The following is a 115,343-nucleotide window of genomic DNA, read 5'->3' on the forward strand; positions in this document are numbered from 1 at the left end:
AAGTCAAGTTCTCTGGCCGATACATCATCAGTTGCCCAAGCAAACGCCATTGTGCCACCAATATAAGTAGGTACGGCAGCATTGTAAAACCAGCAATCTTTTACATAAGGACTTAACCGCCTTACTGTGTCTTGTAATTCTTCTGGTTGCATAAATGCAACCCCATTTTGAGCAACAAAAATCCCTTTTTCAGTGAGGCATCTTTTACAGTTTTCATAAAATGCAGAGCTAAATAATACTTCGCCAGGGCCAATAGGATCGGTGCAATCAGAAATAATTACATCAAATTGCTGCTGACATTGCTCGATAAAATGCATTCCATCATCAATCACTAACGATACTCGATCGTCATCAAATGCGCCTTGAGAATGTTGTGGGAAATAGGTTTTACACATTTCGACTACGTTAGCATCGATTTCTACCATAGTAACCTGCTCAACGTGTTTATGCTTCAGTACTTGGCGCAGCATACCACCATCGCCGCCACCAATAATCAAAACCTTTTTAGCATCACCATGAGCAATAATAGGCACATGAGTCATCATTTCATGGTAAACAAATTCGTCTTTTTCGGTAGTCTGAATTGCACCGTTTAACGCCATTACACGGCCAAAGTGTTTATTTTCAAAAATACTTAAATGCCACTGTTCCGTTTTCTGTTCAAAAAGAACGTGTTCAACTTCAAAGTATTGGCCATAAGCCGGATGTAATGTTTCGTAATAAATATTTGATTTGTTTAGCATGTATATTGTCCAACGTTGTCGCTAATATCCAGACATTAACAACGTAGATTTAAGTAAAAATAACAATGTCGACTCAATTCAGCCACGGTGGTGATTGAGTCTCTATCCATGAGGTTCGATTCTTTGGTAGCCATAACAGTTAATCCGTCAAGCTAAACCCGACTTTTTCAAACTCTAAAACACTCATTGAGCTCAAACAAAAAAGCGGCGCAATTAAACCCTGCAAACCAGTATAATGCAAGTAAGAAAAACCTATTTTAGTATAAATTTAATTCAATATTTCTATCATCGCTTTGACATATGTTTTTTTGTTAAAAACCAGTCATTTCGCAATCTTTTTCTTTATGAACAACTGCATTTATTTAACGAATTGCACGCCTGTTACTGATTATATTTGTTTAGTTGGCTAACCCAAGTTACATGCCTTGCATATTGAGTATATAATTAGCGTGTTTTTACATTATCTTTAAGTCAAATAGAGTCAACAATGATACAAATCGGAAAGCGTTATTCTTTAGAAGTCGTTAAGCAAGTTAGTTTTGGTGTATATGTAAATGCCCAAGAGTTAGGACAAGTATTACTACCAAACAAATTTGTGCCTAAAGACTGTCAAGTCGGCGACATGGTAGATGTCTTTCTGTATCTAGATTCTGAAGACATTGTTATTGCAACAACCCAGAAACCTTATGCTCAAGTAGGCGAATTTGCTTACCTAGAAGCAATTGCAACAGGACCTTATGGTGCCTTTTTGGATTGGGGACTAGAAAAAGATTTACTTCTGCCTTTTGGTGAACAGCACCGTAGCATAGAAGAAGGTAAATCTTATTTAGTGTATGTCCATGCCAATCATGTTGATGAACGTATTATGGCGTCGTCTAAAGTGGATAAGTTTTTAGATAAAACCCCGGCTGAATACACGGTAGGTCAACAAGTCGACCTTATTATTGGTGGCACCACCGATTTAGGTTTCAAAGCCATCATTAATAACGCTCATTGGGGCGTGTTATTTCAAAATGAAGTATTCCAACGTCTAAGTTTTGGTCAATCTATCAAAGGTTATATCAAACAAGTACGTGCTGATGGCAAAGTTGATTTAATTTTACAGAAAGCTGATAAGCAAAACCTTGATAGAAATGCTGAAACGATTATTAATAAATTGCATCGCGCAGGTGGCTTTTTACCGCTCAATGACAAAACCGATTCAGCGATAATTTATGATCAGATGGCAATGAGTAAAAAAGCATTCAAGCGCAGTATCGGCGGTTTATTCAAAGCGGGCCAAATCAGTATCGAGGATGATGGCATCAGATTGCTCAAATAGTCTGCAACACTGCTGAATTATTTGATAAAAAGCATGGTTCTGTTATAACAAACCATGCTTTTTTATTTGGAGTAATTTATGGAACTTAGCAATCAAGAAGCCCGAGTCATCGGCTGTTTATTAGAAAAAGAAATTACTACCCCAGAACAGTACCCGCTTTCAATCAATAGTTTGACCATGGCATGCAATCAAAAAAGTAGCCGTGAACCTGTAATGAGCTTGTCAGAGCAAGAAACTCAAGACATCATCGATAGCCTCACTAAAAAACGTCTTATCAGTGAACAAACAGGCTTTGGCAGTAGAGTCGTTAAATATAAGCATCGCTTTTGTAATACTGAATTTAGTGACTTACAGTTTTCTGCAGAACAATTAGCTGTCATCATCGTGTTATTGCTACGTGGCCCACAAACGCCAGGGGAGCTCAAAACACGTTGTAATCGACTATTTGATTTTGAGAGCCCACAACAAGTTGAAAGCGCCCTTCACTCTTTAGCCTCACGAGATGAACCTTTAGTTGTGCAACTTCCACGTGAAGCCAATCGCCGAGATAGCCGCTATGCTCAACTCTTCTCTGATAAGCATTATCTAGAGCAAGGGACAACGCAATTTGAAGTCAACACAGCGCCAGCAGCAAAAACGTCTACGAACCAAATACTGCAAGAGCGAGTAACCTCTTTAGAAGAACAGGTCGCCGATTTGACAAAGCGCTTATCCGAACTTGAACAACTACTTGATTAAGCTAATGAGTAAAAAGTACAAAGTAACATTGGCTTAACAATAATTAATCTCTAAAGCATGAGCCATAGCGTATGATGGCTTTTCTTTTATCTCTTTCTCAAGGAAATGTGTAAATGGACTCAACACCCAGTTCATCGTCTTTGCGTCAAACCTGGCTAATTGCCAGTTATGAAGTTAGCAAACGATTTACCAATACCAAAGGTATTGCAGCGCTTATCGCTTTTTCATTACTTTGGACGATAATATTATTATACCCAGTTCAAAGCGCCTCAGTTTATATGCTAGAGCCTGGTTTTAAAGAACTGGTGCAACATATTTATGGCCCAGATGCACTTAATCAATTATTTAGTTGGAAAGTCGCTGAGTTTGCTGTGTTTTGGTGTATTGCCTTATATGTCTTTCCAATGTTCAGTATTTTCATTAGTGCCGATCAATTCAGTTCAGATAAGCAGCGTGGCTCATTCCGTTTTTTAAGTTTACGTGTCAGTCGTGACAGTATCTTCTTTGGCCGATTTCTTGGACAAATGCTAATCCAAAGCTGTTTGCTATTACTTACCATTCTAGCGACGATAGTATTGGTTCTCAGCCGTGATACAGGCTTATTTATGGACGCTTTAGTCAGCGCAGTGTCAGTATTTATCAATGTCTTTATTGCTCTGCTACCCTATACAGCCGTAATGGCCGTTTTGTCTTGGTATGCCAGTAGCGCAAGACAAGCTAGTATCTACGCTATTATTTTAGGTCTTGTCAGCTTTATTCTGATCGCAATTATTAATAGCCAATTACCAGCCTTGTCTTTCTTAAGCTGGGCACTCCCAGGCTCTCAGCTATCTCTCATGATTGATACTCAAGGTTTGCAGTCATTAATGTATGCACCAATTCCTCTTATTCAAGCTGTCGCAATTCTTATTGCTGGGCGTATTTACATGCAACGGAGTGCATTATGAAGCTAATTACATGTGAAGATGTCAGCAAACAATACGGCACAAAAACGGCACTAAACAAGATTAACTTGTCCTTAGACACCGGAGCACCAATTGCGCTAGTCGGCCCGAATGGAGCAGGTAAAACAACGCTATTTAGCTTACTTTGTGGTTACATTCACCCATCTGAAGGCAAGATAACGATTTTAGGTGAAAAACCGGATAGCCCGCAGTTACAAAACCTGGTATCGGCCTTGCCACAAGATGCCGCATTAGACCCGAATTTTACCGTCGTATCGCAACTCACGTTTTTCGCGAAGTTACAGGGATTTACTCGTCAAGACGCCAAGCATGAAGCGTTGAGAGTCTTAGAGCTTGTTGATTTGTCATCTGCCGCTTTAATGCTACCAAAAAGCTTAAGCCATGGTATGAGTAAGCGTGTGTCAATCGCCCAAGCATTAATTGGCTCCCCGAAGTTAGTTTTACTGGATGAGCCTACTGCTGGCTTAGATCCCGCTAATGCCAAAAAATCCGCCAAATCGTTAAGGATTTATCACCTAAAACGACCTTTGTCATCAGTTCTCATAACCTTGAAGAACTTGAAAAATTATGTGATCAAGTGTTGTACCTCGAACAAGGAGAGCTTCAACAATCGGTTTCTATGAAAGCGGATGCAGAAACCGCCTTCTTAACCCTTACGATGCTAAACGCTGACATTGAGCAACTGGCTGATAAGGTCAGAGCGTTACCCAATATTCTTAATGTCAAAATGAATAATGATGAGCAACTTATCATTGAGCATCATATTGATACGAGTTTACGCCTTGAAATGTCACTTTTGGCTCTATTTGTTGACAACAACTGGCAATATAAGGCCATGATGAAAGGAAGAAGCTTAGAGGAAACCTTATTCTCAAGTTAAATTAACTAGTCAGCTTGTTGTTTTTAGAGCCAATAAGCACAATGACTGTTTATGACCATTCATATTTAAAAAGCCTGGTAATCACTACTGGGCTTTTTTGTGTCACCTACACGGCCACACTGGCTAAACACTAATAACGGCCGAAACGCTAATTCTGAAACGCGACTAATAACTGAACTGACAATGACGACAGTACAACAATCAGCAACAAAACTTGCATCATAAGCTCAGCTTTTGGCGGTGTTAGCCAAGTAACATGACCAAAGGCGTTAGCTAACTTAAATACTGGCCATACAAGGCCACATAGACTCATAAACAATGATTACGGCGTATTATAGAATGCGATAGCCTGTGTGTTCTATCAATGCTGCTAAAGACGGATAGGAAGAGTATTAAGGAGTTTATAACAATGCTTTTAAAGTCATCGATAAATTAATAAAAGGTCTAGCGACAAAAAGCCTGATGAAGATGACCCGTTATATTTTTTCAGGCAAAAAAAAACTGCAGTCATAGACTACAGTTTTATTTAATTATACTAGCCGAAGCTAGGAATAATTAAACTACAGTTACGTTCTCAGCTTGTGGGCCTTTTTGACCTTGAGTAACAGTGAACTGAACTTTTTGACCTTCGTCAAGAGTTTTGAAACCGTCTGAGTTGATAGCACGGAAGTGAACGAATACGTCTGGGCCAGACTCTTGCTCGATAAATCCGAAACCTTTGTCAGAGTTGAACCACTTAACAACACCAGTAACTTGAGACATGATATAAATCCTGTATATATAAATTAAAGCCTTAACGGCGGTAGAGCTGAAAATGCCGGTTTTACTTATGTTCACAGGACGAAACTGGTCGTATTGAAACACATAAACTAAGCCCAACCTTCAAGCCCGATAGATTATGAACCTTTTTGCGGGTATGTCAACTAACATCAGCATTTTAATTCAATTAGTTATTACCATGCCCAAAATTCATGAATTCGATAGCTGTTTCCAACTAAATATCAGATTCAAAAAGTAAAATAGCAAATTTAAATGACAAATCAATTACGTTGATGAATTTCAATACTAAAGTCTAATTCACAGCTAAGTCCTTGATCTGCAATTTGGGTCTTTTGTTCTTGCGTCAACTTCCAAGCATAAGGGGTCATGTTTAAAAAATGTTCAATATCAACAGGGTCAGATAAATCCAATTGATAGCAAAGCCTTTCGTTATGCAGACAAGTAAAACCTTCAAGCTCAGCTTTTGGCTCATCATGGGGTTTAGGTTCACTGTAGATGATTTTTTTCATCGCGAAATGGTGCATAGGACCAGGCGAAACCGTAATTAAAATGCCGCCATTTTTGATCGCCCTTTGTAACTCATCCAGTTTAGAGGGCGCATAAATTCTCATCGCTAAATCAAATAACCCGTCTTCAAAAGGCATTTCATAGGCACTGGCTACACAAAAATGTAAATCAGGGTAGCGTTTGGCGGCATACTTAATTGCAGACTTAGAAATATCCAGCCCTTGCAGTACACAATCTACTTCCCTTGTATGCGCCATGGCTTCAAATAGCCGATGACTGTAGTACCCTTCTCCACAACCTATATCTAATATATTTTCTGCATTAGCTGCGTATTCAGTCGCAAGTTCATTTACCCTATCACTTAGTTTTTGGTAGTAGCCTTTATTTAAAAACTCACGACGGGCAAACATCATCGTTTTATTGTCGCCAGGGTCTTTTGAGTTCTTTTTCTGCACAGGCAATAAATTAACATAACCTTCTTTTGCACAATCAAATTGATGACGGTTTTCACAAGACCATGATTTGGCATTTAGGGTAAGCACCGTGCGGCACAAAGGACAAATATATTGCATTTTTTACTCAACAAGGAATTGAAATAACGGTGACTCAACAAGAGCAACGTTTAACATGACACTAAAAATGACAATGGTACGCAATGAGCACCCAAAAGTCAGTTATCTTCGGTTAACTTATCAACCATCAAACTCACATCTGCAGGAGCAAGTAACGCAAAGCACTCTAATTTACGTTGTAAATCTTCAACATCTTTGGACAATTCATTTGCTGCTGATGCGTAATTAGTTCGCTGCTGTGATTGACTGTACGTTCGTAACAGCCATTGTTGTTTATGATTAAGTAGATTATCAAGCTTTAACAATTGCGCTGCGATAATGGCGTGAACTTTATTTCTTTCTTCAGATAAATAGTGGCTAATATCAGCACGTACTTGTTCAATTTCACTTATATTCAAAGCGATAGTTGCTGGAGGTTCTTCATAATCAAAGTTTCTCGCTAAAATCGCTTTAGCCATGATCAATTCTTTGGGTTCTTGATTAAGGCGTAAATCTTTCTCTAGTGTAATCGCTTCACACACCGATTGTTCATATTCAATGACGACTCCTTCATCAGAGTGAATAAAAGAAAACGTTAATGTAACGCCTTTTCTTAGCATGGCGGCAGATATTCGTGGCGCAATACCGACTCTGGCATACAAGCGGCAACCTTGACCTAATGCTCTTGTTACTTTACCGAGATGTTTACTGACATCACATTGATGAGAAATAGTGCCAGAGCTGGGGCTTGTGTCAGGAACAGAATTTAGCGAATAACCTGCTGACGCTGTTGCCTCGCTCGCTTTATTAACTTTCCCTTGATCAAGTTGCTCTTTATCAAGTCTGTCTTGGCCATGAGTATCTTTGTCATTCAAGCTTTCAACACGACTGACAGTAAAAAAGGCTGGCAAGTGAGAATGATGCTAGCTCCATGCTCATTTGTATGAGAGGGTAACTCACTAATAATAATTTCTGCCAAAGGCTGACTCAGCGCAGGAAGTAACACAAAATCACTGACATCATCAGCCAAAGAGACCAAAAGAGATTGATTTGGCTTTATTTCATATTGTATTGGTTGGCTGAATAGATGGTTGTACATAGAGACTCCGATGACGTTATATAAATTGTAACCATCAAACGGACTTACGTCACCTACTTAAAAAGCGTTCAATCACTAACGCCCCCTGTAAACATTAGTAATTAACAGTGTTAAGATATTTGTAATCGAAAAATAGGATAACTCTATATTATGGCAAGCGCTTTTCAACCTACCCTTTTTTGGCACGATTATGAAACATTTGGGGTGAGTCCAGCAAAAGACCGTCCTTCGCAATTTGCCGGTATTCGAACTGATTTAGATCTTAATATCATCGGTGAACCTGAAAACTTTTATTGCAAACAATCAACTGATTACCTGCCCTCACCTGAAGCGATTCTTGTCACAGGGATAACGCCACAGCTTGCGAATCAAAAAGGCATGGTTGAAACTGAGTTTATGGGGCGCATTAATGCCATTTTCACTCAACCAAATACCTGTGTTGTTGGGTATAACTCATTACGATTTGATGATGAAGTCAGCCGTTATGGTTTTTATCGCAATTTTATAGACCCTTATGCACGTGAGTGGCAAAACGGTAACTCACGCTGGGACATTATCGATTTAGTTAGAGCCTGTTATGCATTCCGTCCAGAAGGGATTAATTGGCCGCTTAAAGAAGATGGTTCACCTAGTTTTAAATTGGAGCATTTAACCCAAGCTAATGGGTTGAGCCATGAACAAGCTCATGATGCTATGAGCGATGTCTATGCAACGATTGCAATTGCGAAACTCATCAAAGAAAAGCAGCCTAAATTATACGATTACTATTTTGAGCTTCGAAATAAGAAAAAAGTCGCAGAATTAATCCAAGGCGACTTCATGCAGCCGCTAGTTCATGTGAGTTCAAAGATTAGCGCTGCCAATGGTTGCGTCACTTTAATTGCGCCTGTAGCACCTCATCCAACGAACAAGAACGCGATGATTTGCATTAATTTAGCAATGGATTTAAGCCCGCTCATTGACTTAACTGTGGCAGAAATCGTCGAACGTATGTATACACCTCGAAGTGAATTAGCCCCAGATGAGCTGCCAATTCCACTAAAGCAAATACATTTAAACAAATGTCCGTTTATTGGTACTCCTAAATTACTATCAGAAGCCGTAGCACAAAGGCATCAATTTGATATGGATTTTGCCCGCAGCCAATATAAATTATTCAAACAGCACCCTGAGCTTCGCGATAAAATGCAAGCGGTTTTTGATGTAAATGATCACCCTGCAGTAACCGATCCTGATTTAATGCTCTATAGCGGAGGCTTTTTTAGTCACGCCGATAAAGCCAAAATGGAAATGATCCGCAATACCAAAGCCGAAAACCTCGCCGCTCTTAATCTCGACTTTGACGATCCTAGGCTCAGTCAAATGTTGTTTCGGTATCGAGCCCGTAATTACCCTGAAACATTGAGCCATGATGAATCAATGCAATGGCGAGAGTTCTGTCAGCAACGCCTTTCTGATGCTGATTATGTGATAAACCTCGAAAACTTATTAGAAGAAACCAGCGAGAATGAACACAAACAAAAGTTATTAAAAGCCCTATGTTTATATCTGCAATCTCTTTAAGCTTTTATCATTAACTTACTTTGTACTTATTGTATTAATAAAAGGAATTGGTCATGCAAAATCGTTTCATTGATAGCATCACCCAACTGCCCAAACCACTGGCAACAGCGCTTATCCCATTACTTAATGATGATTTTTGTGGGCACATCGATGCGAATCAACTGACGGAACTTGTCAACATCAGTCAAATGACAGAAGAAGAACTTCTATTAAGTTTACTGCCAATCGCTGCAGCACTTGCCAAACCAAGCATCAGCGAGTTTTATGTTGGTGCAATCGCTAAAACTGAAAGCGGCGACATATACATGGGGGCTAATTTTGAATTATCTTCTGAAGCGCTATTTCACACGGTACATGCCGAACAAAGTGCAATCAGCCACGCCTGGCTAAACGGCGAACAAAAAATTGTTGATATCATCGTCAACTTCAGTCCTTGTGGCCATTGTCGTCAGTTCATCAATGAATTAGTCAGCGGTATCGATATTAACATCCACTTACCAGGTCAGCAGCCACAGCAATTAGCACACTATCTACCCTATGCATTTGGGCCCAAAGACCTACAAGTCACTAAGCCACTGTTATCAAAAAGTCATATCGAATTTAGTTTACAGTCAGACGACCCAATGATCATCGAAGCTGTCGACCAAGCAGGTTTAAGTTATGCCCCCTATACGCAAAACTACGCAGCGGTGGTTATTGAAACAAAAGACGGTAAAACATACTGCGGCCGGTACGCAGAAAACGCGGCATTTAATCCGTCAATGATGCCAATGCAAATGGCGTTATCAAACTTAATTCGCCACAACAGAGACTACAGCGATATTAATCGAGTGGTATTGATAGAATCATCTGCCGGTAAAATCAGTTTAGCTAATGCCACTATGGATACACTGCAAGCTGTTGCCGCAATTGAGCTTGAGCATATCGTTGTAGACCCAAGCTAGCCAGCTCATTTTGCTGCACGTTAATTGAAATTATACTGAATTAGCCTTTCTTAGTTTTGATATTAAGAAAGGCTTTTTGTTACCAATCATTATTTAGTACCTCGAAGGCACGTATTCACTTTTTTGTTTGCACAAAACCTGTAAAGCCTTACACTCTTGCTCTTCTCATATAAGAATTGATTTAAGAACTCTAGCCCATGCCTGATTTAGCAATACTTGCTGTATTTATTCCAACATTCTTTTTTGTTTCTATTACGCCAGGAATGTGTATGACATTAGCAATGACACTCGGCATGAGTATTGGTGTTAGAAGAACACTGTGGATGATGGCTGGTGAATTAGTGGGTGTTGCTTTAGTTGCTATTGCTGCAGTTATGGGCGTTGCCAGCGTCATGCTCAATTACCCAGATGCCTTTGCCATTTTAAAATGGCTTGGCGGCGCTTATCTTGCGTATATTGGTGTTAATATGTGGCGTTCGAAAGGCAAAATGGCCATCATTGAGGGGCAGCAAACAGACAAATCGATTAGTAATATTGCGCTAATTTCCCAAGGGTTTGTCACAGCAATAGCCAATCCCAAAGGTTGGGCATTTATGATTTCACTTTTACCTCCCTTCATCAGTGTTGATAAAGCTGTCGCACCTCAGTTGTTTTGGCTACTTGCGATTATTATGCTGACAGAAAGCGTATCAATGCTCGCTTATGCCAGTGGCGGTAAAAGTTTAAGAATATTTTTATCTCGGGGCGATAACATTAAACTGATGAACCGTATTGCCGGCAGTTTAATGATTGGCGTCGGTTTTTGGCTAGCACTTGGCTAAACATTAAATACACTGAATATCGCTAAACGAAAGAAAGAAGTATAGATAAAAATAAACCAATAATGTAATTGATTACGCCGCTTTGTCGTAATACGGTTTAACACAGTTTCTGCCATTTTCTTTCGCCATATACAGGGCTTTATCGGCTCTTATCAGTAAGTCTTTAAGCTCTTTCGCAGATGCTGTTTTTTCAGCGATACCAAAGCTCGCTGTGCACTGAAGATTTTGGGAATCGGTTAACGGAATTTTACACTCAGCAATGTGTTCACGCATTCGCTCGGCCACTTTATTAGCATCATGCAAATGGGTATTTGGCATAGCAATAACAAATTCTTCCCCGCCAATCCGCGCACATAAATCTTGTTCACGGCACAAGGCTTTAATCGTTTTAGTCACTTCAATTAAACACTTATCGCCAACGAGATGGCCGTGTTTATCGTTAATCGTCTTAAACAAGTCTAAGTCGATTAGCACCAAAGTAAATGGGAGTTGATGCGCCACAGCTTGATCGAGCAATGATTTACCCTCGGTAAAAAGGAGTGTCGATTTGCCAATCGTGTCAAAGAATCAGTACTTGCTTGCAATGTCAGTTGCTTTTCGTTTTTATCAATCTGTTTAGCAAAAATATATAAAACAACAATCACTTCCAGCATCGTAAAAAATACCACTGATTGATAAAGCATATGGTTAACTTGAGCAGACAGTTCAATTAATGGCGCTTCGTTTACGGTATTTTCGCAATAGAAAAATAACACCATTGCCAGTGCACTTAATGTCACCTGCTCAAGTCGCTCTCTTAATTCAAATAACAAAAAAGCCCCAGTTGGCACAAGGAAGTAATACAGGTGAAAACCACTCGCATTAGTTACATAAACATTGGTACAAACAAGTAGATGCAGCATCAACACGCTAAAAAACCAAATTTTAGCGATTTTAGGCTGCTGTTTGGCGGTAAGTACATTAGTGACGAAATACGCAAACGTAAATCCAAGGTTGATAAAACCGACAGAAGGATTATCAAGAAACAAAATATAGTTAAGCGAATATAAAAATGAGATAGCAACCGTAATTAACCCTATGATATTCATAGTTCTTATTCGGTTAGCTGATGAAAATGACTGTTGATTCGTGCCCAGATTAATAATTGATTTTAAGTTCATGGGGGTAACAAATAAGTTAACAACATGTAAACTTTAGCACAATTTATATTTTTAGTTCTATCCAGAATATCAGTTAACAGAGTACCTAATTCAATTGTCGATTGTTAAATGAAGATGACTTAACTCCTCTAAGTCGTTGTAATGCTATTCTGAATTTTGTTTATACGGCAGTTTTGCGCTCATTTGCGTCATGTACTGCTTAATGTGAAGTTGTTCTTGCTGGCAATAGTGATTAATAGCATGACTAAATTCGGCATGTGCGACATTGTGATTCGAATAGGTTTCTATAGGCTCAAAACCTCTAGCAACCTTATGCTCCCCTTGTGCCCCAGCATCAAAAGTCGTTAATCCATGTTTGATGGCATACTCTATCCCTTGATAATAACAGGCTTCAAAATGCAGACCGTCAACCTCCTGTAAGCAGCCCCAATAACGCCCGTATAAATGAGTTTTAGAAACAAAATATAACGCCGAAGCCACCATTATTTGCTGCGGATCAGAAATGATAAGTAAGCGAATTTGATTACCCATAGTGTCTGCTAGCTGCTCAAAAAAATCGCTGGATAAATAGCCTGTATGACCAGATCGTTTTAAATAGGTTTGCTGATAACACTCAATAAAGTGTTCCCACTGAGCTGAAGATGCTTGTTCGCCTGTAATAAATTCAAAATGATACTCAGAAACCATACGACGTTCTTTAACAATAGTTTTACGCTTACGTGAGACTAACTGTCTAAGATAATCATCGAAATTCTGATAACCTCGGTTACCCCAATGAAACTGTGTAGCAAGCCTTGCAATAGACTGTTGACTGGCAAAGTTAAAATCATCTTTAGGTAAGAACAAACAGTGCCAAGACGAAAAATCCTGTTCTATACTGCGATTAAGGAAGTTGAGAATACAGCTTATAAGATGATGTCTAACTGATTTACTGGCCCCTTCCATGATCCCGAAACGCTGCCCTGTTACAGGAGTAAACGGTATAGCCGCGACTAATTTGGGATAGTATTGTAATCCGTTTCTCTCATATGCTTCAGCCCAAGCCCAATCAAACACATACTCTCCCCACGAATGGCTCTTCTCATAGCAAGGTAAAATAGCCGCTACCTTATCGCCTGCCTGAACCACAATATGTTTTGGTGTCCAACCCGTAAGTGGGCAAACACATTGACTTTGTTCAAGAGCCAATAAGTAATCAAACTGAGTAAAAGGGTTATCATCACGAAACATCAGCAGCCAATCTTGCCTACCAATAGCTTCAACTGAATCGTAAAAGCTAATGTGAATATCATCAAGAGCTGTCAGTGCTGAGTCCTCTGCTAATGAATCGCTAATTAAGCCAGTTTCAGACATATTTCCTCAGAATACCGTTTTAGTTATTGTGTATTAGATCATACTTATGGCACATTGCAACATATGATTATACTTACAAAGGACTGAAAATGAGCGTTTTTTCTCAGATAAAGCCTATCGTTGTTTCTACTTCTATTGCGTTACTACTTGGTTTTACTTCACTATCCGCAAGTTCTGTACAAGCTGCCAACGAACAGTCAATTTACAGTCGCGCTGCAACGGCACAACCAATTTGGGCCGAGCACGGCATGGTCGCCAGCCAAGAGTCATTAGCCACACGAATTGGCGTAGATATTTTGAAACAAGGTGGTAATGCTGTAGATGCCGCAGTTGCTGTGGGTTTTGCTCTTGCAGTCACCCTTCCTCGTGCTGGCAATATTGGCGGAGGCGGCTTTATGTTAGTCCACCTCGCTGAAACGAATAAAACAATTGCTATCGATTATCGAGAAACCGCGCCTTCAAAAGCGCACAAAGATATATTTCTAGATGAAAAAGGTAAGCCAAACCCTAAATTAAGCCGAGAACATGGTCTTGCTGTCGGTGTCCCAGGAACGGTGATGGGTTTTGAGTTAGCGCTCGAAAAGTATGGCACCATGAAGTTAAGTGAGGTGATTGCGCCAGCCATAAAGTTGGCAAAAGAAGGTATTAGTGTTAATCCAGATCTTGCTAACTCCCTTGATGGACTTAAACGCCGAATTTCTCAATGGCCCAGTTCAGCCAAAATCTTCTATAAAAAGAACGGTGACAGCTTTGCAGTAAACGATACCTTAGTACAAACCGATCTCGCACATTCACTGTCTTTAATTGCAACTCACGGCAGTAAAGGATTTTATGAAGGTGAAACTGCAGAAAAAATCGTTGACTCAATTAAGCAAGCCAACGGTATTATGACCTTGGAAGATTTAAAAAACTATCAAGTTGTTGAACGTAAGCCAATTCGCGGAGAATATCGTGGTTACGAGATTGTCTCCATGCCACCTCCTTCCTCTGGCGGAATCCATATCATTCAAATGCTGAACATGCTTGAGAACTACCCTATCAATGAATTAGGCCACAATACCGCTCAAACATTGCACTTAATGGTTGAAAGTATGAAACATGCATATGCCGATAGAAGTGAGTATTTAGGTGATCCTGATTTTAACCCTGTCCCTTTGAAGGCGTTGACGGATCAAAAATATGCTGACTCACTGGTCAAAAAAATAGCTTACAACAAAGCCACTCCAAGTGCTGAGATAAAGCCAGGTAATATAGCTCCCTATGAGAGTAACCAAACCACTCATTACTCTGTTGTTGATAAATGGGGAAATGCAGTGTCGAATACCTACACGTTGAACTTTAGTTATGGTTCTGGACTAGTTGCAGACGGCACTGGGATTTTACTCAATAATGAAATGGACGATTTTTCTGCAAAGCCAGGTACCCCAAACGCCTTTGGTTTAATTGGCGGCGAAGCTAATTCGGTTCAAGGAAACAAGCGACCATTGAGTTCAATGAGCCCAACCATTGTAATGAAAGAAGGCAAACCTTTCTTAGTGACAGGTAGCCCTGGCGGCTCAAGAATCATCACGACGACATTACAACTCATTATGAACGTGATTGACCATAAGCTTAATGTCGCAGAAGCGACTGCTGCGCCAAGAATCCATCATCAATGGCTTCCTGATTATATTGGTGTAGAAAGCAGTTTAAATAAAGATACAATTTCACTGCTTGAAGCTAAAGGCCATACGATCAAGTCCAGCAGTGCCATGGGCAGTACCCAATCAATAGTGGTGACTGAAAAAGGCGTTTATGGAGCATCAGATCCTAGACGTGCCGGTTCTGAAACCCTAGGTTATTAGTAATAACGTAAATAATAACAATGTGCTGTATCGAAAAGCGATGAGTAGATACAGCTTAAATTTAAACAAGATAAAATAAACACTCACTCCCTTTCCAAAATAAACCTGCTCCCTTGCTCATTTTTATTGTTTGGACCCTCTTTTCTAAATAAGAATAACTATCATTACAACCCGCACAAATAACAAAACAGCAACATCAAGATTCGATTTTTGTTATTTCAAATTTATTTCAATTAAAGTTTTTTATCTTTATGCCGATATTGTTATTGCAGGAACAGACCTGTTATACGGTTATTAATTAAAATTAACAAATACCCAATTGCGGATGCGTTTAATTAACAACGCAGGTTATAAGCTATATTTAATCTGTCAATATTTTGACAAAGACAAAATGTTGGCAACCTAAACAAGATAGAAAAAATTAATTAACGCCTGAGATGTTAAAACTTTTATCAAATAAAATTTATTTCATACAGGCGGCAAACTTAACTGACTGATATTGATAGATATAACTATTTATGCTCATATGGTTACATCAATTAACTGAAATAGACTATTTTTTTAGCATAAAATTCATATTATGATGCGCTAAAAATAACTCAATAATATTAAAAAAAGCAGGATTCAACTTGATGAAGTTAAACAGCTTAAAAATAAAGCACCGGATCGCTTTATTAACAGTCGTTGCAATTTCTTCGTTTGTTATTTCACTTGTAATTAACAATCAAAGCGTGCAACAAAATGCTGAACGTTTAAATGGACTTCAATCACAACTTTACCCAGTATTAAATTTAGCCACGATTAACGATGGCTTGTTATTGCAATTAAATCAAAATATTCAATCTGCAGTAACAACCGGTGAAGAAGAATCATTGATCACTGCAGAAAATATGGTTAAACAAATTAATAGTAATCTAAATACTATTAAGGGTTTATTACCTCTTGAAGCTAATGATGCCAATAATATGCAACGCGATTTGGCCACTTATCATGACAATGCCAAAACCTTAGTTGCTGAATTTTTAAAAGATGATGTCGACTTTAACAAGATCACAAACCAGGCTTCAGAAAATGCCAAGCGATTTGAATCCCTAACAGCGGTTTTTGCTAAAAAACAGCAAGATTACTCCGATGCTTTCACAACGAGTATTAGCACGACCTTAGCAAGTTCAGATAATGCGGCATCATTGATGTTGATTATCGGTATTATCGCTTCACTATTTTTGGTAGTCGTTGGCGTATTAGTGAATCGCTCAATCATTGTCACCATTCAGGACGTCACCCATTCATTACAGAATATATCAGAAGGTGAAGGCGATCTTCGTTCTCGGATTGAATATAACGGTAAAGATGAAATCGCGACGCTGGTACATTGGTTCAACCAGTTTGTATCGAAATTACAAGTCTCAATTGCTGACACGAAACAAACAACAGACAGTTTAAGTGCAGTATCTCATACGTTATTAGAAAGCTGTAAAAACAGTGAAAACACCGTTATCGAGCAAAACGAGTCCGTTGAACAAATCTCTAATGCCATGCGTGAAATGTTCATCAGTGTTGCACATATTGCTGAGTATGCCGCTAATGCTGCATCTGAAGCTGACAACGCAAATGATGAAGCTAAACAAGGTCAAGAGGTTGTGTCTCAAGCCATCACTACCATTAATAAATTAGCAGAAGAAGTACAAACGACTGCTGTTGTAGTCAATCAACTTGAGGCGTTCACCAGTAACGTCAACGATATTCTCGATACCATTCGTGGTATTGCAGATCAAACCAATTTACTTGCCTTGAATGCAGCAATTGAAGCAGCTCGAGCAGGTGAACAAGGAAGAGGCTTTGCCGTAGTGGCCGATGAAGTAAGAACCCTTGCTTCTCGAACACAAGCGTCAACGCAAGAAATTCAACAAGTATTGCAAGAGCTTCGCTCTACTTCAACTCAAGCAGTTGATGCAATGCAACGTGGAATTGAAACCGCTGAAGAAGGTGTCAAAACCACTTCATTAGCCGGAGATGCATTAATCAGTATCACCAATAAAGTGAGTGCGATTACCGTCGTTAACGAACAGATTGCTGCCGCCACTGAAGAACAACATAACACTTCAGAGCTTATCCAGCAGTATGTCGCTGATATTGAAACCAATGCCGCTAAAGTAAAAATGACCACGGATGAAATGGGCGGGATCAGTTATGACATTGAAGGTGTTAGTAAACAGCTTCAAAACATAACAGGTCAATTTAAAGTCTAACAATAATAATATTTTAAGATAAACGAGATTTATCTTGAGTAATGATAAAGATGAACAGGAGTTACACCATGAAATTCAACTTGAAAGCGCTACCCTTAGCTATTTCTGTTGCAATGCTTCCTGCCTATGTCGCAGCTGAAGAAACAAGTGAAGAGAAAATTGCCAAGCTTGAACAACAAGTGCAATCACTTCAAGCAAGTCAAAATGCAAGCTTAACAGAACGTTTTAGCTTCAATGGCTTCATGACTGGTGCATATATCAGCTCTGACAATAACACTGGTTATGCAGGTGCGACTACTTCTGCTAACTTCGATGACGGCAGTAAGTTTGGTCTTCAAGGTACCTTTGCCATTACAGATCAAACTCAAGCCGTAATGCAGCTTATGATGAAAGGCAGCAACGATTGGGAAGTAGAAGCTGAGTGGGCTTATATCTCACACCGTTTTGAAAGTGGCCTTCAGGCTCGTGCTGGTAAACTTCGTGTACCTTTATTTATGTACTCTGATTACTTAGACGTGGGTTACGCACAGCCATTCGTACGTCCACCTTCGGAAGTTTATGATGCGGTTCCTTTCACATCTTACACCGGCGGTGATGCAAGTTATGATATTGAGTTTGATGACTCAACATTAACAATTCAAGCTTTTGGTGGCCAGTCAGAAGATTCTGGAATTGATATTGGAAATATTTTCGGCGCAAACCTTAACTGGACTGATTTAACATGGACATTCCGTGCGGTATACGGTCAGGCTACTCTTGATGGTACTGTGACTCGTCAAATGACTGTTGATCAAATTGATCCAAACACTGGTTTACCTTATTCAATAGATGTAACAGTTCCTCTTCTTGATATCAATGACGCAACTGGCACATTCGTTGGCTTAGGTGGAAGTTACGACAATGGCTCTTTCCTAGCGATTGCAGAATGGACTCGTATTGAAACTGATGAAGAATACCCAGATTCTGACGCAGGTTATATCACTTTAGGTTACCGTATCAACGCATTTACTCCTTATGTAACTGCTTCGTACTACGAAACTAAAGATAATGACGTTCGAACTAATCCTGTTCACATTGCAATTTTTAACGGCGAGCGCACAGCATACAGTGCAGGTATTCGTTGGGATGCAATGGATAACTTAGCCCTTAAGTTTGACGTAACCCATGCCACTGACTTCGGTGACACCTCTGGCGGTTTTGATACCAACATAGCCCAAGAGTTTGATGACACTACAGTGTACACAGTTCAGTTCGACGTTGTATTTTAAGGAGCGATAAAATGAAAAAAATCCTATCTATTTTAGCGCTTAGCGTGTGTTCAGTTATGTCAGCTCAAGCAGCGGTTGTCATCATTGGTGCACCTGGTGCGGCAGATATTAGCGCATCAGATGCTAAAAAATTATTTTTAGGTAAAGGCTCAAAATCTGCAGTGGTTTATGAACTTGCTGAAGGTAATGCAACACGTTCAGAGTTTCATAGTGCTGTCACAGGCAAATCTGATTCACAACTGAAAGCATTCTGGTCAAAGCAGGTATTTACTGGTAAAGGAAACCCACCAGCAACAGTAAATGATGCCGCGGCGATGAAGTCAGCAGTAGCGTCAAACCCTAATGCGATTGGCTACATTGATGAAGCTGATGTCGATGGCAGCGTAAAAGTGATTTTAAAGCCATAAAAACGACATAAAACCATAGTCTTAAATTAAGTTTTAGTGATTGTGTTTTAAGCATTTCATACTCCCCCTTCAATTGAAATGCTAGAGGGATCTGATAAACATCAGGTCCCTTTATTTTTTGTTACAAACTAAAACAAGATTACGACCAAAACTTGATAAACTAGTCACAAATCATAATGTAATAATGATAAACAGAAGCTTAAACCGACCTTTCGATTAAAAGCTCATTTTTAACCATTCTTATGCAAACAGGGAAATAACTATGAAGGGACTAACCCTCAAACCGCTTGTTTCAGCTATGGCACTAACAGTCATGTTAAGTGCTTGTGCCAATGACAATGTACAAACCAACACGACACAAGCACCAAATGTCGTGGCTAGTAACATCATCGAGCAAAATGCTAACAATCCATTCTTTAAACCATACGGTACTTTTATGGAAATCCCTGATTTCGATAAAATAAAAGATGAACATTACTTACCGGGCTTTAAAGCAGGTATCGCCGCTCAAAAAGCTGAAATAGCAGCTATTGTTGCGAATCCAGAAAAACCAACATTTGAAAATACCATCGAAGCAATGGAGTTCTCAGGTGAATTAGTAACAAAAGTTGCTAGTGTTTTCTATAACCTTACTGGCGCGCACACAAACCCAGCGATTCAAGAAATTTCAAAAGAAGTGTCCCCAATGTTATCAGCAGCAAGCGATGACATTTTATTAAATGATGAGTTGTTTAAGCGTGTTAAAGCCGTTTATTTACAAAAAGACAGCTTAAACCTCAATACAGCTAAAGCTAAATTGCTTGAAGACACCTACAAACGTTTTACCCGTGGCGGTGCTAACTTATCAGCTGAAGACAAAGCCACATTACGCTCACTAAACGAGCAAATTGGTAAGCTTAATCTTGAGTTTGGCGATAACTTATTAGCTGAAACCAATGCTTTTGAGCTAGTTATTGATAACAAGGCTGATTTAGCAGGTTTACCACAAGATATTATTGATAGTGCTGCTGCGACAGCCACTAAACGTGGCCATGATGGTAAATGGGTTTTCACAACGCAACGCCCTTCTATTACGCCATTTTTAACCTATGCAGAAAACCGTGAGCTGCGTGAAACAATATTTAAAGGTTATATCGAACGCGCTAATAACGACAACGCGAATGACAACAAAAAAACCTTAGCGAAAATTGCTTCATTACGTGCAGAAAAAGCTGAATTAATGGGGTACAAAACCCACGCTGATTTTGTACTAGAAGAGCGCACAGCTAAAACACCTGAAAATGTATATGGATTATTAGACAAAGTTTGGCCTGCAGCGCTTGCTCAAGCAAATGCTGAAGTTGTCGAAATGCAAAAGCTAATTGACTCACAAGGTGGCGACTTCAAATTAGAAGCGTGGGATTGGTGGTATTACTCAGATCAAATCCGTGTAGCTAAATACAGTTTCAATGAACAACAAACGCGTCCATACTTCTCACTTGAAGCAACCTTAGATGGCGTATTTTATACAGCCAACCGTCTATTCGGCATCACAGTGAAAGAACGTACCGATTTACCAAAATATCACCCAGATGTTAGAACATGGGAAGTCTATGATAAAGATGGTTCATTCTTAGCTGTATTTATGGGTGATTACTACGTACGTGACAGTAAACGTGGTGGCGCTTGGATGAACTCATACCGCCAGCAATACAACATGAATGGCGTTGAATCAAAGCCTATCATTGTAAACGTACTGAACTACCCTCGTCCAACGGGTGATGAGCCAGCACTGCTGACGTTTGACGAAGCAAGCACCTTATTCCACGAGTTCGGCCATGCACTACATGGTATTTTGTCTGATGTGGAATACCGCTCACAAGCTGGTACATCAGTACCACGTGACTATGTTGAATTCCCATCACAAGTCATGGAAAACTGGATGACCCAACCTGAAGTATTAGCGCAATTTGCTAAGCACTATCAAACAGGCGAAGTTATCCCGCAAGAATTAGTCAAAAAAATCCAAGCAGCAAGTAAATTTAACCAAGGTTTTGCGACAGTTGAATATATGGCAGCAACAAAACTGGATTTAGATTGGCACACATTAACTGATAATACTGTACGTGATGCAGCAAAATTTGAAGCTGAATCATTAGCCAATATGGGGCTGATTAAAGAAATTGCACCACGTTACCGTAGTACGTATTTCTCGCACATTTTCGCGGGCGGCTACTCAGCGGGTTACTACAGTTACCTTTGGTCAGATATCTTAGGCGCAGATGCATTTGAAGCGTTTAAAGAAAATGGTATTTTCGACCCAGCAACGGCACAAGCCTTCAGAGATAATATTCTGTCTAAAGGTGGTAGCGCGGATCCTATGCAACTTTACCGTCAATTCCGTGGTAAAGATGCGGGTATTGAGCCATTGTTAAGAAGCCGTGGCTTATTAGAAGATAAGTAATTTATCTCAACCCTTAAAAGGCGCTTCGGCGCCTTTTTTATTGTCTTAATTATTTTCCTTTTAACCCTGCCAGCAACATTAAATCCTGAAATGCTTTAAAAATAAGAGTGATAACCTAATGAAATAGAGGTTTGTACGTTCAATCGACATAGTTAATTTTATTTTAGCGAAATTATCATTCTGTAATTAACTTTGTATATAATTCCTAGCGATTAAAAAGAATATAAAAATGTGATTAATCAACATAATAAGAGCACTAAAAGCATGCTCTGGGGTCAAGTAAGAGAAAAACTATGTTAAATAAAACCTGTTTAGCCATTGTTATCGCCAGTTCACTAACGCTGGGTGGATGCCACTCATCTGATGAAATTAAATCAGCTGTGGAAGTAGAATTGCGCATCATGGAAACCAGTGATCTTCATGCCAATATCATGGATTACAATTATTATACGAGCCGAGTCGATAAAACCATTGGCTTAGCAAGAACCGCTTCCCTGATAAAACAAGCACGCCTTGAAGTTAAAAACAGTGTGTTAGTCGATAACGGTGACTTACTCCAAGGCAGCCCTATGGGGGATTATATTGCACATACTTTCCAAGCAAATAACCAACTAATCGATACTCACCCAGCTTATAAAGCCATGAATACTCTCGACTATGCTGTGGGTAATATTGGTAATCATGAGTTTAACTATGGTTTAGACTTTTTAGATCAAGCAACAGCAGCAGCCAACTTTCCATACATAAGCGCCAATGTTTATTGTGAGATTGATAATTGCTTTAGAGACGTCAAAGCTGGTGAACCTTTATTTAAGCCTTACATCATTACAGAACAAGAAGTTATCGATAATCAGGGCGCTAATCACACCATCAAAATAGGCTATATAGGTTTTGTACCACCACAAATCAAAGTATGGGATAAACAAAATTTAGACGGCAAAGTTATCGCTAAAGGCATTGTCGAATCAGCAGAGCGTTACGTACCTAAAATGAAAGATCAAGGCGCAGACGTCATTATCGCGATTCCACACTCAGGTATTGGCTCATCAGAAAATCCAGGTGACATGAATGCTGAAAACGCCACTTGGGCATTAACCACGGTTGCTGGCATTGATGCCATCATGTTTGGTCACAGCCACTCTGTTTTCCCAAGTGCACAGTTTTCTGATGTCGCTAAAGTCAATATTGAAACAGGCACGATTAATGGTGTCGCTGCTGTGATGCCAGGCCGTTGGGGAGATAATTTAGGTATTATCGATTTAACATTACGCCAAGAGGAAGGTAAATGGCGAGTATCCAACAGCTTGTCACAGGCTCGCCCTATTTTTATAAAAGAGACCGATAAAACAGCAGGGTTCTCTGTCAATCCAGACGAAGAGATCCATACAAAGGTTGCTTCAGACCATCAAGCCACACTCGACTATGTTAATGCCCCAATAGGTAAATCCTCAGCGGATATGTATAGCTTCCTCTCGCTTGTTCAAGATGATCCTACTGTGCAAATTGTGTCGAATGCTCAAATAGATGCAGTCACTAAAGCCGCAGCAAAAATTGATACATTAAAACACCTTCCTGTTTTATCCGCAGCTGCGCCATTTAAAGCGGGCGGGCGTCATCGAACAAGTTCTGATGCTGACAGTTATGTGCAAGTGGCAGCGGGAGAATTGTCATACAAAAATGCTGCCGACCTATACCTTTACCCCAATACCTTAGTTGCGGTAAAAGTAACAGGTAAACAAGTTAAAGATTGGTTAGAGTGTAGTGCAAATCAGTTCAATCAAATTGATCCAAATTCCGCAGCAAGCCAAAGTTTAATTAATTGGGAAACTCATCGAACATATAACTTTGATGTCATTGATGGTGTTAACTACAAAATTGATGTGACTCAGCCTAATAAATTTGATGGTGATTGCGCTATGGTCAATGCTGATGCAAATCGAATTGTTGAGTTAAGTTACACAGATGATTCTGGCACTATTTTTAAAGGCGAAGAGTTTGCAAATAAGAGCTTTCTTATCGCGACCAATAACTTTCGAGCATTTGGTAATAAATTTGCCGGTACTGGCGCTGATTATATCGCGATGGAATTACCAGATACTAACAGAGAAGCCTTAACTCAATACATTACACAATTGTCAGAGCTCAATGGTGAAGTGGATCCTAGCGCTAATAATAACTGGCAATTCAAAACAATTGAATCAAACACTAAGCTTGATATTCGTTTTGAAACGCAGGACTCACCGTTAGCAGATACATTTATTAAACAGAACCAACAGCGTCCTATGACCAAACTTGAAGCTGATAATATAGTTTCTGGTTTCGCGATTTATAGTATCGACTTAAGTATCGACTTAAATTAATGCGTCAATAATATGTCAACAATACTTGATGACATTTTGGCTAAAAACTATAAAAACCCGCTTAATCAATAGTTTAATGTCAATATTCATACGAACGACTTTTGAGTGCCTAAGTAGTATTTAAACAAGGCGCGATAATAAAATTTCCAAGATAAACCTACAGGCTAACGACAATGCTCCTATACATCAGGAGCATTGTCATCAACCCTTTTCCATTACTTCATCACTCAAACACGCCCTCTTATTTAACACCAATTGCGATTAGCAAGGTAATTAAGTGAACTCTCAAGTTTAAAACACTGAAAAAACGCTAAATAACTACCACAAACTTCAACTGTTAACACAATTGCAGCTTAAATAACTTATCTTCACATTATCGTTTCCAGATCACAACACAGTAATTTATTTTGAATACAATCTTTATTGATTAATTTACATTTCATCTCTGTAAATTGCTCACAACAATATGGAGCAAAAGAATAATAAGCTCCGGGGTCAGAAAAAGCGATTAAAAGAGAGACTATTATGTTGAACAAAAAGCTTTTAGCAGTTGTTATTGCGGGTGCATTAGGTATTACTGGTTGTAGCTCATCAGATGACGATGTTAAAACCATTGAAGTTGATTTGCGTATCATGGAAACCAGCGATATCCATGCTAATATCATGGATTATAATTACTATAGTGGTCAAACTGATAAAACTATTGGTTTAGCCCGCACTGCAGCACTAATTCATGAAGCACGTGCTGAAGTCAGTAATAGTGTGTTAGTTGATAATGGTGATTTACTTCAAGGCAGTCCTATGGGCGATTATATTGCTCATGAATTTAAATCGACTAACCAATTAGCCGATACTCACCCAGCTTATAAAGCAATGAATACTTTAAATTATGAAGTGGGTAACATTGGTAATCATGAATTTAACTACGGTTTAGATTTTTTAGATCAAGCCACAGCAGAATCAAACTTTCCTTATATCAGTGCCAACGTCTATTGTGAAGTTGATGATTGCTTCAGAGACGTTAAAGCAGGTGAACCATTGTTTGAACCCTTCATCATTAAAGATCAACTTGTCGTTGATAAAAATGGTGACGAGCATACGATTCAAATTGGTTACATTGGATTCGTTCCGCCACAAATCAAAATTTGGGACAAACAAAACCTTGACGGCAAAGTCATTGCACGCGGCATCGTTGAATCAGCAGAGCGTTACGTACCTCAAATGAAGGCCGCTGGAGCAGACGTTATTATCGCGATTCCACATTCAGGTATTGGCTCATCAGAAAACCCAAGTGACATGAATGCAGAAAATGCAACGTGGGCATTAACCACTGTTGAGGGTATTGATGCCATCATGTTTGGCCACAGTCACTCTGTATTTCCAAGCTCTCAGTTTGCTGACGTTGAAAATGTTGATTTAGACAAAGGAACCATTAATGGAGTTGCAGCGGTCATGCCTGGCCGCTGGGGAGATAATTTAGGTGTAGTCGATTTAACGCTAACCCAAGAAGATGGTGCTTGGACTGTAGTCAACAGCCAATCTGATGCTCGGCCAATTTTTATAAAAGCGACTGATACCACAGAAGAATTCGCTGTTGAGCCTGATGCAGATATACACGCTATGGTTGAAATTGAACATAACGCCACCCTTGATTATGTGAATGCGCCAATCGGTAAATCATCTACCGACATGTACAGCTTCCTCTCGCTTGTTCAAGATGATCCAACCGTGCAAATCGTATCAAATGCCCAAATTGACGCTGTAGCGGAAGCGGCCTCAAAGGTTGATGCTCTAAAAGGCATTCCAGTTTTATCAGCATCTGCGCCATTTAAAGCCGGTGGGCGTCACAGTACAACTTCAGATGCTGACAGTTATGTGCAAGTCCCAGCTGGTGATTTAACTTATAAGAATGCTGCAGATCTTTATCTTTATCCAAATACCATGGTCGCAGTTAAAGTGACAGGTGCTGAAGTTAAAGATTGGCTTGAATGCAGTGCGAATCAATTTAATCAAATTGATCCTACTTCAACTGCCGCTCAAAACTTAATTAATTGGGATACTCATAGAACATATAACTATGATGTTATCGACGGCGTTAACTATAAGATAGATGTGACTCAGCCTAATAAATTTGACGGTGATTGCGCAGTAGTTAATGCTGATGCAAGTCGTATTGTTGATTTAAGCTATACAGACGCTGATGGCACGACATTTACAGGGGATGAACTAGCAAGTAAAGAATTTATTATTGCTTCGAATAACTACCGAGCATTTGGTGGTAAATTTGCAGGTACGGGTGCTGAATTTGTTGTAATGGAGCTACCAGATACTAACCGCGAGGCGTTAGCTCAATATATTTCTGAAGAATCAGAGACTCATGGCGAAGTTGACCCAAGTGCGGATAATAATTGGGACTTTGTTACTATCGACTCAGCTACTACACTTGATATTCGCTTTGAAACTCAAGACAGTGCAACCGCCGATAAGTTTGTCGAAGACTATCAAGTGCGCCCAATGACAAAACGAACTGACTTAACTGATGAGTTTGGGTTTGCAATTTACAATATTGATTTGCAAACGCCTGTATCTAACTAAATAAGAATCAGTTTATTAACGTAATTCTCTGTAAAGTTAATTACTTCTGCTAACTAAAAAGGCGCATAATGCGCCTTTTTTCTCATTAAAACTTAATCAAGTTCAAACAACCTCGCCATTGTTTTGATATGGTTCAGTGGCACTTTATGTGTATTTCTTTGAGCACACAAAGCTTGGTGCTGACTATCTTTAGGATCACCGATAACTACGACACGAACTTGATATCCTAGGGCTTTAGCAGCAGCCTCGTAAGCCATATATTCCCATTTTGCCACATTGGTATTATCACATATAACTAATGGTTCATTGCTTGCCAACGCATTGATAAATGCCGTTAAATTAGCCTGATGATATTGGCTTAATAACTTAGGATTAAATAGATACTGACCTTCTTGCTCAAAGTATTTATCCGTTGAAAAATATCCATATTGTTTAACATGTAATGCGGTATCAATACCCTGCTTTGTTAAAAATTCATTCACCCAGTATGACTTACCACTACCAGGTAAACCTCGCATGATAATGGCTAACTTTATATTAGTTTGATTCATTAATTCTTATTTCGAAAGTGACATACGTATAAATACTTAAGCTGATAAAGCATTGGCTAATTGTTCATTGAATGATGGGTTACCCACAACCTCGCCTGCTAAAATAGTTTCTACTAATTGCGGCACAATATCCCCTGCTTTTCCAGTCAAGTGATATTGAAACTGACTGTGTCGATCTGGCTTCGCCAGATTAACCTCAACGGTTTGTGCGCCATGATGATTAGCACTATCGACAAAACCTGCTGCAGGATACACAGTACCAGAAGTCCCTATTGCAATGAATAAATCACAGTTGTCCAGTGCATCATGGATTCTGTCCATGCCAAAAGGCATTTCACCAAACCATACGATGTGAGGACGTAAACGTTTAGCTGGAATACAACAGGTGCAGCAATTATCTTCACTAAATGGTTCGCGTAACACGAACGTTTGCTGCGATTGAGGGCAACGGCCTTTGTTTAATTCTCCATGCATATGTAATAAACGTTTAGAGCCAGCACGCTCATGCAAATCATCCACATTTTGTGTAATAACAAGTAGCTTGCCAGAAAACTCCGCTTCAAGTTTTGCTAAAGCAACATGGGCTGGATTGACCGTAATTTCATCACTGTTAAGGTTATCCCAACGGCTATTATAAAAGCGTTCCACTAAATCAATATCTCGAGCATAGCCTTCCGGCGTGGCGACATCTTCAATATGATGTTGCTCCCACAACCCATCTTGATCTCGGAAGGTTTTTATCCCCGACTCAGCTGAAATACCTGCGCCAGTTAAGACTACAATCTGCCGATACATATTGATTTCCTTATTGTTATAATATGAAGCAACTCAATCACTAGCTTAGCAAAAGATCACTGTAAATTTTATATTGCTAATCATGAGTAAAATACTAACCCTATAGTGATATAAATGCTGCAAACTCACAATAATCCCTTAGTATAAGTAAGACTATTGTGTATTTTTTAACTAAAATGAGCAGCTTATTGAGTAGATCACAGAAAAATCTAGTTATATTGTCGATTAACCTTCAACAAAGGTTCCAGTTTCTGATTTCAACACATATAATAAACTTAACTATCCACGGATGAACCTTTAGGTTCTGCAATCAAGAGATTAGCAATGACAGATGGAAATCAAGCACTCAAAAAAGCAGGTTTAAAAATTACTCTGCCACGAGTTAAAATCCTAGAATTAATGCAAGCCCCTGAAAATCAACATATCAGTGCTGAAGATTTATACAAAAAATTGCTCGATGTTGGTGAAGAAATTGGCTTAGCAACTGTCTACCGTGTATTAAACCAATTTGACGATGCAGGTATTTTAAACCGTCATCATTTTGAAAGCGGCAAGGCAGTTTTTGAAATGTCGACTCAAAAGCATCATGATCACCTTGTTTGTTTAACATGTGACAAAGTTATTGAGTTCTCTGATGAAGTTATTGAGCGTCGTCAGGACGAAATCGCTATGCGCCACAATATCAAACTGACTCACCATAGCTTATATCTATATGGTCACTGCACAAATGATACCTGTGACCACGCAGACGAATAGCATTTATTGTTTTAGTTAATTGACTTTAACAAATAAAAAGCCAGCATTAAGCTGGCTTTTTTATCGCTAAAATGACTAGACTAAAATCGACCATTCACTCCAATACTATAAGAGAAACCATCAATATCAGAATCCAGCTCTTTAGCTGCAGTAAACACCGCAGCCATTGTGTCAGTTATAGGTAAATAATAATCGGTGCTTAATAACCAGCTGTCATACTCACTTTCATCAAAATCATAAAAATATGAAGCGCCTACAGACCAAGAATTAGTGACATACCAATCCGCTTCCACTAAAGCGGTTGAATTACTATCGCTATAGGAACCACCACTATCACTAATGTCAGGATCGTTAAACACTGAATCTACGGTGTAATCACTGTAAGTATATCGACCACTTAAATACAAACCTTCAGTCCAATCAAATTGAACGTAAGTATCAGCACCTAAAGTAATACTATCTTGCTCAGTATCAGACTTTCTAAAAGATGATGATTCACTGATATCATAGCCCCCTGAACTACGAATATACTCAATATAAAAAGAACTAGATGGATTGAAATAGTACCCAAGCGTTACACCATAATTATCATTTTCGAAACTAGAGTCGGCTTCAAAATTAGAATATTGTGCTTTGATAAACCATTTTGAATCAAACACATATTCACCAGAAATATTGTATTGGTCAAAATCATTCCCGATTCCTGAGTAAAACCCGCCTATATTTGACACCTGACCAAGATAGCCTGATAGCAAATAAGGGGTTTTATTGTCATTTATCGACGAGAAATAATAGCGGTAATCGAGTTTAAAGGTTCCGTCTGAACTTGATTCTGTTTGATCAAAATATGTCACAGTGCCGTCATGTTGGTAATCATCATCTGCCATCACTAATGTAGATAAAGAAGAAGAAAATGCGGTGAGAATGGCTAAATATAAACCTTTTTGAATCATATTTGTTCCTTGTTTAAATAACAAGAAAGAGCCATAGAAGATAATATCCATATCTTTATTCCTACATCGCAATGTTGCGATCGACTCTTTCCATAGAGTTTTTTGGGGATACTTCTAAGGCAAAGATAGAAATAACAATATCTACCTTTACTTAGAAGACTCTAAACTAACGAAATATAAATTAAATTTCAATCGGATAGGTTAATAATTTATAACATTCTTTGATATACCTGTACCTTATGGCCTTTGTATATGTTTTGTTCATACAACGACATGCCATTGTTTACTGCTACTTTTTCAGAGCCTACATTTCCATGTAAGATGAGCGCAATAACTTCATCAATATCAAACATTGGCTTAAGTGTATCCATTACCGCTTTTGCTGCTTCTGTACCAATTCCCTGCCCCCAATATTCTGGAAGAAAGCGATAACCCAGTTCCACTTTATCGTATTCGGGAATGTATTTAGGCCCACAAAAACCAATCACTTTTTTATCTTCTTTATGGTACACCGCCCAGCGTCCAAAACCTTTATCGTTATAGTCTGCTTGTATCACTTCTTTGAAAACTTGTTCAGCCTCTAATAGGCTTTTTAAGGGCGATTGTGGGATGTAAGTTAGCACATCAGGGTTACTATTCATTAATAAAATAGCTTCTATATCGTGCTGATTAAATGGGCGAATGAGTAGACGATCTGTTTCTGCAATCACTGCGGGGATCACGGGCGTTATATGAGACACGATTATCCTTAACCTTTATTATTCTGAATTGTTGTGGGCTAACTACATGTTTAACTTTAGTAAAATAACCTTATCAAGATTTGACGATTTATCAATAACCACATAATAAAATGAATAATATTTCATCATCAACCGTTTGTTGCCCAACAAAAAAGGCGCCGAAGCGCCTTTTATATCAATTGCTAGTATTTACCAGCCAGTTTTAGTACGTAACGCTTTACCGATATCAGCTAAAGAGCGAACTGTGCTTACGCCAGCAGCTTCTAGTGCAGCAAATTTATCTTCTGCAGTACCTTTACCACCAGCGATAATTGCGCCAGCATGACCCATACGCTTACCTTCTGGTGCAGTCACACCAGCAATGTAAGAAACAACAGGTTTAGTAACGTTAGCTTTGATGTATTCAGCCGCTTCTTCTTCAGCAGTACCACCAATTTCACCAATCATTACGATTGCTTCAGTTTGTGGATCGTTTTGGAACATTTCCAATACGTCGATGAAGTTAGTACCAGGAATTGGGTCACCACCAATACCAACACAAGTTGATTGGCCGAAACCTTCGTCAGTAGTTTGCTTAACCGCTTCGTACGTTAATGTACCAGAGCGTGAAACAATCCCGACTTTACCAGGCTTGTGGATGTGACCAGGCATGATACCAATCTTACATTCACCAGGAGTGATAACACCTGGACAGTTAGGACCGATCATGCGAACGCCAGTTTCTTCAAGTTTAACTTTAACTTGAAGCATATCTAACGTAGGGATACCTTCAGTGATACAAACGATTAGCTCGATGCCACCGTCAATTGCTTCAAAGATAGCATCTTTACAGAAAGGAGCTGGTACATAAATTACAGTAGCAGTTGCGCCTGTTTCAGCTACAGCATCTTTAACAGTGTTAAAGACTGGCAGACCTAAATGAACTTGACCGCCTTTTCCTGGAGAAACGCCGCCAACCATTTTAGTACCGTAAGCAATTGCTTGCTCAGAATGGAAAGTACCTTGACCGCCAGTGAAACCTTGACAGATAACTTTAGTATCTTTGTTAATTAATACAGACATTATTTGCCCTCCGCAGCTTTAACAACTTGCTCAGCTGCGTCAGTTAAACTGGTAGCTGCAATGATATCAAGATCTGAGTTAGCTAAAACTTCACGACCTAATTCAGCGTTAGTACCTTCAAGACGAACAACAACTGGTACTTCAACACCCACTTCTTTAACAGCGCCGATAATACCTTCTGCGATCATGTCACAACGAACGATACCACCAAAGATGTTCACTAGAACGGCTTTAACATTTGAATCAGAAAGAATGATTTTAAATGCTTCAGCAACACGTTCTTTGGTTGCCCCACCGCCCACGTCTAAGAAGTTAGCTGGCTTGCCGCCATGTAGGTTTACGATGTCCATAGTACCCATTGCTAGGCCTGCACCGTTAACCATACAACCAACATTACCATCTAGTGCAACGTAGTTAAGTTCGAACTTAGCTGCGTGCGCTTCACGTGCATCATCTTGTGATGGATCGTGCATTTCACGGATTTTTGGTTGACGGAATAAAGCATTACCATCGATACCAATTTTGCCATCAAGACAGTGAATGTTGCCTTCGTCAGTGATAACAAGTGGGTTGATTTCAAGTAAAGCGAAATCATGGTCTTCAAACATTTTAGCTAAGCCCATGAACACTTTAGTGAACTGCTTCATTTGAGTTGGGTTTAGACCTAACTTGAAGCCAAGATCACGTGCTTGGTATGGTTGTGGGCCCGCTAGTGGATCGATGATTGCTTTGTGAATTAACTCAGGCGTTTCTTCAGCAACAGTTTCAATCTCAACACCACCTTCAGTTGATGCCATGAAAACAACACGACGTGTTGCACGGTCAACTACAGCACCAAGGTATAATTCGTTTGCGATATCAGTACAGCTTTCTACTAAGATTTTAGCAACTGGCTGACCTTTTTCGTCAGTTTGATAAGTGACTAAGTTCTTACCTAACCAGTTTTCAGCAAATGCTCTGATTTCTTCTTTATCGCCGGTAACTTTAACGCCACCTGCTTTACCACGGCCGCCAGCGTGTACTTGACACTTAACAACCCACATATCACCGCCAATGTGACCAGCAGCTTCTACCGCTTCTTGGGCTGTATCGCAAGCGAAGCCTTCAGAAACTGGTAAACCATATTCGGCAAATAAGGATTTTGCCTGATACTCATGCAAATTCATGATGATCTATCCATATACTTCTTAAAAATCCTACTGGCTCTTATGAGCCAGCTACGAGGGTATTGTCTAGTTGACTCTTAAAGGTCAAGCAATAGACGAGTTGGGTCTTCAAGGAAATCTTTAATAGCAACCAAGAATCCAACTGACTCACGCCCATCAACAATACGATGGTCGTAAGATAGTGCTAGGTACATCATAGGTTGAATAACAACCTCACCGTTCACTGCCATTGGGCGATCTTTAATAGCATGCATGCCTAAGATTGCACTTTGTGGAAGGTTTAGAATAGGTGTTGACATTAATGAGCCAAATACACCGCCATTAGTCACTGTAAAGTTACCGCCGGTCATGTCATCTACTGATAATTTACCATCACGGCCTTTAAGCGCTAATTCGCGAACATTCTTTTCGATTTCAGCAAGGCTCATAGTGTCAGTGTCACGTAATACTGGTGTAACCAAACCACGTGGAGTTGATACTGCAATGCTCACATCAAAGTAGTTGTGGTAAACAATTTCGTCACCATCGATAGAAGCATTGACTTCTGGGAAACGTTTCAGCGCTTCAGTTACAGCCTTAACGTAGAAAGACATAAAACCTAAACGGATTCCGTGGCGCTTTTCAAAGATTTCTTGATATTGCTTACGAATGTCCATAATTGGCTGCATGTTAACTTCGTTAAACGTTGTTAGCATTGCCGTTGAATTTTTCGCTTCAAGCAGACGGTTAGCAATTGTTTTACGTAAACGTGTCATCGGTACACGTTTTTGGCTGCGACCTTCAAGCGGCGCAACAGGTGCTGATGCAGCTGCTGGTTTCGCTGCAGGAGCAGACTTAACAAATGCTTCAACGTCTTCTTTAGTAATACGTCCGCCAACGCCAGAACCTTTCAATTGGCTAGCATCAACATTGTGCTCAGCAATTAGACGGCGCACTGATGGGCTTAGTGCATCGTTTGATTCATCAGATTCAACAGCAGGAGATGCTGCTTCTGCTTCAGCTTTAGTCACTTCTTGACCAGAAACTGCACCAGCAACAAAGTTAGCAATAACTTGTTCGCCAAGGACAGTATCGCCCTCTTGGAATAATAATTCGCTAATAGAACCATCTTCTGGCGCAACAACTTCAAGTACGACTTTATCAGTTTCAATATCAACTAGATTTTGGTCACGAGAAACCTGTTCTCCAGGCTGCACATGCCATGTCGCGATAGTTGCATCAGCAACTGATTCTGGCAAAACGGGTACCTTAATTTCGATACTCATGGAAAGCTTTCCTTTTTATAAATTTTATTACGACAGTTTTAATGCGCTATTGATTAATTCTTCTTGCTGGCGAGCATGAAGCGCTGGATAACCACAAGCTGGTGCAGCAGATGCTTCACGGCCCGCATAAGTTAATTGAGCTCCAGCTGGAATCGCTGCCCAGAAATGATGTTGGCTACAATACCAAGCACCTTGGTTCTGAGGTTCTTCCTGACACCATACAAAATCTTTAACATGCTGATAATCAGCAAGTGCTGCTTGCATTTCTTCTTGTGGGAACGGGTACAGTTGTTCCACACGTAAAATAGCAATATTGGTAATTTCTTGCTTACGACGCTTATCGAGTAACTCGAAATACACTTTACCGCTACAGAAGACAACGCGTTCTACTTTGCTTGCATCTAATGCATCAAGTTCACCAATGACACTTTGGAAACTTCCGTTAGCTAATTCATCTAATGTTGAAACAGCTAATGGGTGACGCAATAATGATTTAGGCGACATAACAACAAGTGGACGACGCATAGGACGTACAACTTGACGACGCAACATGTGATAAACCTGTGCAGGCGTAGAAGGAACACACACTTGCATATTATGGTTTGCACAAAGTTGTAAGAAACGTTCTAGACGTGCAGATGAATGCTCAGGACCTTGGCCTTCATAACCATGAGGTAGCAACATAGTTAGACCACATAAACGGCCCCACTTTTGCTCACCAGATGATAAGAACTGATCGATGACCACTTGGGCACAGTTAACAAAGTCACCAAACTGTGCTTCCCAAATAGTCAGACCACCTGGCTCAGCTGTTGCGTAACCGTATTCAAATGCCAGTACTGATGCTTCTGATAATACTGAGTCAGTAATATCAATTTCACCTTGCTCATCAGCCACATTACGTAATGGCAAATAAGTGGTACCGTCATTTTGATTATGAAGAACCGCATGACGATGGAAGAAAGTACCACGGCCAGAATCTTGACCTGTAATACGAACTCGTTTTTTATCTTCCAAGATAGACGCATAAGCCAACGTCTCAGCAAAACCCCAATCAACTGGTTTTTCACCATCGGCCATAGATACGCGGTCTTTGTAAATCTTAGCGACACGAGACTGTAATTTGTGGCTTTCAGGGATATCAACGATCTTTTGCGCTAAATTATTTAAACGCTCAAGTTCCATTGACGCTTGGTAGCTTTCGTCCCACTCACGATTAAGGTATGGCGTCCAGTCAACAGTATGTAATGTCATTGGTCGCCATTCTTTAACAACACAATCACCGGCATCTAATGAGTCACGGTAAGTATTAACTAAACCAGTAACATCATCAGCAGAGATGCTGCTTTCTTCGATTAATCGATCGGCATAAATCTTACGTGGCGTAGGATGTTTTTTGATTTTTGCATACATCAACGGCTGTGTAGCACTTGGCTCATCAGCTTCGTTGTGACCATGTCGACGGTAACAAACTAAATCGATAACAACGTCACGTTTAAATTCATTACGGTAATCAACGGCTAACTGAGAAATAAAGGCAACGGCCTCTGGGTCATCAGCATTAACGTGGAAAATGGGTGCCTGCACCATTTTAGCGATGTCAGTACAGTACTCTGTAGAACGCACATCTTCATGGTTAGAAGTGGTAAAGCCAACTTGGTTGTTAATAACAATACGAATCGAACCGCCAACCTTAAAGCCACGAGCTTGAGACATGTTGAATGTCTCTTGAACAATACCTTGGCCTGTTATTGCTGAATCACCATGGATAGTAATTGGCATAACTTGTAAGCCATCTTTACAACCACGTCTGTCTTGACGAGCACGAACAGAGCCAATAACAACAGGATTAACAATCTCAAGGTGAGATGGGTTAAACGCTAAGGCTAAATGAACATTACCACCTGGTGTTTCAAAATCTGATGAGAAACCTTGGTGATACTTAACGTCACCAGAGCCTTGAACTTCATCGTGTTTACCAGCGAATTCATCAAATAGTTCTGCAGGACGTTTACCCAGTACATTTACAAGTACGTTTAAACGACCACGGTGAGCCATACCAACTACGATTTCTTTCGTTCCAGCTTCACCTGCGCGGTATAAAATTTCGCGCATCATTGGTACTAATGCATCGCCACCTTCAAGAGAAAAACGTTTTGCGCCTGGAAATTTTGCGCCAAGGTATTTTTCCATACCTTCAGCAGCATTTAGGCCTTCTAAGATACGTTTTTTGGTGCTGATGTCGTAATTAGCTTTACCTAAAGATGGTTCAAGACGTTGTTGAATCCAACGCTTTTCATCCGTATCAGTAATATGCATGTACTCAGCACCAATTGAGCCACAGTAAGTGCTCTTAAGTGCTTTAACGATGTCGGCTAATTTTAAAGTGTCGCTACCGTATGCAAATGAACCTGTATTGAATTCACGTTGCATATCTTCAGCATCTAGACCATGAAACGCTGGATCTAATTCAGATACTGACTCACGCTGCCATAACCCTAATGGATCGAGATTGGCATTTTGGTGACCACGAAAACGGTGAGCATTGATTAACTGGAGAACTTTAACTTGTTTAGCATCTAATTCAGGGTCGGTTACACGGCTGGCGCCTTTGGCTCGACCTTCTAATGCTAAACTGCGGAAATAATCACGTACTTTAGAGTGTGCAGTTTCAGGTATATCTTGAGAAGTACCATTTACCGCAGGGAGATTATCAAAAACAACTTGCCAGTCTTCAGAAACTGAACTTGGATCTTCTTGATAGGCTTCATACATCTCTTCTACGTAGGTCGAATTAGAGCCACTTAAATGTGACGATTCGAGCCAAGCTTTCATGATGCCTTGGTGCATTACTTTTCCTTACAAAACTTGATACACGTGCTTCGACATAATCATAATTACGATACCTATTGCACCGCAATCGAATCGTATCTAACTATATAATTTTAATCAGTTAAATACAAAGGACTTCCTAATACACACAATAGAGTCATCTCCAAAGATGAAGATGACTCTCAATGAGAGCTAATTAAACTGTAAACCTAGCTCTAAACTGTGCATTTATACTGCTCGCTTCAATAGCATTGACTTAATATGGCCAATTGCTTTAGTTGGGTTTAATCCTTTAGGACAAACATCAACACAGTTCATGATGCCATGACAACGGAACACACTGTAAGCATCATCTAAACCAGCTAGACGTTCTTCAGTTGCCGTATCACGACTATCAATCAAGAAGCGGTAAGCATGCAATAAACCACTTGGACCGATAAATTTATCCGGGTTCCACCAGAACGATGGACAAGCAGTAGAACAACAAGCACACATGATACATTCGTACAAACCATCTAAATGAGCGCGCTCTTCAGGTGATTGTAAATGTTCACGAGCCGGCGTTTTCTCATCATTGATAAGAAACGGCTTAATTTTTTCGTACTGAGTGTAGAACTGAGTCAGGTCAACAATTAAATCACGCACTACAGGCATGCCTGGTAAAGGACGGATTTCAATTTTCTTACCCTTAAATGTAGAAACAGGCGTAATACACGCTAAACCATTTTTACCATTCATATTCACGCCATCACTACCACAAACACCTTCACGGCATGAGCGTCTAAATGATAACTCAGGGTCTGACTCTTTCAGCTTCATCAGTGCATCCAGTACCATCATATCGGTACCTTCTTCCACTTCTAAGCTGTAATCTTTCATATAAGGCTTAGTATCTACATCAGGATTGTAGCGATAAACTGCAAATTCCAATTTCATCGTGGCTTCTCCTAGTAAGTACGCTTGATAGGCGGGAATGCATCACGAAGCTTAGGCTCCATGTTGACTTCACGCTTAGTCATTTGTTCAGTGACAGGATCAAAGACACTGTGACATAACCAATTATCGTCATCACGGTCTAAGAAATCTTCACGAGAATGCGCACCACGGCTTTCTGTACGGAAGTTAGCAGCATAAGCAGTTGCAATCGCTGTAGCCATTAAGTTATCTAACTCTAAACACTCGATACGTTGAGTATTAAATTCTGAAGAATTATCAGATAACTTGGCGTTAGCTAAACGTTCACGGATCTTCTTAAGCTCTTTAAGGCCTTCAGCCATTGCATCGCCACTTCTAAATACAGAGAAGTTAAGCTGCATACATAACTGTAAGTCTTTACGGATTACTGCAGGATCTTCACCTTCTTTGTTGCTTTCCCAGCGATTAAGACGATCAAGAGAAGCAGCAATTTGCTCTTCTGAAGGTGCTTTAGGATCAGCAGTCTCATCTAACGCTTTACCTAAATGCTGACCTGCAGCACGACCAAATACCACTAAATCAAGCAGTGAGTTACCACCTAAGCGGTTTGCACCATGTACTGATACACAAGCAATCTCACCAACTGCAAATAAGCCTACGATATCTTGCTCTGAACCATCTTCGTTCTGGCGAACAACTTGGCCACTAACTTTAGCGGGTAGACCACCCATCATGTAGTGACATGTTGGCAATACAGGGATTGGGCCATCTGCTGGATCAATATGCGCAAACGTACGAGAAAGTTCACAAACACCAGGAAGACGCGCTTCTAATGTTTCTTTACCTAGGTGATCAAGTTTAAGTAAACAGTGCGGGCCTAATGGACCATCTAATCCACGACCTTCACGGATCTCAGTCATCATTGAACGAGCAACGACGTCACGAGAAGCCAAATCTTTTGCGTTAGGAGCGTAACGCTCCATGAAGCGTTCGCCATCTTTATTTAAAAGATAACCACCTTCACCACGACAACCTTCAGTTACAAGTACACCTGCGCCAGCAATACCCGTTGGGTGGAACTGCCACATTTCCATGTCTTGCATCTGAACACCAGCGCGCATTGCCATACCGACACCGTCACCAGTGTTAATGTGAGCATTTGTAGTAGAAGCGTAAATACGCCCTGCACCACCCGTTGCTAAAATTGTTGCCTTCGACTTAAAGTAAACAATCTCGCCAGTTTCGATTTCAATTGCAGTACAACCCACAATTGCGCCGTCATCATTTTTAACTAAATCTAATGCATACCATTCAGAAAACACTTCTGTTTTGTGTTTAACGTTTTGTTGGTATAAGCAATGAAGCAAAGCATGACCTGTACGGTCAGCTGCCGCTGCAGTACGTGCCGCTTGTTCGCCACCAAAGTTCTTTGATTGGCCACCAAATGGACGCTGGTAAATAGTGCCGTTTTCGAAACGTGAGAATGGAAGACCCATTTGCTCAAGCTCGATAACCGCCTCTGGACCTGTCTTACACATAAACTCAATCGCTTCTTGGTCGCCGATAAAATCAGAACCTTTCACGGTATCGTACATGTGCTGTTCCCAGTGATCTTCATGGGCGTTACCTAACGCAACAGTGATACCACCTTGCGCAGAAACCGTATGAGAACGTGTTGGGAATACTTTAGATAAAAGCGCACAGCTCTTACCTTCTTTAGAAATTTGTAAAGCCGCTCGCATGCCAGCGCCACCAGCGCCGATCACTACTGCGTCAAATTCGCGAACTGGAATAGCCACTTAAACACCCCACACTATAATGATGCCTGCAGCTAGATAACAAAAAGCCGCTACGACAAATACGAATTGAAGTAATCCACGTACTGATACATTTTTAACGTAATCAGTTAGCACTTGCCAAATACCAATCCACGAATGAATAAGCACAGCGACTAACGCTAGCAGAGTGAATACTTTCATCGGCAAAGTGCTAAATAAGCCATGCCAGATTTCGTAAGTTAATGGGGCGCTACACGCAATGAAACCCACCATAAAAATGGTATAACAGGTTAAAATTACGGCACTAGCACGAATTAAAATAAAGTCATGAACACCACTGCGTCCAAGGCTTGCTGCATTAGTTACCATACCCAAATCCCCACAATGATTGAAAACGCCGCTGAAAGTACAAAGGCGATTTTTGCTGAAGCTAAGCCTGAGGCTAACTCTTCCCAACGACCGGTATCCATAATCAGATGACGTAAGCCAACGATTAAGTGGTAACCCAACGCAGTAAGAATTCCCCAGATAACAAACTTAACGAGCAAGTTATCAAAAAGAGATTGTAGGCCAGCGAAACTCTCAGGAGATGCTAAAGATTCATTTAGCATCCAAATAAGAATACCGACAGCAAACAGCATGATAACACCGGAAATACGGTGAAGAATTGACGCAATCGCTGTTGCAGGAAAGCGAATGGTCTGTAGGTCTATATGGACAGGTCTTTGCTTTTTCACGTTCTGCTCACTCAGCTCCATTGAGCATTATTTTTATTATTCATCTTGCTTTGCTTCTATTTGCAACACCAACACACATATGTAAACAAAATGTTGAAACATAACAGACTACTATCAAACACTTAACTATTTGAGAAACCACTAATTTAGCTAGGTAAAAAATGTTTTCAAAAATGTGATGTCTGTCGCCCTTTGTGGACGCAGGCAAGTATACTCAAGCCCATTGTCAAATACAAACGTCACACTATGCAAAATTTGTTTTTTTGCATTTTTTTTGCAAACAAACCACAGCTGGCAAGGCGTCTAGCAAGGTTTATACCATGGTCTAATAAATTTAAACGCTTATTTAAATTGAAATGTGATCACGATTCACTGTAAAGTAATGTCCGCTTAACATGCCGCACTCACAGAAAAGAATGAAGTAAGGAGAACGGGGTATGGCTGACAATATAGCCAAATTAGAGTTACCGGGGAATGATTCAATCGATTTACCAATTAAGCAGGGAACTGCTGGTTTTGATGTAATCGATATCAGTAAATTAGGAAAGACAGGTCATTTCACCTTCGATCCTGGTTTTCTAGCAACAGCCTCTTGCGAGTCTGCAATTACATACATTGATGGCGAAAAAGGTGTACTAACACACCGTGGCTACCCAATTTATGAGCTAGCGACTGAATCTAACTATTTAGACGTTTGTTACTTACTGCTTTATGGTGAATTACCAAGCAAAACTCAATACGAAGAGTTTGTTGCAATGGTAAAAAACCACACAATGGTTAATGAACAATTAGCTTCTTTCTTTAGAGGCTTCCGTCGTGATGCACATCCAATGGCAATGCTTTGTGGCGTTACTGGTGCATTATCTGCGTTCTACCAAGATTCTCTTGATGTAAATGATGAAAAACATCGTGAAATTGCGGCTTTCCGCCTAGTTTCTAAAATGCCAACGATTGCAGCAATGTGCTACAAATATTCAATTGGCCAACCTTTCGTCTATCCACGCAACGATTTAAGTTACGCAGGTAACTTCTTATCGATGATGTTCGCTGTCCCATGTGAAGAATACAAAGTCAATCCTGTTGTTGAAAAAGCAATGGACAGAATCTTTGTTTTGCATGCGGATCACGAGCAAAATGCCTCTACGTCTACAGTACGTTTAGCAGGTTCATCAGGTGCTAACCCATTTGCATGTATCGCGGCAGGTATCGCTTCATTATGGGGTCCAGCTCATGGTGGTGCTAACGAAGCTTGTTTAAACATGCTTGAAGAAATTGGCAGTGTAGACCGCATTCCAGAATTTATTGCACGAGCAAAAGACAAATCGGATCCTTTCCGTCTTATGGGCTTTGGTCATCGTGTATATAAAAACTTCGACCCTCGTGCGAAAGTTATGCGTGAAACTTGTCATGAAGTTTTAGCTGAATTAAACGTTAAAGATCCACTACTTGACGTAGCAATGGAACTTGAGCGTATCGCACTTGAAGACGAGTATTTCGTTTCTAAGAAGCTTTATCCAAATGTTGATTTCTACTCAGGCATCATCATGAAAGCAATTGGTATCCCAACAAGTATGTTTACAGTGCTATTCGCACTATCTCGTACAGTTGGTTGGATTGCTCATTGGAAAGAAATGCTCGACCAACCAGGTCATAAGATCAGTCGTCCACGTCAGTTATACACTGGCTCAGAAGACCGTGATTTTGTTAGTTTAGATAAGCGTTAATTCGTATTAAATTAACTTCTAAAGCGCCTATACGGCGCTTTTTTATTGTCTGAAATTCATGTAAACCTGAATGAAAAGATTTAACTAATAAATATTGATTAGACTTGATGCCATCGTACACTCTCAATAGCCCACAATTCTTCAAACAAACACCTCTCACTAACTGAAATAAGTACGATATTAGCGTGTGAATTAATTGCCCTTGCCTGCCTTAGCTATAAACAAGTTACCTTCTCATTAACTCATCATGAGCATTTGTGCATTGCTAAAGTTATCGCTCTCTCCCGATTTTATTCAGTTTGAGCCACTAGCAATAACAATCCAATACGTAAAAATAAACTAAGATAACCATACAAAAACACATAAATATTCATTGAGGTATTTGGCCGATTAAGAGAAAGTAGACCTCGTAAGGTTATAAAAGAAAGTCAATTAGGCCATATAGTATGACTCTCACTCCATTCCCACACAATCAAACCATGCACTAAAACGGTGAAAAGTAATTTAATATGCTTGCAAAGGCACATTTTTATGCAAAAAAGTTATAAGTGTACAAAGTAAATTATAACGAGACACTATAACTCAGGAACAACGGCGAAGTATTTGTGCTTTTAAAGGTCAATAACAGCTATTTGTAAAAAAGAAGGATAAACCAGATTGTAAATTTCGCACCATAGTAAAACATGCTTGCTCAGCTATAGTGCGATAATAATTTAGATGAATTTAATTCATTTTTGATAACATTGTGCATCTAAGTACAATTAGTATTGATATATAGGTGTCAGAGTTACAGATTAAACATTCGACTATGAGTAGAACAAACTAATTGAATCAGCCTAACTTAGATAAGTAAATAACTATATAGTTATTAAACGAGATTATTTCTTTCAGCATTTATCAACTCTTTTAACTCTTGAGCTTTTAAATAAAAAACATGATGCTCTTTTATTTTACTAACCCAGTTATAATCAATGACACGTTCACCGTAAAAAGCTCCTGCTAGCTGACCATAAACAGCACCTGTCGTATCAGCATCTTCACCTAGGTTTACTGCAAGTAAAGCCCCAGACTCGAATGAATCGGAATTAAAAATGCCCATAAAACAGCTTCAAGGGTATGCATTACATAACCGCTAGCCCTTATCTCAGAAGCTTTCTTTATTTTATAATTTTCTGACGTTAATAATTCTACCATTGATGGGCATAAAGGATTTGCCTCCCAAAAGTCATCTATAGGACTATAAATACCATCTAAAAGTTGGCTTTTGCTTACTCCATGAATGCCCCCCATATCAAGCCACTAAAATACCTACAAGCATCCACGGCTTCAGTTGCACCATGAGTTGTTTTAGAACTTAATCCACCATATTCAACAGCATCAATAAAACTATCATAATAGCGGATTGGTATAGGAGCTAAGCGCATTAACGAGCCATTCCCCGCCGACATTGGATCTGTATCCCCAGAAAATGGTTCTCCTGTTTTTTCATATCTTTGTAATGCCGACACAACTGTTAAACCTATATCAAAGCACTTGCCGTTAACACTAAAAACGCCGTCTTGCCACCAGCGAGTATATAAATCCATTTGGTCTTTGAAGTCACAAGTTTTAGTACGAACCAAACTATGCGCTAAGCAGTACATCATACTAGTATCATCAGTCCACTCACCCACCTTCATATTAATGATTTTTATATAAATAACTACCCACTGTCATGACTGCTCTTACAAACGCTACCATTCGTTTGATTTTCGATAAGATTCTTAGCCGTTTATGCTAAGATGATATACAGGAAATTAAGTCAGTTTATAAAAACCTTACTTACAACTATATAGACAGTTACCGAATTTATAGGTAACTGTCAGTTCAAGTATTAGCTATTATTGCTAATAAGAAGGACAATACCGATATAAATTTTTAGCTTCATAATCTATAAGAAATTGCCAATCAAGCCTTCCATCAATTCGTTTTTCTGAGGAGCAAACGATCGACACGTCTTGAGATTTATTATTCTTTATATAATAAAACTCAAACCCTTCAGGCTCCGCCAACTCCATCAAAAAATTTCCAAGTAAGTCATAAACATGTAAAAATTTAGGGTACTCCCCATCTAAGATAGAAATAACAATTGAACTATTATTTTTATCCCTAATAGCAGAACCAATATTTGGTATGTTCAATTCAATTTTTTTCCGCAAAAATGCCAAGAAATAGTTTCACCAACCACTTCTATTTTAATATCATCCAGCATTCCAATATCCTATTTTTTCAGATCAGTAATACTTACGACTTCTAAATACTCACCTCGTTTTCTAGCAGGAATATCAAATTCGATTTGAGTTCCGCCGCCTTTGAGATATTTACCTGATTTCTCATCTACCTGGGGACCAACAGGTCCGATATAAGCAGGTAAAGGCTTAACTACTTTAAATTTCACAACTCGATCCAAATCACTTTTCCATACTTCTTTAACCGCAAGTTGATTCCTGACATATGATTTACTAGTGATTTCATCTTCAGTTCCAAAACCACCAATCCATTCGATATTTTGACCTGGCTCATATGCCATATTAAACACTCCCCCAGGCAATATTGTAACTGCAATAGGTATAAAACCAATAGGCCAAGGTGATTGATGTTTAATTAAGTTTTGATATGCAAATGCTGCCTGTTTGGAAGTTTTAAACTGACCTTTATGATCTTTTTGAAATTCATTCCAAGCATTCTCCTTACAACTCAGCCCAAATGGATCAACCCAATTAACGTGATTCGGCGCATATTGGTAGTGGTTGATACCGCCGACTAACCCGATTGGGTCTTGATGAATAAACCGTGCCTGCTCAGGACTGTAATACCTAAAGCGGTTGTAATGTAGGCCTGATTCGTCATCGAAATACTGACCTTGAAAGCGGATAGGGTTTACTATCGTATTTTCAAACTCATCATCTCTTGCAACCTTGATTTTAACAACAGTATCAAAGGCTTTTCCGAACACATCTAACTGATTACGCCATACAGTTTGCGCACTCGAGTCAGTCAGGCAAATCGGTGTACCAAGTTGATCGAGATGATAATAGTAAATCTTGCCTTGTTTAATGAGTGCTACGGGCTCAAAACTTTCTGGGCGATAGATGTACCAGCTGAACTCTCCTCGGGTACACTCACCAATTAACTGGTTATTATCCCAAATAAAATCAGTACGGCCTTGCTCGGTCACTTTTGCGCTGCGTCTACCTAATGCATCATATTCATATTGCGTCAGTTTGCCATTATCATTAATTTGGATTAACTGGTTTAAGCCATTAAAACTGCGCTGTTGTTTATTGCCCGTTCCAATTTGAGAGATTTGATTACCACTGGCATCATAACGATAATCCACTCCTGCCATACTCATTAGTCGGTCATTGTTAACAACCACATCTTGAATGGATTTATCAGGACGATTTTGTTCAGTGGTTAATACCTGAGCGTCATGTTGACGAATATGTTGAGTCGGGTTGCCAAATGCATCCCAATGATACTGTTCTTTGTGATGATGTTTTACAGCAATGGCGTTAGAGGCAATACTGCTTTTACTATTCGCGCTTAATGCTTTTGCTTCACTCTCTCGCGAATGGCTAACCAACTGGCTAATTTTATTGTATTCAAATTGGGTTAAATCGACATTTAAGTCATTCTCATCCTGCACGCCATTGCAATTTAATTGACTTTCAGATGCTTTAAGCTGGTGCTGATTATCATAATGATAGTGTCGATGTTCAAATAGCGGTGAACTTAACAAAGTTGTTGCTTCGCTCTCGCTTTCAATTTCACTTTCACTTTCACTTTCTGCAAACTTAGCGTGTTGCCACTGCTGTTCAATAAGCCTTGAATAAGCATCATATGTGTGGGTTGATTCGAGTTGATTACCTAACCTTGTGTGCTCTAATAAGCCAGCATCTGTATATTGATATTGAGCAATATCGATAGTTTGCTGATTATCGGTTAGTACAACACCAATATCCGCTAACAGGCCATTACGATTATATTGATAATTTACTTGGCTTCCATCAGGTAAGGTTAAGCCACTTCGATTACCTTTAGCATCGTACTGATAAGATAAGTGCCATGCACCTTGATTGACCTGAGTGACTCTACCCTTAGTGTCATATTTTTGCTCTAGCGTGCGATGCTGATTGTGCGCGCGAGTGATATTGCCAATGACATCATATTGGTAAAAATTTTGAGTGTTTAACGTAGCAGAATGAACATTAGCATCAAGTTTTACATGACTGCTTTGCTGAATAATACGACCTAGTGCATCACGCTTTAATTCAATAAAACGAATGTCACTGTCGTTTACTGCCACTAACTTATCATTGGCATCATATTGGTAAACTTGCTCGCGACCATCAAACCCGATTAATTTTTTTGGCTGTTCTGTCGGGGTGTATTCAATTCGATATTGAGCACCATCACTTCGCTCAATTTTGTTTAAATTACGCTCTTTATCATAGAAGAATTTAAGCCAGCTACCATCTGCAAAAGTTTGTTGACACGGTTGAGCTAATCCATCATAGCTAAGCAGCGTTTCAATATCGCTCTGATTTGCATTATTTAAATCAGATGCGTTTTCATCAACAACTGCTTCATCAGCCAATAATTTTTGACTAATTTTTCTACCTGCTTGATCAAACTGATATTGGGTGATAATTGCCTGTTCAGGCTTATCTTGAGGGTAAGCTTTTTCTTCAATTATTTGCCCATTGAGGTCGCGAATGTACTCAGTAACTAAACCTTGCGGGTTAATTGTTGCATTTACTCGTCCTAAGCGATCATGACTATAGCGAGTTAAAGCATCGCCAATTTGTGTTGCTAATAATTCGCCATCTCTATCCCAATGATATCGATGTATAACACCATCAAGCTCTGTTTTTTGAGTTACTTGTCCAAAATCATTGTATTGAAAATTCCGTTGACGACCATCAAAATGACTTTCAGATAAAATGCGACCTGTTGCATCAAACTGCTTTGTAAATGTTCGGCCAATGGGATCTTGCGTAAGAATACACTGACCTAAACGGTTGTATTCAAATTGTGTGACACCACCATCAGCATGAATAATGGCTTCAATTTGTCCTGAGGTATTGTATATGAATTGGGTTTGATTATTGTTTGCATCAATGGTCGCTATTTTGCGGCCAACACTGTCATATTGATGCCGTGTCACCGCACCATTAGCATTATGATGTTCAATCAGCAAACCTTGAGAATTATGAACGAATGTTTCTTTATTTCCGAGAGAATCAACACAACGACTTCGCATGCCATTTGGATGTGACTCATAAGAAAAATGGTAGTGATAGATCTCATTATCACCCCACTGCTCTATGCATTTAGCGTTTACGTCCTCAGCATCCCATAAAAAGTGGTGGCTAAACCCTGAAGCTCGAGTTCTGGCTTTTAATAAATAGGTTGTTTTGTGATTACTTCGGCTTGAAGCTTTAGCTCCCTGAGTTTGGCTAGGTTTATGATAGCTGTATCGTTCAACTAGACCATTCATGTCAGTTGCTGCAATTAAGGCTTGGTGGTCATCATATTGATAGCTTGCAAGGAGTTCAGGGTGTTGCTGCTTATTACCTTTCTCGTCAAGTATATAAGAAGCAACTTTTAGTAAGTTACCTTGGGCGTTATAACTAAGGAGAACACCGCGTTTAGGCCCTGTGGTTATTTGATTAAGCTTGCCTTGCTTATCATAGTACAGCTGAAAATATTGGCCTTGGTGATTACTAATCGTTTCTAGTAACCACACATCTTGATTGTCAATTTGACGCTTTTTAAACGCCCAATGACTGTCATCTGGTTTTAATAATACCTGTCGACCATCAGCTTGATGAACTAGCGACCAACCTGTCGTGCTTTGAATACTGGTTTGGCCGCGCTTAACTTCGTCAAAAACATGTACTCGGCCTTCTTCATCAGTGAGCTCAAACCAGTATTTACCAGGCTTTTTCGGCCCCACTTTGGGAGGAGCTTGATATAGGCGATTCAGTTGTAAGCTAAAGTTATGTCGCCAACCAAAACCAAGCCCAACATTGCGTTCAACTTTACTAGAGCGATATAAACGTCGCCAAGTTAACGGCATTAGGCCATTAATTTCAAAATCAGTTAACGGTAAAATTTCCTCGCCAGATAACATAGACACTGGATCACTGCGGCATTCTTGTTGATCAATTGGTACTTCAGTTGGAGTCGTATTCGCAATGGTGCCAGACTCAGTTGATTGAGCAGTCTGCTTACCTTTACTTGAAACAGGCGCTTTAGATTTACTTGAGCTGTTTCCGAGTGAGGCCGTTTCGGTAGAAGTTTGAATATTTGCTTTAGGCGTTTCAACATAAACACGTAAGAGATTACGTGAAATTGCTTCATTTAATTTAGTGACGATTTGTTTTCGATTTAACGAAGCATTCAAGCCCGCTTGCAATACTAATGCGCGCCCTTGCATTAAGGCATTTCTATCACGTACCAAATGAGGACTTATTTCATTGACCAACTGCTCAATTTCATTAGCTTGGCTAAAGGTTTGTAACTGGAAACCAGAAGGTGTTGATGCACTGCTGGGAACAACAACGATATGCCGATTGAAACCATTAAAATAAAAATTACTGACCGTCATTGGTACTAACGCCTTCTCTATCCATGAGACTAATGTTAAAAACAGCTAAATGCGTTGTCAGCCATACAGGCTGCATTTGATTCTGATTAGCCATTTGCTTCACCGCTGCAACCTAGCCACTCATACCTTAACAGGCCAAGATAACGTTCCTCAGAAACCTCTAACTGAACGCTTACTCCTGACAAAGCTTGTTCTTTATAGCGATTAAATACGTGTAATAAATTATATAATCCCGCTGCGGCACCAATATTCCCTGTGTAATAATTAGTTTGAGTAATTTGGGTATCTTGATCTATTTTTCCCGCTAGCTGCTCATAGGCATTAAGCCAGCTATCTTGGGTGGTTTGATTATCACCGGGGAAATATAATTGTTTTAGTAAACTTGATTCATCTTGCTCTGTAAGCTGAGTAAATAAACGCTTAATTGATTGTGTTAATTGAACCTGGGTAGCAGCGTCTTGAAATACATCAGTCACATGCAGCCCTAGTGATGTTTTTTCTGCTGTGGAAACTTGAACCTTAGTCATTATCGCGGCCTCAGAAGGCCTAATGCCTTCATCAATATCTGCATTAATCAATTGACCAGTTCGATAAAGTTCAGGCATATCAAAATACAAACTATCCACTGCGATAAAGACAATCGAGTCAACACGGCTTCCCATCGTCTTAGCCGCCTCAAACGCAATAGGTAAAGATGCACTTCCCATAGGGAAAATGCGCCCATTAGGGTGTTCAAAACAATGGGGAAAAGCTTGATGTAATGCGTTTACCCATTGAGTTAACATTTCAGGTGCTAAATTAGGCAACAACCAAAAAACAGGATTGTGCTGATATGGCGCCCATGCGCTGGCATCAGTTATAGGCAGCTTACTTAGCAGTTCGATAATGCGTGTTAATTTACATTTCGCACTTAGATCACTGCGCATACCTGAGACTAATTGAGTTCCGTTTGGTAATTGCAGATTGAAATTGAGCCCTTCTGTATAAGGTAAATTAATCAACTGCATTTGATTATCGCATTGACCTACGATTAACTCTGATTCGAGTACATTAATAATCATGAGGCCAACTTTATGGTCATTGACGAAGTTCGCACTTCACCGGTTAATCTAAGCTGATGTAATTTAGCCACCCTTTGATGAACAGGGCTCGATTTAAGCAATATTTTATCGACCGTTTCTAGGCTAACTTCCACGCCATTGAGTAGGCGAACTCCAGGTGTATCTGGCGCATATAATTGCCAGCGATTAAGTAACTTAGCGCTATAAAATTGCAGAAACTCAGCACGTCTTTGTGTGTTTTCTTCAAACTGTCTTTGGTAAGGAATTGACGAGTCAAGTCCAGGGCCTAAAAGCGTTCTTAAAGCATCAAAAGCAATTAATGTCTTAGCGGGGTGCTGCATTGCTTTTGCTAAAAATGGCACAAATTTACCAAAGCCTGAAAAACCCATAAGCTGAATCACTCTGTCACTGAGGTTTTCATCACGACTCATTAAATTGAAAATTTGAGTTAAAACCTGTTCATCAAGAGAGGTCACAAATATTTCAAACAAAGGGCTATGGCAATATTCATTTTCAACAAAACGGTTATATAGCGCTAATGGCTCAGAAATTTCTTCTAACAACATTTCTGCATATAGTGCATTCAGCGGCGTAAGATTTAGTGAGGCAATACCTGCAATACTTTTTAGTCGTTTACCTCGGTAGATACAAAACAAAATATATTGGTTAATTTGTTCAGGCGTTTTACCAACCATCGAGAACTGCAAACCTTCAACACCAAACTGGCAAGCCACTAGTGCTAAACTAGGGATGTATTTATTTAAATCTATTTGATTGTTATTTAATAATAATTCAAATACTTTTGCTTGGTCGTGGGTTCTTTGTTTGAGATGAATTTGCAACAGTAGTTGCAAAACAACTAACTGATTTTCCGTACTGAAATACACATCATTTTCAAACGCTGTCACTATTTCAACGACGCTATTAGCACAGAGAAATGCTTCGCTATTATGTTCTTCGTGAGCTTGCTGCTGGATCATATTGAGTGTGACTAATAAAGATCGGGTGTTATCTTCAACATTTTTAGGGGCACACTGAAACGACGACATTAATATTTGTCGTTGTGCTAAGAGAAGTTCAAAATTCTCAATCAAGTTCATTCAACGCAATCCTTGCTCATACTATCCAATCATTACAGTAGGGTTTCCTACTACAATCTTACCTCCATGGGCAGTACTGTCTCCGAGTCTCGCTGCGGGTTTTCCATTAATCAGTACCGAACTTGAACCTGCGTTGATTGTATCTGGTGGGCCAACACAAATTAACTTGTCACCTTTACGAGCAGCAGGCATAGAACCAATAAGCACGTTTCCTGAGCCCATAATGACAGGTCCGCCTACATGTGGGACAGGGCCTGGGTTAGTTTTTGGGCATACATGCATAGATGTCAGTGTAGCTGCGGGCATTCCCATAAAATCTTCCTTGAATTGTTAGTCTTACATTGGCGCTATCGGCAGGGTATTAATCACTTTCTAACGGTATAACGAGCAAGTCTTGTTGCATTAAGGCTACCGCTATTTCTTTGATTAATTTTATTTGCTCAGCCCTTCCTGATGCATACTCGTCATTCATCAAATAGTTGTAAATATGGCTAATTACATCCTGATGATTACGCCACATATGACGATTAGTTAAGAATTGTTCACCATAGGTTGTACTAGTTACATAGGTCTTATCAGGTATATCCAATAGTGGGTCTTGAGGTTTATCAACGGGTTTGCAAATCAAATACCGATAACCAAATTGGCAAATCAACTCGTGGCCACGACAAAACGCACCCGTTAATCCAACGCCAGGGTAACTTGAAATTTGCATTGTTAATTCAACTTAATTTGCGCTGCTTTCAACGCAATACTGGTACCGTTTACTTTCACATTAGTACCTTTAATTTGAATGTTGGTACCTTCTATTGAAATCGAGCCATCACTGCTCATTTTAATCGAGGCACTACCCGTTTTAATCACGACTTCTTTCCCTGCTTCGATATTAAGCGCTTTGCCCACTTTAAGCGTGTCGTTACTGCCAATATCATCGCTACGGTCTTTACCGACTTTAAGTGTATCGTTATTGACGACTTCAGTAGTTCTATCATTACCAATTTTGCCGCTGTCATTATTAACAATATCTAAAAATCTATCATTGCCTATAGTATCTTTCTGATCGTTCTTAACATTTAATTGATGGTCTTTTTCTGCTTGTAAAAATAGCAGCTCTTTACCTTTTTCATCATCAAAGCGTAATTCATTAAAATTATCTGCGCCGCCCTCTTTAGTGCTATGCGATTTAATCCCTGACTGCGTTTTTTTAGCCGGTAAAGCATAGGGTGGCATTAAATCCGCGTTATAAACTGCGCCACTGATTATTGGTTGATCAGGATCGCCATTAATAAACTCAACTAAGACTTCTTGACCTACTCTTGGGAAGAAGAAAGCGCCCCATTTATTACCAGCCCAACTTTGGGCAACACGGATCCAGCATGAACTTTTACTATTAAATTCACCATCTCTATCCCAATGAAATTGCACCTTAACTCGGCCAAATTTATCAATATGCTGTTCATCACCAGATTCTCCAGTAACGACTGCAGTTTGCACTCCATTGATAAGCGGTTTATTGATTTGAAGTGTTGGCCGATACGGAGTTGATTTAGGCACACATTCAAAATCATTTTGATAAACACCAATTGAAGCCGATTGACCAGCGCCAGATTGGTTAGGCTGTGTTGCAGATGTCCTTAGGGCTGTAATAAGAAAACTCTTACCTTTATAACTGCTGTTTTCGTGATCCTTAAAACTAAAAAATTTACCTACACTAAAGCTGCGGCAGTCGCCTTGACCACTGCATTTATTCATGTCTTTTTGTAATGCTTCTAATTGATTATTAGCAAATGGTTGAGCACGTTTATTTAACTCTGACTCGCCAAGGTAGTCGTAAACTTCAAGTGTACTTTGATCAGGTAAACTGGCATTGGCATGGCTGCCTGACGGATATAATTTGGGTTGTTCGTAATCATAACCCTTTTGCATAAAGCCGCCACTCACCATACTCATACCGCCTTGCCAGTGAGCAACGTGTGACTCTGCTAAATGACCAGAAAAACAACGTACTTTCTCTTCTGCACAAGGTTTATAAGCTGTAATATCATCGGCAAGTACTAAGGTATGTGCACTCACGCTGTGTTCAAAAAAGAAGAAAATACCTTCTTGCTGTAATAAACGGCATACAAAATCTAAATCAGATTCAAGGTACTGAACACAATATTCGTATTTAGGGTATGTGCGCGTGGTTTTATTTTGGAAGGCAACGTTATGTTGACCAAACAAGTCACTAATAATATCGATTACTGACATGTTTTGAAAAATTCTGCAGTTACTGCGCTTTTTCATCAATGCCATTCTAGGCACGATAACAGCTTGATAATCAATATAATCTTGGGATATATCGGAAGCAGCAGTTCGCATGCCTGCTGATTCTAAGTGACTGACTACACCATGAAAATATCGAGCAGCTCCGTCACTTTCTGCGTTGCGTAAAGTGATGCAAACATTTTTGCCCACAAGGCTATCTAAACTAATTTGTGTCCCAACGGTAAACATGGACACATTGATAGAAAATAACTGAGAAATGGCTTCTGTGGCAGTAAGATGCGTTAGGTATAGCGTGTCTTTACCTAATGGGGTGCTGATACTGATTATATTATTTTTTGAGTCGCCTTTAGCATTCCTTGCCTCAGTCATTAAGAATTAAGATCTTGAGGAAACTGACGTTCCCTCAAGATTAAGATCGCAAATGGATTACATTTGTTGACCTTTAACACCGCTGTAGCCGTAACGTAGCGCTGCAGTAATGTTGTTTTTATCATCAGTAGGCGTTACTGCCATCATCATTTCAGTGTAACTGATAGTGATAGTTTCTACTGGACGATCGCCATGAACTGAAACACTGTAGCTAGAGATCATTGCATCAGTTAATTCGATTTGCATGATTTCTTCAATTTTGTCACCTTGCTTGGTCACATGGAAAATAGCTTTTTTACCTTTACCGATAGTTGCTTCTTTGAAAAGATCAGTAGAAGCATTATCTTGTAATTTAGTGATAGTTACATCACCTAAACGTGTAGAGCTCGCTTCACGGTCTTTTGCAGTACCAGTAAAAGAAGTAATTTCACGGCTAACATTCCAGTCTACTGATAACACAGTAATCATGTCTTTGAATTCTTCAGCAGTAGTTTCGCCTTTAATACCTTCATAATCTAAATACGTGTTCGCTTGCATTATTAATGCTCCTTTTGCGTGATTGTCATCCATTAATGGACAGTTTTATATAAGTTTAATAACAAACTTAATATTTCAATTTATTAAAAATGCACTTACTAACAAATAACACCCAAAAGTATTATTCATTGATAAAAGTAGATATATATTTTTAAAGCCAAAAGATTATAACAAAGGTTTTCTTTAAATCAATCGACCTTACAAAACAAGAGTTAATAATTTACAAAAATAATTAAAAGATATTAATTCAGACACTTATAAGAACCTACCACAATAAAGATTTATATAAACCCTTATCATTTGTTATTATTAACACTGGCTAACTAATACCTAATAATTATATTTTGTAAGTCATCTCTTACTTTAAAAAAATTAAATTTATACTTTATAGGTAAATTCTTCCTTGCTTACATTAACTTTGACATTATTTATTTTTTTATTGGTCGCCATATTCTGTAATATTTGTACTGAGAGTTCAGGTAACATTGAGTTTTGTAAAATATTGTGAACATTTCTGGCTCCAGAACCTGCATCTTGGCACATCGAAACGATCTTACTTACAACGTCATCGGTAAAACTAAATTTCGCCTGATAATGACCCGCAAGGCGATGACCAACTCTCGCTAACTGTAATTTAGTAATTTCACTCAACATGTCTTGAGTTAATGGAATATATGGAACCACATTGGTTCGTCCTAAAAATGCGGGTTTAAAGTAAGTCAGCAAGTCATCTTGTAAAGCCTTTCTTAAACCATTGATTGAAGGCGCCGTTTGCTCATCTTCAAATAAAGACATAGTTGTATCTGTCCCAGCATTAGAAGTCATGATGATAATTGTATTTTTAAAATCAATATCTCGCCCTTCACCATCTTTAATCATGCCTTTATCGAATACTTGATAGAAAATATCCTGTACTCCAGGGTGCGCTTTTTCCATTTCATCCAATAAAATAACGCTATAAGGCTTACGACGAACAGCCTCTGTTAGCACGCCACCTTCGCCATAACCCACATAACCAGGAGGTGAACCTAATAGTAAAGAAACTTTATGTTCTTCTTTAAATTCAGACATGTTGATCACAGTCACGTTATCTTCACTACCATAAACATGCTCTGCCAAAGTTAATGCCGTTTCTGTTTTACCTACACCACTTGGGCCCGTCAATAAGAACACCCCTATTGGGCGTTTCTCATCACCTAACTGCGCTCGCGACGTTTGCACTGTCTTCGCAATCAAGTCCAAGGCATGATCCTGACCAATAACTCGTTTAGCCATAATGTCCTTTAGATTGAGCACATTGGTAATTTCATCATCCTGCATTTTACCAGCAGGGATCCCGGTCCAGTCTGAAATCACTTCTGCAACCAGTTGCTCATCAACTTGCCAATGCACCATAGGTTGTTTATTGCTTGCTAATTGTTGTTTTAGCGTCGTGAGTTCGGCAACTAACTGATCAGAATCTTCCTCTCCCTCTTGGATTTTGGTCACTAATTCTGCAATGGTTTCCACTGTTTTAAGTTCGGTTTCCCATTGCTTCATTAAAGGCTTGAGTGCTTTCTCTAACGTTTTTTGCTCTTTATTTATCTCGCTAATGACTTTCTTATGATCGGTACCCGTTTTCTGCTCACGGGTTAAAATATCAATTTGCGTCTCAAGTTGCTGAATTTGTCTTTGTAATGATTCGACACTGCCTGGTGTTGAAGCCTGACTCATTGCAACGCGCGCACATGCCGTGTCTAACAAACTTACCGCCTTATCGGGTAGCTGCCTGCCGGTAATGTAACGATGTGATAAATTAACAGCTGCACAAAGCGCCTGATCTGACACCAAGATCTTATGGTGACTTTCCATAACAGGTAGCAAACCTCGCATCATTGCTATAGCCTGTTCTGGTTCAGGTTCTTCAATTTTAACCACCTGAAAACGTCGAGTTAACGCTGCATCTTTTTCAAAAACTTCTTATATTCAGCCCATGTTGTAGCAGCAATTGTACGAAGTTCACCACGAGCTAATGCTGGTTTTAAAAGATTTGCAGCATCATTTTGGCCTGCCTGCCCTCCACTACCAATCATGGTATGCGCTTCATCGATAAATAGAATGATGGGTTTAACCGAGTTTTTAACCTCGTTAATCAGTGCTTTTAAGCGATTTTCAAATTCACCTTTAACACCCGCTCCGGCCTGTAGCAGGGCTAAATCCAAAGTATGAATACGGACATTTTGTAACGCTAATGGCACTTCTTTTTGGGCTATTTTTAACGCTAACCCTTCAACTACCGCTGTCTTACCCACACCTGCTTCACCAGTTAAAATAGGGTTATTTTGGCGACGACGGGTTAAAATATCGATCATCTGACGAATTTCGTTATCTCTACCTAGAATAGGATCAATTTTTCCTGCTTCAGCTTGCTGCGTTAAATTTTGGGTAAACTGATCTAAACTCGGCGTTTTACTGGGTGCATTTTCCATTGCCTGAGTCTCTTCAATATCACTACTTGATACTTTATGCTCAGTAGATTGTCTCTCAAGTTGTGGCCATGCATGCTTTAATTGCGCTGAATCGATTTTGAACAGCTGTTTCGCTGAACGAGAAACTAACGAGTTTAACGAGTCATCGGTCAATAATGTGAAAATCAAATAAGCGGTTCTGATTTCATTATCATTAAATTCAATACTGGTATTTAACCAAGTTTGTCTCAGTAGACTAACAATATGCGGCGATAAACTTGGCGCTGCGCTATTACCTGTTTTAAATTTCTCAAGGCCTTGCCTTACTTCATGAATTAATTGGTCTTTTTGGATTGAAAAACTGGCCATAATGATATCTAAATCACCTGACTCAGCCTCTAACAGCGCAAGTAACCAATGTTCAATTTCTACCGTAAATTGACTTCGGCTGTGACACACACTGGCCGCAGACTCTAAAGACTGGCGACATGTTAGATTAAGTTTCCCTACTAAGTTACTTAAAGTCATCGCTGACATATTGATAATCCTTTATTAATTAAATCATTAAGCGTTTTGTTTGTTGCCCATGTTCGGTTCGGCTTAATAAACCACAACCTAACCCTAACGGCACGGCCGCTTTTGAAAGCTGAGCTTTTGGAGCGTCTTGTTGTTTTACATCGAGATAAATTTTAAATTTCGCCGTTTGGCCTAAATAGCTTGATACGAGATCTTTTAACGGCTGATAACACTTCTCACCAGGCATGAATGCACTAACCGTTTGACCGTCTTTAGGTGTGAGTTGAATACTAATACTGGAATTAATATCCCAAACTCGGCTGCCAATACTCGCATCTACACCTAAACGCGCGTACTGACCTTCTGGCATTGCTCTGGAAGATAACTTGGTTTGTTCATTGGCTGAAAGCTGCTGCCAACGACCTTGAAATGACGCTATCTCAACTTCACAACCAGTAAAGTCTTTCAGCATGATTCTAAGTGATTCAGCACTCGGCGTTTTTCTATTCAAAAAACCACCGTAATAACAGTTCAACGACTTTTTACCGCTAAGCAGGCTCAGCACATGCGTAAAACTGTCTTTTTGATTATTGAAAGCTGACACACTATCTGGCGGACTATCTTGAAGCGGTTGATAGTTAACAGAGAATCGATACTTTTCCCATGCTCGATAAAATAACGAGATGATGCGATGATTAAATAAATCATAAAAATCCCGCATACCTGTGTCTTTTAAGCGCAATCGTTCAAGTAATAGCTCTGTATAATGTTGAGGTAGCACACCACTTGGGCCAGTTAACCCCATAAAGGAGACATGCATTTCTGCAGCAATTTTTTTAGCAGCGCTTGCTTGGGTTAAATTCACTTTACTGATTGCTTGCCCAGGAAAACCCAAATGTTGATCAGACTTAAACCGCAATAACTCTTCTGATGGAATGGCATCATGGCCCACTTTGTGACCTTGCTCTTTTCCTTGAAGTAATTGCTGCTGAAATTGATATACAGCCTGATAAAAGTCATGCTCTGTCGGTGAATCAGCAATCGCTTGTAACTGTTTTGCAGGTGCACTCATGTTCGCCGACTGATTGATTAACTCATCAAAGTCTACTTCTGTGCTCATTGTCATAGTAATGGCCTATTTCCAGAACGAGCTGGCCACGTATGCGTGATGGCATCTTGATCTTTAAACCTCATGCTTAAACGCGTAAAACTATTTACAACAGAAAACTGGGCAAAGAAATGGTCTAAAATGCTGCAAAAAAAGAACACTCCACTACCTGAGTAATGATCTTTGATGAACGTAATTTCAATATGACTACCACTGCAAAAACTGATACGTCCATTTTGATTGACCCGAGCAGTATCGGGGGACACTGATACTTGATAGATGTTTTCAATCAAGTTTTTATTCTCTGGTGAGCATTTGAAGTCATACAGTTTTAACGTTTCTTTTAAATGCGTCAGCGCATCAGGGCCACTAAAACTGTCTATAGATAAATGGCTGACCAATTGCCAACGAGAAGCATCGCTTAATGAAGCTCTCACGGGCATAGTTGGTGCTAAAAGGCATTTTACGTGTTTGATAATATCAGCACGTTCTGGCACAAACATTTTAGGTTCATCGGTGCCAAATGGCAGGTGAGCGGGTAGATTTCTGTTACTGCATAAAGCATTAATACTCAGTATCCAAGCGCCATAATCTTCTTCGGCTTTAAAGCCCTTAAAATTATGATCCACCAGCGATAAATAGGATTCAGTCCCCTGCTCTGCATACCCTCCAGACCAACTCGATGACTCACGCCTTAAGTGCCAAAATAAGTTGTCATGGCCTAAATACTGTGGGTGGGATTCACCGTAAAACGGTGTAACCTCAACTTGATTATCTTTAGGATCATAGGCAATGACTTGTTTAACACCGATTATCTCTGCAACTTCTGCATCAGCATAACGCGCTGCCAGTTTATATTCATATTGAGATGCATCGATACTGACAGGCTCAAGTTTTTGCTCAAATAAATTTATGACTGGAGTACACCCAAGCAAAAAGTGATTCGCTGTAACTTGTTTTTCAAGGTCTTGCGAGCCTTCTTTTAAATAGATATAAAGCGAAAACTTATCGTTAATCCCTTGCCACTTTCCTTCAATGTCATCAATATCAAAAAACAAAAACTTTTCAGGAAAAATGAAGTTTTCAAGTAACATACGGTATCCAGCACTACTGCGTTGGCTGTATGGTATGACTTGCTGATCATCCTCAAAACCCACCGACTTTAAGTGCCGCTGAGTTAAGAAATGACACACGGATTGGTCGTCATTCACTAAGGCAAAGCCTAAGCTATGTTGAAACAGTAATTGGTATAACTGGAAAGTTTGATGGTCCTGACCATTCAAGAAAAATCTCAGTCTGTTAACACCTAAACTCGGCATGCTAATTTCTTCAAACTCACATGCTATATCCAGTTTGATAATGGCTTTAGCCCGTTCTGGCCATTGAGGTTCTGGCGCATTGAATGGTGCATTTTGAAATTGCACTTTTTGCACTTCAATTGGCCACAGTTTCATGTCATAACATGTTTGAAAATGACATGGCTTCATACCATCAACTTGAGTATCAACCTTAGTATTTTTAGGTAGCTGTACTCCTGTTGTCGACAAGTTTTCTGTGGTGACTTTTATCACTGACATTGAAGGAATTGGTGCTTGATAATCAGGATACAATTGACCTAATAACGCTTCTGTTAGTTCAGGAAAACTGTCATCTAACTTCTGCCTTACTTGCGCTGTTAATAGCGAAAAAGCTTCGATAAGTCGCGACACATGTGGATCTTCGACATGTTCATCACTTAACCTTAATCGACCAGCGACCTTTGGATATTGCTCCGCAAACTCCGAGCCCATATGCCTAATAAATGCTAACTCTCGGTTGTAATATTCTAATAATTCTTGGTTCACAACGCCCCCTCATTCACAATCATCGCCAGATGAACTGGTTCAACTTCTGAGTCAAATGTAATAAATTCAGGTTCAGGATCCGCATATAAAAGTGCATTAATCTTTAACCTTAATACCCGATCTAATGGTTGCTCGTTATCTACCGTTTCAACCATGACTTCAAGAAATCGAGGCTCAAACCGTTTAATCGTGTCAGCAACCTGTTTACACAGAAGTTGGCGCCCATCGAGGCTTGCAACAGGCATAGAAGAAAAATCACGTAGGCCATAATTCATTAAAGAATGATCCAGTTCGCTTAAATGTTCTGGCCAAGTTTGCCACTGTAACTTTGCATTAAGCAGATTTTCTAAATCACGACGAACATTGGTTCTTAACTGACGTAAATTAAGGCCTCTATGGCTATCTTTGACATCTTGCTCATCTGGCGCATCATCGATTAAACGATCAAGTACTGATGCCATAATAGGTTGCTGGTTTTGGCTCAAAATGACTTCCTACTGTAAAACGGGAGTATGGATTTTAGTCACTTGATTCAAAGGCAGTGCATTGTCATCTGCAAACCACATTTTTAATCCTTTACCTGTCATAACGTCTGTGGCGACTTCTTGCCAATCCGTTTCACGACCTAATTTTTGTGCATCTGTTTCGCTATTACCGTAAACAAGTGGGATGTGAGCTTCGCCACTTGGGCCGTTTTTAATCGCTAGATCAACACGTCTCCAGACGGTTTCAACCAATGATGAAACCGGTTGAAAATTGATATATTCAATTTCTGAAAGTTGCGCTAAATAGTAATAGCCATCAGTTCCGAAGATTTCTATAAAGCCACCTAAGCTGTCATCCAAATCTCTTATCTCTTCATTAACTTGATCGTCTAATAACAAACTCACTTGAGGGCGTTGAGCTTCTAATCCTTGACTACACTGAGCCACTTCATTGGCAGTATCATTGCCTTTTTGGGCATCAGTTAACGCTAAACGTAACTTCATTAGCGCTTCAACGTGATCATCAGACTCAGCGAACAGTTTAGGTACTGAGTTGCCTTGCATATAATCCTGTCTACTTTGCTCTGCACGAATTAATTGACGTAAGTTTGAAGCACCGATTAAGAAATCAGGATGTTTTTGCACAAGAAGATTAAGCTGCTTGTCAGCACGCTCAAGTTCACCGTTAATGCAAAGCAGTTCAATGAATGCACTTTTTAAATCAACATTCATTGGGTCTTCTCTTAACTGAGCTTCTACATATTTAATTGACTCTTGTAGCTGACCACTTTGCAGCATCTGTTGTATTTTTTTCATGTGATACCTATTAATTAATTCCTTGAGGTCAGCTCAGTCACTAACTTAATGCTAGAAACCATCTGATCTAATTGAAAATGGGGTTGTAATTGAATAATTGAGTAAAAATGCCCTGGTTTTCCGCGCATTTCCTTTACTTGTACTTGGGCATTTCTTAAGGGATATTTGCTTCTAACATCGTCGGAAGACACATCGGATGCAGTCGTGTAATTATGAAGCCATAGTTGTATATCTCGCTCACAAGCCTCTGCAGAGCTTAATGAACCGATTTTTTCTCGACCTATCACTTTGATGTAATGTGCAAACCGAGATACGCAAAGCGTATATTGAAGCATGGTTGATAGTTTGGCATTGATGGTGTCTTCCAAACGTTCGTACTTTATGGGTTTCTGGGCTGATGCATTGCTGTAAAACACTAAATGTTCGCAGCCTGAAACGGGAGACAATGGAATAAAACCTTGGTCAGAAAATGACTTTTCAGCTCTATCACTGACAAGTAAATCCACTGACGGTTTCTTTCGCTTGCGGTATAAGTCAGTTTCATACTGGCTAACAGCTAAGTCACACACTAGCCCTTTTTTACGACTACCAGGCTCTAAGCCTCGAATATGGCCAAACCAGCCTGAATCACTAAATGAGCGGATTAGTACGCCACCAAAGGCGTAGGCAGCATTTCCCCATAAATGATCAGTCTTTGGGTGCTTTATTGATTCTTTAAACTTGAAGCCTTCACTGCGCGTCCCGTCAATTAAATATGGCGATCGCATCAGTATGTGCGGCATGGTTAGTCCAATAAACCTCGAGTCATCCATTTCACGAAGTGAGTTCCATTTTACGTATTCAGTTTGCTCGAATATTTTTTCAATATTCATGTGAGCCGACAAATCAGAGAAGTCATCAACACCAAATAATGTTGGGCATGCCGATGTAATGAAAGGAGCAAAAGCTGCTGCAGCGGTGCGTGATATGTCTTTTAGTACATCTATATCATTTGTCGCAACACCTGGCCTAGATTTATGGCTAAGCTGATAATCACCAATAAGCGTGCCAAAGGGTTCGCCACCTGACATGTCATATTCATTGTTATAAATGAGTTTGAAAAATTCGCTTTGGTCAAATTCAATAGCCCGATTGATATCTTTAGATAACGTCTGCCAACAACAATCGAGAATTTTTACTTTAACTTTCTGATCTTTATCATGTAACTCTTGCTGCTCTACAAGATAAAACACGCCACGCCAACTCGCCTCTAATGACTGAAAAGCTTTGTTGTGGATAATGCTATTGATTTGTTGCTCGAGCTGCTTATCGATAAGATCTACCGCTTTTAATAAAAGAGGTAGCACTGAGTGCTTGTCAAACTGAGTTAAAGAATGACGCGAGTTTTCAAGCCACAATAATAACGATCGGGTTGAGTCTGATTCACGAAGGAATCGTTCAACAAGATGTTTATTTTTCAGCTTTTGTGGTGTTGATGACACAGGCTGTTTAAAGCCTGCGTCATCATTGAAAATTTCACTTGTAACAAATGAAATGGTTTCTTGCGTCATCGTTTGTTTCTATCCTTGAAAACAAATGAGGGTCACTGTCAGTGATTATCCTACTTTAGGAATTTTCGCCACTAGACGTAGTGATGCAGTTAACTCTTCCATTTGCAACCAAGGACGTAACCAAGCTACAGCATTATAAGAGCCCGGTTGACCAGGGATTTCCTTCACTTCCACTTTTGCGTCAGCTAATGGATATTTAGCACGAATATCTTGTCCGCCACCTTCTGATGCATTGACAAAAGAAAGGATCCAACGGTTTAACCATGCTTCAACATCATCGGCTTCCATAAAGCTACCAATCTTGTCACGAGCCATCACTTTTAAGTAATGTGCAAAGCGAGACGTTGCCATTAAATAGGGTAGTCGAGATGAAATTGCAGCATTAGCCGTTGCATCGTGACTAGAAAAGATTTGTGGTTTTTGACAGGTTTGTGCACCAAAAAATACGGCATAATCAGTATGCTTGTAATGACATAATGGTAAGAAACCAAGTTTACTTAACTCTGCTTCTCGACGGTCTGTAATACCGATTTCAGTTGGGCACATTAAGTCTGGGTCACCATCATCACTGGTAAAGACATGAGCAGGTAGGCCTTCAACTTTACCCCCACCTTCTGCACCACGAATCGCAGTACAGAAACCATACTGGCTAAATGCTTGTCCCATATTGGTTGCCATAACATATGCTGCGTTCATCCAGCAATAATCATCATGAGCTGCAACTTTAGAACGGCCACTTGCTGCATCCATTTCAAACTCTTCGTAGCAGAACTCTTCTACTGGTTTAGTTGCACTACCGTATGGTAAACGCGCAAGTACTCGTGGCATAGTCAAGGTCACAAAGCGTGAATCATCACTGTCACGGAATGAACGCCACTGTGTGTACTCTAATGATTCGAATACTTTTTCAAGATCACGTGGTTTACTTAATTCTGTCCAGTCATCAAATCCAAATAACGATGAACCAGAAGCAGAAATAAATGGGCAGAAGCCAGCAGCAGCCACATTAGACATTAAAGATAAGGTTTCAATATCTGATGGGTGATTAGTAAATTCATAATCGCCGACTAAACAACCATAAGGTTCGCCACCTGGTGTTCCGAACTCAGACTCATATATTTTCTTGAACATTTGGCTTTGATCAAACTCAACAGCCTTACTTAAATCCTTATGAAGCTCTTTTTTAGATAAGCTCATTACACGGATTTTTAATGTCGCGTTGGTTTCAGAGTTCTTAACTGTGTGATGAAGACCACGCCAGCTTCCTTCTAATTTTTGCAGCTCATCATTATGCATAATCGCTGCAAGCTGTTTCGAAATAACTTCATCCAAACTATCAATCGCTTTGTTAAACGTCACAGTTAAGTTTTTATCCCACTGAACTGTCCCTTTCAACGCTTCTTCAGTCAAAGAGCGAATAAGCTCTTCAGCACGTGTTGAATCAGTTTGTTTCGTAGCATCTATCGCTTGGTCAAGAATCGACACACTCAGTGTTTCTTCGTTTACAGGCTCTAATGTAGCGGCATCCGTGCTCATCATTCAGCTCCTTTAAGATTTAGTTCACCGGCTAGTTTGTCTAAGCTAGTGGTATTGTTTAATACGTCTTCTAAAATATTCTCAAGATTCTCTGAGCGGTCTACTTTAGTCATCAGGTCACGTAATTTGTTACGTGTTTCCATTAACTTTTTCAAAGGCTCAACTTGATTGACGATCGCTGCAGGTTCAAAGTCTTCCATGCTTTTGAACTCTAAATCGACATTCATTTCAGAATCATCATCAGCTAACGTATTTTTCACAGAGATATTTAACTTTGGGCTCATGCGCTTTAGCACGTCATTAAAGTTATCACGGTCGATTTGTACAAAACGACGGTCTTTTAATGGTTTTAAATCTTCAGTGTTATGGCCAGTAAAGTCACCTGTAATACCAATCACAAAAGGCAGCTCTTTTTTTACAACTGTACCTTCTGTTTCTACATCATAGGTAATATGGACGCGGGGTTTTCTCACTCGCTTTAATCTATCATGTACACTCATTTGAACTCCTTTCAATAAAATTGTGAGTAATCGATTACAGATTATTCTTCAGTTTTTATTCCAGATAATTTAAAGAAGCCATTCCTCGCTTCTCCATCTTGGATTAATTCTTGTAACAACTCAGGTAAACTCAGATCACTCCACCTAATGACTTGCTCTATGGCATAGGACATCGGTGAATGTGGCTCAGTATTCTTAAAAAATTCTGCGATTTTCTCCAAATTCTCAATAGCTTGAGCGCGAGAATTTAGCTGTTGCTCAATACCAGTCGAGCCGCTTTGTGCCGTTACTTCGTCATCAGTTTCTGCTTCAACTTCCGTAGATATTGAAGACGTTTGACTCTTAGCTAAAATAGGTTCGGTTATCGTATGAATTTGAAGCGCACAGGCTTCTAATGCTTTTCGAATATAGCTCGTCGGTTGTGGTAAACCTCCCATCGCAGTATCCATGACTTCCGACAACCTTGAGAATGCAGCGATTGCAGCATTGACATCAGCATCAAGTTCAATAAAAAAGCTATCTGATGTTTCCTTAATACTTAACTCAACTTCTTCAAGTGATATAGCACCCGCATCGAAACGCTTTTCTTGTTTGTCGCTATCTAGCCTATCGACCTCTAATGCTTGCTCATATTGCCAAGTTGAGTAGGCGAAAGCCCCTTCTGTGATGAGAATGGTTTTGATTGGCTGAATTAATGAACCTTCGCTTTCAACACCGTTTAAACCAATTAATGGCGCAATTCGTTCTTCAAGATCGTCTGGGTCAGGTATTGGATATAAGTTTTCCCAATAGCGCTCAATTAATTCAGCGGCCAAGGTAAAACCAAAACTTAATCCCTTAAAGCCATGTAAACGGCATGCAGCTTCAATAAACCAAGCGATGTACTCGAGATCTTTGGCTTTATCTCTAGTGATATCTGGCACTTGTTCAAAGATTGGGCGCCACTCAATAGCGACAGAAAGCACATCTTCTTCGTCTATTAACGCTTTTCGTTCATTCGCCCGTGCTGTGCTTCTTACATCTTTAAGTAAGTAATAGGTAGATGTTGGACTGATATCAGAACGTGGATCTTCGCCGGTTACAGAATCATCTGTAATAGGTTCAATTAATTCTTCAATCGATAGATTATTTAATTGGCTCAACTTTATTCAATCCTTGAATATATTATTATCAATATTTGATAACAAAATGTGCTTCTACACAAAACTAATAAAACACTAATACTTAATAGTGTATATTTAAAATTAATACTAAAAATAATACTTTTTGATGTTATATATCAGATCACATATTAGTTAATACTTTATAATGTAAAAAACATCTAATACGCAATAATCATTAAGTATAGATTTATTTTAAATAACATACTTATTAACTATTAATATAATAATTACCATGTAACATTTACACTTTTGTTAATTCATCAACAAGAAAACGTCCGATTTATTCTTTAAATAAATACAGGAATGGTTTTATCAAAATCATCATTTGACTCACTTATGTCTTTTGAAGATAAACCCGACGTAACTTGAGTGTTTTTTACTAAAATACAAGTGACATTATCACGCGCATTTCGAACTAACGATGCATGTAATAAGGCCAATCCAGAATCAATAATATTACCAGAGTTAATTGTGGCTTCGATTTCAGTATCACTAAGTTCTTTATTTAGGCCATCACTACAAAGTAAAAACGTATCGCCTTCAACCACTTTACCCGTCCGATAATCAATATCTAATTGACTATCGACTCCCACAGCACGCGTGATTACATTTGCTAATGGATGTGACTCAGCATCTTCAGCGGCCAACAAACCTTCATCAACCATGTCATTCACTTGACTGTGATCTTTGGTAATCATTGTCATTTTCTGTTGTCTTAAAAGGTAAATCCTACTGTCGCCGACCCAAAGCAGGTGATAATCGCCTTGATATAACCACAACACTACAACTGTACTACCGGCGACTTTACCTTCAAAATCAGTTTGGCTCATTTGCTGAAGCTGGGTATTACTGTTTTGTAATGCGAGCTTTAAAATATCAACACTGATTAGCTCTGGAGATAATCCATCAACAGCCTGTTGAATATTGTCGATAACTAATTGGCTCGCCACATCACCAGCAGCATGACCTCCCATCCCATCAGCAACAACCCATACACCGATATGCGGAAGTTCTAACATAGCGTCTTCATTAATTTCTCGTACTGTGCCTCTGTGGGTTAAAGCTTGACTTAAGTGCACGTAATTTGCTCCTTCACTAAGGCGGCTGTATTCCAACCTCTTTGTATCCATTGCCCGCTTAACATAGAGACAAACTGGCTAATTTGAGGCAGCCCTTCTGTGATAATCATGCATGCTTCAACCTCTGATGAACCTTCTGTCCACCAAATACTGTATCGTTCAAACTGTTTACGGTATTGCTGATCAAGTAGTGACAATATATGAGGAGCATTGCTTCCTGAATAACCCAAGCTTTTTTTGTAATGTCACTAGATTCACTTTGAGATGAACACAGACCAGTAACCGGAATCGTGTACTGTTGCCCAGAAACATCATTCAACCAAGTCTCAAGATTGATATCATCTTCAAGTACCTGCAAAATCTGTGCTTCAAACTGTGTCGACCATTCGTTTTCATGCCAACCACATACCGCAGCTTGCTGATGAAAACCTGCTAAAGTAAAAGGATAATGACGCCCAACATTATCCACGCTCGGAATAAGTGTCCCCACTACTGCTTGCTCGCAGCATACTCCAGCTGACAAAGAAAAATGCCAAACAGGGCTTGTGAGATAATAATCCAGCCATTCATTGCCGCTTTGCTCTTTACTCACCGCAATGACTGCTTGTAACCACTCATTCCAGTTTTTAAAAAAGTCTATATCTAGATTTTCTTGTAAAAAGTCACCCTTTGAGGGGACTTTACCGCAATAGCCTAATCGCATTAAAGATTCGACGGACATGAGAAAGTCTCCATATTAGCCATCCAAAATGGATTGTTTACGCTGTTAGCAATCAGTTTCAATTCAGCGTTATATCCACTGAGGTTGATCATTAACTTGCCGTCTTTCTTTGTTTGCGGACGTTTTTTACTCAACTCATCGAGTAAGCGGAAGAATGACCATTCGCCTTCGTACTTCTTATTGATTGAACGGCCACCATTAGGCGGTGAAAACGCAATGCGAGTTTCATTATTGGCGCCTCGACCTGGCCAGAAAAATAACTCTTTACGTGTTGGTCCATGGCGGTATTTAAGTTGTTGTTCATCCAATTCTAATAAGAATAGGCTGACACTACTGTCCAGTAGTTGTGGCTCAAGAGAGAAGTTAATTTTGGGGAATTTAGTTCCCGGTTCAAAGAATGCCTCTTTAATGATTTCAGCTCGTTGGTACATTTCTAACACGTCATAGCTAATACCTATGTTACGTTTAAAGCGCCATGGCTTTTTACTGGTATCAACATGCGCTGCCAGATATTGGTCCCAAAACTGATCTAAGGTGCCACCATAGCCAAAGAACTTGCTAAAGTCTTTTAGTCTCACATCTTCTTTTGCACGACGATTGAACGGGTAACGACCTGATATCGCACGATTAAACTCAGCTAAGACCTCTGAGCGCCAAATGCCATTAAATCGCTGACTTTGGTTAGTTTTAGCAAATGATCTAGTTTGATAAGCAACATCATTTAACCAATTTTTGACTGGGTATGGTAAATCCATCAACTGCTCTGATAATGTCATTCCCATCTGAGCAAAGTTTTCTTCTACAGCCTGGTTCACGACTCTGCCGTCCGATTGAAGGAGTAACTTGCTGTAATTTCGATTCAATGCGCGTAGAGTAGTTTGAATTTGATCGACTTCTACTAAGTTAATTTTAATCAACTCACTAAAGGCAACTTCCACTTCTTTACCGGGCAGGTCGACATTTAACTCAATTGCGGTATCAGGTAGCAACCGATTTAACTGCGCTTTTTTAGAACGAAAGGCAACGTCAGTGACATTAGCAGCCACTTCAGATGCAGCCTTTAAATTATTAGACTCCATAGGAAGTTTGGTTAGTTGCACATTTTTTTGCGCCGCGGCAATGATGGTTTTTATGGGTTGATCAGGACTTGATAACGCCGCTGTCACACGCTCAGCTTCTTCAAGACTTGAGTATGGTTTTACAGAAATATCACTTAAAAAGTCTTCCCAATAAAATATATAGTCACGAATATACTTACGTTCTAATTCAGCGGTCAGACGTTTTTTAGCTTGCTCATCTAAATTAGCTAAGTCATCTCCATATACCCAGCTGTCAGCAGTCAGGTTTTTAATGATTTTGGTTTTTTCAATATTGAAAATCCCGTGGAATCCATTAAAAGTATACAAGCCTGGAATACCATCATTAAACGGTCTACCACTCATAAATGTTAAGCCATCAAGACTGTCTAAACTAAGAATATCCACTAGTTTAAAATCAGGAATACTGCTTTGAGAGAAGTCGCTTTTTAATCTCTGATAAGCTCGCTCCACCAGCGGCAACATGGTTAAATTAGCTCGAGCACCATCAACAACCATGTCATCGTATTGATTTCCACGGATCCCTAACGTTAAAAGTGTCTCAATATGTTGATTTAACTGCTCGCGGATTTCGGCATTAACATTCCCGGTAATGTTTCGATCAATATAAGCAGAGAACCAAATTTTGATGTTGCTTTCATCAAAATGCTCCGGCAGATACAACATGAGATATGTTTTTAAGGTTTCATATAAATAATTAAGGTGCTGACCGTTAGCATCCATTTCTTCGCTTAACACATCTAACATAAACGGCAATAAATGCGCTTCTAATGCTCGCTCATATGCCGCTGAAGCAGGTTGCTTTAACTTATCCCCTTGGTACAAACCAAACGTTTGTGCATCCTCAGGTTTTTCTGAGCCAAATCCCACAGGTAAATCACGAATCAGTGTCAAACCTTTAGTTAACGTGATGACATCAGTATTGGCATTCAGACCACCATGAGTAATATCCTCATACTGAGCAAGTTCAGTAAAAGTATTATCGATAAGCTCATGGTTCCAATCATAACTTTGCCACCAAATGTAACTCGTAAATAAAGTGACCACTGCGGCTACCCCCACCGAAACCTTACGCAGCATTTTGTTTTGGTTAGTATGTTTGCGGTTTGTAGAGGCTAAGTTTTTCTCTGGAAAAATGACATCTTCCAAAAGTCGTTTAATAAAGTAACTACGCTGCTTATTACTATTATTGCTTTTAGTTTTACTTTTAATACCGCTGGATAAGTGAGTTGAAAGATGGTCAATCGGCGTGCCTTCTTGGGTCGCACTGGTTAAGTATACGCCACGAAGAAGTGGGGCTTCTTCGTAAGCATTCGGAGCAAATATTTCCTTTAAGAAATCATCTGCCGAACTTTGAAGTAATCGTAGTTGTTTTGGGAACTCATAAATTACTGCTCGGCGCTCAAGATCACGCTCATTTTTAAGGCGACTATTTAAGCGAGCATTTAAGTTCAATAACAAATGATGAAACTCTTTATTGAAAGTACTCACGATGTCAATTTCATCATCTTCGGTATTTAACGGAAAAGTCACGCCCCAAATTTGTTCGCAATCTTCTTTGGTTAAATCATCAAAAAACTCATTAAATCCTGCAACTAAATCAGATTTAGATAACAACACATAAACAGGAAATGTCATGCCTAACTGGTTTTGTAATTCCTGCAAACGCTGCTTAATCGCTCTTGCGTGTAGATTGCGTTCAGTTTTAGTTTGATTAAGTAACTCCGACATTCCCATGCTAATAATGACGCCATTGATTGGCCTTACTGGTCGGTATTTCTTCAATAACCCCAAAAAGCCCTGCCATGCACGTGAGTCTTGTTTAACATGACTATCTTGGGTGGTATAACGTCCTGCGGTATCAATAAGTACCGCTTTGTTAGTAAACCACCAATCACAATGACGTGTACCGCCAACACCTTCAATCATGTCGACACCCATTTTATCTTTTAACGGGTATTCCAATCCTGAATGCTGAATTGCAGTCGTTTTACCACTTCCTGGTGGGCCAATCATGATGTACCAAGGAAGCTCATAAATACTTTTGTTTTTGGTTAATTTAGTTTGCTTTAAAATATCTAACGCTTGGGTCATTTTGTTTTGCAGCAGCGTTATCTCACTTTTTACTAGCTCGTCTCCGTTAACCGCAGCGCCTTCTTCACCATTAATCAAGCTGTCAGCCATTTCTTCACTTTGTTTTTTACTTTTAATTTGTCGTGAAAAATGAACGCCACCCCAGACCATGACAATGACCAAAAGTACAATGACACGAACTGCTGCAGAGGCTAATGGCTCATAACCTGCAATAGCGACTAATGGGCCACCAAACCAAATAAGTAGTGCTAAACACACAAAGCCTAAAATGGTAATAACCCATTTAGATTTAAGTGTTTCGACAATTCCCTTGCCGACTGATTTTAAAGACATTTATACAATTCCTTTTGTCACTCTAAAACAATAAGTCAATTTCAATTCGACGATTTAAAGCACGATTAAGTTCGCTATCATTAGCAAAGCGAGGCTCAGACTCTCCCCTTCCTTCAGGCCATAACCGACCACTCAATGACGCGTTATGTGCCAACACATTGCCAATCGATGTGGCTCTAGCAAGTGAGAGATGCCAATTTGATGGGTATTTAGACGTAAAAATCGGTTCGTCATCAGTATGGCCAGTGATCAAGATTTTCCCTTTGGTTCCTTCAAGTGTCCTAGCAATCTTAGCTAAAATCGCTTCAAAATCTGATCTTGGCTGAGTGTTACCCGATGCGAATAATTCACCAGCACCGATTCTGATCCGAACTCTGTCACTTAATTGCTCTACTTCAAGTAGTTGCATACTAATTTCTGTCTGCAATAGCTGCTGTAGTAAAAGGGCTTCTTCACGGCTTAATTGTTGTTGTGCAGCAACGGTTTTTTCCCATGGTACGATAGATGTTAATTGCTTATATGCCTGTGACGAATAGCTATTAATACTGTAGTTAAATCCCATGTAGACGAATAAAATAATCACCCCAAATAACGCACCAATCACCCATAAAGGGAAAGGCTGTTGAAATGATAAATTTGGCACAATATTATTTCGCCAGTCAGGTGATAACTCCCGATGGAAATCGCCTTTACATGATTGGATAGCAAGGTAAGTCCGCTCTCTTAACGCTTCCAGTTTCTGGTCGCCTTGAGGCTCAATACGCATTTTCCCGACAAAACCAAGCGTTAAACATAAATACATCAATTCCAGTAAGTTACATTTCTCAGCTGGTTGTAATAAAGACGCATCAAGTAGCGTATAAAAATATTCACCACCGAGTGTTTCATTATGAAAAGTCGACAGTAAACTCTCAGAAGCCCAGTAACTTTGGCCGCCCCATGCTGTATTCAAAACCACTTCATCAATAAAACAGCATAAGCAATAGCGCGCTGACTTTATGTCTTCGGCAGCAATATCAGCATTACGAAGTTGTTGTTCATAATGTTTAATCAACTCAACACAATGCACACGTAAGGTATTCACATCATCATGCTGAGTACTCGTGCGTAATTGAGTACAAATAGATAGTAATGTGCCTGCATAATCAACAATCGGATTTTGTGCCAAGCTTAATACAGCACTTTGCGCTCTGTTATCAACGCTTTGTTCTTGTATTAATGTTTTCTGGTTATCATCATTAACTTTAGGTTTTTGGATTGCCATCCCCGCGCCTTTCCCTGGACGTGGTTTAACAATGGTTTTATCGTTCACAAAAATTATCCTTAATATTGTGGTTGTTAAACGCTTACAGCCCAAAGCTCAAGTTGTAAATCCGGATAAGCGCCAGAAATATGCATCGCAACCCCACCACTGGATTTAAGTTTGATCCAATGGCTGTTGTTCTTATCTAATTGGAAATAATGGTAGCCAGCATGATATGGCACTTGTCGCGGGGCAACAGGTAGGTTCGTGATTCCGATACCGGCCAGTTGGTTATTTACCAGTTCTCGAATAGTCTCTACCGAGCCAATTTTAACTTGTGACGGCAAACGCTGACGTAAATCATCATTTGGTACATTCGCTTTCACCGCTAAGATGAACTCTGCGCTATCAAGTAAACTCTTATCGGCAATGGTTGAGAAGTACACGCCAAATTTGGTTTTTTCGAGTACCAATTCTGTTGCTGTTTGCTCAAGGACAGTGCTTAAGCCGTGGTTAACAATGACCATGATATTACCGAATACATAGGTCAAATTATCATGCTGGTAAGTAGGCAATTTCGGTGGTCTTTTATCTTGACTACTAAACGTCGATAGCTCACCTGCAAAACTCACTAGAGTTCTAAATAACACTTCAGGATGGATATGATTGATAACGCTATAATGCTCAAATAAAGGTTGGTATTTATTCAATAGTTGTAGCATTAAAAAGTCAGCAATTGAGCTTGAAGATCCTTGAGCTTGACTCAATCTGCCAGCAATTGCTTCTGCACGTTGGTTTATCATTCCCGTCACTTCCGAAGTGACATTGAGCAAGGCTTTAATATGCTCTATGCCGGTACAAGCTGGAATAAACTTTTTATCAAGCCTAATTGCTCCTTCTTCAGAAACATCAATAACTCGAGCGATAGCGATAGATACATAGCCTGAACGGTCTTCACTTTGCAGCTTTAAGCGGCAATCAAATTTAGCGACTTGCAACACTTCCATTGCATCAGAACCCACACTGGTATCAACAATATTATGATCTTCGTACAAGTAGCGAGTGATTTGATTTTGTTCAGATGACGAAATATTAAGGCCGTTACTTTTCGCTACAGGAAGCACTAAATAAATCAGTTGATCGATTGTCCCTGCTGGTATCGATAACGCATTAGGAAGCGGACTTTGCTCAGGCATTAACACTAAGGTTTGATCTTGAAATACACACTCAATTCTATCTAAACCAAACTGACCTAGTGGCAACAAGCTATAATTAATTTCGTATTGGGTCACTCCCCATGCAAATGGGTTAGCTTTATTCGCTATTTGAGTTTGCTGATACTGTAAAAAACGTTCTTGTTGTTGCATATGCTGAGGGCGTAAAAACATCCCTTCAGTCCATGCTATTGGGCTAAAATCGCTCATAACTTCCTTATTATTTCCAATACTTGTTATCGTTGTTGAAATATCCGTTATTTCAATTTAAATAAAATCTTTACTGCTCAGAGTTATAAACTGCTATTTTTTCTATATTGACTGTGACACTGTCATATCCAGTAGGGTCAACCTCAACAACTGAGCGCCAGCGAGAAGCATCGATATCGCGATAAGCCACAATCACCCCTACGTATCGTGTGTTTTGACCTAAGCTCATTGGATACTCGTGAATTTCAGAAGGTTGCAATTCAAGCTCATCTTTTCGAATTAAGTCAGGTCCTAATACCGATTCAGCAGACTCGTAAAGAGTGAAAAAATCCTGATTATCAAAGATGGTACGGGAAGAAAGTTCGAATATTTTTACTACCACAGGCGACGGACGCTTATTGATATCAGGGTTAATATCTGCACTCGCACTAAACGTGATATCGGTATAAGCAGGTACCACGGCATTAATGGTTTTACAGCCTGTATTTATCAACAATACTGAGGCTAGTAAAACTTGATACAATCCTAATTTTAGTTTCATCGCTTAATCCCTTAAAATTATAATGATTTGATTTTATTGTCGTAAGCTTCTACAAAATCATCAGATAATGCTGCGGTGTTTGTGTTAGCAAACTCAGCCTGTAAATCTTCATGTAAACTTTTGTAGACTTTCCATTGTTTAAATTGCTTTTGGCCTGGCACTAACATTTCAGCAAATGATTGGCTTTGACTTTTTTGCTCAACAAGATCGGGATCAAGCTGATTTAACAAGCCTCTTAAAGCACCAAATGTTCCAGCAGTGAGTGCAATGTCATGTTTACGCCCATCATTAAATGCTTCAATAATGGCCTGTTGAGATGACAAAAAACTCGCACTTTTACGCAAATACAAATTTTGAAAAACATCATCAAGATTAGCTGAAAACTTGAGCGGATTATTTTCTCTTTGCTGAAATGTCGTTTGATTAATTCTGAATTCTGTTTTCAACTTCGAGCGTTGACGCAAAGAATCCATTAAGCCAGTGAGCATGAGTTGCATGCTTTGACCAAGCTCGAACATTAATTCTTCAGTGAGTACTTTGCTGTACTCTTGCTCATCAATACCAAAACCTTTAAAAAAGCTTGGCTTAATGATGAAGCAGCTTGTACCTGATTGCTCACTTGTGGTTTAGGTTCTGATCGAGTTGCTTGTTGAGCTGCTGATTGCGCCGCATGCGGGTTAGTCACTTGCTGCTGACTTGCCATACTTGCTAATTGTTGAGGCGGCATTGATTGCGGCTGTTGGTGAGCGGGTTGCGGCGCAGCTTGATTCGTAACAGGTTGACTAACTTGTGGCTCTGCCACTGGCGCAGACTCATTAAAGAAATCTTGGCCCCACTCTTCTGGAATTGCCATCCCAGGAGGCTGAAAATGATCTTGTAAGTCACCGTTGACATCAGGTAGCGGTTGAGACTGACTCGGCGCTTGATTCAACAAACTTTGTGCGTCAAAACCAGCAATTTGTTGTTCAAATTCGTTTTCAAACGGATTACTGTCAAGCACTTGGTTAGCCTGAAACGGGTCGGCACTAACACTTGCAGCTGATTGAGTGCTAGAAGCAGCCTCTGTACTAATACCATTAGTCATCTTTGCTGACACTTCATAATCACCCAAGGTGAGTAGATCATCATGCTCAATTTTATGAGGCTTTGTAGATCCTAACGCTTCAACTGAACGGTTTATATATAAGCCATTAGTTGATAAATCTTCAATATAAAAGCCGTCAGAACGTTTCGTAATACGAGCATGTGTACCCGACACCACCTTTTCAGGATCAGGTAAATGCCAATCACTAGTATCAGCTCGACCTATTGTAAGCGAACTGATTACGTCCTTAGATGTGACTTGCTCAGGTGATAACCGATGAAAGCTCACTATCTCTAGCGTTAATTCCATTTTAAATACATTCCTTTAAACAACTTATGCGCAAACAGTGACTCAACACATTTAAAAGCGTAATGCATATCAATCCTTAAATTGATATGCAGTTAAATAAAGTGATTTCATCACCTTACTGGTTATTAGCCCACTCTTTGCAATGCGGTTTACAGCCTCTCAACACCGTTTAGACGTTCATACATCTCATTACCACGAGCAAATAATTCACGGGCAGTTTTTAAATATTGTTTCTCTAAATAAATATTGGCTTGTCTTAGGTAAGAACCCGCTAAACGTTTATCCAAAGTCAATAAGGGTTCAAAATCTTCCGGTACACTCTCAGCTAGCACTCTGACTTCATCGTCAAATGCTCGCAGGTCTTTTGGGTTATCAATGGCATCTAATCTGACAGTCAGCTCTTCAAAGGTGTTTCTGTAATAGACCTCTGCATCTTGGTAAGGATATTGCGCATTTTTACCGCTTTGGACAGCATTGTTGTATGCAGTGAGTTGTTCAACCGCCACCTTCATTTCAGCGCCATAAGTCAGTAAAGGCTGTGCTTCAGCTTGCTGTGAAAAAATAACCTCACCCGTTGTGATTAGTGCCTTTATTTGAGTGACATCGTGGGTTTTAAGCGCTACATCAAAAGCTGTTGCATAAAGTGTAAAATCTTCTTCTGATGGCACATAAGTGAACTTAGGCTCGATAAAGGCTAAGTCTTCAACAATCGCTTTTATATTATTTCCGCCTGTTTCATCGTATCTTGACTGACTTAACAGTAAAGCTAATCGCTCAGATAACGCATCTATCACCGACTGCTTGCTACGTTCTGCTTGGTTTTTCATTTTTAATAAGCGTATTGAGTCAGGGTAATAGCGCTCAGTGGCTTCAATGATTAATGAAATTCGGCCATAGTCTTGATATAAACCGTTACTGCTTTTCGGAACTGAAGCAATTCGTTTTTCAACAATATCTAATACTTCAGTTTGGTGTTTTCTTAATAATCCATTACGAATTAGCACTTTATCTTCAGGTATTTCAGCTAGGCGCTCTAATAATGCGGAAGCTGGAATGTATTCATATGACTGAGTTTCATTTTGCACTTGATCAGTCATTGATACTTTTTGCTCTAAATTCGCAAGTTGCAGCTGATGATGTTGTTGGACTTGTACTCCCACAACAATCAGTGCCACTGCCGCAGCAATAGCAGTAGGTAGCGGCCAGGCTTTACTCTCAAACTTTTCAATAATCGTCGCGATAGAGTCAGCTCTTTGCGCCTTCTTAATAGCAAGACCTTTTTTGAGTGTAGGCCATAAACGTAAGCTAATATGACTTGGTTTACTCAACGATGCTTTGGCCAAATCGACTTCATTTGCCGCAACTCGTTTGTAAGGGTGTTTACTGGTTAACAGTTCATAGGTAATACAAGAAAAGGCATAAATATCATCGGCGGCACAAGCTTCTTCACCAATCAGCTGCTCATAGCTGGCATAGGCTGGTGTGTAACCTGTCAGTGGCGAGTCTTGATCAACTTGCTCTAATGCATAATGGTCTTTTTCATGTTGGAATGATTTAGCTACGCCAAAATCAAATACCTTGATATTGCCTTGACGGGTTAAGAAAATATTCGATGGTTTCAGATCGGTATGCACAATTCCTTGTTTATGAGCATAAGTTAATGCCGAACCAATCTGCTCAATAATCTTCATTGAACCTTTAAAGTTAAGTCCAAGCGGCTTAGAACGTTTAATCACTTGATCTAAAGATTCACCATCTAGCCATTCCATGACCATAAAATGGTAACCTTCGTCAGTATCAACGTCGTATACACGAATAATATTGGGATGCGAGAGCTGTTGTGTTTGCACAGACTCTTTAATTAACACCTGTTGCGCTTCTGGAATGTCAGTAAATTGTGATAACAGTACTTTAATAGCGACAAACGGTTCTGCGACGTTTAATGATTCTAAATATAGATCTTTTGCACGGTAGATATCACTCATACCGCCATGACCAATTTTAGATTCTATTAAGTAACGCTTTTTAAAACATTTACCGATTAAATTCGTATTATTTTTGCTATTTGAACCGTTATTAATGCCAGCGACCAAAGTCTTGTCATCAACCATATGTTCGGGGGTTTGACTCTTATCCATAAGTACAGGTAAATCCCTTTATATTATCCTTAAGTATGTAAACTAATGCACTACTCTATTTAATTTACCCCAATATGTTGCAGCATCAATTTGAAAAAAACAATATTAAAAACCATTTATCATTGTAAATATAAAAATAGAGCAAATATCTCACACCCTTTAGTATGTATTTAATTAAAATATAATTAATTAGGATATGAATTTAATTAAACTTATAAAACATTCATTAAAAAACCACCTATTTCTATTGACCAAGCATTCCATAATGGGTAATTTACGAATACTTTTTTAACGGACTAAATAATAGAAGTAGATATGGCATATTCTAAATTATCAGTACCTCTTTTGATCTTACTTGCAGCATCTGGATGTAAATCAACCCCAGAAGTTCAACCTGAACCACCTAAAGTCGTTTCGCTTTCTCCTGCGTGCATGGAATACGCTTTAGAAAATGATAATGAAGAGCTTGTTGGTTTTAGACCGGTTTACTTTGAAGTCAACAGTGCAAAACCTTACAGTAGCTTAGACAGTAATATGTCTTGTATTGTCACTTACCTATCGAGAAACCCTGATAAGTCTGTTGATATTCAAGGGTATACCGACGATAAAGGTACAATTGAATACAACAAGGCGTTAGCTAAAAAACGCGCTGATGGCTTAGTTGAACACTTAGTACTATTAGGCGCCTCACCGAAGCAGCTTCAGTCTAGTGCACACATTATCGAAGACAAAGGCGTTAAATTGACGACTTCAGAGCGCTCAAAAATACGTCGTGTTAATTTTGCTATTACAGACAAATCTTTATAGTAGCGATGGAAATAGTTCTATTATTTGTCGAACTAACACCTATCCTACTAGCATGAGCATCACGATATAAATACAGGTATACCGAGTTTCGGCTTACCTGTATTTATATAATACTTAGTGATAATAATTTAATAAGTAGACTTTAAAAATCATACTTTAAGGTTTCAATTTATGTCATTTTTAATTTAGGTTAGTTTTAATTAAAGTGACTTTTCAGTTTAAGTTACCTTCCACTTTAGATTAAGTTAAATTTTACTTATTAAAAAACCAGCTTGCATTAATACATTACAGACAACCATTAATTAATCAGTCCTAATAACACAGCCTGACTTGTATCATTGATAACCTAGAAAGATAAGCTTGCGTTGGTCGCGAGTATATTTAAAAATCACAGGCAGATGCTAAGTTTCAAGCTAGCACCCTGTTTTTATTTTGCCTATAAACAATATAATGCGCGATATCTTCAATAGAGTGAATGTCTCCAATATCTACTTTTTCACAAAAGTCTCTGGCTTCACCGCTGAAGAAAAGTGACTTTGCCAATTCATAAACTTGCACAACTTTGCTCGCAACCGCCTCCATTGGATCAATAAAATCAATTGATGAAAAGTGGTTCTCTAAAATAGAGCGAACTAAAGGTAACTCAGTACAGCCCAAAATAACGGTATCAACACCTTGAACTTCTAACGTTTCAATCGCCTTAATCAATAATTTTGCATTACTTGCAAATTCACCAGATTTAATACCAAACGGTTCTCTTATATCCTGACCACATGAGGATTTCTCACCAGTTTTGGCACCATATATTGCGCTATGTACATATCGTTCTTGAATTTCTAATGACGGCTTAATAAACGGTAAATTTGCCATTGTTAGATAATCATCGTAGATACCCGAATTGTAAGTACCATTGGTACAAAGTATGCCAACGATTGCTGCAGGGTTGTCGCTATGAATTTGCTCTGTGGTTGCTTTCAACATGTCGAGTAAATAAACATCTGTTTGTTCTTGTAGTCTTTGCCTAAAATAATGCGCTGTATTGCATGTCATCACCGCAAAATTGACTTTATTTTTTTCAAGAAATTTTACTGATTCAAGCATCTCAGGAACGGGATCTTCTCCTCCCTCATTGATAGCTTCAGAGCGATCAGGTATATCTGGATTCTTAATGACAACCATTCCCATATGGTCTTGATCCTTCATCGCACCATGCGCGACTTCTTCCTTAAAAACGATATCCTGAAATAGAATGTCAGCTTCCGGCCCCATATTGCCTACAACACCAAATAATAACTCTTTCATATCTAACTGGCCTTTCGCCCTCTGTAAATTTAGGCTTATGGTAAAAGGCAGGTGCAATAGACGTTAATCCCAATTGAAGGATCTAATCCTCTATTATAATGGCGTAGATGTTGTTAAATAAGCGTAATGGGTTAATCAACACGCTTAATATAGTGATCAAACTGGTTGAGTTGTCGGTATCCCTTACTCTCGTATAATGCTTTAGCTGCGCCATTATTCACCTCTGTCGATAATTTAATACTGTCTGCATGAGTAAATTTAGCGAAAACATCAACCTGATGCAGTAAAGCTGTAGCTACACCTTGTTGTCTAAAAGCGTGTTCTACATATAAATCGTTTAAAATCCATGTTCTTTTCATCGCAACTGATGAAAATGAAGGATACAACTGAGCAAAGCCAACTAACGTATTTTGCTCATTCATCGCAATAAAAATGATTGAATCAGCTTCAACTAACCTTTCCTTAATAAATTTATGGCTTTAATCCAAATTTTCTTCCTAGCCATAAAACTGTCTATAGGCATCAAAAAGCGGTGAGATTTGTAAAAGGTCATCGATTGTTGCTTGTATGATCTTCACTATTTTCCTATTCCTTGACTGAGCCATCGGCTTTTTCGTTGAGTGTCAGAAGTGCTCACTGCCACTATTAACCATTAACACCAAAAAATAAACATTTTCACCACATCTTAATATTCACCTTTGCTAACTTAAAGTACAAAAAACACTTAAACCTCTGTTTAAAAACAAATTAACCATCTTGGCACAACTTCTGCTTATTCAAGATTAAATAACTATTAGCAACAAACCGATTACAAAATAAATTAGCAGGTACCCCATGGATAGGTTAATCAGCATGAAAAAAATGACAATCTCACTACTTTGCCTTGCAACATTAACGTTAACAGCTTGCGGTGGAGAATCTGAAATAGAAAAAGAGGAAGAGAAGTACGCCATTCCTGTTGAAATATCACCAGTTACTCAAGGAGATGTATCTTCGTTTTATAGCACAACTGCAACATTAGAAGCGCCAGAAGAAGCTCATGTCGTCACCCGCATTGCAGGTCTCATTGAAACAATTGAAGTCGAGGAAGGCGATAGAGTCACCAAAGGTCAAGCTTTAGCCACCATTGACGCAAAACGTCAGCACTACGATTACAAACGCTCTCAAGCTGAAGTTCAAATCATTGAGCAAGAGTTAAATCGACTAAAGCAGATGAAGAATAAAGAATTTGTCAGTCAGGATGTCATGGCGAAGTTAGAATTCAATTTACAAGCCGCTATTGCGCAGCGTGATCTAGCTAAACTGCATGTTATTGAAAGTCAGATAGTTTCGCCAATTAATGGTGTAGTCGCTAAACGCCACGTTAAAAAAGGCAACATGGCGAAAGAATTTGAAGAGTTATTTTATATTGTTAACCAAGACGAGCTTCATGGCATCGTTCACTTACCTGAGCAACAACTAGTGAGCTTACGCTTAGGGCAAGAAGCTAAAGTAACAAATCAATATGCTAATCAAAGCATCAACAACCAAGAAATCATCGCTAACGTATTGCGTATCAGCCCGATTGTGGATGCCCAAAGCGGTACATTTAAAGTCACCATTGCTATCGATAATAGCGATGCCAAACTAAAAGCCGGTATGTTTACCCGAGTAGAATTAAAATACGACACTCACAAAAACGTTGTTACCGTTCCTTTCAACGCGGTTATTAATCAAGATGATACTCAAGCCTTGTATGTTATCGAAGATAACACAGCAACCCGTCGAGAAGTCAAACTGGGCTATCGAGAAAAAGATAAAGTTGAAATCCTTTCAGGTGTTGAACAAGGTGAACAAATCGTCATTCGTGGTCAGCAAAACCTGAAAGATCAATCTTTAGTCGAAGTGATCACACCCCTTTCTTATGCCAAAAACAGCCTAGCAGCGCAATAAGGAAGTCACTATGTCATTGATTAATACTTCGGTTAAACGCCCGGTTACTGTGTGGATGTTTATGCTTGCCATCATGTTGTTTGGCATGGTGGGCTTTACTCGACTTGCGGTTAAGTTACTACCCGACCTAAGCTATCCAAGTGTGACTGTACGTACTGCCTACGATGGCGCTGCGCCAGTTGAAGTTGAACAGCTTATATCTAAACCCATTGAAGAAGCGGTTGGAGTCGTAAAGGGTTTACGGAAAATCAGTTCTATTTCTCGCTCTGGAATGTCCGATGTTGTCCTGGAATTCGAATGGGGCACGAATATGGATATGGCAAGCCTCGAAGTACGTGAAAAAATCGATACTATTGAGTTACCTCTAGATATTAATAAGCCGCTTTTACTGCGATTTAACCCTAATTTGGATCCCATCATGCGTTTAGCATTATCGGTTCCTGACGCAACTGAATCTGAATTAAAAGCCACACGCACTTTTGCTGAAGAAGAACTAAAACGTCGCCTTGAAGCACTATCAGGTGTGGCTGCAGTTAGGTTATCTGGCGGATTAGAGCAAGAAGTTCATATTTTACTTAACCAGCAAAAGTTACAGCAGTTAAACCTGAATGCTGACGATATTAAGCGCCGTATTAATCAAGAAAATATAAATTTATCAGCAGGTAAAGTGATACAAGGAGATAAAGAATACCTTGTACGCACCCTCAATCAATTTAATAGCCTAGATGAATTACGAAACGTCATCATCTACCGTGAAGGCCAAACATTAATTCGATTATCGGAAGTCGCTGATATTGTCGACAGCTATAAAGAACGCAGTGATGTCACCCGTATCGGTGATGTCGAGTCTATAGAACTGGCTATTTATAAAGAAGGTGATGCTAATACCGTTTCTGTTGCTAAAAAGGTGCAAGCAGAGCTTGCTAATATCAATCAAGAATCGGCAGATAATCAACTAAAAGTCATTTATAACCAATCAGAGTTTATCCAAAGCGCAGTGAGTGAAGTCACCACAGCTGCCCTATTTGGTAGTTTGCTTGCGATGCTAGTCATTTATTTATTTTTAAGAGACATCATAGCCACACTTATCATTTCAATTTCAATCCCATTCTCTGTTATCGCCACATTCAACATGATGTACTTTGCAGAGATTAGCTTGAACATAATGTCGCTTGGCGGGATCGCATTAGCCATAGGCTTGTTAGTTGATAATGCTATTGTGGTACTTGAAAATATTGACCGCTATAAATCAAAAGGCATGGCAAGATTAGATGCTGCCGTTACTGGCAGTAAAGAAGTGGCTGGTGCTATCTTTGCTTCAACACTAACCACCCTCGCCGTATTTGTCCCGCTTGTGTTTGTTGATGGTATTGCTGGGGCGTTATTTTCTGATCAAGCGCTCACAGTGACCTTCGCCTTACTGGCTTCATTATTTGTCGCTCTCACAGCGATTCCAATGCTTGCTTCTAGACAAGGTTTTACTCAACTACCTTTAGAGCAAACCACTACTCCGATTGAAAAACCAACGAGTAAAAAAGCAAAGTTCGCCTATTACACCAAGGCTATTTTAGGTTTTCCTTTTAAACTTATACTCAGTTATCTACCGACCTTATTGCTTAATCTTGTCATCATACTAACCCGCTTTACGTCTTGGTTTTTCAGCTTGTTCATGCGTCCATTAAGCGCAGGTTTTAATTTGTTTTATCGATTCATTGAGGCGATATACCATCGTGTATTACGCCAAGCAATGAGTCATAAAATGGTGACTGTGGTTATTGCACTCATGTTAACCCTGGGGGCTGGTAGCTTATTTCCAAGATTAGGTGTGGAGCTTATTCCTCCAATGAACCAAGGGGAGTTTTATGTCGAAATTTTACTTCCACCAGGTACTGCCGTTCAAAAAACTGATGCAGTGCTTGAGCAATTGGCATTTTCCATTAGCGATAGTGACAATGTGAAACACACTTTCAGCCAAGCAGGGAGTGGTGGATTAATGACTTCTGATACCGCTAGAGGTGGAGAAAATTGGGGACGATTACAAGTTGTACTAGCCAATCCTGACGCATTTACAATAGTGGCTAATACGTTACGTGAAACCGCTAAGCGTATTCCAGCCTTAGATGCAAAAATTGAACATCCTGAATTGTTTAGCTTTAAAACACCGCTTGAAATTGAACTCTCTGGCTATGATTTAGCCCAGTTAAAGCAAAGTGGTGACCAACTGGTTTCTGCCTTGTCACAATCAACAAGATTTAGCGATATCAATACTAGTCTACGTGATGGACAACCTGAAATCAGTATTCGCTTTGATCATGCCCGTTTAGCAGCCCTTGATATGGACGCACCTACCGTTGCCAGCAGAATTGCACAGCGTGTAGGCGGGACTATAGCAAGCCAATACACAGTTCGTGACCGTAAAGTTGATATTTTAGTGCGAAGCGAACTAGATGAAAGGAATCACATTGAAGATGTCAATTCGCTGATTATTAACCCTAATAGTCAATACCCGATTCCATTAAGTGCTGTAGCTGATGTCTCATTGCAAGTGGGCCCATCAGCCATTAACCGTGTTAGCCAACAACGTGTGGCAATCGTATCGGCAAACCTCAGTTATGGCGATTTAAGTGAAGCAGTAAAAGAAGCCCAACAAATACTTAATCAACAACAATTTCCGACTTCCATTCAAGCACGCTTCGGTGGACAAAACGAAGAAATGGAGCACTCGTTTGATTCATTAAAAATTGCCTTGGTATTAGCTATCTTTTTAGTTTATTTGGTCATGGCAAGTCAGTTCGAGTCTTTACTGCATCCATTACTAATCCTAATTGCTGTGCCCATGGCTGTTGGTGGCAGTGTTATCGGTCTGTTTATAACAGGCACTCACTTAAGTGTGGTTGTCTTTATCGGCCTAATAATGCTCGCAGGTATTGTTGTTAACAATGCGATTGTTTTGGTCGATAGAATCAATCAACTTCGAAAAGAAGGTCATGATAAAGATGAAGCGATTAGCACCGCAGCTAAATCGCGATTACGCCCAATTATGATGACAACGTTAACCACAACACTGGGCTTGTTACCAATGGCAATAGGTTTAGGTGATGGTAGTGAAATACGTGCACCTATGGCAATTACTGTTATTTTTGGTTTATCAATGTCGACCATGTTAACGCTGTTAGTTATTCCAGCCCTTTACGGCATATTTGATAAAAAACGTTATCAAGTAACGCAAACGGAAGTGGCGCCGACCTTAGCATCAGAGGGGCAGTTATAATGGATAACAATAATATTAATCAAGCTAAACAAAGCTTTAGCATAACTAGATTAGCCATTAAGCGCCCCGTGACCACCAGCATGTTTTTTCTGGCAATATTATTATTCGGCATGGCCTCTAGCAGGCTACTGCCACTGGAAATGTTTCCAGGTATTGATATTCCACAAATTCAGGTAAACGTGCCTTATAAAGGGTCAACGCCTGCTGAGGTTGAACGTGATATCACCAGTGTTCTAGAAGAGTCGTTAGCAACAATGAGTGGTATTGAAGAGGTACGCTCTAATTCATCTCAAGATGGAGCAAATATTCAGCTCAATATGAAATGGGGGCAAGATGTCGCCACCAAAAGCCTAGAAGCACGCGAAAAAATCGACTCGGTAAGGCATTTATTACCCAGAGATGTTGAACGAGTGCTCATTCAGCAATTCTCTACTGCAGATATGCCAGTGCTCACTATTCGTATATCAAGTGAGCGCGAGTTATCCAATGCATTCGACTTGCTAGATAAGCAACTTCGCAAACCCTTAGAGCGTATTGAAGGCGTATCAAAAGTCACTTTATATGGCGTTGATCAAAAGCAAATTGAAATTAGGCTCGATGCCGATAAGTTAGCAGCTTCTGGTATCAACCCTGCACAGCTTCGCCAACGCCTACAAATGGAAAACTTTGTCATAAGTGCTGGTACCATCCGTAACAATGACCGTGTTTTTCAAGTATCTCCAAAGGGCGAGTTTTTATCTATTGAAGATATCAAAGCAGTTAAACTCAATACCACAACCAGCCTAGGTGACATAGCGTCAGTGACCTTTACGCTTCCTGAGGCGTTTGAAGGTCGACATTTAGACCAAAAATATGCTGTTGGTTTAGATGTGTTTAAAGAATCTGGTGCAAATTTAGTGCATGTGTCAGAGCGAGTATTAAAGGTCATTGAACAAACTAAACAAGACAGACAATTTCAAGGCATCAAGTTATTTGTCATGGAGGATCAGGCCTATGGTGTTAAATCTTCACTTAAAGATTTGCTGCTATCAGGATTGATGGGCGCTTTTCTATCATTCGGCGTACTGTACTTATTTTTACGCAACTTAAAAATGACATTAGTGGTGGTGTCGTCAGTACCTATTTCAATTTGTATGACGTTAGCTGGTATGTACTTACTGGGTTATAGCTTGAATATCTTATCAATGATGGGGTTATTACTGGCAGTGGGTATGCTGATTGATAATGCGGTTGTTGTAACCGAAAGCGTACTGCAAGAAAAGCAACGTAGTGGTATTACAGGTCAGCAAGATACCTTAGCACGCTGTCAAAAAGCCAATGAAAATGCCGTGTTAACTGGTGTTGAAAAAGTTGCTTTAGCAGTACTTGCTGGCACGCTGACCACTGCCATTGTCTTTTTACCTAATATTGTGGGTGTTAAAGTTGAGCTGACCATTTTCCTTGAACATGTAGCGATTTCAATCTGTATTTCTCTTGCCGCATCACTGTTAGTGGCAAAGACATTAATCCCATTATTATTGACCAAATTACATTTCGAAATTGATACCGAGGAAAAAGAGTCTAAGTTACGTCAGTTTTATCAAAAAAGCTTAACTTGGATTTTAACGCATTCGAAGGCCTCAGGAGTGTTAGCCGTGTTCCTATTAGCCTCAACAGCATTGCCATTGAGCTTGGTGCAACAGGACCAATCAGATGGTGAAGGTAATGACCGTTTATATATTAATTACCAACTTGAAGGCAGACATAACCTCAAAGTCACTGAAGCGATGATCAATCAAATGGAAGACTATCTTTATGCCAATAAAGACGCCTTTCAAATCGACTCTGTATATAGCTATTACTCAGCTGATAGCATTCAAACCACCATCTTGCTATTAAAAGATATCGAAACCCCGATGTCTGAGTTAAAAGCGCAAATCCGAGAAGGATTCCCTAAATATGCCGCCGCTTCACCACAATTTGGTTGGGGAAATGAAAACTCAGGATTACGCATTACATTAACGGGCCGTTCAACGTCTGAACTTATCAAGATTAGTCAGCAAGTTGTACCATTGCTGAGTGCGATTGACGGCTTAGAAGACGTGCGCTCTGAAGTGAATGCAGCGCAACAAGAGGTTGTGATTAAAATTGACCGTGAAATGGCTGCTAGGCTTGACCTAAACCTCAATGAAATAGCCTCTCATATTTCAATGGCACTTCGAGGCTCACCACTGCGTTCATTCAGACACGATCCTAATGGCGAGTTACGTATCGAATTAGCCTATGATAAAAGTTGGCAACACTCTTTAGAAAAGTTAAAACAACTGCCTATTATTCGCCAAGGTCAGCGAGTGTATAACCTCGACAACTTAGCTGAAATCAATATTCAACCTCGTTTTGATACGATTAGACATTACAATCGCCAAACAGCCCTATCCATTGGCGCTAATGTCAATGACATCACTACAGAAGAGGCTCAAAAGCAAATTGAACAAGTCATGGAAACCATTAATTTCCCGTATGGTTATGGCTACAGTTTACGTGGTGGGTTCCAACGACAAGATGAAGACCAATCGATTATGGCCGTCAATATGATATTAGCGCTAGCCATGATTTATATCGTCATGGCCGCTTTATTTGAATCCCTGTTATTACCAACAGCTATTATCAGCTCAATCTTGTTTTCAATCACGGGTGTTTTTTGGGCACTGTGGATTTCAGGTACGCCGATGTCGGTTATGGCAATGATTGGGATCCTTATCTTAATGGGCATCGTAGTTAATAACGGTATTGTATTGGTGGATCAAATAAACCAAATGACGCCAAAATTATCTGACTTATCAGACACCATTATTGCCATCTGTGTTACACGATTACGTCCAGTATTGATGACAGTCGCTACCACTGTGCTAGGGCTTGTTCCTTTAGCCATGGGTGATACTCAAATCGGCGGCGGTGGGCCACCATACTCACCTATGGCCATTGCCATTATTGGCGGGTTAAGTTTTTCTACCGTCACCAGTTTGTATTTAGTGCCTCTTTGCTATCAAGCGCTATATCGAATTCGTTATCAATCATCAGTTAAATTAGGTTTAGCTGACAAGAGAGCGAAAAAGCTGTTACCTTGGACTGTGTAATATGGATGCCTCATGCCTTTGTGCTAGTTAATCTAGCCAAAGGCGTGAATATTAAAACAGGACACAACAGATGAAACTAAGATTGTTCAGTAAATTAATCGCACTATCATTAATTAGCACTGCAGTTTATGCTGATGATGACCGCTTTAAAGATGTTCAAATCACCTCACAGCAACTTACACCCACAACCTATATGTTTACCGGCTCTGGCGGTAATATCGGTGTATCAGCTGGTGCAGATGGCATATTAATTATCGATGATCAATTTGCACCACTCGCAGATAAAATCAGTCAATCATTAAATAAAATTCAACCAGGACAACCTAAGTACGTCATTAATACCCATTACCACGGCGATCATACTGGCGGTAATGCCCACTTTGGTGAACAAGGGATCATATTTGCTCATCACAATGTACTGAAAAGACTCAGTGCCAAGCAAGATACCCCCAAAGCAGCCCTGCCCGTTGTGACTTATTCCGAGGATGTTGCCATTCATTTTAACAATGACACGTTAACTCTGAAGCATATGGGGCCAGGACATACTGATGGCGACAGTGTAGTGTTTTGGAAAAATGATAACGTTGTACACATGGGGGATTTATTTTTTAAAGACCGTTTCCCTTACGTTGATTTAAATGGTGGTGGCACTGTTATTGGTTATCGTGACAATGTTTCAAAGGTTATATCATTAATAGACAAACAGACACAGATAATCCCAGGTCATGGTTCGCTGGCCACTCAGGATGATTTATTAAAGTTCAAACATATGCTTGATGAAAATATTCTATGGATGGAAAAAGAGCTCACTGAAGGTAAAACACTAGCGCAAGTACAAGCAAGTGGCGTACCTGAGAAATGGAAAGATTGGAGCTGGGGTTTTATCACGGAGAAAAAGTGGATCGATACTTTATATAAAGACTTAAAACCTCGCTAATCATCTACTTATTTGAATAAAGCGATTCATTCTAAAATAAGCCGCTTATCAGCGTAGCAGTGACAAGCGGCTTTTTATTTAATGGTACCTAAAGTGCCATAGCACCCAATACACTGGTTTTAAATCTTTACCACCTATACCTTGAAACGGTTTTGCAAAATAGTATAACCATTGCCAAGACTGTAAAAATTGCTTGGCTTGTTGCCAAATAACCTCACCACCAGCTTGTCGATAAGCCGTTATCGCAGCCGAAATCTTTTCTTTATCATTTATGTAGCGGTATAGGCTATGCACATAAACTAATACATCTCGAATTTGTTGGTTCAACAAGGTGCCCTTTTGCTGATTGACCTCAAAATCGATAAATTTTACTTCACCGGCATCCCAGCTTATGTCGCGTAAAGCCGGTCTTCCATGTGCATGATCCATCAAATGCAAATGAGCTAAACCTTTACTGGTATCATTCAAAATGCGCTGTAATTCATCACTGGCTATATCATCACTTTCAAGCCAATCCCTAACCGTGCGCCCTGCATCTTCAACAACGAGATATCCATCGCCACTGGCATGTACCTTGGGAACTGGTGCTCCATCGTTTTGTAAAAGTTTCAAAACTTGAGTTTCTTTGTATAAGGCTTCGGCTGAATCAGATTTTAAAAAGCGCATCGCTCCAGAAAGCTTTTCAACTTGTTTAAGCCAATAGCGCTTACCTTGATATTCAAAATGACTGATACGCACACCTTCATTTAAAATAAGCATTTGTGCGACTTTGTCCTGAAAAGAATGCATTTGAGTCATTTTTTGTCCGTCATACCGAATTAAGTATTCAGTATCTAAGCTATAAGACATAGACTTCAAATTTTTCGAGGTGAACTGGCTGACTTTTACGTCAGCGCATAAATAGTGCAATTACTCTATAATCAGTACCTACATACTAATAACAACAAGTGCACAATAGTTAACCAACGAATTGATATGTAGCATGGAATTTAAATCAAAAAAAGCGCCTTAAAGGCGCTTTTTTAATAATGATTTTTTAAGACTCTAGCGGTAATGCTCGGTTTTCAAGCAACACAGGAATGCCTTCAGTAATTGGATAAGCGAGCTTGTCAGCTTTACAAATCAATTGATCTGCTTCTTTATCAAATTCCAACTTACCTTTACATACTGGGCAAGCCACAATCTCAAGTAATTTTTTATCGAACGCCATGGAGGTTTCCTTGTTTAACTTTGACGACTTGTTCTAGTCTATTCAAAAATGCTTGATCAAAACTTTTATTAAGCTTCGCATTTACTGGCAGATACCACCAGTTTTGTTGTGCAAAATCGCGACATTTAACCGCATCTTTCTCTGTCATTATCAATGGGTGCTCTTCAGAGAGTTGCGCTAATGCCTGTTTATCAAATGCCTGATGGTCTTCAAACTCATGAGTTTGAACAATGTCGTACCCTAACGCGCTGAGATTATCGAAAAAACGTTGCGGATTACCAATCCCCGCCATAGCCACTGCGGGTTCAGATTGCCAAGATGAGGTGTTAGAAGACGCTGCAGAGTCCACCCTTGTTAATGAACACGGTGCTAATTGCATTGCCACTTCATCATTTTGAGCTGCACCACCATTGTTGATCACCCAATCAATAGTGTTTAATCGCCAAATGCCTTCTCGTAATGGCCCTGCAGGAATTAAGCATTCATTACCGTATCGTCTTTGCCCATCTACAATCGCAAGTTCGATATCTCTGGCTAAGGCATAATGCTGTAAGCCATCATCACTAATAATCACATCAACATCAAAATCAGATAACAACTTCTGCGCCGCATCAATACGCTTAGCGCCAACCACCATGGGAACGTTTGTACGCGCCACAATCATGGCTGGCTCATCACCCACATCTACCGCTTTATCGGTTAAATTAACGGCTTTCACACCATTAATTTTAACCCCGTATCCGCGGCTTATTACCCCAGGCTTATAGCCATGCTGGCGAAGTAAATCAATTAAGTAGATAACGGTAGGCGTTTTGCCACTGCCACCAGCTGTAATATTACCCACGACAATCACAGGTACAGGTAAAGTTTCAGCTTGTTTTATCCCGAGTGAAAATCCAAGACGACGCAACCAAGTAATAAGCCCAAATAACCAGCTCAATGGCATAAGCAACCATTTTGCCGGATGACCTTGATACCAAATTTTGTTAACTAACGCCTGCATTTAATTACCAAATTGCATTTTATACAAGTTAGCGTAAACGCCTTCTTGCTCAACTAGCTCAGCATGCGCACCGCGCTCGACAACTTTACCTTGGTCGATAACAAGAATTTCATCTGCAGATTCAATCGTTGAAAGTCGATGTGCAATAACAATGGATGTGCGGTTGTGACGTAAGTTATCTAACCCATGTTGAATGGCTTTTTCAGATTCAGTATCTAAAGCCGAGGTTGCTTCATCTAAAATAAGGACAGGCGCATCACGTAACATAGCACGAGCAATGGCAATCCTTTGACGCTGTCCACCTGATAGCAAAACGCCATTCTCACCGACTTCGGTGTCTAAGCCTTCTGGTAGAGTTTCGATAAACTCCATTGCATAAGCAAGTTCAGCAGCTTTAACAATTTGCTCTCGAGTCACTTCACCTGGATAGGCATATGCAATGTTATTCGCGATAGTATCGTTAAATAAGGTGACCTGTTGTGATACTAAGGCGACTTGATTACGCAAAGACTTCAATTTGTAATCATAAATACTGACATCATCTAAGGTAATATCACCTTCTGAAACACCAGTGTAAAAACGCGTCATTAAGCTGGCAATGGTCGACTTACCTGACCCACTTCGGCCAACCAAAGCAATGGTTTTGCCTTGTTTAACTTCAAAGTCAATATTGGTTAACGCTGGCTTTTCAGTGTCAGGGTAGCTGAATGTCACGTTATTGAATTTCAAGTTACCTTTAACTCGTGCCACTTCATATTCACCCGTATCAGATTCAGGGGCGGTATCAAGTAGCTCAAACACGGTTGTACACGCTGCAATACCACGCTGAAATTCAGCATTCACTCGCGTTAAGTTTTTAATTGGCTGCAGCATTGCCATCATAGCGCCTAAAATAGCGGCAAAAGTACCAGCGGTCAGTTCTTCTTTTAATCCAGGAAATGTTGCGGCATACAATACAAACGCAAGAGCAAATGAGCCGATAATCATAATCACTGGCTGACTGATTGCTTGGGCGACCGCTAACTTCATATTTTGATGACGGTTAGAATCATTCACCTTGAAAAAACGATTTACTTCCGTTTTTTGACCACCAAACGCCAATACATTTTTGTGGCCTTTGATCATTTGTTCTGTTGTCGCTGTGACCCCACCCATAGCTGATTGGATTTGCTTAGAAACCTTGCGAAAGCGTTTACTGACAAGGCTTATAACTATCCCCATTAATGGGCCAATCACTAATATGCACAAGGATAATTTCCAAGAATAAAAGAACATGATGGCTAACATTGCAATGACTGTAATCGAGTCACGTACTATAGAAATAAGTGCACTGCCGGATGCTCGGGCGATTTGTTCAGTATCGAATGTAACTCGAGAAATTAAATTACCACTGTTTTCTCGGTCAATATAACTGACAGGTAAGCGTAAATAATGTTCAAACACTTGCTGACGCATATCCATGATTAACTTAGCGCTCATGTAGGATACACAATAGGTCGATACGAAATTCGCAATCCCCCGAAGTGTAAACATACCAATGACCACAAGTGGCGCCATTAACATAATGTCTTTGTTGGCATTAAACCCGCCGTGGGTCGGAACTTCTACGCCACCAACGACATTAGGCGTTTGACTAAAGCCTTCATCGATAAAAGGTTTAATAAACGCAATAAAAGCGGCGTCGACTAAGCCGTAAGTTAACAGACCTAAGATTGCTAACAAAAACATTCCTTTCATCGGAATGAGATAAGTAAGAAGGCGTTTAAATACGCTCGACATTTCGTTATTAGTTGTTGTCATTGATTACGTTAACACTTGAATAGCAAACAAAGGGTTATTCTACTCTGCTTTAACTTTCTCACCAAATCTAAACAGGCTGTTATACCAAAATGGCGCAATATCTGAACGATATTCACGAATAGCATAGTTTGATGGTTCAAAATCTATACTAATCTGACCCGAGTCACCGCTAACAAGTGTTTTAGCTCCTTTAAGTTTGTAACGATTTTGAATATCTTCTTTAGGAAATCCATATTGATTCGCATAGCCTGCGGTAAAAATAACATGCTTTGGTGACACTGCATCGATAAAGTCTAGTGTAGACGATGTTCGACTCCCATGATGCGGTGCAAGTAACACATCAACGGGGGCTAAAACTTCTCGCTTAAGAAATTCATACTCAGTTTCTTTTTCAATATCCCCAGCCAAAAATAACCGCCGTTGAGTATCAATAATATAAGCAACACAGGAGCGGTTATTATCATTACTTTCAAGTGTATTGATATGCATCTCAATGGTTAAGTTAAGCCACTTTATTTGGTTATTTTCGCAAAGCATATGTGCTGGCGTTTCATTAGCCAGCTCAGAGCTTACATTAATACTTTTATCGATAACGGCTTGCTCTGCAATGACAATCACCTCTGGGTAATGTTTGGTTATGACATTTAACCCTCCAGCGTGGTCATTATCATTATGGCTCACAATGACGTAATCTAATTGAGTAACCCCTTTGCTTGTAACATAGGGACAATAGCTCGCTCTGCATAAGAAAAACTCTCCCCATACGCAGCGCCTGTATCATAAAGTACACCACGATTGCCCTGCTGCAGTAGTACCGACATGCCTTGAGCTACATCAATAACATGCGCTTGCCAATGAATCGGCTTTAGCGTTGCATCTGTAATGATTGGCTCATTAACGGCGTGCTGAAATTGATCAATGTGATGTAAAGTCCAATGCTGCACTGTCAACATGACAAAGGGAATACACAATAAACTTGATACGACTTGCCATGTTTTATGCACTGACCATTTTATTAAAAATAGTCCCAATATGAAGAAAGCCACACTCAAGATGAGATTATCAGGCAACCTCACTAAAGCGAGTGGCCAGGCGTCACTAAAGCCGATTAACCACTGAAAAGGGCTAAGTGACAAATCAGCTAATTGCATTACAGTTTCGCCAAGTATGTACGACCAGTTTTGCGGTATGGGCATTATCATCAACAGTAAATTGAGCACCAAAGCGATAATGCTTAATGGAATAACCACAAAGCTAAACCAAGGCACCATAAGGAAATTAACCCAAATACTGTGAAATGAGAAAGTGCCAAACAATACCGCTTGCACCAAACCTAAAGCTAATGCCAACCGCCATTGCACTGCCCAAAATACAACAATAAAAGCCTTACATTGACTGATTAAACGTCTAAACCTAGTTTGATGATCTTGAAAAAAACGCTGATAAAGGCTTAGTTGTTCCCTATTAGAATCAACACTATCTATACAATCAGTGCTATCACTTTCTTGTGAAAGCGTGGTTTGTTGTTGAAGCGAGGTATAGTCAATGGTTAATAAAATAATGGCCAGCGCACTAAAAGACAGCCAGAAACCAGCGCTTAAACTCGCGAAAGGGTCAATTAATAAAACAGCAAATAACGCCCAAATGAGTCGCTGCCATGTTGAAGCATATTGATTGACCATGGTGAGGATCACAAGTGCAAGCAACATCACCAAGGCACGTTGTGTTGAAATGGCAAAACCAGCTAAATAGCCATAACCCAAAGCAAACACAGTTGCTATGAGCATAGATAAAAGCAAGTTTCTGCGACTAGAATGCGGCCAACATGTAAACAGCATCCCACGTGATAATAACAGAAAAAGTCCAAAAACTACCGATAAATGCAAGCCAGAAATAGCCACTAAATGCCCAGTTCCAGTTTGACGTAACTGTTGCCATTGCTGCTTGGATAATAATGATTTGTCGCCAAATAGTAACGCCTGCATAACAGCGCTATTGTCTAAGCTCCTTAATACAGGTGTTAGGTTATCTATGATTGTTTGCCTAAAAGGCGCAAAATAGGCGACTAACTCCCCTTGCTTCACCGTGCCTTTTGCGACGATATGACGGCTTAATAGGTACTTTTGTTGATTAAAACCACCTTGATTAAGCGGGCTGGTAATCGGTTTAAGTCTGGCATTTAACAGCCAAGTTTGACCGACTTTTAATTCAGGCGGTTGCTGCCAAATGAGTCTATAGTAGTGGTCATAAAAGCGACTTTGTTCAGAAAGCAGTCGAATATCGAAACTTATCCAGTCGCTGTTTACGCTAACTAGTGATACTATCTCTGCCTTAAATTGTTTTTTGACAGGGATATTTGATTCTTGTGAAGAAAATAGTGAATTAAAACAAATAGAAACTAGCAACACTCCAAAAAGTGTTCCACTGATGAACGACCACTTTTTAAAAGTTACTAACACTATTATCAAAGTGATAGACGCCATCCATATAGGAAGTAGGCTTGGCAGCAAATTGCTAAAAAGCATACTGGCGCAAAAACCATAAATGAATCGATTTATCATTGATTAATTAAAGACAGTAATCGCGTATATGCCAAAAAAATTATTACAAAAATTTATGCCGAAGCCTGAAACAATACGTAATCATAAGTATTTACGTATATTTGGCAGCTTATTAAATGATCCCAATTTATGGACGTTGAATCGAAAATCAGCGCCAGGATCATTTGCTATTGGCCTTTTTGTTGCTTGGCTGCCTTTACCTTTTCAAATGGTTATTGCTGCAGGTATGGCCATTTATTTCAAAGTTAATATTCCCCTCGCCGTTGCGCTAGTTTGGTTAACTAATCCGATTACCATGCCGTTTATGTTTTATGCTGCCTACCTATTAGGTGCAAATATCCTCGGGATGGATACGACTGACTTCGCATTTGAAGCCAGTTGGCAATGGGTTGAAAGTTCAATCGGTACAATCGGTCCACCATTTTTGTTAGGTTGTGTTATTTTGGGGGCAATTTTTGCGTTAATCAGCTTCTTTGTGATTAAAAGTCTATGGAAATATTCGATACTATTTAAGTGGAAAAAAGAAGCTAACCTAAACCGTGATATTGAATGAAAAGCCAGCATTTAAGCTGGCTTTTTACCTTTTCAAATCGACTTTAAGCAAGTGTGATTGAAACGAGAGTACATGAGAGTTAGCTGAACATATTTATTCAGCTGCTGATAATTTTCGATAAATCAGTACCACTAAGTGCAAACTTAACAGTCCAGAAAATGCAATGCAGAAAAACAGTAACGCAATCGATTCAACCAATGTCGGGTTATCAGCATAATTCCACCACCATAACGGCCAACAGATAAGACTCAATACAGTAAGTTGCATCATACACGCTCGGCAACGACCTATCTTTTGCTTAAAAATAGACTCTTCACAGTCTTTGCAAGACATCACCACTCCCCTTTAGATACTTCAAGCAGACTCATAGGAAAGGTGCTCTTTATTTAATAGTGCAAAGGCGCATTCATCCCCCCATTTTCCTTTAAAAAATATGTTTTGTATAAAATGCCCTTCTTTTCTAAAGCCAAGCCGCATCAATAGTGTCATTGACGCACTATTTTCAGCATCAGTTGTTGCGGTAATTCTATGTTTTTTCAATACAGAAAATAAATAATCAATCACTGATTTCATGGCTTCAGTTGCGTAACCTTTTTTTGTGCCGTTCTTGCTAAGGTAAAACCGACTTCAACTTGCTGCTCATCAACAAAATGTAGTGCGATATCACCAATTAACTGTTGCGAGTCTTTTTCAATCAAGGCCAATTGAAACCAAAGGCCTGCAACACCGAACATTTGGTAATCCATATTAGAATAAAACCGCAGGGCATCTTCTTCAGTGTAATCATTCCAGCTTTGGTATTGAGCAATGATGGGATCCGCTCGATAAGCTGCAAAATTGGCTAAATCATCAGATTGAAAAGCCCGTATTGTTAATCGTTGTGTATTCAAATGCGGTACTTGAACGGGCTTATTGGTTGTCTTCATTCCTAATACCTTACCTTTTATGAATGATTAATAGGTTAAGCATGTTTAATTCTTGCCACTAAAAAATCCACTGCTGCTTTGACTTTTGGCACATGGTAGCGGTGTTTTTGATAAATCAAATATACCCCAAAATCATCACTTTGAGTGGCTGACAAAGGTGGCTCAAAGTGTAACTCAGTTAATTCATTACTGGCTAAAAACGGCGATAAAACCCAGCGTGGCATCATCAAAATACCTTGATGTTGTTTTGCCTTTGCAATTAGCCACTCCCCACATTGCTAATCGCTGCAGCTGGTGCTGATACGTCTTGCCACTGACCATTTATTTTACTCAGCCAAGGGACACGACCATTTGGTGAGCGATAATATAACCCTTTATGATCTTGCAGCTCTGATGGATGTGTTGGCGTTCCCATTGTGTCGAGGTATTGCTGAGTTGCAGCAGGGATAAATTGATTGTCCATTAATCTAATCGCCATAACGCGATCATTTGGGGCATAACCACCTCTAATAGCGATGTCTACATCATCACGACCAACCGAGGACAATTCATCACTAAGCTCAATATCTAAAATAACTTTTGGGTATAAGCGAGAAAACTCATCTAAAAGCGGAATAAGCACTTCTCTGCCGATACCAACCATGGCGCTTATTCTCAGCTTTCCCATTGGCTCTGTTTGATACGTTCTTACTGCTTCATTGCTTTGTTCAAGCTGTAGCAATAGTTGTGATACTTGTTGATAGTACTCTGCGCCAATCTCAGTCAATGATACGGCTCTAGTTGACCGTTTCAATAACGTCGCACCTAAGCTTGTCTCAAGATCTGCCACTCGCCTTGATAATGAAGAAGCAGGTACCGAAAAGCTTTTGGCTGCGTGAGTAAAACTGCCAGTTTCTACCACTTTGATAAAATATTTAAGCGCTCTTAATTGATCCATACCCCACCCATTATTGTCATAAAAGCAATAAAGAAAGACAATTAGCCCACTATATCTTATCAATAATCAAAGTAATAATACTGTTTATCTTATTCACACCGATACCTAATTATCGATCTCATTGAAGGAAGCAAAATGAGTACATTTACTGCAATTAACTTAGTCAAACGCCCACAAGGCGGACCAATTACTCAAGATATTTTTGAAATCGTATCCTTACCAATGCCAAAGGTTAACCCGGGTGAAATTCTCGTAAAGCAAAACTATATGTCACTGGATCCCGCTATGTTTGGTTGGATGCAACCAGATACTGACAGCTATATCCCCCAGTTAACTTAGGCGAGGTCATGCGCAGTAGTGGCGTTGGCGAAGTCGTTGAAAGTCATCATCCTGATTTTAAAGTAGGCGATCGAGTGATGGGTATGATGGGTTGGCAAGAGTATTTCCACAGTAACGGAAAAGGCTTAAATAAAGTAGATGCACCTTTACCTGATGAAACTATTCTATCCGTGTTCGCGCTTCCAGGGCTTACTGCAACACAGGGGTTGTTCAATGTTGGCAAACCTAAAGCGGGTGAAACAATAATAGTAACAGGCGCTGCGGGCTCTGTCGGTTCTATTGTTGGCCAACTTGCTAAAGCAGATGGACTTCACGTCATTGGTGTTGTTGGTAGTGATGAAAAAGCCAATTGGATTGTTGATGAGCTGGGATTTGATTCAGCCATAAACTACAAAACAGCTGATTTAGCTGCAGAATTAGACAAGTTAGCTCCACAAGGTATCGACTTATTTTTGAAAATACTGCAGGTCCAATTCAAAGCCTGATAGTAGACAGAATGAACCCTCACGGACGCGTAATGGTGTGTGGTCTTATTGCTGATTACAGTAAACAGACACCTGCGCCAGGACCAAGCTGGATGAACATTCTAAAAAGACGTATTACAGTGCAAGGTTTTACCATGCCAGATCATTATGCTGAAGTACCAAGCCTACTGGAAAAGCTCACTCCCTATGTGCTGCAAGGTAAAATCAAACACAGATCGCATATTCTGGATGGAATAACGTCATCTATTGAAGGGTTAAACTTATTCTTTAGCGGAGAAAATAAAGGAAAATTGATGGTAAAACTCTAGTTTTACATTAGCTTTCTAAGATAACGATCGCGTCTAACTATCACGCCTATGTTTAATAAAGCATAGGCGTGTTGCTAATTAAGTTATTTTCTCTAAAACTTATTTCGATTAGGAATAATGTCGATAGTGGAACTGAACTGTTCAAGTAATGTTTTTACGACTCTTTCGGAATCAGAATAAATTTGATCTTGGTGATTGGCTTGCAAATAATACAAAGCGTAACTTAACTGCAATGGTAGCAAGCTTGCCAAGCGTTTCGGCGCTTCATAATAATAATGGTCAGGATAGTAATGGCAAGAAGAACTTGTCTGCTAACAAGATGGTGTTTTCTTTTTGTAAATAGTGAGACAGCAAAGAATGCGACTCTGAACGGTATTTAAACTTAAAGCCTTTCGTCAGATCATTATTCTCTAAAATTGGCTGTAAGCGGTTAATGCCCGAAAAAATAATCCCTGCAAAATCATGATCAACAAAGCCAGTCTTTTGCATGCCATCCTCAATCCATTGATTCGGTTTAGCAGAAATAAACACAGCTTGATTAATCACAAGTGGAATTTGTCTGATTTCTTTTGGTGCATTGATTGGAAATAAGTTCAATCCAATGTGCACATCTCCATTAATAATTTGGTCTAAGCTATGATCATTCCAGTGAGTAAAATTAATCTTGGCTTTAGGTAATACCTTCTCAACTGTATCCATTAACGCTTTTGCAATCACATCAATAATCGGACTCGCAATTGAAAAATTAATTTCACCATCAAAGTCATCTTGATTGAGAAAATCTTCAGGATAGAATCGTTTATCTAATTGAATAAGTTCGCTTGCTAACCCTTCACCTATTTCTGTGGCACGCACAGTCGGCACTAACTGCCCTTGCCCTTTGATAAACAAAGGATCACCTGTGGCATTTCGTAATTTGGACAAAACTTGGCTTACTGCAGATTGGGTTATACCTAATTTGGCCGCCGCAAGTGTTGTACTACGAGAGCGATATAACTCATTAAAAATACGTAAGTAGTTTAAATTAATTTGTTCTGAATACTTTCTATACACACGCCAATACCAAATCAAAATTCAACACTGATATTAGCATAGCTTATAGCTGTTATAAGTAGCACTCGTCACATATGTTAACTAGGATTTGCGTCGTCTATTTAATAACACAATCCATTTCACATATGTATCCAGGGGAAGATAGTGACGACACAGCTCAATGAAGCAGTTTTTTGCAAAGAAAACTTTGCTACCGTATTAAGACAGTTTCGTAAATCATACCGCTTATCTCAGCAATCACTTGCCGATGATTTAGCGACTAACCATAGCTTATTTAAAAACATCAATCAGTCAATGGTCAGTTTATGGGAAAAAGGCACTATTTTGCCTTCGCTAAATCGCAGAGTCGGTTTAGCCAACTTCTTCAACCAATGTTATCAATATGACGAACATGAATTGAAAGTGGTTATCAAGGCACGTAAGCACAAAACTGCTATCAATGAAAAACCGAATATTTATAATTATAATATCAATCAAATCAAAGAGTTTTGGTTTGATGAAATGACTGAAGATGAGAAAGCATTAATCTATAACGCACATGCGTCTCAAAGTGGATATGACTTTAATGAAACCATCGAGCACATTAACTGTAAAAGACTAAAAGTAGTCTGCTTTTACTACAATAATTCAATCATCGGGCATTTGGCCTTTTGCGCAGCACAAAACGGTTTAATTAAGTTAGCCAGTGTGGTCGCTATCGATAAAAACATTAAAATGAATATCTTTAAATTCATCCAGACATTGTCATCTGACTTAATGTTAGTTATACCAAGCTTTATTAAATATTACAGCCATATGCTCAATGATATTTACCTTGAAGAAATTAAAAATGACTCACCTATTACACTGCACGCTGGTAAGAGTGAGGTTATTTTCAATAACCCGTTTGTTAAGCACGTCTTAGACAGTAATGATGATTTAGCCTTGCTTCGTTTCGAACAGCACAATGACTAATCAATCTATTTATCTCTGATCGATTTACTGCTAATCGATTTATAGTTTGTCGATTTATAGTCAGTCGATTTATAAGAGTTACGCAAAAAAGTATAGCGCCTTGGATAAACGATGTATCACAAGTCGCTGTCTTTTCTGTGTAAGCTTTACCGGTATGAACACTACCCAGATTCATCCAACAGCAAACTTAATCACTGAATTTGCAATAGAAAATACATCAATAACCACTAGCTTCAACTTGGCTTAATTAGGCGTCTACCATCTTATCAGCACTCACATTAACTAAGTCAGCCCAACTTTCTAGAACATTTATAGCCTGGTGACAATGATAGCCACTGCACTAATTCTGGTAGATGTTCAGATATATGACTAACGTGTTGAACTATCTAATGCTGTTAAAGCGAATAACATCTTTATGTAAGCCATATTTACACCTGATGTATGATTTATGAAAAACTGAATCCAACCGTTACTAATTCCAGCTTCCCAATCATCAATTTCACCGTAACGATTTAAATAGCGAGTGCCCCTTGAATTAATGCCTTCTTCAGTTTCTCTACCTGCCGAATCGTTATACCAAGTCGAAGTTACGATACCGTTTCTCTCATAGAAACCACATTCCCAATTATCAAAGACGATTTTTTAAAATTCACCTTCTTTAGGGGAAATAAGCAAGGAACATACAAGGCTAACTGTATTTGTCCGCTCTTGAGCGCCTTTAATGTGAATTTATTCGTGATATTTACGAATGACAGCCACTTTTCCATCCTCAATTTCTAGTACTTCCATCATTGTTTGAGAGTACTCAATAGGCTGATTACTTTGAGGGTGAATACCTTTAGCATAGTCTTTATATCTAATGGCAATGGCTGATTGATTGAAAGCAAATACGTCTAATAATTCAGCTTTGTACTCAGTATGAGCACCTAAATAGAATGTCATCCCTTTACGCATATCACTTTTACCAGACGGTAAGCGAGAATCATCAGTAACCCAAGGCAAATGCGAGTGACCAACATCGTCGGTTAATAATGCTAAATATTCTTCTAATTCTTTTTTTGTAGCTGTCGGGCTTTGCGTGGCGACCATTTTATCAAAATACAACTTCGCAAACGCATCGAGATCTATTTTTGAGTCATTAGCTAATAACGAACCGGAAAACAAAATAGTCAATGAAAGTATCAATAGTTTGTTCATTAGAACTCCTTTTCTAAGATTTACATAACGCGTACTAATGTACGCATAAATGCCTGGCCAAAATTATCTACGTATAAGCACAAGCCAAACGTTTTGCGTCCTTTTGGGTAACTTGATAATCATTGAGCCTCCTCCCTAGCAAGCCGCATCAGCGGTATGCTTAAGGTGACCAAACCAACAGGAGAAAGCTCAATGAGATTTTATAATAACTCACATCCATACTACTGTGGTATTGATTTACATGCACGTTTACTCTATGTCTGCATCATTGATTCTAAAGGGGAAGTTGTCGCTCACAAAAAGATTGGGGCTAACAAAGATGACTTACTACTCATACTCGAACCCTATATCGGCAATGTCATTGTCGGGGTTGAGTGCATGCATTGTTGGTACTGGGTACCTGATTGGTGTGCTGAACTCGGCATCGACTTTGTTCTAGGCCATGCCCTTTATATGAAGGCCATTCACGGTGGTAAAACCAAAAACGATAAAATCGATTCTTTTAAAATTGCCACACTACTACGTGGTGGCAACTTTCCAATTGCCTACGATTATCCAAGTGAAATGCGTGCTGCCCGAGATCTGTTGCGTCGACGAATGAAGATTGTCCGTCACGGCGCCATGCTCAAAGGTCATGTGGTTAACACCAACAGCCAATACAACTTGCCAGCCACTGGCCTAAACCTTAAAAACATCTCTGCTAGACAAAAGCTACGCGAGCAATATCAAAACCCTATCGTGCAGCGTAATATCGATTTAGACATGGCTCTCCTTGATTGCTATGCCAAGGAACTCGCTCAAGTTCAATGGTTCATTGAAAAGCAGGCTAAAAACCATAACCCAGTGTATCTAGAATTGCTTAAAACCGTACCAGGTATTGGTAAGATTTTATCGCTAACAATTTTGTATGAAATCGGTGATGTAGCCCGATTTGAATCGGTACAAAAATTTGCCTCATACTCTCGTTTAGTCAAATGCAAAGCTGAGTCTGCGGGCAAAACCTATGGCACTAATGGCAATAAAATCGGTAATGCTCATTTAAAGTGGGCATTCTCTGAAGCTGCTGTGCTCTACCTGCGAGGCAATGATAAAGCCCGTCATTATCTTAATCGATTACAAAAGAGAATGAGTAAGGCTAAAGCATTATCAGCACTGGCTCATAAGCTTGGCCGCTGTGTTTATTTCATGTTGAAGAACAAAACGGTGTTTGATGAACAACGATTCTTAAAAGGATAAGTCGCGCAATAAGGTGAGCTGAACACCTAACTAGATACTCTTGAAAAAGAGAAGCGAGCATGACTGTGAATGATGTGACTAATGAAGCAATGACTTCTCACCATCATCACTATGCCAAATGCGATTTAAGCTACATCGACTCCACTTGATTTTAAAAAGAGTGACACCTTATTGGCGCGCATTAATGAGTACAATCACCAAAGTCGTTTACACCTTAAATGAGCCTGAAACTAACTGTGCACAAAGCACCTCTGACTTGAATAGTGCCATCTTAGGGTTAACCGATAAATGTCTAGTGCCCCTGATATTTCAAAGGATTGAAAAGCGGCAGGCAGCGATAATATCGCACTAAGAGAGCCTCTATATGTGTTTGCTGTAAACGATGATTTGACAGCTAAATGACAGACGAAGTAGATGAATTTGTTGATTGATTTTAATTTGACTGCAAAAGCAGTCAAATAAGTTAGGCTCGCCTATTGACTGGCGGAAGGCTCATATGTGCTTTTTAACCCAGATTAGTTTTAGAAAACTTAATGAACTTAAAGACAATATTCCAAGTGCTAGTTAGCAAAACCTTTCTATCATAGCTTGGCTTTTCTTTAGGGTTACCATGCCTCAATGGATCTGAAATATCCTTTATATACATGATATCATCCAAGCTTACTTCTAGCTGATTCCTGAATTTTTCCCATGCTTGTTTTTTGCTTAAGTCATCGCTTTTAAAATAATGCATTAAACACTCTATTGCTCTGTAACAATAAAATGGGCTATCTTTTGATGACCTTATAGCTAACCTTAAATCACCAAAACACCTTTTAAGAAAAATTCCAAATTCGCTATTGGTTATTTTTATTAACTCCATGGTTGGTATTTCTTCGATGAAGTTAAGCTCTTTCAGATAACCTTCCTCGACACCAAAAACTAAATGACCATCATTTCTATTGTCAATTCCTTGAATTATTTCTACATCATAGCCACATCCAATTAAGAACCCCAAAGAATCAATAACCGCTCGTACGTTCTCTTCTGCAAAGAGTTTTAAAGCATTGAATCCTTTTGAATTTAAAGCTTCATTTGATTGATAAGTAAAAGCAATCTTTGATTTGTAAATCGAAAAACCTACTTTACCTTTATTTCCTTCAAACTCTATCGTTGTATGACTTACGTTAACATCTGCTCTTTCGGGATGAATTAGTCCTGTAAGTGTGTATGTAAATTCCATTTGATACGATGAACCTCAATTCTACGTTGCATGCTAACGCCGCCATAAAAGGCCGGAGTTGTATTGATTGTTTTGCGCTAGCGTAGCGAAAAAGCGCAAAACGAGCAATGCAACGGAGGTCCAACCCGCTCGCGGGCGATTTTTGGTGGCCTTGTTATACGCACTTAGTCTACAACCTTTAGTTCGATTTGGGCTCCATCAGGAAGATCTTTGATTTGAAGCGCAACATGGCCTGAGAAACGCACCATTTCAATTAGTGGCGCAGTTTTAATATTCGAAATAGCATACTCACCACCAAGAGCGCCTGGAGTCACAAGGCAGTATTTGTACCCTTCGTTCAAAGCTCCTAGGTTTTCTTTCGCTTGCTCGACTAACGCTTGCATATACCAGTCTTCTAAAAACTCTTGGTCCGAGGATAACTGGTCAAGTTCTTCTCTAGACGAAGCGACAATCTCACAGTAAACATCTTCAGGACAGAGCCTCCAATATTTACCGTTCGAATCCTCAATCATGAGATTACCGAAATCATTTTCACCAACGACTTGTATAGGATCAATTCCTACCCAACCCCATGATTGTTTGATTTCCTCGATAATGCTCATATTTACCCTTGCGTATAACGAATGATATGGACTCCCCTTACCAAATGGCCACTATGTGCCATATTGAAAGTGCAAACATTCAATCAAGGAGAGTCCATATGTCCTTAATTAAAGCAATTGGCATCACTCTTTATTAAATCAAAAGCGCCAAATTAGTTTTTAGCATTCATGGTGTAGACGAATACGGTAAAACCAAACTAAAGCAAACAGTTAAAAGAAACAAGTTATTAGAGAAAATCGCTAACATTCCACCTTGTATCATTGGAATGGAAGCTTGTTCTGGTGCGCATTATTGGGCAAGGGAGTTTACTAAATACGGTCACGATGTACGTATCATGGCATCTAAATTTGTTATCCCTTATCGCCAAAGTGAAAAGAACGATGCCAATGACGCTGAAGCAATTTGTGAAGCAGTTACAAGACCTAAAACACGCTTTGTCAGCATTAAAAGCGAAGAACAACAAGCCGTGCTATGTCTACACCGCATTAGGCAAGGTCAAATCAAAGACCGTACAGCCATGATTAATCGGCTTCGTGGTCTATTATCTGAGTTCGGTATTATTATGCCTAAAGGCCGTTATCCCGCTCAAAAACACATTGTTGGCATTCTTGAAGATACTAACAACGCTTTACCTGCTTTAGCACGCCAATTACTCGATGACCTATGGCAAAGCATCAAATTACAAAATCAAGACATATTGAAATCTGATAGAAAGCTTTATGCCCTTGCTAATCAAATGAAAGATGCCAAGCGATTAATGACTATTCCAGGCATCGGCGAAGTCACTGCTACAGCAGTTGTAGCCACAGTCAGCGATGCAAAACACTTTTCAACTAGTCGCCAATTTGCAGCGTGGATAGGCTTGGTACCTAAGCAGTATTCAACAGGCGGAAAGCCTACGTTAGGCAGAATAAGTAAACGCGGTGAGAAGCATATCCGCACCTCCTTAATACATGGTGCTCGCGCTGTCATCGCAAACTGTACTAATAAAATGGATAGAACCAGTTTATGGATTAAAGCCATTATTGAACGAAGAGGTTTTAAACGAGCCGTAGTCGCTTTAGCGGCTAAAAATGCACGATTAATTTGGTCTCTGCTCCAGTCAGGTCAAGAATACCAAGTTAACTATGTAAAAACGTAAAAGGTTTAACCAAAACGGTTAACCCCACCGAGTCGACGCATTAGCAATTGACGATAACACGGTCAGACCGAGAGTAATTGAATCTGGTTAGTTGGGAAGTACATCTTGCTTGAAAAAGTCAGTAATACTGTTTAACGAATGAGATCTTTGCTCAAGCGCAAATCATCAGGGCTATAGCCAAAAGCTGTTTAGGCAGCAAGCTAAACAAACGCCGAATGTAGAGCTGCTGTCAGATCCACTGTTGTTGTCGGATTACTATTGCTTGACAAAGGGGAGTCCATGTAGCCCCATTAAGGGGCTGATAAATGCTTGGCTAAACTTGTGTAGCGAAGCGGAACTGAGCCAAGCTTTAGCAGTCCCGCTTTAATGACTTGTTATATACCTTATTCAACATACCCGTCAATTGGAGCTACTGTAAACTTTTGCTCAAATTTATGAGGAATTAATAAATCTAAACTCTTGGTACTTACAAACACAACAAATGTTTCGATGCCACCGTCACTTGAATAAGGGTAAAGTATCGTACCTTCGGGTAACTCGCCGATTGCGCTGGGATTTGATTGCAGGAGCAGTGGTTCAGTTAATTGAGCTGGTCCAGATTCTAATAATTGATATTTTTGCCAATAAGAACCAGCAAAAAAGCAGGCAATAAAACCCAGAATAATAGCGATTAGTTTCAATTACGCCTCCATGCTAGAAAAGGTATATAACGCCCGCCTAACAGGCGAAAAAGGCTTGGCTAAAATTAGGAACGAAGTGACGCAAGCCAAGATTTTGCGTCCTTTGTTTAGGCGCTTGTTATGTGGTTTATAGCTGTGGAAACCCTAACCAATAAGCCCTTCCAAACGGTAACACTTTTTGCAACAAGCTTGTTGCCATTAAAAAGTTATTCTTTTGATCGTTAAGCTTTCTTACATCTTTCATTCCGTGAAACATATTATTTCGATAGCGGTATACGATTAATAAGCAGCTTTCTAGTTTATCCCTAAAAGTTGGGTGCTCAGATGAAAGCGTTGTTAATAAAAGTTCTTCCTGTCTTGCGTCAGATAAACGGAGGTGTCTAAATTTATTAGTTTGTTCTCCGTTTGCAATATATCGATCTTTCCAATATGAAAATTCTTCATCGATTAGTGTTACTGGAGCGTGTTCGGCTATTCTATTTGAAAATAAAGTAATTTGACCGAGCATATTATTTCGCTCTTCACCTTCTGATGCTTCAAATATTGCCCACATCATCGTGAAGTTTCCCAAAGAGTTAAGAGTATTTGACTCTAACACCTCAGGATGCTCTAAATTTTCTATAATCCAATCTGACGCATTCATAAATAAACTCGATTAACCACATAACGCCTCAATAAGCGGCGCAAAATGCTTGGCTATAATTTGTGAGGAACGAACACAAGCCAAGCGTTTTGCGTCCGTTCTTAATTGACTTGTTATGTGGCTATTACACCTTTCTGTACTTATTTACATAAAATAAAGTCCAGACAGTCAACCCGGAAACAATTGCCCAATAATAAAGAGGCTTTTCTTCTTTAGTTATCCATGACAGTCCTTTCATAGGGATAAGCCCAAGCACTAGAGTAGCAATTATTACCAGACTTAAAATTAACATTGAAAACAGATATTTTTCTTTTGGTGTAAATTTCTTGCTTTCTTTTTTTCTGGTTCTTCTATTCGCTTTACTTGGATTATTTCTTTTATTTTTTCAACTCGTTCTGGATACTTATCATGGTCAATATGCTCTAAAACATCATATAACTCTTCTAACGAATAATTGGAATAACGAGGTTCAGAATCCATTGAGTCTCCTAGACACATAACGCCTCGTTAAGAGGCAAATAATATGTTGGCTAAAATAAGCGACGCAGGAGCAAAAGCCAACTGTTATTTGTCCTGCTTTAACGACTTGTTATACGTTTTTCTCAAAAAATACACGTACAAAGCCATAATCAGGGTCTGTTTCTTTTTTGCTGATAACCCAGCCATTTTTCAAATAAAAATTAATGGCTTGAGTATTACCCTCAAAAGTTTCCAGTTTAATATTTGCATTGCCAGTTTCATTTAGTTTATTTTCTACGCAAGATAAAAGAGTCGAGCCCAAACCTGAGCGATGTAGCTTTTCATCAATCATCATTAAATGTATTAGATCATCGAAAAAAATAGCAAACCCTAAAATATTGCTACTTTCTTCTAGGATGTAGCAATTAGAAATGTTGTTTTCGAGTTCTTTATCTGATTCACCGCTATTAATGTACCAGTCTACGCCTTCATCGCCCAAAAAATTGCGGTAGCATTTATCTATAGTTTTGCGAGCAATGTTTTGTATTAGAGATAAATCTTTTAAGGTTGCTTTTCTAACTGATTGATTACTCATATGAGTTTATATTCCGATTAAACGTATAACGCCTAAATCAGGTGCGCCGTAGGCGTCACCTGGATTTACTTGTTATGTTGCGGAAAATGTAGTGGTAAATCATTGATGTAAAGCCTTAAAATGTCACCACGTTTTGTGCCAATATGCTGATGACCAAGATCTTTGCGAATAGCAAAAAGCAAATCTTCAACTGTAGCAAGTATATTTGCAGGATCCTGATTGTTAGGTAATTCTGTTAAGTCATCTCTGAAATCACCAAATGCTTTGACAATATCCTTTGAACCCCAGATTACTAAATCTCTTGTTGTGTCAGCAAAAAACTTAATCATTTCTTTTTCAGAAGGCTGCTTTTTACCAAGCTTTTCTGAAAATGTAATAAGAAAAATAAACTCAATAATCCTCTCGTAAACTGGAACCTTTTTTCTCTAAGCTGATTTTGAATATCAATTTTATGTTCTTGGCGTTTCGAGAAGACTACAGTAACCACAGAAACTATGACAGTTGCTGAAGCTGCAATCATTCCTGCACCTAATTTGGGGTCAACAGCTTTGAAAACATCCCATACTTCTTTTAACCCAACATAAAAGCCATAAGTAATGGCAGCTATGAACAGCAAAGTAAAAATCACTTTTAAAAATGTGAAAAATTTACTCATGATTTTTGATGACCTCCATGTGAGCAACATAACAGCTTATTAGCGAGAATTCCGATAAACACTCTTGGGAGCTTTACCAAACTTTAATCGCATAAAGCTTTATTTATTAATAATTTTAATAACTTAACAGCCACCATTAACTAAATCAACCAGCTTAACTATGGATAAAAGCGAGAATTGAGTTAACCGAGAATTATTTGGGGTCGTTATGTAAACAATTATGATAAAAAGTCTTTTTATTTTCATATACTTAATATGTGATAAAAATTTAAAATGAGAATTTGGTTATTTACATAACGAGAAGCAAAGTTTGCATTTAAGCAATATTGACATATAACTGTATATACATACAGCACTATACCAGTAGGGATTTATGTCTTCGTCGCCATTTATTGAATCTGTTAGAAAAGAATTACGTACTCGACGCTACAGTATAAAAACTGAGAAGGTTTACTTATTTTGGATTAAGGCATTTATTATATTTAATGATAAGAACCATTAACAATGGGTGGCAATTCATTCAATAACTTACCACATCAAGAAGAAGCAATTCTCGAAAACGCGAGGTTTGAGTGGGTTGCAATTCCTTCTGCACTATTAGGTTAATGTCGTGGCTACACTCGCGAGAAACCATGTCTATTTAATAACTCGCTCATTTAATATCACCGGGGAATAATAGTTGCGACACTAACTATACACCTGTACAACCGCCGCCAATCACACACAAATATATACAGATGTATAGAAAAGGTAATTATCCTTGATTAATGATCAAAGTTTCCTTTACCCAATTTGTCTCCACATGGAAGTCCGCTTTAAAAACGGCTACCCGGTTGCTGTAAAAACCTTAGTTCTTCTTCTGTAGATTCACGGCCTAACAGCATGTTTCTATGAGGGTATCGTCCAAACCTTTCGATAATCGCTAGGTGTTTTAGCTCAAATTGATAATTAGACTCCAAGCCATCTTGTTTAAATAACGTTAATGCTTGCTGGTGAATCGATAGTGATTCGCTGTGCATGAAAGGCATATACAAAAAACTTCGCTCTGTCGGCTTGAGCCGTTTATCGTCACCACAATGAATAGCTTCTTGCGCCAATACTAAAGCCAGTGAGTCAGAAGCAAAGGCTTTGGATGAATCTCGATAAAGGTTTCTTGAGAATTGATCTAATACGATGATTTCTGCTAAACGACCTAACGCAGTATTACGCCAATGGAATAACTCTCCGGCTATAGCTTGACGGTGAAAATGATTAAATTGTTGCTTAATCGTCGCATCAAATCCCTTGTCTTTTGTAAACCATAAATCGGAGTCAATATCAGTAAACCAAAACTGAATAATGTTGGCAGCATCGCCATTCAATTCATGACTTATTATGCAATTACTCATCAACTAATCCTTTATTGTTTTATTCGTCATTTATCTTCATTTTCATGACTAATTTCAATAACTCAACAAATATATGCTAGGTTTAATTTAGACACTTAGTCATCTTTTACTAAGTCATTTGATAGTAGGAATTATGGACCTAATATGGCTAATACTCCCGACACGTCTTCCAGCAAGTCTATCAGACAAGATCCTCTTATCGAAAAAGTGCTCAAGCGCAGTCCTTCAAATATTGCAGAAACCTTTACTGATGAACAGCTCAATGCAATAAAAATGGCCTTAGGCCCAAATACTTGGGGAGGCCATTTTTTAGATAGTCGAGGAACCTTTAAATTTCCCTTTATCAAATGGCGATTTTATTACGTTTTTTTACTGGGTAAAAACAAGCGTGCTTACACCCGTCGAGAAAAGAATATGTCGATGTTAATGATGTTTGCCACCATCGGAGGGTTTATTTTGATGAGTACCTTATTCGGCTTATTACTTTTATATCTATTGAAGTCTTGGTTAGGTATAGACCTATTTCCTGACACCTCTTTAGGTATTTGGGATGCTGTTAAAAGTCGATTTGAATAGTGAGGCAACAAAATAAACGCGCCTCAGCGCGTTTATTTTTGCCTTTATCGGCCAGCTAAAGCTGTAGCAGGTGCTATTTTTGTTGCTTTATAAGCGGGGTAAATTGTCGCTAATAAACTCATGACTAACCCCATTGCCACAACAACTATGACATCTTGCTGTTGTAGTTGAGAAGGTAAAAAATCAATAAAATAAATATCAGAAGCGAGTAACTGTATTCCTAAAGTTTGCTCTATTGCACTGGCGATAGCACTCAGGTTCGTTGCTAACAACACCCCAATTACAGCGCCGATAGTGCAGCCTAAAAAGCCATTCAAGCCACCTTGCATAATAAATATTGACATTATTGCTGGTCGTTTTAGCCCCATGGTCATCAAAATAGCAATTTCAGAGCTTTTGTCCCTGACAGCCATCACAAGCGTAGACACAATATTAAAACAAGCCACAGCAATCACCAGAGCCAGCACCAAATACATTACCATTCTCACAAGTTGAATATCTTGATACAAATGCCCTTGTGAGCGAGTCCAATTATTTAAATGTAAGTACTGACTTTGGGCATAGCCTAAATCTCGAGTAATGCGTGGCGCACTAAATACATTATTAACCGTGATCCTAAGCCCTGTTGCTGAATTGGCTGGCAGTTTAAGAATGTTAGCTAAATATGCCATTGAAACATAAGCCTGTGTTGACTCTATTTCGCCACCAACATCATAAACTCCCGCAACAATAAAGCGATGACTCTTTGCTGCCGACAATGTATTTGATTGGCTCATATCAGGTGTATACATGGATAAGGTATCGCCAATATCTAAACCCAATTTATCGAGTAACGAACGACCTAAAACGATATTATTTTCAGCTACTGATAAGGTATTCCATGTTTCTTCTGGCATAAATTCAGCAAGAGTTGAAACTGACTGCTCATATTTAGGCTCAATACCGTTAAGCACAATTCCTTGGAAACCACCCGGTTTTTGCACTAATCCCTGCATTCTGATAAATGGCGCTGTAGCAACAATATCTGGCATATGTGTGGCTGTTTCAGCAATCGCTTGCCAATCATGTAGCGGCTCATTAACGCTTAACAACTCACCATGGGAGACCACACCTAACAAACGTTGTTCTAATTCTCTTTCAAAGCCATTCATTGCAGAAAGAACCAGAATTAATACAGCCACACCAAGGGCAATCCCTGCTGTAGAGGCAAAAGAAATAAATCCAATAAAACCATTCGATTGTCTAGCGCGATAAAATCGCCAACCTATCGTTAGCGGTAATAAAGACTTCATTAATGCTTGTCCGCTGCTGGTGGTTGAACCGAAATATCAGCCATGTCTTGTAGTACTCCATCTTTCATTGTTAGCTGGCGATCCATTTTCGCCGCTAATTTATAATCATGGGTTACGACAACAAACGCTGTGCCAAGTTGATGGGCAAGTTCACGAATAAGCTCGTATACACTATCGCCACTGCTTGCATCAAGGTTGCCTGTAGGCTCATCAGCCAAAACAAGCTTAGGTTTGTTGATTAACGCTCTAGCAATGGCTACACGCTGGCGCTCGCCACCAGATAGTTGTGCGGGTATATGTTGAAGTCGATGACCTAGCCCTACTCTTTCAAGTAATGCCTGCGCTTCTTGTAACGTTTGTTTTTTATCACGACCTTGAATGAAGGCTGGCATCGCCACATTTTCAATCGCTGAAAATTCAGGCAATAAATGATGAAACTGATAAATAAAGCCTAAATCCTGATTGCGAATTTCAGCTTGTCTTGATGCCGATAAGGTATACAAATTCTCACCATCCAGTGTCACTTCACCCGATGTTGGAATATCTAAAGTGCCCATAATATGCAGCAAGGTACTTTTACCTGAGCCAGAACTCCCCACAATGGCCAGTTGTTCACCTTTGTAAACACTCAAATCGACATTTGACAGCACTTTTGTTGTCGTTTCACCGTCATGAAACTGTTTACAAACTTGGCTTACTTGCAGGATCACTGAGGTTTTATCATTCATTATTCATATCTCAAAGCAGTGGCAGGCTGAACCCGCGCAGCGGTTAATGCTGGATAAATTGTGGCAATTAATGTCATTGCTAGCGTGCCCACCACAATTATACTAATTTGGCTTAGTGATACCTCAACAGGTAGCATTTGCCCTGCGCCTAAAACTGATATGCCCAGCACATTTAAAATAATATTCAAATTCAACGTAATCATTACACCCACAATTGCACCAAGTGCGAGGCCAATAATGGCATTCAGTGAGCCTTGAACGATAAAAATGTTCATCACCGCTTGAGTGGTTAAACCTTGTGTTTTTAACACTGCGACATCGGTAGTTTTGTCTATCACCATCATCACTAGCGCTGACACAATGTTAAATGCTGCAACGGCAACAATTAGCGATAACATCAGCGACATCATGTTCTTTTCCATTTTAACGGCTGCAAACAAGTGTCCGAACCCTTCACGCCAATCACGAGTGGTAATTGATATGCCTTGTTGAGCGAGATCTGCAGTGATTTTCTCACCCACTTGCGGTGCAGAAAACGGATCAGCTAAATACACTCTTAGCTCGTTAATCTCTTTAGGGTTAATTCGCATTAATCGCCTTGCATCTTGGTAATGAACATACGCAAGTGCGGCATCAACTTGTGATCCCATTTCAAATACGCCAGCCACGGTAAATTTACGCTGACTAGGTACCGGTCCTAACGGAGAGTAAACCACTCCATCACCGCTTAATAATCTGACTTTATCACCAATATTAATAGACAGTTTACGGGCTAATTCACTGCCTAAAACAATGTTATAACTACCCGCTTGTAGCTGCTCAAACGCACTTGAATAGGTATTTGCGATAATTGCAGATAAGTCCTGTTCATATTCTGGAAAAACCCCATACACTTGAACTGCGCTGATATTTTGATTGGATTGCACCATCGCCTGGGTGGTTACTGATGGAGCAATGCCATGGATACCATTTTGCTGAACAATAATACTGGTATCACCTTGCCAATCATTAAACCCAGCTTCAGAAACTAAAGTTAATTGCGGAACTGCACCTAAAATACGCTGTTTAAGTTGACCTTCTAGCCCATTCATCACAGAGCTAACAATAATCAGTGCAGCAACACCTAAAAAGATACCTGATACGGCAAAAAAGGTAATGAAGGATGCGAACGCATTCGCTTTTCTGGTTCGCCAGTAGCGATAGCCAATGAATAATGAAAACCGAAAGTTCATAAAGGAAACGGCACCCCGAGTGTAGAAAGTAAATATAACGGCTTAGTGAGTCTATTATGCATGAAAAACAGCCGTTTATTTACGTAAGCAGGCTAAAACTTGCTAAATGATAAAGATGGGCATGATAATAGGGGTATTAGTTTGATAAATAAAGAGGCAAACCTTGTTCACTGAATCTAACGCATATTTTACTGTGCCTCATCAATTCAATGTTTATTTGGAAACTTGGCCTGAATCTAACGCTATCCCAACAGAAGAGGATCTTCGCTCAATGCAGTCTGTCGGGCTTAAGCTGTTGTCAGAAGTCAAAGAACTTGAA

At 39.4% G+C, this 115,343-nt stretch carries 94 protein-coding genes and 6 pseudogenes (2 of these 100 running past the window's edge); 29 read left to right on the forward strand and 71 right to left on the reverse strand.

What is annotated here, in order from left to right; genetic code table 11:
• A protein-coding gene (speE, locus tag ACGEDC_RS20645) for a polyamine aminopropyltransferase (protein WP_394495496.1) crosses the window boundary here: on the reverse strand, nucleotides 1-743 show its 5' portion. Its footprint begins 136 nt before the window's first position; 743 of the gene's 879 nt are visible here — the first part of the coding sequence; the start codon lies at nucleotides 741-743; the stop codon falls past the left edge of the window.
• Nucleotides 744-1,230: 487 nt separating this feature from the next.
• On the opposite strand from speE, the gene ACGEDC_RS20650 reads away from it, so the two are divergent.
• From ACGEDC_RS20650 to ACGEDC_RS20665, 4 genes and pseudogenes are all read left to right on the forward strand, one after another.
• The gene (locus ACGEDC_RS20650) at nucleotides 1,231-2,064 is read left to right on the forward strand and encodes a CvfB family protein (RefSeq protein ID WP_065107864.1); all 834 of its coding nucleotides are present in this window, start codon (nucleotides 1,231-1,233) and stop codon (nucleotides 2,062-2,064) included.
• A gap of 78 nt (nucleotides 2,065-2,142) precedes the next feature.
• Nucleotides 2,143-2,802, forward strand: coding sequence for a YceH family protein (locus tag ACGEDC_RS20655; protein WP_080915942.1), 660 nt, complete (start codon nucleotides 2,143-2,145; stop codon nucleotides 2,800-2,802).
• Nucleotides 2,803-2,915: 113 nt separating this feature from the next.
• Nucleotides 2,916-3,749 (forward strand): ABC transporter permease subunit, encoded by an 834-nt coding sequence (locus ACGEDC_RS20660; RefSeq protein WP_282166126.1) that lies wholly within the window; start codon nucleotides 2,916-2,918, stop codon nucleotides 3,747-3,749.
• Nucleotides 3,746-4,647 (forward strand): annotated as a pseudogene (locus tag ACGEDC_RS20665) (ABC transporter ATP-binding protein). Before ACGEDC_RS20660 ends, ACGEDC_RS20665 begins: the two are co-directional and overlap by 4 nt.
• A 555-nt stretch (nucleotides 4,648-5,202) precedes the next feature.
• Here the strand turns inward: ACGEDC_RS20665 and ACGEDC_RS20670 are convergent.
• From ACGEDC_RS20670 to ACGEDC_RS20680, 3 genes are all read right to left on the reverse strand, one after another.
• A complete protein-coding gene (locus tag ACGEDC_RS20670; protein ID WP_012155714.1) occupies nucleotides 5,203-5,409 on the reverse strand; it encodes a cold-shock protein in 207 nt (68 codons plus the stop codon).
• A 278-nt stretch (nucleotides 5,410-5,687) separates the two neighbouring features.
• Entirely contained in the window at nucleotides 5,688-6,506 is an 819-nt protein-coding gene (rlmA, locus tag ACGEDC_RS20675; protein WP_394495499.1) for a 23S rRNA (guanine(745)-N(1))-methyltransferase, read from the reverse strand.
• A gap of 98 nt (nucleotides 6,507-6,604) precedes the next feature.
• On the reverse strand, nucleotides 6,605-7,396 hold the full coding sequence (locus ACGEDC_RS20680) for a hypothetical protein (protein ID WP_394495501.1): 792 nt from the start codon (nucleotides 7,394-7,396) through the stop codon (nucleotides 6,605-6,607).
• A gap of 338 nt (nucleotides 7,397-7,734) precedes the next feature.
• On the opposite strand from ACGEDC_RS20680, the gene sbcB reads away from it, so the two are divergent.
• The 3 genes from sbcB to ACGEDC_RS20695 all read left to right on the forward strand — a co-directional run bounded on the left by sbcB (nucleotide 7,735) and on the right by ACGEDC_RS20695 (nucleotide 10,912).
• On the forward strand, nucleotides 7,735-9,147 hold the full coding sequence (sbcB, locus tag ACGEDC_RS20685) for an exodeoxyribonuclease I (protein ID WP_055023338.1): 1,413 nt from the start codon (nucleotides 7,735-7,737) through the stop codon (nucleotides 9,145-9,147).
• A gap of 53 nt (nucleotides 9,148-9,200) precedes the next feature.
• Nucleotides 9,201-10,091, forward strand: a complete 891-nt coding sequence (gene cdd / locus ACGEDC_RS20690) for a cytidine deaminase (protein ID WP_394495504.1) — start codon at nucleotides 9,201-9,203, stop codon at nucleotides 10,089-10,091.
• Between the two features lie 197 nt (nucleotides 10,092-10,288).
• Nucleotides 10,289-10,912, forward strand: a complete 624-nt coding sequence (locus ACGEDC_RS20695) for a LysE family translocator (protein ID WP_394495506.1) — start codon at nucleotides 10,289-10,291, stop codon at nucleotides 10,910-10,912.
• A gap of 72 nt (nucleotides 10,913-10,984) precedes the next feature.
• Here ACGEDC_RS20695 and ACGEDC_RS20700 read toward each other — a convergent pair whose 3' ends face one another.
• From ACGEDC_RS20700 to ACGEDC_RS20710, 3 genes are all read right to left on the reverse strand, one after another.
• Nucleotides 10,985-11,428: a GGDEF domain-containing protein gene (locus ACGEDC_RS20700; RefSeq protein WP_394495508.1), complete on the reverse strand. Its 444-nt coding sequence runs from the start codon at nucleotides 11,426-11,428 to the stop codon at nucleotides 10,985-10,987.
• A complete protein-coding gene (locus ACGEDC_RS20705; RefSeq protein ID WP_394495510.1) occupies nucleotides 11,380-12,072 on the reverse strand; it encodes a hypothetical protein in 693 nt (230 codons plus the stop codon). The genes ACGEDC_RS20700 and ACGEDC_RS20705 overlap by 49 nt, the downstream gene beginning before the upstream one ends.
• A gap of 144 nt (nucleotides 12,073-12,216) precedes the next feature.
• On the reverse strand, nucleotides 12,217-13,425 hold the full coding sequence (locus tag ACGEDC_RS20710) for a GNAT family N-acetyltransferase (RefSeq protein WP_394495512.1): 1,209 nt from the start codon (nucleotides 13,423-13,425) through the stop codon (nucleotides 12,217-12,219).
• Nucleotides 13,426-13,514: 89 nt separating this feature from the next.
• On the opposite strand from ACGEDC_RS20710, the gene ggt reads away from it, so the two are divergent.
• From ggt to ACGEDC_RS20745, 7 genes are all read left to right on the forward strand, one after another.
• Entirely contained in the window at nucleotides 13,515-15,269 is a 1,755-nt protein-coding gene (gene ggt / locus ACGEDC_RS20715; RefSeq protein ID WP_119968658.1) for a gamma-glutamyltransferase, read from the forward strand.
• Between the two features lie 632 nt (nucleotides 15,270-15,901).
• A complete protein-coding gene (locus ACGEDC_RS20720; RefSeq protein WP_372036924.1) occupies nucleotides 15,902-17,518 on the forward strand; it encodes a methyl-accepting chemotaxis protein in 1,617 nt (538 codons plus the stop codon).
• Between the two features lie 68 nt (nucleotides 17,519-17,586).
• Complete coding sequence (locus ACGEDC_RS20725) at nucleotides 17,587-18,786, forward strand: hypothetical protein (RefSeq protein ID WP_394495515.1); 1,200 nt, start codon at nucleotides 17,587-17,589, stop codon at nucleotides 18,784-18,786.
• An 11-nt stretch (nucleotides 18,787-18,797) separates the two neighbouring features.
• Nucleotides 18,798-19,193 (forward strand): phosphate ABC transporter substrate-binding protein, encoded by a 396-nt coding sequence (locus tag ACGEDC_RS20730; protein ID WP_394495517.1) that lies wholly within the window; start codon nucleotides 18,798-18,800, stop codon nucleotides 19,191-19,193.
• A gap of 262 nt (nucleotides 19,194-19,455) precedes the next feature.
• The gene (locus ACGEDC_RS20735) at nucleotides 19,456-21,636 is read left to right on the forward strand and encodes a M3 family metallopeptidase (RefSeq protein WP_055023346.1); all 2,181 of its coding nucleotides are present in this window, start codon (nucleotides 19,456-19,458) and stop codon (nucleotides 21,634-21,636) included.
• Between the two features lie 293 nt (nucleotides 21,637-21,929).
• On the forward strand, nucleotides 21,930-23,996 hold the full coding sequence (locus ACGEDC_RS20740; protein WP_394495520.1) for a bifunctional 2',3'-cyclic-nucleotide 2'-phosphodiesterase/3'-nucleotidase: 2,067 nt from the start codon (nucleotides 21,930-21,932) through the stop codon (nucleotides 23,994-23,996).
• Between the two features lie 525 nt (nucleotides 23,997-24,521).
• Nucleotides 24,522-26,591: a bifunctional 2',3'-cyclic-nucleotide 2'-phosphodiesterase/3'-nucleotidase gene (locus ACGEDC_RS20745; RefSeq protein WP_055023348.1), complete on the forward strand. Its 2,070-nt coding sequence runs from the start codon at nucleotides 24,522-24,524 to the stop codon at nucleotides 26,589-26,591.
• Nucleotides 26,592-26,683: 92 nt separating this feature from the next.
• Here the strand turns inward: ACGEDC_RS20745 and ACGEDC_RS20750 are convergent, their stop codons facing one another.
• Together ACGEDC_RS20750 and cobB are read right to left on the reverse strand one after the other, a co-directional pair.
• A complete protein-coding gene (locus ACGEDC_RS20750) occupies nucleotides 26,684-27,142 on the reverse strand; it encodes an AAA family ATPase (protein ID WP_394495523.1) in 459 nt (152 codons plus the stop codon).
• A 36-nt stretch (nucleotides 27,143-27,178) separates the two neighbouring features.
• Nucleotides 27,179-27,937 carry a Sir2 family NAD+-dependent deacetylase gene (gene cobB, locus ACGEDC_RS20755; RefSeq protein WP_055023350.1) on the reverse strand — a complete coding sequence of 253 codons (759 nt, stop codon included), beginning with the start codon at nucleotides 27,935-27,937 and terminating at the stop codon, nucleotides 27,179-27,181.
• 324 nt (nucleotides 27,938-28,261) lie between these two features.
• Between cobB and fur the strand changes: the two genes are divergently transcribed.
• Entirely contained in the window at nucleotides 28,262-28,693 is a 432-nt protein-coding gene (gene fur / locus ACGEDC_RS20760) for a ferric iron uptake transcriptional regulator (protein ID WP_055023351.1), read from the forward strand.
• An 80-nt stretch (nucleotides 28,694-28,773) separates the two neighbouring features.
• On the opposite strand, the gene ACGEDC_RS20765 is transcribed toward fur, so the two are convergent.
• From ACGEDC_RS20765 to sdhC, 10 genes are all read right to left on the reverse strand, one after another.
• Nucleotides 28,774-29,646 (reverse strand): putative porin, encoded by an 873-nt coding sequence (locus tag ACGEDC_RS20765; RefSeq protein ID WP_394495526.1) that lies wholly within the window; start codon nucleotides 29,644-29,646, stop codon nucleotides 28,774-28,776.
• Nucleotides 29,647-29,855: 209 nt separating this feature from the next.
• On the reverse strand, nucleotides 29,856-30,356 hold the full coding sequence (locus ACGEDC_RS20770) for a GNAT family N-acetyltransferase (RefSeq protein WP_055023353.1): 501 nt from the start codon (nucleotides 30,354-30,356) through the stop codon (nucleotides 29,856-29,858).
• Between the two features lie 219 nt (nucleotides 30,357-30,575).
• A complete protein-coding gene (gene sucD, locus ACGEDC_RS20775) occupies nucleotides 30,576-31,448 on the reverse strand; it encodes a succinate--CoA ligase subunit alpha (protein WP_055023354.1) in 873 nt (290 codons plus the stop codon).
• Nucleotides 31,448-32,614, reverse strand: a complete 1,167-nt coding sequence (gene sucC, locus ACGEDC_RS20780; RefSeq protein WP_065107845.1) for an ADP-forming succinate--CoA ligase subunit beta — start codon at nucleotides 32,612-32,614, stop codon at nucleotides 31,448-31,450. Before sucC ends, sucD begins: the two co-directional genes overlap by 1 nt.
• A gap of 77 nt (nucleotides 32,615-32,691) precedes the next feature.
• Nucleotides 32,692-33,879: a 2-oxoglutarate dehydrogenase complex dihydrolipoyllysine-residue succinyltransferase gene (gene odhB, locus ACGEDC_RS20785; RefSeq protein WP_394495529.1), complete on the reverse strand. Its 1,188-nt coding sequence runs from the start codon at nucleotides 33,877-33,879 to the stop codon at nucleotides 32,692-32,694.
• Nucleotides 33,880-33,906: 27 nt separating this feature from the next.
• On the reverse strand, nucleotides 33,907-36,729 hold the full coding sequence (sucA, locus tag ACGEDC_RS20790) for a 2-oxoglutarate dehydrogenase E1 component (RefSeq protein WP_055023357.1): 2,823 nt from the start codon (nucleotides 36,727-36,729) through the stop codon (nucleotides 33,907-33,909).
• Nucleotides 36,730-36,939: 210 nt separating this feature from the next.
• Nucleotides 36,940-37,647, reverse strand: coding sequence for a succinate dehydrogenase iron-sulfur subunit (locus ACGEDC_RS20795; protein WP_055023358.1), 708 nt, complete (start codon nucleotides 37,645-37,647; stop codon nucleotides 36,940-36,942).
• A gap of 11 nt (nucleotides 37,648-37,658) precedes the next feature.
• Nucleotides 37,659-39,425 (reverse strand): succinate dehydrogenase flavoprotein subunit, encoded by a 1,767-nt coding sequence (gene sdhA / locus ACGEDC_RS20800; protein ID WP_055023359.1) that lies wholly within the window; start codon nucleotides 39,423-39,425, stop codon nucleotides 37,659-37,661.
• Entirely contained in the window at nucleotides 39,426-39,773 is a 348-nt protein-coding gene (sdhD, locus tag ACGEDC_RS20805) for a succinate dehydrogenase, hydrophobic membrane anchor protein (protein ID WP_055023360.1), read from the reverse strand.
• Nucleotides 39,767-40,162 (reverse strand): succinate dehydrogenase, cytochrome b556 subunit, encoded by a 396-nt coding sequence (gene sdhC, locus ACGEDC_RS20810; protein ID WP_065107843.1) that lies wholly within the window; start codon nucleotides 40,160-40,162, stop codon nucleotides 39,767-39,769. Before sdhC ends, sdhD begins: the two co-directional genes overlap by 7 nt.
• Nucleotides 40,163-40,578: 416 nt before the next feature.
• Here sdhC and ACGEDC_RS20815 point away from each other — a divergent pair, with 416 nt between their 5' ends.
• Complete coding sequence (locus ACGEDC_RS20815) at nucleotides 40,579-41,865, forward strand: citrate synthase (protein ID WP_394495533.1); 1,287 nt, start codon at nucleotides 40,579-40,581, stop codon at nucleotides 41,863-41,865.
• An 868-nt stretch (nucleotides 41,866-42,733) separates the two neighbouring features.
• Here the strand turns inward: ACGEDC_RS20815 and ACGEDC_RS20820 are convergent.
• The 27 genes and pseudogenes from ACGEDC_RS20820 to ACGEDC_RS20950 all read right to left on the reverse strand — a co-directional run bounded on the left by ACGEDC_RS20820 (nucleotide 42,734) and on the right by ACGEDC_RS20950 (nucleotide 77,883).
• The gene (locus tag ACGEDC_RS20820) at nucleotides 42,734-42,964 is read right to left on the reverse strand and encodes an ADP-ribosylglycohydrolase family protein (protein WP_394495535.1); all 231 of its coding nucleotides are present in this window, start codon (nucleotides 42,962-42,964) and stop codon (nucleotides 42,734-42,736) included.
• A gap of 169 nt (nucleotides 42,965-43,133) precedes the next feature.
• Nucleotides 43,134-43,544, reverse strand: coding sequence for an ADP-ribosylglycohydrolase family protein (locus tag ACGEDC_RS20825; protein WP_394495537.1), 411 nt, complete (start codon nucleotides 43,542-43,544; stop codon nucleotides 43,134-43,136).
• A 207-nt stretch (nucleotides 43,545-43,751) separates the two neighbouring features.
• Nucleotides 43,752-44,072, reverse strand: coding sequence for a hypothetical protein (locus tag ACGEDC_RS20830; protein ID WP_394495539.1), 321 nt, complete (start codon nucleotides 44,070-44,072; stop codon nucleotides 43,752-43,754).
• A 53-nt stretch (nucleotides 44,073-44,125) separates the two neighbouring features.
• On the reverse strand, nucleotides 44,126-48,520 hold the full coding sequence (locus ACGEDC_RS20835; RefSeq protein WP_394495541.1) for an RHS repeat-associated core domain-containing protein: 4,395 nt from the start codon (nucleotides 48,518-48,520) through the stop codon (nucleotides 44,126-44,128).
• An 86-nt stretch (nucleotides 48,521-48,606) separates the two neighbouring features.
• Nucleotides 48,607-49,581 (reverse strand): hypothetical protein, encoded by a 975-nt coding sequence (locus tag ACGEDC_RS20840; protein WP_394495543.1) that lies wholly within the window; start codon nucleotides 49,579-49,581, stop codon nucleotides 48,607-48,609.
• On the reverse strand, nucleotides 49,578-50,681 hold the full coding sequence (locus ACGEDC_RS20845) for a hypothetical protein (protein ID WP_394495545.1): 1,104 nt from the start codon (nucleotides 50,679-50,681) through the stop codon (nucleotides 49,578-49,580). Before ACGEDC_RS20845 ends, ACGEDC_RS20840 begins: the two co-directional genes overlap by 4 nt.
• A 21-nt stretch (nucleotides 50,682-50,702) precedes the next feature.
• Nucleotides 50,703-50,993: a PAAR domain-containing protein gene (locus ACGEDC_RS20850; protein WP_055023369.1), complete on the reverse strand. Its 291-nt coding sequence runs from the start codon at nucleotides 50,991-50,993 to the stop codon at nucleotides 50,703-50,705.
• Nucleotides 50,994-51,042: 49 nt separating this feature from the next.
• Entirely contained in the window at nucleotides 51,043-51,396 is a 354-nt protein-coding gene (locus ACGEDC_RS20855) for a hypothetical protein (RefSeq protein WP_192022870.1), read from the reverse strand.
• 2 nt (nucleotides 51,397-51,398) lie between these two features.
• Nucleotides 51,399-53,318 carry a type VI secretion system Vgr family protein gene (locus ACGEDC_RS20860; RefSeq protein WP_394495548.1) on the reverse strand — a complete coding sequence of 640 codons (1,920 nt, stop codon included), beginning with the start codon at nucleotides 53,316-53,318 and terminating at the stop codon, nucleotides 51,399-51,401.
• Nucleotides 53,319-53,375: 57 nt separating this feature from the next.
• Nucleotides 53,376-53,855, reverse strand: a complete 480-nt coding sequence (locus tag ACGEDC_RS20865; protein WP_055023372.1) for an Hcp family type VI secretion system effector — start codon at nucleotides 53,853-53,855, stop codon at nucleotides 53,376-53,378.
• Nucleotides 53,856-54,233: 378 nt separating this feature from the next.
• Nucleotides 54,234-56,839, reverse strand: a pseudogene (tssH, locus tag ACGEDC_RS20870) (type VI secretion system ATPase TssH).
• Nucleotides 56,840-56,858: 19 nt separating this feature from the next.
• The gene (gene tssG / locus ACGEDC_RS20875; RefSeq protein ID WP_080915969.1) at nucleotides 56,859-57,944 is read right to left on the reverse strand and encodes a type VI secretion system baseplate subunit TssG; all 1,086 of its coding nucleotides are present in this window, start codon (nucleotides 57,942-57,944) and stop codon (nucleotides 56,859-56,861) included.
• Nucleotides 57,941-59,770 (reverse strand): type VI secretion system baseplate subunit TssF, encoded by a 1,830-nt coding sequence (tssF, locus tag ACGEDC_RS20880; protein ID WP_394495551.1) that lies wholly within the window; start codon nucleotides 59,768-59,770, stop codon nucleotides 57,941-57,943. Before tssF ends, tssG begins: the two co-directional genes overlap by 4 nt.
• Nucleotides 59,767-60,255: a type VI secretion system baseplate subunit TssE gene (tssE, locus tag ACGEDC_RS20885; RefSeq protein WP_065107832.1), complete on the reverse strand. Its 489-nt coding sequence runs from the start codon at nucleotides 60,253-60,255 to the stop codon at nucleotides 59,767-59,769. The genes tssF and tssE overlap by 4 nt, the downstream gene beginning before the upstream one ends.
• A 9-nt stretch (nucleotides 60,256-60,264) precedes the next feature.
• Complete coding sequence (locus tag ACGEDC_RS20890; RefSeq protein ID WP_394495554.1) at nucleotides 60,265-61,071, reverse strand: type VI secretion system accessory protein TagJ; 807 nt, start codon at nucleotides 61,069-61,071, stop codon at nucleotides 60,265-60,267.
• A 14-nt stretch (nucleotides 61,072-61,085) separates the two neighbouring features.
• The gene (gene tssC, locus ACGEDC_RS20895) at nucleotides 61,086-62,621 is read right to left on the reverse strand and encodes a type VI secretion system contractile sheath large subunit (RefSeq protein WP_372036957.1); all 1,536 of its coding nucleotides are present in this window, start codon (nucleotides 62,619-62,621) and stop codon (nucleotides 61,086-61,088) included.
• A gap of 45 nt (nucleotides 62,622-62,666) precedes the next feature.
• On the reverse strand, nucleotides 62,667-64,157 hold the full coding sequence (gene tssC, locus ACGEDC_RS20900) for a type VI secretion system contractile sheath large subunit (protein WP_055023379.1): 1,491 nt from the start codon (nucleotides 64,155-64,157) through the stop codon (nucleotides 62,667-62,669).
• Nucleotides 64,157-64,657 carry a type VI secretion system contractile sheath small subunit gene (gene tssB / locus ACGEDC_RS20905; protein WP_055023380.1) on the reverse strand — a complete coding sequence of 167 codons (501 nt, stop codon included), beginning with the start codon at nucleotides 64,655-64,657 and terminating at the stop codon, nucleotides 64,157-64,159. The genes tssC (ACGEDC_RS20900) and tssB overlap by 1 nt, the downstream gene beginning before the upstream one ends.
• 41 nt (nucleotides 64,658-64,698) lie before the next feature.
• Nucleotides 64,699-65,799 carry a type VI secretion system protein TssA gene (gene tssA, locus ACGEDC_RS20910; protein WP_394495557.1) on the reverse strand — a complete coding sequence of 367 codons (1,101 nt, stop codon included), beginning with the start codon at nucleotides 65,797-65,799 and terminating at the stop codon, nucleotides 64,699-64,701.
• A gap of 308 nt (nucleotides 65,800-66,107) precedes the next feature.
• Nucleotides 66,108-66,899, reverse strand: a complete 792-nt coding sequence (locus ACGEDC_RS20915; RefSeq protein WP_080917474.1) for a PP2C family protein-serine/threonine phosphatase — start codon at nucleotides 66,897-66,899, stop codon at nucleotides 66,108-66,110.
• 106 nt (nucleotides 66,900-67,005) lie between these two features.
• On the reverse strand, nucleotides 67,006-67,620 hold the full coding sequence (tagF, locus tag ACGEDC_RS20920) for a type VI secretion system-associated protein TagF (protein ID WP_394495560.1): 615 nt from the start codon (nucleotides 67,618-67,620) through the stop codon (nucleotides 67,006-67,008).
• Nucleotides 67,602-71,144, reverse strand: coding sequence for a type VI secretion system membrane subunit TssM (tssM, locus tag ACGEDC_RS20925; RefSeq protein ID WP_394495562.1), 3,543 nt, complete (start codon nucleotides 71,142-71,144; stop codon nucleotides 67,602-67,604). The genes tagF and tssM overlap by 19 nt, the downstream gene beginning before the upstream one ends.
• Before the next feature lie 22 nt (nucleotides 71,145-71,166).
• Nucleotides 71,167-72,456, reverse strand: coding sequence for a type VI secretion system protein TssL, long form (gene tssL / locus ACGEDC_RS20930; protein WP_055023385.1), 1,290 nt, complete (start codon nucleotides 72,454-72,456; stop codon nucleotides 71,167-71,169).
• A gap of 26 nt (nucleotides 72,457-72,482) precedes the next feature.
• On the reverse strand, nucleotides 72,483-73,811 hold the full coding sequence (tssK, locus tag ACGEDC_RS20935) for a type VI secretion system baseplate subunit TssK (protein ID WP_394495565.1): 1,329 nt from the start codon (nucleotides 73,809-73,811) through the stop codon (nucleotides 72,483-72,485).
• Nucleotides 73,812-73,881: 70 nt separating this feature from the next.
• A complete protein-coding gene (gene tssJ / locus ACGEDC_RS20940; protein WP_282166104.1) occupies nucleotides 73,882-74,352 on the reverse strand; it encodes a type VI secretion system lipoprotein TssJ in 471 nt (156 codons plus the stop codon).
• 17 nt (nucleotides 74,353-74,369) lie between these two features.
• Nucleotides 74,370-75,745 (reverse strand): annotated as a pseudogene (tagH, locus tag ACGEDC_RS20945) (type VI secretion system-associated FHA domain protein TagH).
• A gap of 149 nt (nucleotides 75,746-75,894) precedes the next feature.
• Nucleotides 75,895-77,883 (reverse strand): serine/threonine-protein kinase, encoded by a 1,989-nt coding sequence (locus ACGEDC_RS20950; protein ID WP_394495568.1) that lies wholly within the window; start codon nucleotides 77,881-77,883, stop codon nucleotides 75,895-75,897.
• 315 nt (nucleotides 77,884-78,198) lie between these two features.
• Between ACGEDC_RS20950 and ACGEDC_RS20955 the strand changes: the two genes are divergently transcribed.
• On the forward strand, nucleotides 78,199-78,690 hold the full coding sequence (locus ACGEDC_RS20955; protein ID WP_055023390.1) for an OmpA family protein: 492 nt from the start codon (nucleotides 78,199-78,201) through the stop codon (nucleotides 78,688-78,690).
• 408 nt (nucleotides 78,691-79,098) lie between these two features.
• On the opposite strand, the gene ACGEDC_RS20960 is transcribed toward ACGEDC_RS20955, so the two are convergent.
• Together ACGEDC_RS20960 and ACGEDC_RS20965 are read right to left on the reverse strand one after the other, a co-directional pair.
• Nucleotides 79,099-79,992: an aspartate/glutamate racemase family protein gene (locus tag ACGEDC_RS20960; protein WP_080915977.1), complete on the reverse strand. Its 894-nt coding sequence runs from the start codon at nucleotides 79,990-79,992 to the stop codon at nucleotides 79,099-79,101.
• A 131-nt stretch (nucleotides 79,993-80,123) separates the two neighbouring features.
• Complete coding sequence (locus tag ACGEDC_RS20965) at nucleotides 80,124-80,459, reverse strand: GNAT family N-acetyltransferase (RefSeq protein ID WP_394498443.1); 336 nt, start codon at nucleotides 80,457-80,459, stop codon at nucleotides 80,124-80,126.
• Nucleotides 80,460-80,844: 385 nt separating this feature from the next.
• Between ACGEDC_RS20965 and ACGEDC_RS20970 the strand changes: the two genes are divergently transcribed.
• From ACGEDC_RS20970 to ACGEDC_RS20985, 4 genes are all read left to right on the forward strand, one after another.
• Nucleotides 80,845-81,924 (forward strand): efflux RND transporter periplasmic adaptor subunit, encoded by a 1,080-nt coding sequence (locus ACGEDC_RS20970; RefSeq protein WP_394495571.1) that lies wholly within the window; start codon nucleotides 80,845-80,847, stop codon nucleotides 81,922-81,924.
• A gap of 10 nt (nucleotides 81,925-81,934) precedes the next feature.
• Nucleotides 81,935-85,195 (forward strand): efflux RND transporter permease subunit, encoded by a 3,261-nt coding sequence (locus tag ACGEDC_RS20975; RefSeq protein ID WP_394495573.1) that lies wholly within the window; start codon nucleotides 81,935-81,937, stop codon nucleotides 85,193-85,195.
• On the forward strand, nucleotides 85,195-88,311 hold the full coding sequence (locus ACGEDC_RS20980) for an efflux RND transporter permease subunit (RefSeq protein ID WP_394495575.1): 3,117 nt from the start codon (nucleotides 85,195-85,197) through the stop codon (nucleotides 88,309-88,311). The genes ACGEDC_RS20975 and ACGEDC_RS20980 overlap by 1 nt, the downstream gene beginning before the upstream one ends.
• A 70-nt stretch (nucleotides 88,312-88,381) precedes the next feature.
• A complete protein-coding gene (locus ACGEDC_RS20985; RefSeq protein WP_394495577.1) occupies nucleotides 88,382-89,248 on the forward strand; it encodes an MBL fold metallo-hydrolase in 867 nt (288 codons plus the stop codon).
• Nucleotides 89,249-89,326: 78 nt separating this feature from the next.
• Here the strand turns inward: ACGEDC_RS20985 and ACGEDC_RS20990 are convergent, their stop codons facing one another.
• The 6 genes from ACGEDC_RS20990 to ACGEDC_RS21015 all read right to left on the reverse strand — a co-directional run bounded on the left by ACGEDC_RS20990 (nucleotide 89,327) and on the right by ACGEDC_RS21015 (nucleotide 95,822).
• Nucleotides 89,327-90,046 (reverse strand): serine/threonine protein phosphatase, encoded by a 720-nt coding sequence (locus ACGEDC_RS20990; protein WP_394495579.1) that lies wholly within the window; start codon nucleotides 90,044-90,046, stop codon nucleotides 89,327-89,329.
• Between the two features lie 238 nt (nucleotides 90,047-90,284).
• On the reverse strand, nucleotides 90,285-90,458 hold the full coding sequence (locus ACGEDC_RS20995; protein ID WP_080915983.1) for a Trm112 family protein: 174 nt from the start codon (nucleotides 90,456-90,458) through the stop codon (nucleotides 90,285-90,287).
• A complete protein-coding gene (gene lpxK / locus ACGEDC_RS21000; protein ID WP_394495582.1) occupies nucleotides 90,445-91,461 on the reverse strand; it encodes a tetraacyldisaccharide 4'-kinase in 1,017 nt (338 codons plus the stop codon). Before lpxK ends, ACGEDC_RS20995 begins: the two co-directional genes overlap by 14 nt.
• The gene (msbA, locus tag ACGEDC_RS21005) at nucleotides 91,462-93,261 is read right to left on the reverse strand and encodes a lipid A export permease/ATP-binding protein MsbA (RefSeq protein WP_055023398.1); all 1,800 of its coding nucleotides are present in this window, start codon (nucleotides 93,259-93,261) and stop codon (nucleotides 91,462-91,464) included.
• A gap of 39 nt (nucleotides 93,262-93,300) precedes the next feature.
• Complete coding sequence (locus ACGEDC_RS21010; protein WP_394495585.1) at nucleotides 93,301-93,942, reverse strand: ComEC/Rec2 family competence protein; 642 nt, start codon at nucleotides 93,940-93,942, stop codon at nucleotides 93,301-93,303.
• Between the two features lie 11 nt (nucleotides 93,943-93,953).
• Nucleotides 93,954-95,822: a ComEC/Rec2 family competence protein gene (locus ACGEDC_RS21015; RefSeq protein ID WP_394495587.1), complete on the reverse strand. Its 1,869-nt coding sequence runs from the start codon at nucleotides 95,820-95,822 to the stop codon at nucleotides 93,954-93,956.
• 28 nt (nucleotides 95,823-95,850) lie between these two features.
• Here ACGEDC_RS21015 and ACGEDC_RS21020 point away from each other — a divergent pair, with 28 nt between their 5' ends.
• Nucleotides 95,851-96,375 (forward strand): DUF2062 domain-containing protein, encoded by a 525-nt coding sequence (locus tag ACGEDC_RS21020; RefSeq protein WP_394495589.1) that lies wholly within the window; start codon nucleotides 95,851-95,853, stop codon nucleotides 96,373-96,375.
• 93 nt (nucleotides 96,376-96,468) lie between these two features.
• Here ACGEDC_RS21020 and ACGEDC_RS21025 read toward each other — a convergent pair whose 3' ends face one another.
• From ACGEDC_RS21025 to ACGEDC_RS21035, 3 genes and pseudogenes are all read right to left on the reverse strand, one after another.
• Nucleotides 96,469-96,708 carry a DUF3624 domain-containing protein gene (locus ACGEDC_RS21025; protein ID WP_394495591.1) on the reverse strand — a complete coding sequence of 80 codons (240 nt, stop codon included), beginning with the start codon at nucleotides 96,706-96,708 and terminating at the stop codon, nucleotides 96,469-96,471.
• 21 nt (nucleotides 96,709-96,729) lie between these two features.
• Nucleotides 96,730-97,301, reverse strand: a pseudogene (locus tag ACGEDC_RS21030) (GNAT family N-acetyltransferase).
• Between the two features lie 35 nt (nucleotides 97,302-97,336).
• Nucleotides 97,337-98,238: pseudogene (locus ACGEDC_RS21035) on the reverse strand (LysR family transcriptional regulator).
• Between the two features lie 135 nt (nucleotides 98,239-98,373).
• Here ACGEDC_RS21035 and ACGEDC_RS21040 point away from each other — a divergent pair.
• Nucleotides 98,374-99,370 (forward strand): annotated as a pseudogene (locus ACGEDC_RS21040) (NADP-dependent oxidoreductase).
• Nucleotides 99,371-99,649: 279 nt separating this feature from the next.
• Here ACGEDC_RS21040 and ACGEDC_RS21045 read toward each other — a convergent pair.
• The gene (locus ACGEDC_RS21045; protein ID WP_394495593.1) at nucleotides 99,650-100,423 is read right to left on the reverse strand and encodes a LysR family transcriptional regulator; all 774 of its coding nucleotides are present in this window, start codon (nucleotides 100,421-100,423) and stop codon (nucleotides 99,650-99,652) included.
• A gap of 144 nt (nucleotides 100,424-100,567) precedes the next feature.
• On the opposite strand from ACGEDC_RS21045, the gene ACGEDC_RS21050 reads away from it, so the two are divergent.
• Nucleotides 100,568-101,377, forward strand: a complete 810-nt coding sequence (locus tag ACGEDC_RS21050; protein ID WP_394495595.1) for a helix-turn-helix domain-containing protein — start codon at nucleotides 100,568-100,570, stop codon at nucleotides 101,375-101,377.
• A gap of 729 nt (nucleotides 101,378-102,106) precedes the next feature.
• Here the strand turns inward: ACGEDC_RS21050 and ACGEDC_RS21055 are convergent.
• On the reverse strand, nucleotides 102,107-102,574 hold the full coding sequence (locus tag ACGEDC_RS21055; RefSeq protein ID WP_065107808.1) for a nuclear transport factor 2 family protein: 468 nt from the start codon (nucleotides 102,572-102,574) through the stop codon (nucleotides 102,107-102,109).
• A 192-nt stretch (nucleotides 102,575-102,766) separates the two neighbouring features.
• Here ACGEDC_RS21055 and ACGEDC_RS21060 point away from each other — a divergent pair, with 192 nt between their 5' ends.
• On the forward strand, nucleotides 102,767-103,810 hold the full coding sequence (locus ACGEDC_RS21060; RefSeq protein WP_394495597.1) for an IS110 family transposase: 1,044 nt from the start codon (nucleotides 102,767-102,769) through the stop codon (nucleotides 103,808-103,810).
• A gap of 505 nt (nucleotides 103,811-104,315) precedes the next feature.
• Here ACGEDC_RS21060 and ACGEDC_RS21065 read toward each other — a convergent pair.
• Both ACGEDC_RS21065 and ACGEDC_RS21070 read right to left on the reverse strand, forming a co-directional pair.
• Nucleotides 104,316-105,032 carry a hypothetical protein gene (locus ACGEDC_RS21065; protein WP_394495599.1) on the reverse strand — a complete coding sequence of 239 codons (717 nt, stop codon included), beginning with the start codon at nucleotides 105,030-105,032 and terminating at the stop codon, nucleotides 104,316-104,318.
• A 164-nt stretch (nucleotides 105,033-105,196) separates the two neighbouring features.
• Nucleotides 105,197-105,634: a T6SS immunity protein Tdi1 domain-containing protein gene (locus ACGEDC_RS21070; RefSeq protein WP_394495601.1), complete on the reverse strand. Its 438-nt coding sequence runs from the start codon at nucleotides 105,632-105,634 to the stop codon at nucleotides 105,197-105,199.
• Between the two features lie 137 nt (nucleotides 105,635-105,771).
• Here ACGEDC_RS21070 and ACGEDC_RS21075 point away from each other — a divergent pair, with 137 nt between their 5' ends.
• On the forward strand, nucleotides 105,772-106,776 hold the full coding sequence (locus ACGEDC_RS21075) for an IS110 family transposase (RefSeq protein WP_394498445.1): 1,005 nt from the start codon (nucleotides 105,772-105,774) through the stop codon (nucleotides 106,774-106,776).
• Nucleotides 106,777-107,159: 383 nt separating this feature from the next.
• On the opposite strand, the gene ACGEDC_RS21080 is transcribed toward ACGEDC_RS21075, so the two are convergent.
• The 6 genes from ACGEDC_RS21080 to ACGEDC_RS21105 all read right to left on the reverse strand — a co-directional run bounded on the left by ACGEDC_RS21080 (nucleotide 107,160) and on the right by ACGEDC_RS21105 (nucleotide 109,808).
• Nucleotides 107,160-107,456 (reverse strand): hypothetical protein, encoded by a 297-nt coding sequence (locus tag ACGEDC_RS21080; protein ID WP_394495603.1) that lies wholly within the window; start codon nucleotides 107,454-107,456, stop codon nucleotides 107,160-107,162.
• 127 nt (nucleotides 107,457-107,583) lie between these two features.
• Nucleotides 107,584-108,099 (reverse strand): hypothetical protein, encoded by a 516-nt coding sequence (locus tag ACGEDC_RS21085; RefSeq protein ID WP_394495605.1) that lies wholly within the window; start codon nucleotides 108,097-108,099, stop codon nucleotides 107,584-107,586.
• A gap of 285 nt (nucleotides 108,100-108,384) precedes the next feature.
• Nucleotides 108,385-108,579 (reverse strand): hypothetical protein, encoded by a 195-nt coding sequence (locus tag ACGEDC_RS21090; protein ID WP_394495607.1) that lies wholly within the window; start codon nucleotides 108,577-108,579, stop codon nucleotides 108,385-108,387.
• Nucleotides 108,580-108,688: 109 nt separating this feature from the next.
• Nucleotides 108,689-109,153: a GNAT family N-acetyltransferase gene (locus tag ACGEDC_RS21095; RefSeq protein ID WP_394495609.1), complete on the reverse strand. Its 465-nt coding sequence runs from the start codon at nucleotides 109,151-109,153 to the stop codon at nucleotides 108,689-108,691.
• Between the two features lie 65 nt (nucleotides 109,154-109,218).
• Nucleotides 109,219-109,482, reverse strand: a complete 264-nt coding sequence (locus tag ACGEDC_RS21100; RefSeq protein WP_394495611.1) for a hypothetical protein — start codon at nucleotides 109,480-109,482, stop codon at nucleotides 109,219-109,221.
• Complete coding sequence (locus tag ACGEDC_RS21105) at nucleotides 109,479-109,808, reverse strand: hypothetical protein (RefSeq protein WP_394495613.1); 330 nt, start codon at nucleotides 109,806-109,808, stop codon at nucleotides 109,479-109,481. The genes ACGEDC_RS21100 and ACGEDC_RS21105 overlap by 4 nt, the downstream gene beginning before the upstream one ends.
• A gap of 373 nt (nucleotides 109,809-110,181) precedes the next feature.
• Between ACGEDC_RS21105 and ACGEDC_RS21110 the strand changes: the two genes are divergently transcribed.
• On the forward strand, nucleotides 110,182-110,310 hold the full coding sequence (locus ACGEDC_RS21110; RefSeq protein ID WP_394495615.1) for a phage integrase N-terminal SAM-like domain-containing protein: 129 nt from the start codon (nucleotides 110,182-110,184) through the stop codon (nucleotides 110,308-110,310).
• 313 nt (nucleotides 110,311-110,623) lie between these two features.
• On the opposite strand, the gene ACGEDC_RS21115 is transcribed toward ACGEDC_RS21110, so the two are convergent.
• Entirely contained in the window at nucleotides 110,624-111,196 is a 573-nt protein-coding gene (locus tag ACGEDC_RS21115) for a DUF924 family protein (RefSeq protein ID WP_055026279.1), read from the reverse strand.
• A 144-nt stretch (nucleotides 111,197-111,340) separates the two neighbouring features.
• Here ACGEDC_RS21115 and ACGEDC_RS21120 point away from each other — a divergent pair, with 144 nt between their 5' ends.
• Complete coding sequence (locus ACGEDC_RS21120) at nucleotides 111,341-111,772, forward strand: hypothetical protein (protein WP_055026280.1); 432 nt, start codon at nucleotides 111,341-111,343, stop codon at nucleotides 111,770-111,772.
• A gap of 44 nt (nucleotides 111,773-111,816) precedes the next feature.
• On the opposite strand, the gene lolE is transcribed toward ACGEDC_RS21120, so the two are convergent.
• The 3 genes from lolE to ACGEDC_RS21135 are packed head-to-tail and all read right to left on the reverse strand — an operon-like array spanning nucleotide 111,817 to nucleotide 115,024.
• The gene (lolE, locus tag ACGEDC_RS21125) at nucleotides 111,817-113,064 is read right to left on the reverse strand and encodes a lipoprotein-releasing ABC transporter permease subunit LolE (RefSeq protein WP_080916002.1); all 1,248 of its coding nucleotides are present in this window, start codon (nucleotides 113,062-113,064) and stop codon (nucleotides 111,817-111,819) included.
• A complete protein-coding gene (gene lolD, locus ACGEDC_RS21130) occupies nucleotides 113,064-113,792 on the reverse strand; it encodes a lipoprotein-releasing ABC transporter ATP-binding protein LolD (RefSeq protein ID WP_394495618.1) in 729 nt (242 codons plus the stop codon). Before lolD ends, lolE begins: the two co-directional genes overlap by 1 nt.
• The gene (locus tag ACGEDC_RS21135) at nucleotides 113,792-115,024 is read right to left on the reverse strand and encodes a lipoprotein-releasing ABC transporter permease subunit (protein ID WP_119969654.1); all 1,233 of its coding nucleotides are present in this window, start codon (nucleotides 115,022-115,024) and stop codon (nucleotides 113,792-113,794) included. The genes lolD and ACGEDC_RS21135 overlap by 1 nt, the downstream gene beginning before the upstream one ends.
• 163 nt (nucleotides 115,025-115,187) lie before the next feature.
• Here ACGEDC_RS21135 and ACGEDC_RS21140 point away from each other — a divergent pair, with 163 nt between their 5' ends.
• Nucleotides 115,188-115,343 carry the 5' end (the start) of a PilZ domain-containing protein gene (locus ACGEDC_RS21140; protein ID WP_080916005.1) on the forward strand. 423 nt of this gene lie beyond the right edge of the window, so 156 of the gene's 579 nt are visible here — the first part of the coding sequence; the start codon lies at nucleotides 115,188-115,190; its stop codon lies beyond the right edge, outside the window.

This window comes from Shewanella sp. ENK2 (assembly GCF_043568515.1).
Classification (GTDB): Bacteria; Pseudomonadota; Gammaproteobacteria; order Enterobacterales; family Shewanellaceae; genus Shewanella; species Shewanella japonica.

Bases quoted from the DNA above. Each gene is read 5' to 3' on its own strand.
- ACGEDC_RS21110 (WP_394495615.1), top strand. From the start codon at position 110,182: ATGTCTTCGTCGCCATTTATTGAATCTGTTAGAAAAGAATTACGTACT.
- tssC (WP_372036957.1), bottom strand. From the start codon at position 62,621: ATGACGCAAGAAACCATTTCATTTGTTACAAGTGAAATTTTCAATGAT.
- ACGEDC_RS20820 (WP_394495535.1), bottom strand. From the start codon at position 42,964: ATGGGCATTTTTAATTCCGATTCATTCGAGTCTGGGGCTTTACTTGCA.
- sbcB (WP_055023338.1), top strand. From the start codon at position 7,735: ATGGCAAGCGCTTTTCAACCTACCCTTTTTTGGCACGATTATGAAACA.
- ACGEDC_RS21085 (WP_394495605.1), bottom strand. From the start codon at position 108,099: ATGAATGCGTCAGATTGGATTATAGAAAATTTAGAGCATCCTGAGGTG.
- ACGEDC_RS20750 (WP_394495523.1), bottom strand. From the start codon at position 27,142: ATGAATCAAACTAATATAAAGTTAGCCATTATCATGCGAGGTTTACCT.
- sucA (WP_055023357.1), bottom strand. From the start codon at position 36,729: ATGCACCAAGGCATCATGAAAGCTTGGCTCGAATCGTCACATTTAAGT.
- ACGEDC_RS20725 (WP_394495515.1), top strand. From the start codon at position 17,587: ATGAAATTCAACTTGAAAGCGCTACCCTTAGCTATTTCTGTTGCAATG.
- ACGEDC_RS21095 (WP_394495609.1), bottom strand. From the start codon at position 109,153: ATGAGTAATCAATCAGTTAGAAAAGCAACCTTAAAAGATTTATCTCTA.
- ACGEDC_RS20950 (WP_394495568.1), bottom strand. From the start codon at position 77,883: ATGGATAAGAGTCAAACCCCCGAACATATGGTTGATGACAAGACTTTG.
- tssJ (WP_282166104.1), bottom strand. From the start codon at position 74,352: ATGAAACTAAAATTAGGATTGTATCAAGTTTTACTAGCCTCAGTATTG.
- ACGEDC_RS20850 (WP_055023369.1), bottom strand. From the start codon at position 50,993: ATGGGAATGCCCGCAGCTACACTGACATCTATGCATGTATGCCCAAAA.
- ACGEDC_RS21055 (WP_065107808.1), bottom strand. From the start codon at position 102,574: ATGAACAAACTATTGATACTTTCATTGACTATTTTGTTTTCCGGTTCG.
- ACGEDC_RS21135 (WP_119969654.1), bottom strand. From the start codon at position 115,024: ATGAACTTTCGGTTTTCATTATTCATTGGCTATCGCTACTGGCGAACC.
- ACGEDC_RS20955 (WP_055023390.1), top strand. From the start codon at position 78,199: ATGGCATATTCTAAATTATCAGTACCTCTTTTGATCTTACTTGCAGCA.
- ACGEDC_RS20840 (WP_394495543.1), bottom strand. From the start codon at position 49,581: ATGATTATTAATGTACTCGAATCAGAGTTAATCGTAGGTCAATGCGAT.
- ACGEDC_RS20655 (WP_080915942.1), top strand. From the start codon at position 2,143: ATGGAACTTAGCAATCAAGAAGCCCGAGTCATCGGCTGTTTATTAGAA.
- ACGEDC_RS20825 (WP_394495537.1), bottom strand. From the start codon at position 43,544: ATGAAGGTGGGTGAGTGGACTGATGATACTAGTATGATGTACTGCTTA.
- ACGEDC_RS20865 (WP_055023372.1), bottom strand. From the start codon at position 53,855: ATGCAAGCGAACACGTATTTAGATTATGAAGGTATTAAAGGCGAAACT.
- ACGEDC_RS21015 (WP_394495587.1), bottom strand. From the start codon at position 95,822: ATGATAAATCGATTCATTTATGGTTTTTGCGCCAGTATGCTTTTTAGC.
- ACGEDC_RS20835 (WP_394495541.1), bottom strand. From the start codon at position 48,520: ATGACGGTCAGTAATTTTTATTTTAATGGTTTCAATCGGCATATCGTT.
- ACGEDC_RS21025 (WP_394495591.1), bottom strand. From the start codon at position 96,708: ATGTCTTGCAAAGACTGTGAAGAGTCTATTTTTAAGCAAAAGATAGGT.
- ACGEDC_RS21120 (WP_055026280.1), top strand. From the start codon at position 111,341: ATGGCTAATACTCCCGACACGTCTTCCAGCAAGTCTATCAGACAAGAT.
- ACGEDC_RS20740 (WP_394495520.1), top strand. From the start codon at position 21,930: ATGTTAAATAAAACCTGTTTAGCCATTGTTATCGCCAGTTCACTAACG.
- ACGEDC_RS21020 (WP_394495589.1), top strand. From the start codon at position 95,851: ATGCCAAAAAAATTATTACAAAAATTTATGCCGAAGCCTGAAACAATA.
- ACGEDC_RS20980 (WP_394495575.1), top strand. From the start codon at position 85,195: ATGGATAACAATAATATTAATCAAGCTAAACAAAGCTTTAGCATAACT.
- tssM (WP_394495562.1), bottom strand. From the start codon at position 71,144: ATGTCTTTAAAATCAGTCGGCAAGGGAATTGTCGAAACACTTAAATCT.
- ACGEDC_RS20815 (WP_394495533.1), top strand. From the start codon at position 40,579: ATGGCTGACAATATAGCCAAATTAGAGTTACCGGGGAATGATTCAATC.
- ACGEDC_RS21100 (WP_394495611.1), bottom strand. From the start codon at position 109,482: ATGATTAAGTTTTTTGCTGACACAACAAGAGATTTAGTAATCTGGGGT.
- ACGEDC_RS20860 (WP_394495548.1), bottom strand. From the start codon at position 53,318: ATGACTGAGGCAAGGAATGCTAAAGGCGACTCAAAAAATAATATAATC.
- lolD (WP_394495618.1), bottom strand. From the start codon at position 113,792: ATGAATGATAAAACCTCAGTGATCCTGCAAGTAAGCCAAGTTTGTAAA.
- ACGEDC_RS20855 (WP_192022870.1), bottom strand. From the start codon at position 51,396: ATGCAAATTTCAAGTTACCCTGGCGTTGGATTAACGGGTGCGTTTTGT.
- ACGEDC_RS20720 (WP_372036924.1), top strand. From the start codon at position 15,902: ATGAAGTTAAACAGCTTAAAAATAAAGCACCGGATCGCTTTATTAACA.
- ACGEDC_RS20735 (WP_055023346.1), top strand. From the start codon at position 19,456: ATGAAGGGACTAACCCTCAAACCGCTTGTTTCAGCTATGGCACTAACA.
- ACGEDC_RS21060 (WP_394495597.1), top strand. From the start codon at position 102,767: ATGAGATTTTATAATAACTCACATCCATACTACTGTGGTATTGATTTA.
- lolE (WP_080916002.1), bottom strand. From the start codon at position 113,064: ATGAAGTCTTTATTACCGCTAACGATAGGTTGGCGATTTTATCGCGCT.
- ACGEDC_RS20695 (WP_394495506.1), top strand. From the start codon at position 10,289: ATGCCTGATTTAGCAATACTTGCTGTATTTATTCCAACATTCTTTTTT.
- ACGEDC_RS20730 (WP_394495517.1), top strand. From the start codon at position 18,798: ATGAAAAAAATCCTATCTATTTTAGCGCTTAGCGTGTGTTCAGTTATG.
- ACGEDC_RS20745 (WP_055023348.1), top strand. From the start codon at position 24,522: ATGTTGAACAAAAAGCTTTTAGCAGTTGTTATTGCGGGTGCATTAGGT.
- tssK (WP_394495565.1), bottom strand. From the start codon at position 73,811: ATGAGCGATTTTAGCCCAATAGCATGGACTGAAGGGATGTTTTTACGC.
- ACGEDC_RS20975 (WP_394495573.1), top strand. From the start codon at position 81,935: ATGTCATTGATTAATACTTCGGTTAAACGCCCGGTTACTGTGTGGATG.
- ACGEDC_RS21090 (WP_394495607.1), bottom strand. From the start codon at position 108,579: ATGGATTCTGAACCTCGTTATTCCAATTATTCGTTAGAAGAGTTATAT.
- ggt (WP_119968658.1), top strand. From the start codon at position 13,515: ATGAGCGTTTTTTCTCAGATAAAGCCTATCGTTGTTTCTACTTCTATT.
- msbA (WP_055023398.1), bottom strand. From the start codon at position 93,261: ATGACAACAACTAATAACGAAATGTCGAGCGTATTTAAACGCCTTCTT.
- cdd (WP_394495504.1), top strand. From the start codon at position 9,201: ATGCAAAATCGTTTCATTGATAGCATCACCCAACTGCCCAAACCACTG.
- ACGEDC_RS21070 (WP_394495601.1), bottom strand. From the start codon at position 105,634: ATGAGCATTATCGAGGAAATCAAACAATCATGGGGTTGGGTAGGAATT.
- lpxK (WP_394495582.1), bottom strand. From the start codon at position 91,461: ATGCAGGCGTTAGTTAACAAAATTTGGTATCAAGGTCATCCGGCAAAA.
- sucD (WP_055023354.1), bottom strand. From the start codon at position 31,448: ATGTCTGTATTAATTAACAAAGATACTAAAGTTATCTGTCAAGGTTTC.
- sucC (WP_065107845.1), bottom strand. From the start codon at position 32,614: ATGAATTTGCATGAGTATCAGGCAAAATCCTTATTTGCCGAATATGGT.
- ACGEDC_RS20845 (WP_394495545.1), bottom strand. From the start codon at position 50,681: ATGAACTTGATTGAGAATTTTGAACTTCTCTTAGCACAACGACAAATA.
- rlmA (WP_394495499.1), bottom strand. From the start codon at position 6,506: ATGCAATATATTTGTCCTTTGTGCCGCACGGTGCTTACCCTAAATGCC.
- tssC (WP_055023379.1), bottom strand. From the start codon at position 64,157: ATGAGCACGGATGCCGCTACATTAGAGCCTGTAAACGAAGAAACACTG.
- ACGEDC_RS20970 (WP_394495571.1), top strand. From the start codon at position 80,845: ATGAAAAAAATGACAATCTCACTACTTTGCCTTGCAACATTAACGTTA.
- ACGEDC_RS20660 (WP_282166126.1), top strand. From the start codon at position 2,916: ATGGACTCAACACCCAGTTCATCGTCTTTGCGTCAAACCTGGCTAATT.
- sdhD (WP_055023360.1), bottom strand. From the start codon at position 39,773: ATGGTAACTAATGCAGCAAGCCTTGGACGCAGTGGTGTTCATGACTTT.
- ACGEDC_RS21065 (WP_394495599.1), bottom strand. From the start codon at position 105,032: ATGGAATTTACATACACACTTACAGGACTAATTCATCCCGAAAGAGCA.
- tssB (WP_055023380.1), bottom strand. From the start codon at position 64,657: ATGAGTGTACATGATAGATTAAAGCGAGTGAGAAAACCCCGCGTCCAT.
- tagF (WP_394495560.1), bottom strand. From the start codon at position 67,620: ATGTCCGTCGAATCTTTAATGCGATTAGGCTATTGCGGTAAAGTCCCC.
- ACGEDC_RS20995 (WP_080915983.1), bottom strand. From the start codon at position 90,458: ATGGCGTTCGATAAAAAATTACTTGAGATTGTGGCTTGCCCAGTATGT.
- cobB (WP_055023350.1), bottom strand. From the start codon at position 27,937: ATGTATCGGCAGATTGTAGTCTTAACTGGCGCAGGTATTTCAGCTGAG.
- ACGEDC_RS20985 (WP_394495577.1), top strand. From the start codon at position 88,382: ATGAAACTAAGATTGTTCAGTAAATTAATCGCACTATCATTAATTAGC.
- ACGEDC_RS20710 (WP_394495512.1), bottom strand. From the start codon at position 13,425: ATGTCTGAAACTGGCTTAATTAGCGATTCATTAGCAGAGGACTCAGCA.
- ACGEDC_RS20765 (WP_394495526.1), bottom strand. From the start codon at position 29,646: ATGATTCAAAAAGGTTTATATTTAGCCATTCTCACCGCATTTTCTTCT.
- fur (WP_055023351.1), top strand. From the start codon at position 28,262: ATGACAGATGGAAATCAAGCACTCAAAAAAGCAGGTTTAAAAATTACT.
- ACGEDC_RS20990 (WP_394495579.1), bottom strand. From the start codon at position 90,046: ATGACTCAAATGCATTCTTTTCAGGACAAAGTCGCACAAATGCTTATT.
- ACGEDC_RS20890 (WP_394495554.1), bottom strand. From the start codon at position 61,071: ATGAAAAAAATACAACAGATGCTGCAAAGTGGTCAGCTACAAGAGTCA.
- odhB (WP_394495529.1), bottom strand. From the start codon at position 33,879: ATGAGTATCGAAATTAAGGTACCCGTTTTGCCAGAATCAGTTGCTGAT.
- ACGEDC_RS20705 (WP_394495510.1), bottom strand. From the start codon at position 12,072: ATGAACTTAAAATCAATTATTAATCTGGGCACGAATCAACAGTCATTT.
- sdhC (WP_065107843.1), bottom strand. From the start codon at position 40,162: ATGGAGCTGAGTGAGCAGAACGTGAAAAAGCAAAGACCTGTCCATATA.
- ACGEDC_RS20650 (WP_065107864.1), top strand. From the start codon at position 1,231: ATGATACAAATCGGAAAGCGTTATTCTTTAGAAGTCGTTAAGCAAGTT.
- ACGEDC_RS21115 (WP_055026279.1), bottom strand. From the start codon at position 111,196: ATGAGTAATTGCATAATAAGTCATGAATTGAATGGCGATGCTGCCAAC.
- ACGEDC_RS20670 (WP_012155714.1), bottom strand. From the start codon at position 5,409: ATGTCTCAAGTTACTGGTGTTGTTAAGTGGTTCAACTCTGACAAAGGT.
- ACGEDC_RS20795 (WP_055023358.1), bottom strand. From the start codon at position 37,647: ATGAAATTGGAATTTGCAGTTTATCGCTACAATCCTGATGTAGATACT.
- tssG (WP_080915969.1), bottom strand. From the start codon at position 57,944: ATGACAATGAGCACAGAAGTAGACTTTGATGAGTTAATCAATCAGTCG.
- ACGEDC_RS21105 (WP_394495613.1), bottom strand. From the start codon at position 109,808: ATGAGTAAATTTTTCACATTTTTAAAAGTGATTTTTACTTTGCTGTTC.
- ACGEDC_RS20960 (WP_080915977.1), bottom strand. From the start codon at position 79,992: ATGAAAGAGTTATTATTTGGTGTTGTAGGCAATATGGGGCCGGAAGCT.